We start from the raw sequence: 115,343 nt of genomic DNA on the forward strand, positions 1-115,343 counted from the left end.
GAACGCCGTCTCAGCAATGAGACCAGTCCTCACGTTGCCCGAGCCCGGGTATCTCTTGACTGACTGAGCGGCCCGCGCCGACAATGGCATTGGGAAGATGGCGGGATGGCGCCCACGGTGTTCGGCACCACTTGGCGATCAAGCTGCGAAAGGGCTGTCATGGATTGGAAGCTGGAGCTGGTCCCGGTCCCCGTATCGGACGTCGATAGAGCAATTGCCTTTTATGTTGGGAAGGTCGGCTTTCATCTCGATCACGACCACACCGTAAGCGACGAGATACGTTTCGTGCAATTGACGCCGCCCGGTTCGGCCTGTTCGATTGCCATGGGCAAGGGCCTCGTCGACAGCCCCCCGGGATCCATAAGGGGCCTGCAACTCGTCGTGCCCGATATCGATGAGGCTCACCGGTACCTGGCCGCTCAAGGTATCGAGGTCAGCGATATCAAGGATTTTCCCTGGGGCAGATTTGTCTTCTTTGAGGATCCCGACGGCAACACCTGGTCTGTCCAGCAACTTCCACCTCGCAGCTGAGACGGCACGCTGCGGCAGGGTCGTGCCCCGACACAGATAGCGCGGGATGCACGGTTCAATTCGAACGCATCCCGGCCTAACGCCTCTTCTCGTCGAAGGCGGCATTCCAATTGTGATAAGGCGCGCGATAGGTGGGGATGCGGTCCTCGACATCGACAAGCGCTTCGAACGGTTTGTGCGGTTCGGCCTGATACCAGAAGGCGACCGACGAAATGTCGTCCGAGCGGCGATTGGCGTGACCGTGCTCGATGGTCACCCGGATGCGTTTGTGGAAGATGACCGGGTCCTCTATGTGCCAGCGATAGAGCGTAACCGGCTCGGTCCAGTTCGGCCCGCCGGCGGCGATGATGCCGTGATAGGGCGCGCTGTAGTCCTGTGTCGGGCACCATGCCGTATTGAAATAATCTTCCGTGCCGGTGCCGTGCAGCGTCGGCGGCCAGGCATCGTTGGCGCCGGGGCCGGTCTCGCCGCGATCGTCGATCAGTTCGGCCTTCGGTCCGATGCGCGGATCGGGCTTGCGCACTGTATCCGGCACGGAAATGCCCGGCTCGCCATCGACGAAGATCATGTCGTCGCCCTCGCCATACCAGTCCCATAGTGCGGAACGCCGCCGCGAATAGACGGAATAGAGTACGCCGACATAGTGGCCATGACCTTCCGCCTCCAGGATGGTGTAGTTGCCGTTCCCGTCGGTGTTTTCCCCGCCAAACAGGACCTGCTCGTTGGCCAGCCCCGTCTCGTCTATGCCGTCAGGTCGCTGCTGCCTGTATTGGGCGTGGAAGCGGCCCAGGCCTTCCTCGAGTTCCTCATGCAGTTCGAGATCGACATAGTAATAGAAAAGCAGGTCGTCCTCAGCCTCATTGGTGACGGTGAAGCGCATGTGGCTGGCAAACGGCATCGGAAAGTAGCAGTTGAAGGCCTTGCCATCCTCTGGACTTGCCTGCACCGGCAGGCTGGCAAAATTGCGGGTGCGGGCATGGCCCATGCCGAAGAAATCGCCGATCGGCGTTTCGATGCTCGGATGTGCCTCACCATCCCAATAGGCGCGCAATACGATCTTGCGCAGGAACGCCTCGCTCTCGCAGGCGAGCGTCGCCCAGATATGCGTGACGATGCCGGCACCGTCATGCTCGGCAATCACCACCGTCTGGCCGGGTTCAATGTGCAGCCGGTCGTCATTGCCGCCGGTGCGGTCGTAGCTTGAGAACCGGCGGGTTTTGGCGTCGCGCAATTTGGCGAGCCCGCGAAGCGGCGACAGGCCGGCATTATCCATGTGTTTCTCCTCTTGCTTCAGCGGTTATTTCAGGCCGCTTGTCTTGATGGATTCCATGATCTGGCGCGTGAAGATCACGAAGAGGACCAGCATCGGCACGGCGACGATGGTCGAGGCGGCCATGACATAATTCCAGGCGGCGGCGTACTGGCTCTTGAAGTTCGCAATGGCTACCTGCACCACCCAGAGGTTGAGGTCCGATGTGATCGTCAACGGCCACAGGAAAGCGTTCCAGTTGGCGAGGAAGAACAGGATCGCCAGTGCCGACAGGATCGGCCGGCTGAGCGGCAGGATGATGCTCCAATAGATGCGCCAGTAGCCGGCGCCGTCCATGATCGCGGCTTCTTCCAGTTCCCTGGGCAGCGACAGGTAGTATTGCCTGAGCAGAAAGATGCCGAACGCGTTGAAGATCGCCGGAATGATCAGCCCGGCATAGCTGTCCAACATGTGCAGCGTCCGCGTCAAAATGAACAGCGGCACGATGATTACTGGCAGCGACACCAGGAAGGTCGAGAACATGGCGAGGAACAGAATGTCGCGGCCCGGAAAACGCAGCCGTGCGAGCGAATAGCCGGCCATCGAATGGAAGAACAGCGCAGCGACGGTTACTGTGGCCGACACAAAGAACGAATTGAAGAGATAGCGCAGGAACGGCACCTCGGTCAGCACATAGAGGAAATTGCCGAGCGTCGGCCGTTCCGGAATGAGGCTCGGCGTGAAGACGTCGCTCGCCGGCTTGAGCGAGATGACCAGCATCCAGACAAGCGGGAACACCGTCATCAGGCCAAGCGCTGCGGTCGCCAGCATCCAGGCAAGCCTCGCCGCTCGTATCTGCGAACGGCCGGAATGAGTTCGGCCGTCAGTCATGCTCGAAACGTCCGCCGCGCGTCAGCACGAAGAAGAAGACCGTGACCAGCATCAGCGCCAGCACCAGCAGCGATGCCATTGCCGATGCATAGCCGAAGGCGCCGAACTGGAACGCCTGCTTGTAGATGTAGATGATCAGCACCGAGGTCGAATTGACCGGCCCGCCTTTGGTCATCACATAGATCAGGTCGAAGACCTGGCCGCCGGCGACAGCCGCGACGAGCGAGACCAGGAGGACGAAGAAGCTGGTCGGCTTAAGCAAGGGCAAAGTAATGTACCAGAAGCTTGTCACCGGCCCGGCACCGTCGATCTTTGCGGCTTCGTAGTACTCTGCCGGGATGTCCTGGAGCCCGCCGAGGAAGATCAGCATGTAGAAACCCATCAGGAACCAGACGCTGACCAGCACCAGCGTGAACAGCGCCAGATTTGGATCGCCGAGCAGCGAAATTCCGCCGAGACCGACGAGCGGCGCCAGCCGGCTGACGATGCCGACCTTTTCGACCAGCATGAGCTGCCACACGAGCGCCACCACGACCAGGCTGACCATCTGCGGCGCAAAGAACATCGAGCGCATGACCGCGTTGAAGCGGTTGGTCTTCTGCACCAGAAGCGCCAGTCCCAGTCCGGCGACGTAGAGCGCCGGCACCAGCATGACGGCATAGGCTACGGTCACCTTCACGGACGACCAGAACAGCGGGTCGCCCCACATGCGCCTGTAATTGCCGAACCCGACGAACCTGTAGCCGCCGAAGCCGTTGACCTCGAAGAACCCGACGGCGAGCGACAGCAGCATCGGCACGCCGACGAACACCAGTAGGCCAACCGCATCGGGCAGGACGAACAGCCATGCGGCGCAGCGCTCCCTTTGCTTGGCGGTGAGGCCGCGGGCGGAATTCGCGCCCGCGGCTGGCGGTTTCAACTGATCCATGCTGGAAAGGGCCTAAAGGATCGGCGCGCCGGAATAGGAAGCGAGGAACGCATCGAGTTGCTGACTGGCCGTCGTCGCCGCCTGCTGGGCATCAACCCCGCCAAGCTGTGCCGACTGGATGGCGTCGGAGATGATCTTGTACGCCTCCGGCGGAACCCGCGGCTCGGCACGCGTTCCCGGGTGGATCTCCTTGGCGAAGGTGCCGAACTTGCCCGTGCTGAAGACATCGGCGCCGGCCTTCAGCGCGCTGTTGCGCGGCGGCATGTCGCTCTTGGCGACCGTGCACCAGTTGACGACACGGTCGATCGAGGCCTGGTCCATCGAGGCCAGCGCCCAGGCGCAGAACTGGGCGGAGGCATCTGGGTTCTTGCCCCCGGCATTGGCGACGAAGGCCCAGCCGCCGCCGACAGTGACGTATTTGCCATTGGCCGGCGTCGGCAATTTGAAGATGCCGTAGGGCACGTCCTTGGCGTTGTTGTCCATCGCCGAAATGCCCCAGATGCCGCAGTTCTGCATGGCGCACAGCCCTGCCCCGAGATTGGCGACTATGTCGAAACCACCGCCGACCACTTGACGCGGCGCCACGCCGGTATTGATGGCATCCTGCCAGAGTTTCAGCGCCTGGACGGTGGCCGGCGAATCGAAGGCGCTCTTGCCGTCCTTGCCCTGGAATTCGCCGCCGCCCTGCCACAGGAACGGATACCAGGTGAAGTTCTGGTAATAGCCGGGAGTCGTTTCGAACAGCACGCCGTAGCGACTGGGCGTCGTCAGCTTTTTGGCGACCGCCAACAGCTCGTCCCAGGTCTTCGGCACGTCGTTCTCGTTGAGCTTTGCATCCTCGAAGGCTTTGACCGAATAGTAGAAGGCCATCGGCTCGACTTCCATCGGCACACCGTAGATCTTGCCGTCCACCATGCGGTTGGCGATGACGCTTTCCGGGAAATCGGCTTTGGCGGCATCCTCGATATGCGGCGTCAGGTCGGCAAGCACGCCGCCATTGTAATAACGCAGGAAATCGCCGGGGCTGATGAGGAAGATGTCAGGACCCTCGCCCGACGCGAAGGCCGTTGCCAGCTTGGAACCGGAGATGTACTCGCTGTTGACGACATATTCGAGCTCGACCTTCTGGTCGTGGCCGTCGTTCCAGTCGGCCACCAGCTTCTCGAACCACTGGACCTGCGGCTTCACGTCTCCGCCAGGCGCATAGAACTGCCAGAATTTCAGCGGCGCTTCCTGAGCGCGCACGGCCATCCTGTTGATGAACGGGAAGCCTGTGAGGCCGGCGGCAGCGAAAGTGGCGCCGCCCTGGATCAGCCGACGGCGATTCAGGCTGGCCAATGGCCGGTCGCGGGTCGTTTTGTCAGTCATCAATTCCTCCCTTGGATGTTGTTCGGTCGAACGTTGGCGAAGGGACCTCCGTTCCCTTTGCCGGCATCTGGCGTCACGCGCTGTCGAATGGGCTCAACGCGCATGGGATCACTTCGGTGCGCGGCGCGCCCTCGACTTTGCCGCCCAGCCGTTCGAGCAGCATTTCCGTGGCGCGCTTGGCAAGCATTGTCGGACTGTTGCCGACACAGGTCAGCTTCGGCCTGACATATTCCAGTTGAGGCAGGTCATCGAAGACTGCGATGGCGATATCCTGAGGGATATTGATCCCATGGTCGTAGAATTCGGTCAGCGCACCGGAGGCCATCAGATAATTGGCGAAGAACATCGCCGACGGCAGGTTTCCGCCGTGCTTCTCCCTGAGCCAGGTGACCGCTTCCCGCCCTGACGGGGCAAGATAGCTTCCCTCGAACCGCAGATCGGCGGAGATTGGCACGCCATTGTCGGCGAGCCCTTTTTCGAAACCGGCGGCGCGCGCCATCGCCTCCTTGAAAAAGGATGGCCCGGTGACATGGGCGACGCGGCGATGGCCCCTCTTCGCCAGATACTCGCCCATCAGATAGCCGCCGCCGAAATCGTCCAGCTGGACGCTGTCGACAGCATGGTTCGGCAGATGGCCGATGAAGACGGCGGGCAGATCGAGGCTGAGCAGTTCGCTGTGCATGCCGTGCAGCGCGAAGTCGGCAACGATGACGCCGTCGACCCGCTTGCGACCGATCTGGCGCAAATACTCGCGGCCGTGATCCTGTGAATGTCCGCCCGGCACGTCGGTGTTGAAGATCAGCATGTCGAGGCCGACCACTTCGAGCGTCGACTGCGCCGTTTTCACCAGCTCCGGATAGAACGGGTTGCGGATGTCCGGGATCAGCATCGCGATAATGTTGGTACGGCCGGTGCGCAGGCTCTGCGCCTGCGGGTTCGGGGTGTAGCCGAGTTCGTCGATCGCCGCTTGTACGCGCTCACGCAGCGATTTCGATACCCGGTCCGCATGGTTGATGACATGCGACACGGTCGTGCGCGACACGCCCGCTCGCGTGGCAACTTTGGAAATCGTGCTCATGGTGACAGGCTATGGGCACTTGAATGCATTTGCAAATCGATTTTACCGATGTCTCGCAAACTAGGGCCATCAGGCGATTATACAAATGCCAAAAGAAAAGGCCGGGTTGTTAAGCCCGGCCAAGTGTGAAGGTCTATAACCTCCAGAGGGGAACGCGCCGGACGCAATGGGAGGAGACATCCGACGCAATTCGCATATAGGTCTGCATTGGTGGCGTTTCAACGATGCGGCAGTAGACCAACGGCGTTGCTGCCATAGAGCCAGAAACGCAAAGCATTCGAAGGGGCGGTGGATCGCAGCTGCCAGTTGGACACAAAGGTCGCCGAATGCAGGGCAGGCTCCTGGCATAGGGACTTCAGTCTGTAAGCCTATCGACCAAGGACCCGCACAGCCAAACTTTGGTCCGAGGCTGCTATCGCAAAAGCCCGAAATGCGAGAGTTTCAGGAACTGAGTTCCGAGGAGCCCCGTTGCGATGCCGACTGTTACAGGAGGCCGCCATGGACCCGAGCATTCACCAGGCACGTTGGCTGCTTTTTCCGTTATTTGGCCTGTGTTTCGGGGTCGCGGCCATTGGATTTATTGTTGGCTGACGGTGGAAGTCGGCGCTACCGCGGAGAGACGCAACCAAAGGAAGGCAAAAGACTTGCGCAGTAAATAGTCCCTTCCTGCGCTAGCGAGACCCACCAGTTACCATCGTGGGACTGGTGGGCCTTGACGTTCCGGACGCAAACCATTGTTTTAAGCATCACACGAATTCGAACAGGAGGCAGTACGACAGAGCCGTATGATTAAGGGGAGTTCCGACATGCGACGGGCAAGTTCATTGATGACGACCCGGAAACGAAGGACCGGATCTTCACGAGGACGTCGTGTCGGCATTTCTGTAGTCGTCTTGACCTTCATTCTCGTCGTAAGCCCCTATCGCGTCGTGTTCGATGGCCCGCAGGCTGCCTGGGCCAAAGATGGCGGGAACGGCAACGGCAATGGCGGGAACGGGAACGGGAACGGGAATTCGGGCAATTCGGGTGGAAACTCCGGCAATTCGAACTCGAACGCTGGTGCCGGCAAGGGCAAAGCAAAGTCGCAGGACGACAATCTCCCTGATCCCGCCCCTGCGGTAAACCCCGATAGCAAGCCAAAACTCTTTGTCAACGCATCCACAGGAGACCGGGTCGAGGTGAGCGGCCCGAGCATTGGCGTGGTGCATTCGAACGGACTCAGCGAACGCATCGACAGCGACCAATATGAAATGCGGGATGCCGAGGGCCGCATCATCATTCGGCGCCTGGCGACGCGTTCCGATCGGGACAGGTTGCTTGGAATGATCAACTGAGGGCCAGTTCACATGGCCGCGCAGTGCGGCAATTTCGGCTCAAGCATGATCGCGAACAGGCGGATGGCGGCGCTCAGTCGCGTCGCGCAAGGTCATGGCAGCTTCGGTCCTGTTGCTGACGTTGAGCTTGGCCAGGATTCGCGTCATGTGGTGCTTTATCGTCTTTTCATGGAGGTTCAGCCGAAGCCCGATCCGCTTGTTGCTCAGTCCCGCGGCAACCAGCGTCAGGATCTCCCTTTCGCGGCTGGTGAGGTCGGCAAGTCCGTCAGCTTTCGCCGGCTCTTTTGATTGAGCCGAGAGATCGGCCAACAGGCGCGCCGACAATTGTGGACAGACATATCGTTCGCCCGACGCTACCGTGCGCAGGATCGCAGCCAACGTCCTCGACCCGACCCCCTTCAGAACATAGCCCCTTGCCCCGCTCTGCAACGCGGTCATCACGTGCTGGTTTTCTTCCGAAACGGTCAGCATCACAATTTTCAGTGCCGGATGCCGCTCAAGGGCCGGTCCGATCACGCCAAGGCCACCTCCAGGAACCGAGATGTCCATCAGCAGAATGTCGGGCCGCTGGTCTTCGATTATCCGCAGGGCATCGTCTCTGCTGCTTCCTTCACCGACGATCTCGAACCCGCCGATCTGATCGAGCGTGCGCACAACGCCTTCCCTGAACAGCGGGTGGTCGTCGACGATGGCGAGCTTGATGGCTACTGTCATGTCTGCCCCATTTCAACGATGTTGAGGGCCATTCTTACGACTGTGCCACTCTGTGAGGAAGTTACGGTAAACTGGCCCCCGAGGCTTTCCACCCGCTCGCGCAGCCCTACGAGTCCCAGCCTCTCGGGACGCACGATTTGCGGGTCAAAGCCGGCGCCGGCGTCGGCCACTTCGATACAAACGCGCTCGCCGTCGAAATGTTTCTCGACCGACTGACCTTCACCTCCGGCATGACGGAATCCATTGTTCAGCGCCTCCTGGACGAAGCGGAAGATGCAGATCTTGGCCGCCGGCGACAATGGCGCATGGCCGCCGGTCATCGATAGTGTCACTTTGACGCCGGTTCGTTCTTCGTGCGCCCGTACGGCAAGCTGGAGAATTTCACCCAGTTCGGCATGCTCGATATGCGGCAGGACAAGGCCCTTGCTGATGCTCCTGATCTCGCGCATGGCATCGTCCAGATGTGCTTTGATGGCCAGCAATTCCTGTGCACGCTTCGATTGCGGCGTAGCGGGATCGGCAATGACGGGGCTGTCGATCCCCAGCGCCGCGAGAGCAACCAATTGCGCCGGGCCATCGTGCAAGTCCGCACCGATGCGCCTGAGATAGCGTTCGTTAAGTGCGGTGGCACGCTGCGAGGCACGCTGCACCCGCAGCCTCAACAGTCTGTTTTGCGCAAGCAGATCGGAAAGCTCGGCAATGCGCTGCTTCAACGAGCGGCTCTGCGAACTGATCATGCGGCTGCCACGGAACACGATTGCCGACAGCCCGAGAAAGAAGGCCGCTGTGACGGCGGCAACGTCCAGCCAGGTTCGAATGAGTGCCTGATGCAGGTTTCTTTCAAAATCAGTGGCGACCTCGTAGAATTCTGAAACGGCCACCACTTCCCCTGACCATGGCTGCAGCACCGGATTGTAGATCTCGAGAAGATGCAAGCCGCTGGCCCTTTCGGCCTCGCTGTCCGAATCGTCCAGCTTGTCGAACTCCGAGACCATTTGGCCTGCGAATGCCGCCCGGAGATTGTCGCTGGGTTCAAAGCGCTTGCCGATCAATGTCTTGTCGGTCGAATACAGGATGGTTCCGTCGCGACGCCAGAGCTTGAAGGATTCGAGCCTTGTGCCGAGTGCCCCTTGTCCCAGCGTTTCATCGAGCGCGTGGGCGACGCTCTCGTCGAGCACTTCGCTCTTGCGCATATCCGGAAGCAGCGGCGCGATGACGCTGTCCACGTAAAGAGCCGTTGCGGAAGCCGAATTCTGCGTGACCACGGTTTCTATATGGTTCGTGACGGAAATCCCCACCACCACCATGGCTGACAGGGAAAATAGACCGCCCGCGAGCAGGAACTGCGTTGCCAGCGACAGCGCATTCCAACGGTCAACAAGGCTTGTCAGCCTGTGTGGCTTGGTGTTCCGAATGGCCCGCTCGGCAGCACGCCGCACCAGTGGCGCGATTCTGGAGAGCCGGCTAATCCGTTGTCGAACGTCGCTGAAAGACGCCATCCTAGGTGTGTAACCGATCAATCGCGATGGAACTAGGGCCTGATGAGAGGGCGAACAGCGTATCCGGCGCTTTTTTGGGCAAACCGTCTCATTGCGTCGTTCGGTAAAGCTCGGACGCGGCCTGCTTCAGTGCCGCCCGTCCATCCGGCCTCAGATACATCATGTGCCCGCCCTCCAGCACCTCGGTGCGAATGGGCTTTGCGCCGGCAAGCGAAGGAATTTGACCAAGCAGGTAGCGCGAGCCCATGTACGGCGTCACCAGGTCGCTGTAGCCGTTGACGATCAGCACGCCGAGGCTGGGGTTTAGCACGCGCGCCTGTTGAAGGTCGTCCATGACACCCGCATAGCCCTGACGCGTCGCGCTCGTCCCATAGTCCCAATTGCCGCTGACTTCACGGTTGAGAAGCCGATAGCTGATATCCGTGCGGAAGTTCAATTCATCACGCACATAGCCGACGAAAGCGGAGGTGAGCGCCGGCACGCTTCGGTCGAGCACCGGATCGGGACCCTCGACTCCCAGGCTCTCTGGCGCCACGTCCGCTGTCGCGATGTTGCCGTCATAGGCGCTGAGAACATTGCCCTTTGCCCGTGCAAACTCCTTGGCGAACAGCCCTATGGGAATGCGTGCAAAGTGCCGCTGGACGAGATCGAGCGGCAGACCGGTGATTGCGGCGACACGCTGGCTCGCCAGGCGTCCACCCTGCTCCAGCCCACCGGCCAGCGCGGCCAGATAATCGCCGAGCGCATAGCGTTCGACTTCCGCCAGCCGCTCCTGCAGGGCCGGGCCGGAAACGCCTTCGCTGTGTAGGCGCACTGCCGCCAGCGACGGCAGTTCCAGCGCCCAGTGGAGCGGCTGGAACTCGTCTGGGCGCACCAGCGTGAATTCGAGCGCCGGCGAAATCAGCACGACGCCACTCGGGCTGATGCCGATGTCTTCCTGAAGCTTCCTGGCGAGCAATGCTGCTCGAAAGCCGCCATAGCTTTCGCCAGCCAGGAAGACAGGCGATGCCGTACGGTTCGTCTGCGCCAGATAGAGCCGGATAAACGCGCCTATCGACGCGACGTCCTGGCTGACGCCCCAGAAGCTGTGTGCTTCTGTGCCGGGCGCTTCACGGCTGTAACCGGTTCCAACAGGGTCCACAAAGACCAGGTCGGTCATGTCGAGCCAAGTGTCGGGGTTGTCGAACAGCCTCTGCGGCGGCGGCAGGAAACTTCCATCGGCCGCCGTCGCCAGGACCCGCGGACCGAGCGCGCCGAGATGAAGATAAGCGGAAGCTGCTCCCGGACCGCCATTGAACACGAAGGTGATCGGGCGCCGCGGATCCGGTCCCGTTTCTTTCCCGGAATGCAGTGCATAGGCGACGTAGAAAATCTCGGCGGTGATATCGCCTTTGCCGGACGGCAATGACAGCGTGCCGGCCTTGGCCTCGTAATCGAGCGTGCGTCCGGCTATGACGATCGAATGATCGGAAGTCTGCGGCGGTGGCAGGAGCGAGAGAACCCCGCCTGTGGGCGGCGGCCGCTGGGCCGTCTCCGCGTGACCCACCCCAACTCCGGCAACCAACAGCAGAAGAGCGAGGGCGATTTCTTGCAGCTTGATAGGCATGACGTCTCCGGAGCAATTGGCTGGAAACTAGCACACCGTCGGCCGAACCAAAGTCACAGCACCGTGCGCCAGTACATCTGACAAGAAGAGGGGTCGGATTTGGAAATCCGATGCCCAGGCGGAAGATAGGGCGCGAGGGTCACGGCAGCAGCCTCAACCTCTTCCAGCAGATGCGTGCGGCGGATTGGCGGACCAAACGACTTCGTGAATTTTCTGCCGGTTGACTCGATTGGCCCACTTCCTAGGTTGGCATTCGGGGCTCCCGTGCAATCCGAAGTTGGTATGACATCTTTCCACACCCGAAAGCTTGCCTTTCTCCTTCTATCGGCAAGCGCCGCCATCCTGTCTTCCTGCGTCATGCCCGACGACACGTCGAGCACTGCGAAGGAAGACGCCACGGCGGCGGCAGCCCGCAGGGAGATGGTCGGCCTTAGCGAGGCGGACGTTCGAATGTGCGCCGGCTTTCCGACCGCCACTGCCGATGTCGGCAAATCCGGCCAGATCTGGACCTATCAGCGCGTCGTTCAACGCGGCAATCTCAACATTGTCGTTCCGACCGTGGCCATTGGCCCGGTCCCGGCGCTGGGAGGTTCCGTCAACGTCGCCCCCGGCGGCTATTGCAACACGCAAATTCGAATGGTTGACGGTCATGTTGCCGAGGTTGCCTACGCCGGCGACAACAACCTGCCGAACAACCGCGATGCGCTCTGTGTCAGCACGGTAGACGCCTGTGTCGCCTACGCCCGTCAGTATCATCCAGGCAGGACAATGGGCAGATAGCGTGATGAGTGGCATTGCCGCTGATCTGAACGCCTGAGATTTCTGGTTTGCCGGCTAGTATCCTCGATCCCGATCGAGCATCACCGATTTGACCTGACATTCCCCGCTCTCAACCGCCGACCCCATCGCGAATAGCGGAGAAATAGCGGTCGGTTCCGACCTGCCCACCCTTGAGGGCAATTTCCAGCCCATCGATCGCCTTAATGCTTGAATGCGCCACACAAAGTGGCGAGCCCGGCGATGCCGGCAGCGGCATTCGCACAGTCAGCGCGTCTACGCCCATCTGGCCAAGTGCATGGCTCGACGTGTCGCCGCCGGCGATGACCACGCGCAGTAGCTTCTCTTGAAGCGTCAGTTCGCGGAGAACCTCGCCAAGGCCGTGGCCGAGCTTATGGCGGGCGCCTTCCCGGAGATCGATTTCTGCACCGCGGTCGGCCGCAGGCCCGAGCGCGGTGTAGAGGATGACGCTGCGCCCGGCCCGTAGGCTGGAGCGGCCGGTTGCCACCGCGCGCGCAATCGCGTCGTTCGAAGCCTCAGAAACCAGTTCGACTGGGTCGAGCTCGATCCCGTCGAAGCCGTCGGCCAGAGCATAACGGATCTGTCGTTCCGTCGTCGGCGAGCAGCTCCCCGAGACCACGGCGATCCTGTCGGCAGCGCCCGGCGGCGAAAAGGCGGATTTGGTATCCACGATCCGGTTCGCTGCCCATTCGACCAGCAAGGCATATTCGATGCCTGAAGAGCCGACGACGAAATAACCGCCCGGCTTGCGAGCGCGCCAAATCTCCTTGCCGGCAAGTGCCTGGGTTTCCAGGCTATCGACATCGACAAGCACAATACCTGAGCCATTCTCCACAAGCCGGTCGAATGCTTTCGACCGCGACGCAGACTGCAGCGTCGCCAGGTCGACCAGGCCCGAGGCGAGGCTGGTCTGGCGCGACAGATGGATCAGCAGGTCGGATTCGTCCATCGGCGTGGTCGGATGGCGGCTCATCACGGGATGGCGGTCGATGCGGAAATATTTTTCGCGATAGGCCGCGAACAGATGACCGAAGGCGGTGTAGCGCTTCAGCTGCGGCGCGCCGACCACCAGCGGCACGCCCTCTTGCCGGAAAACCGAGCGGCCGATTTCGATCGCCCGGCCGATGCTGCCGATTGCCGGGCTGGAATCGAAGGTCGAGCAGACCTTGTAGTGGCAGATCTCGGCGTTGACGGTCTTCAGCCAGGCGAAGGCATCTCGCAGATGCGTGTCCATCCACTGCGGCGTCTCGCTGCGGCTGGTGCCGGCCAGCCCAAGGGCGCGGCAATGCGCAAATTGCGAAAGCAGCGCCTCGTCCGGCTGGCGCATGAACAGGACGGTCGGCACGCCGCCGAGCTCGAGCGCCTCCATAACGTCGGTCGAGCCGGTCAGGTCGTCGCCATAGTAACTCAGAAGCAGGTTTTGCATGGCGTCAGGCCGCCTCGCCGCCGCCGAACTTCTCGATCGACCGCGCCAGCTCGACATGGCTCAAGGCATAATCCGCCAACGAAATGTCCTGGACCGCCGCCTGCCAGGCCTGCTGCACGGCGCGCACGCCGGCGCCCGGCCCGTCCGGGTGGCTGACGATGCCACCGCCGCAGAGATAGAGAAGATCGACCGTCCGGCCGGTTCGCTGGAAGGTTTCAGGCGCCTGCCCGCCCCACTGGCCGGAGCCGGCGACCGGCAATGCGCAATCGGCCGGCGAAAAGATCGGCGTGGTCACCGCCTTGAAGGATTCGACGAAGGACCAGTCGGGTTCCCAGTATTTTGAGGCGATGCCGTTGATCTGGAACTGGTCGACGCCGAGCAGCCGCCAGAACTGCTGCCAGACCTTGAAATCCATGCCAAGGCCGGGATGACGGGTGAGAATGTCCCAGCCATTGCGGTGGGCATGGAGCACAAGGCTGGAGCGTTTTCGAAGGTAAGCCATGCCGCCGAAACCGATCGAATTGATATTGACCACCGCGCAATTGCCGCCGGCCTTTGCCACCAGATCGTGGTTTCGCATCATCTCGTCGGGATCGGCATGTGAAATGCCGAAGGCATACATGACCTTCTTACCGGTCTTCTGCTCGTGGTCGAGGATCAGCGGCATGATTGCCCTCACCCGCTCCGACAGCGGCGAATAGGCCGGGCTCATCAGCTTCTCGTCGTCCTTGATGAAGTCGACGCCGGCCGCAATCAGCTCTTGCACCATTGCGGCCGTCTCGTACGGGCGGAGTCCCAGCGCCGGCTTGACGATGGTCCCGATGATCGGACGATCCACGACACCGGTCAGCCTGCGGCTGCCCGTGACGCCGAATTGCGGGCCCGGATGCGCGCCCCGGTACTCCTCGGGCAGCCTCATGTCGACGACACGAATGCCGGACAGGCCCTTGATCGAAAAGGTGCCGCCGATGACGATGGTCATCAGCGCCGACAGGTCGGTGCCGATGGCGTCCAGCGGAAAGGCGATGTCGACGTCGGCGCGCTTGACCGGGCCGTTGCGCGCTTCGGGACCGGTTTCGGGAAGAGACGGCCGATCCGCATCCGGCAGATGCCGTATCGCCAGGACTCGCGCTGCGACCCTGGCCTTGAGCTCTTCGGTCTCGCCGGCCAGCGCGACGAAGGTTCCGGTCGACTGGTCGCTTGCGATCTTGGCCGCCAGCGCCTCGATATTGCCCGGCGTTTCGATGCGATAGGTGAGAACAATCATATTCGCGCGGCCTGCCGGGTGGTTCGAAAAAGGTTCCTTGGCCCTTGAAATCTGGTATAATGAGTACATAAGCTTTGCAAGCCCTATCCGGCTTGGCGGTAAGGGCGAGCCGGCAGCAGGCGTTCCGGAATTCACGGCGGAAATGCTAGATAGGGGCCGGTCAAAGGAGTGATTCGCGACGATGAACCGTTCGGAGCCGATCGTCCGGCGCAAGCTTTCCGACGAAGTATTCTTGAGACTGAAGCGCCTGATCACCAGCGGCGAATTGCTGCCGGGTGACGACATGCCGTCGGAGCGCGAATTGATGGAGCGCTTCGAGGTCGGCAGGCCGGCGATCCGCGAGGCAATGCAGGCGTTGAGCAATATGGGCCTTGTCGCGATCTCGCATGGCGAGCGGGCGAAAGTGCTGCAGCTGACCGCCAAGTCGATCATCAAACAGGTCGACGGTGCCGCCAAGATCATCCTGTCGTCGTCGAAGGACACGCTGGAGCACCTCAAGAACGCGCGTATCTTCTTCGAGCGCGGCATGGTCAGGGAAGCCGCGGAGAAGGCAACCGCCGAGGACGTGCAGCGGTTGCGGGCAACGGTTGCCGAGCAGCGCAGCCATCGTGGCGACTCGGAAGCCTTTATATCCGCCGACATGAAATTCCACACCCAGATCGCGGCAATATCCGGCAATCCGATCTATGTCGCCGTCAGCGAGGCAATGCTTGGCTGGCTAAAGGAATACCACACCGAAATGCTGATCTGGACTGGCAAGGAAAAGTTCACGCTGACCGAGCACGAAGAGATCATCGGACGCATCGAGGCCAAGGATGCGGATGGCGCCGAGAAGGCGATGATCAAGCACCTCGAACGCTCGCGTGCGCTTTACGTGATGAACTCCGGCAGCTGAAAATCAAGAGCAAGGTCCCGACCGCAGCGGCCGGCACCTTGCTCTCGGCCTACTGACTGACCACAGATCAGCCTGAGCCCGGACCGACGCAGTTTTCTGTTGCGTCTGAATCCGATGTATGTGCCGCGTGTTTTCATTCAACGATTTCAGCATTTGCATCTTCCCAGCCATGGATTTCCGCGGCCCGCTTTCGTCAGCAAGCCCGCATAGGCCCTCCTGGAGGCGCCGCGCTTGTTCTGGGATTGGCAATTCTTGCAAAGACTATGCTAGGCTTGCCATCCGAGAACGATACTGGAGTACCGCAATGGCTGACAGGGGCCTCCACGTTGTGATCTGGCTGCCGTCGAATTTCTATTCGGCCGTCGTCTCGACGCTCGTGGAAATGTTTCAGCTTGTGAATGACGTCTGCCGTTCGCAGGTTCTCTCCTGTGAGTTCGTTTCAAGGAGCGCGCCGTCGGCATCGAGCACCGGAATTTCCTTCCCGACAAAGGCTCAACCATCCCGGAAAATGGATGTCCTGATTCTCATTGCCATGCCGGGTGTCGAGATTCCGGAGCTTCTGCGCTCGCTCGACGAGGAGAGTGAGCATTCAAAACCGCTGATCGCGCTCGCGCAGCAGCAGGACGCAATCATCGCAGCACATTGCGGCGCGTGTTATCTGCTCGCCACTTCGGGATTGTTGGACGGCAAGCGCGCAACGATATCCTGGTGGCTGAAGAACGAGGCAAGCCGCCGGTTTCCGCAAGTGCGATGGGACGCTTCCCGCCTGCTCATTCGCCAGGACCGCCTTTACACATGTGGAGGCGGGTTTTCCGGACTCGAACTCGCCAGGGCTTTGCTGATCGATCTGGGCTTCGAGAAGGAAGAACGGATCATTCGAAAACTTCTGGTTCTTCCTCCGCCGCGCAAATTCCAGAGTCCCTACGAATTTCCTCTCGACAAAATTTCGAACGAGGCCAGCCCATTCGAGAACAAGCTGCGCGAGCTCTCGAAAGACAAGATGTCAGAAATCGATTTGAAATTTCTTGCAACCGAATTGGCAATGTCTTCGCGAACCCTGTCTCGCAGGGTTTTCGACGAGCTCCAGACAACGCCGGGAAAATGGATCCAGGAAAGGCGGCTGGAGTTGGCAAGGTCCATGCTTGAGGAAACGAAACTGAGCGTCTCAGAAATCTGCTATCGGGTGGGATATCAGGACGTCGCTTCGTTCAGCCGTCTTTTTTCCAAGACAACTGGAATGGCACCAGGCGAGTTTCGAAAGCAAGTCCGGTGACAAGTCGGCAGCGGAAGTGCTGCGGCTACGGGCAACCGCTGCGGAACTGCGGCGATTCATGAACCCCGGCGTGACTTCAGCCAATCCGGACGATTGCGTAGGGCGTCATGACAAGACGGTCTCGGCCCGACGCGTCGCGCTGAATCTGGCGTGACGTTCGTCCATCCCAGATCTTCAGAGGACCCCGATCGGAGCCGAGCCCGGAAACATCGACTGGAAGGTCGTCCGGAGTAAGGTTCGCCAGCCAGACGATGATCTTGCCTGTCTGGGAGTGGCCGGCCAGTGCCAGCACCCGCGTCTCATCGGTCGTTGTCGCCGCCACATGCGCATGGCCGGCCAGATCGCAAAGTCCTTTCACCGCGTGGAAAATCGGCCGGGGTGTACCTTCTTTGACAGGTTCGCCCGACGAGGCCAGCACGCCGAATGGTCCGGTGAAGCTGCAGAGCGTCAGCATTTCGAGCCCGGCCGGCGCAACGCGCGCGGCATAGCCGATCGTCCATGCGGCCCCGAACAGCCCGGCATGGCGAGGGTCGCGGTTGGCCATGGCAATGCGCTGACTGTCAGGATTAGCCTTGGTCGCGCCGCCATAAGGGTTCTGGCGCATGGCAATGGTCGACGGCCCGATCCGATAAGGTATTGTTCCGAAGATCGTTCGTACTGACGCCGTGATGAAAGGCAATGCCTCCAGCGATTGCATGACGCTGAGATCGTCGGCGGCGTGCACGATCGGGCAGGTGCAATGCGTGACGAAATCGAGCAGGTCGGCCGGCACACGCTTGCGATTGAGTTCGGTGAAATAGCTGAACATGCCGCCGCCGAGGCGGCTGTCGGGAAAGGCGCGCCGCGCCGCGGCGTAGACGTCTTCGAGCGGCGGGCAGTGCGGCCACGCGCTGCCCGGTGGCGTCGACTGCCGGTCGACCGAGGGCGAGACGGCAATGGCCGAAAGCTTGAGCCCGGCCTGGCGCACCCTGTCGGCGACGCCTGAAAGCTCGGCGTCGAGATCGCCGTCGCCGGCAATGACACATTCGAGCGTTGTCCGGACCGGATAGGCGGCGGCGAGCCGGGCGTAGGATCGCAAGGCGTCGAGCCCATGGCCACGCGTCGGGTCGTAGTGGAACATCAATTGCTGCGGACCAAGCTCGCACAGCATCGGCAGCTTGCCCAGCGCCGCCTCGACCTCATCCGGGTAGATGATCACGCCAACATCCGGCAGCGCCGGTCCGGCTTGGCCGAGCGTGACGCGAATTGGTTCCGCGATTGCCGCAGCGGCCGGCACTTTCCCGCGACCCTCTATCCGCAAACTAGTGGTCTGGCGGAAGGTCTTGCCGGCAGGCAGCACATAGGGCCATGGCAGCGCGAGCGGCCGGACATAGGTCTTGTAGGAGGCATCCGACCAGTTGCGCTGGTCCTCCATCTCGAAAATGTCGCCTTGCATCCGGCATTCGGCGGTGACGCCCGGCCGGACCTCATAGGTGATCGCCCGCAGATCCTTGAAAGGCTGCCAGGGATCGATCAGCTCCGGAAGCCGCGTCGCGACCACGCTGCCATCGGTATGCTCGACCGTGACCGGGCTGCCGGCCAGCCCGGCAATTGGATGCAGGATGCAGAAGCCGCAGCGATTGGTCTCGAAATCGTTGTCGGGAAGAGCGCTCACGTCGAAGATCAGCTGGCCATCGGCCGAGCCCTTGATGGTCGCACGGAAGTCGAGCCGGCTTCCCTCTGGTCCGAAGCAACCTGCCGAATAGCTGACGAAGAAAGCGTCATCGCCCTGGTCGATGATTAAATCGGTGAGCGCCGGCTCGTAGGTGCCCCAGTCGCGATCCCTGACGATGAAGGCGACGGCGCGCAGAACCTCGGTGCCGCCATGCCGGATGGTGCGCAGATTGCCGTTGACGAAGTCCGCCGTCAGCGCGCCGGCGCGCAGCCTGACCGGTTCGGCTTCAACGGCACGTGTGCCGTAGAGGAGGAAGGCGTCGGCTGTCATTTCAGCAAGGCGTCGAGTTGCACCGGCTCCCGGCTTGCGGCGCCAGCGTACGCAGCCTCGACCAGCGCTAATGTCTTGAGGTTGTCCGCGCCCGAGGTCGCGGGCTCGGTTCCCTTGGTCAGGCAGTCGACCCAATGCTTTTGAATGGCGACGACGCTTTCCTGGATGTTGTGCCACGGCCGTGATGCCCAGGCCAGCAGCGGTGGCGAGACGTCGCTCACAGCTGTCCCGCTCCTGCCGGTGACGGTGAGCCGGTAGCCCTGCGCCAGCCGGATCGTGCCGTCGCTGCCGTCGATCTCGATCAGCGTCTCCGGAAACGGCTCGGTAGCGAGCTTGCTCGCGTAGCTGCAGTCGACCACGGAAGTGGCGCCGCCCGTGTGGTCCATCAGCATCGTCGCAACGTCCTCGCCGGCAATGCCGGGATTGATGCGCGCCGTTCGCGCAGTGACGGTCGAGACGTCGCCCAGCAGGAAGCGGGCTATGTCGAGGATGTGGATACCCAGATCCTCGATGATGAAGCGCTTTCCCGTCGCCAGATAAGGCTGGCCGGAAAACACGTCATAGGCAGAGCGGAACGAGATCCGTCCGAAAAAGGGGGTGCCGATTTCGCCGCTGTCGAGCACGGTACGCACCGCCTGGATCGGCGACTGCCAGCGAAAATTCTCATGCACCATCAGCGGCACGCCGGCGTCAGCACAGGCCTTTACCATCGCCTTGGCGTCGGCAAGCGTCGGCGCAAACGGTTTTTGGCAGATTGCCGGAACGCCGTGCTGCGCCGCCATCTCCACGAGCATTCTGTGGCTTGGTGCCGTGGTGGCGATGTCGACGAAATCCAGCCTTTCGCCGGCAAACAGCGCTGCCGCGTCGGTATAGCGCCGTGCGACCCCGAACTGGTCGCCAATGATCCGTAGCCGGTCCGGATCGCGGTCGCAGATGGCGGTGATCGAGGCGCCCTCTATATCGCGCCAGGCATGCATCTGGTTGATGGCAAAGAAGCCGCAGCCGATCAGCGCTCCACGCAGTTCCGCCATGTCAGCCGGCCTTTGCCATCTGCATCAGCGTGACACGGCTCTGCAGCCGGCGCTGTGCCTGGTCGACGACGACGGCGACGATGATGACGAGGCCCTTGATCACCATCTGCCAGAACGAACTCACTCCCATCATCACCAGCCCGTCCGAAAGGATGCCGATTACGAAGGCGCCGACAATGGTGCCGCCGATCGTGCCGCGACCGCCCGACATCGAGGTGCCGCCGAGCACCGCCGCGGCAATGGCGTTGAGCTCGAAGCTCTCTCCGGTCGCCGGATGCGACGCCATCAGCTCCGACGAGATGATCAGCCCGACGATCGCCGCGCAGAAGCCGGAGAACATGTAGACGAACATCTTCACCATATTGACGCGGACGCCCGAAATCCGCGCCGCCCGTTCATTGCCACCAACCGCGAAGATGTGGCGGCCGAGCGGGGTGTACTTGGCGAGATAGGCCGCCCCTAGCGCAACGACGAGCAAAATCCAGAGCGCAACCGGCAGGCCGAGCAACCGGCCGGCGCCGAGAAAGCCGAATCCGGTGGTGCCGAGCTCCGGCTTGCCGACGAGATTAGGGAAAGTACGGCCGTCCGACGACAGCAGCGCCAGGCCGCGTGCGACGTAGAGCACGCCGAGCGTGGCAATGAAAGGCGCAACGTTGAGCCTGGTGATCAGCAAGCCGTTGACGGCGCCGATCAATATGCCGACGGCAAGCGTGATCAGCGCGATCTCGAAGACGTTGAAATAGATGGTGTAGCCGACCTGCAGGTCGATGCCGTTGAGCACGAGATAGCCGGCCACCATGCCGCACAGGCCGACGATCGAGCCGACCGACAGGTCGATGCCGCCGGTGATGATGACGAAGGTCATGCCCATTGCGAGGAATGCGTTCAGCGCCACATGCTTCGACATCAGGATAAGATTGGCGGCCGATAGGAAATTGGGGGCGGCTATCGAGAAGAATAACAGCACGGCGATCAGCGCGATGAACGTCCTCGCCTTCATCAGCGTCAGCAGGACCGAGCCGCCCGACATGGAGTTGACCGCCGCCTTGGCTGGGATGTCAGTCATGCGTCTTGCTCTCCGTGCGGGACCGGTCCGTGGCCGAAGGCGGAGGCAGCGACGAGTGCGGCCTCCGTCGCCTCGGCGCGGTCGAACATGCCGGTCAGTTTTCCATTGCTCATCACCGCGATGCGGTCGGACAACGCCATCACTTCGTCGAGATCGGAGGTGGCAAACAGAATCCCCAGGCCGTCGCGCGACAGCTTGCGCATGGTGCGGAACACGTCGGCCTTGGCGCCGACGTCGATGCCGCGGCTGGGCTCGTCCATCAACAGCACCTTCGGCCCGGTGAGCAGCGCCTTGCCGATCACCACCTTCTGCTGGTTGCCGCCTGACAGCGACGAGACTTCCTGCGCCGGATCGGCGACCTTGATCGCCAGTTCGCGCACCGTCCGGGCCACCGCCTGTCGTTCGGCGGCACCGCGAATGTGGAACAGGCGCACGAACCGCGACAGGCTGGCCAGCGTCAGATTGCTGGCGACGGAGAGGATTGACACCAGCCCTTCGCGCTGGCGGTCTTCGGGGATCAGCGCCAGGCCGCGCCGGATGCGCCGCGTCGTGTCGCGCTCGTGCACTTTCTTGCCGGCAATGAATATCGTGCCCGTCGAATGGCCGTGGCGGCCCATGATGCAGTCGAACAGCTCGCTGCGTCCGGCGCCCATCAGGCCATAGATGCCGAGAATTTCGCCGGCGCGCAGCGACAGCGAGACGTGATCGACCGCAAGCCCGCCGGTGACGCGCGGCAGGCAGATGTCCTCGGCGCGGAATATTTCCTCGCCCGGCACATGGCCGTCGGCCTTGGCGAAGTCCTTGGCATCCGAGCCGATCATCTGCCGCACGATCCACTGGGTGTCGACGTCTTTCATCTCCGCCTGGCCGGTGATGCGGCCGTCGCGCAGCACCGTGATGGTGTCGCCGATGCGGATCAGTTCCTCGAGCCGGTGCGAGATGTAGACGATTGCCACGCCGCGTGCCTTGAGGTCGGCAATCACCTTGAACAGGATCTCGACTTCCGCCGCGCTGAGCGCCGAGGTCGGTTCATCCATGATCAGGATGCGCGCATCGAGCGAAACCGCCTTGGCGATCTCGACCAGCTGCTGCTGGCCGATGCGCAGATCCTCGACCAGCATGTCGGGCCGGATGCCGGCTTCCAGGCGTTCAAGGAACTCCGCCGCGCGGCGCTCCTGCTCCTTGCGGTCGATCTTGCGGAAGCGGTTGGTGATCTCGCGGGTGGCGAAAATATTTTCGGCGACAGTCAGATTGCCGAACAGATTCAGCTCCTGGAAAACCATGCCGATGCCGCGGCTCACGGCATCACCGGAAGACGAGAATGAAACCTCCTCGCCGTCCAGCAGGATGCGCCCGAGCGTCGGTTGCTCGACGCCGGCGATGATCTTCATCAGCGTCGATTTGCCGGCTCCGTTTTCGCCGACCAGCACGTTGACCGCGCCTTTGCGCACCTCGAAATTCGCCCGCTTGACCGCGACGGTGCCGGAATAGACTTTCGAGACGTCCTCCAGCTTCAGGATGACATCTTGATCGCCGCTCATGACTTCGGCCCGATCTTTGCCTCCGCCGGCGTCACCAGCGGCAGGTCCTGGCCACTGCCCGGCGTATAGGCGCCAAGTACCTCGACGCTGCGGCCCTCGAGTGCCTCGCGCGGCAGCTTGGAAAGCACGGTCTTGTCGGCATAGGCGTTGAAAGCCTTGCCGAACTGGGCGAAGTCGATCTGGTTGGTGAAATCGTTGAACTGGATGAAGTCGAGGCTGTCGCGCAGCGCGGTTCCGCGCATGGCGGGTCCGATCTGCACCCGCGCGTCCGCCTTGCCGTCGCCGTCGGCATCGACGTCCATCGTCGCCGCGCGTGACTGTGTGTTGGCTGCCACGACCTTGCCCTCGAGCCGAACGGCGAAGGTCCATGGCGAATTCGCCTGCTTCTTCGGGTTGCCGTATTTGGCGCCGGCAGCGGCGGGATCGGTCTTGGCCAAGGTGTGAACCTCGGCAAACGGCCCGGCCTTCTGCTGCAGATAGGGTATGACTTTCGCCGCCCAGATGTCCGCGACCATCTTGTCGGGATCGAATGCGGAGCCAGTGCCGCCGTTTTCCGCCGACGGCGTCGGCAGGATCTTGCAGGCGGTCAGGCTGCCTATTGCTGCGAGGAACAACGCGACAAGGATCGGCCGGGTCAGCGTGTTGAACATGTCGGCTCGTTCGGCATGGCGGTCAGGAGCACCCAGAGAAATGGAGGCAAGGGCGAAATGGAAGCAAGGGACGAACCGGAGGCTCGTCCCTTGCTGCTTGATGTTACGCCGGCTCAGTTGGTGAGCGCGAACGTCTCCAGCTTGGCGGCATTGTCGCCATTGACCAGGACGCAATCCATCAATTGCTTTTCCTCGGCCGGAGACTTCTTGTTCTTGATGAAGTCGTTGGCCTGCTCGACCGCCATCTGCGCCTGCGCGAAGGCCGGCTGCAGGACTGTCGCCTTGATGCCGCCGGAGGTGATCGAGTCGCGCACGTCGTTCGACCCGTCGAAGCCGACGACGATGACGTCCTTGCGGCCGGCAGCGGCAAGTGCCGCATGAGCGCCCATCGCCATCGTGTCGTTGCCGGAGATCACGCCCTTGATATCGGGATTGGCCTGGAGGATCGATTCCATCTTTGAATAGGCCTCGGTCTGGCTCCAATTGGCCGACTGCTGCGCCACCATCTTCAGGTCCGGATAGTCGTCGATGACGTCGTGGTAACCCTTGGAGCGGATGCCGGCATTGGTGTCGGATTCCTTGCCGACGAGCTCGACGAAATTACCCTTCTCGCCCATCAGCTTGACGAATTCCTGCGCGCCGAGCTGGGCGCCCTGATAATTGTTGGAGACGATCTGCGCGACGGCAACGCCGGTGGCATTGATCTCGCGATCGATCAGGAAGGAAGGAACGCCTGCGTCCTTGGCCTTCTGCACCGCGGCGACGGTGGCGTCGGCGCCGGCATTGTCGAGGATGATCGCCTTGGCGCCGCGGCCAATCGCCGTGTCGATCAATTCGGACTGCTTGTTGGCGTCGTCGTCATGGACGAGCACCAACGCCTCGTAGCCGAGTTCCTTGGCCTTCGCCTCCGCGCCGACAGCTTCCGCCTTGAAGAACGGATTGTCATGCGAGGGCGTGATGATGGCGATCAAATCCGCCGCATAGGCGGGTGCGGCGGTGCCAAGCGCCAGCATGCCGGCAAAAGCCGCAAGCGTCATTCTGCGTGTCAGTTTCATGTATTCCTCCCGTTGAAAATCCGTGCCTTATCCCAAGGCTATATGCATTCGATTTCGTTAGCCGGCCGTAGGCGGCGGGTCGCGTCAGATTCACAAGCCCTTGGCCGGCTTCACCTCGAAGGATCGCTCCCCCTATCCTCCACTCATCCAGCGCCTGATCCTGCGGCGAAGCTTGACGGTCCGATCCATCAAACAGCTAAGCCAACTGGTATAATGAGTCAATGACAATTTCAGGTGACATGTTCCGGAGAACGCGTCGCTGCCCTCAAGTGATGCGCTGAATGCTCGCGGCAATCTCCTCCGGCTCGAACACCCGCTTCCAGTCGTCGCGCATCAGCACCGGCTTGCCGAACTCTATCGCCTTGTTGCAGGCGTCGGAGAACACGCCTTTGGTTTCGCCGAAGATGACGGCGCCAAGCACGTTCATATGCCCAAGCAGGAAATCGAGCGCCGCCTGCTTGTCGACCCCGCGCGCCACCACCTCGTCGACGGCCTCTTTCATGATGACGAGCAGCGAGGCGCACACCGTTTCAGAAAGGCCGGGCTCGAGCAGCGCCATCTGATCGACCGTGACGCGATGCGAGCGCATGACCGGCGCCCAGATGATCTTTGCGATCGCCTCACCCTTGGCGAAATCTTCCTCGGGTCCCTGCATCAAGGCGCTGACCATGTGCTGCTTGGCCTTGACGCCGCCGAAATAATCCTTCTTGGCCGCCATGTCGGTCTCGTCGTTGAAGATCGGCGGATGGCACGGGTGGGTGACGAAATAGGTCAGGTCCGGCCGCTTCGGCAAATGCCCGGCGAAAGGTGCCGCGGCGTCGAGCACGACGACCATCGTGCCTGATGCAAGCTTGCTCTCGATACTCGCCGCGACCTTGCCGATGTGCGTGTCCGGCACCGCCAGGATCACCACATCGGCTCCATCAAGCGCCTCATCGGCGCTGACGGCATCGATGCCGAGGCCCGACTTAAGCCGCTCGCGGCCGGCGTCGCTGACCTCGACATGGCGTATCGTATAGGGAGATCCGCGAAAATTGGTCGACAGACGGTAACCCATTTTGCCGCCCGCACCAAACAGCGCAATCGTTGTCATGTGTCCGTTACTCCTGAATTCCAACGACGGCCCTGCCGATCGTCATCCCATTGACTTGTATGCACATTGCCGCCGGTCGGCGGATTAGAGAACGCAGGGGAGCCGCCGCTCAAATGACGATGCCATGGACGATGTCTCGGGCGCCCGGATGTCCAGCACAGCGCAGCTACGCGGAGCATGCTACCTTAGGTACACATTATACCAGCATACCAAATTGGCAAGCGGCCATGGCACGGCTCTGACCACTTGCTTGGCCGTCGTTTACCTCCTGTTCAACGGCAAGGAGCGATCATCGCGCTGAACCGCCGATCGGCGGAATGATTCGCAGCCGACAAAGGCCCATGCTCGAAACTTCACTCTACAGCCCGGTCAAGACCTTCCTGGAAGGCCTGGGATTTATGGTCAAGGGCGAGATCGGCGGCTGCGATCTGCTGGCGCTGAGTGCCGACTCTCCGCCGATCGTCGTCATCTGCGAGCTGAAGCTGAAGTTCAACCTCGAACTGGTGCTCCAGGGCGTCGACCGTATGGCGGCGAGCGACGAGGTCTGGCTAGCGGCATGCATGTCGGCCCGTGGCAAGGGCCGTGAGAGCGATGTGAGATACCGCAATCTCTGCCGTCGGCTCGGCTTTGGCCTGCTTGGCGTGCGACCGAACGGCGAGGTTCAGGTGCTGCTCAGCCCGACGGCATTGGCTCCGCGTCGGGATCCCCGGCGCCGCTCGAAGCTAATTGACGAACATCGGCGTCGGCAGGGCGATCCTGTCGCCGGCGGCGGCTCGCGTGCGCCGATCATGACCGCTTATCGCCAGCAGGCGCTGGCATGCGCCGCAGCCCTCGCCGATGGCCCAAAGCGGCCGCGTGACTTGAAGCCCAACCTGCCGAACGCGCCTAAGATCCTGCTGCACAATGTGTATCGCTGGTTCGCGCGCACCGATCGCGGGATCTACGAACTGACCGCTCAGGGCCGTGAGGCGTTGCAGCGCTGGCCGCAGCCCGATCGCAGCCACACCGCTGCCTGAGACAGGCAACGCCGGATTTCGCGCCCTGCTTTCCGCGACAATCACGGCTTTCGGCAAGACATCACCTCGTCACGGAACCATATTTCGACACGATGGTTTTGTCGTCACCGAATTGATCGTCCGCTGAGCAAACGGAAGGAACGGCTATGCGCCTATCGACGACAATTGCCACACTTTCGGCACTGGCCCTTGCCTCGCCGGTCTATGCGCAATCCGTGGCACCAGAGCTTGCCCCTGTCCCGCCGACGGCCCCGCAAACCCTGCCAGAGCAAGCCACGCCCGAAGGGACCACTCCCGACCAGGCTACACCTGACCAAGCCTTCTCCGCCCAGAATTTCACCGCAGTGACAATCGTGGCGATGGAGGATCTGCCTCCTGACATCAAGGCACAGGCGGAGGCCGTCGTCACCCAGACCAGCGCCGAGGATTTGCGCATCCTGCAAAGTTCGATCGACGCATCGCCGCAGGCGGCATCGGCGCTGGCGGCGAACGGGCTTAATTCCACGCAGGTCGTCGCAGCCAATATCGACGGCGACGGCACGCTCACGCTGATCATCCAGACGACGACGTGAGCGGCTGAAAGCGGACAAGCCGGCTCCGGCACGGAACCAAAGCCCGCTTGATCGCGGAGGACTGTCATGGCCGAGGCTGCAGTTCGCAACTTCACCATCAATTTCGGGCCACAACATCCCTCCGCTCACGGCGTCCTGCGGCTGGTGCTCGAACTCGACGGCGAGATCGTGGAACGCGCCGATCCCCATATCGGCCTGCTGCATCGCGGCACCGAAAAGCTCATCGAGTACAAGAACTACCTGCAGGCCTTGCCCTATTTCGACCGGCTCGACTACGTCGCGCCGATGAACCAGGAGCATGCATTCTGTCTCGCCGCCGAGAAGCTCCTCGAAATATCGGTTCCGAAACGCGGACAGCTCATCCGCGTGCTTTTCTGCGAAATAGGCCGGCTGTTATCGCACCTCCTCAACGTCACCACGCAAGCCATGGACATCGGCGCGCTGACGCCGCCGCTCTGGGGTTTCGCCGAGCGCGAGAAGCTGATGGTCTTTTATGAGCGCGCGTCCGGCGCCCGCATGCACGCGAATTATTTCAGGGTCGGCGGCGTGCATCAGGATCTGCCGCCGGAACTCCTAGACGACATCTGGAAGTTCTGCGATCCGTTCCTCAAGGTCTGCGACAATCTCGAAGAGCTGTTGACCGAGAACCGCATTTTCAAGCAGCGCAATGTCGATGTCGGGGTGATCGGCCTCGATGATGCCTGGGCCTGGGGCTTTTCCGGCGTGATGGTGCGCGGATCGGGCGCGTCCTGGGACCTGCGCAAGGCGCAGCCATACGAATGCTATTCGGAGATGGATTTCGATATCCCAGTCGGCAAGCATGGCGACTGCTACGACCGCTATCTCGTCCGCATGGAGGAAATGCGCCAGTCGGTCCGGATCATGCGGCAATGTCTGGAAAAGTTGCGCTCACCAGAAGGCCAGGGACCGGTCGCGATTCCGAGCCACAAGATCACGCCGCCGCCGCGTGCCACGATGAAGCGCTCGATGGAAGCGACGATCCACCACTTCAAACTTTATACCGAAGGCATTCGCGTGCCGAGCGGTGAAGTCTATGCCGCCGTCGAGGCGCCGAAGGGTGAATTCGGCGTCTACCTCGTGTCGGACGGGGGCAACGTTCCCTACCGATGCAAGATCCGCGCACCTTCCTTCGCCCACCTGCAAGCGATGGATTTCCTGTCCCGAGGCCATATGATCGCCGATGTTGCCGCGATCATCGGCTCGCTCGACATCGTGTTCGGAGAAATCGATCGCTAGTTTAGCCAGGTCGCAGGATCTTCCCCGATCGCAGGATCATTCGTCGTTAGTAGCCGCGCAGGCAGGCCTGGACGGCGCTCGACCGCCGGTCAGACGAAGGCTCTCACCTGTGGCGGGCCAGCTCAAATTCTCACATCAAAGACGGACGCATGGCCGCGACAAGGCGCAGCCAAGCGTCGAGGAGTTTCACAATCTGCGCGGCCCGACGGCGCACGAGCCCTTCCAAGTTCGGAAGCGCTCTCCACGGCGCGGAAAGAACGCGTGTTCCGCCGTTCCTCGTACCGCCTCAATGCACGATCAAGCCCTTCATCCAGGCAACAAATCTGTTGCCGCGAACTATCCCGCGCACCCTGGCAGCGGCCCATCTCGCTTGCATCGTAGCGCCGACATGGCAATGGCAGACGATTTGGTGCAACTGCCGGTCGCTCAGTTCGAAGAAGCGCTTTGCCTCACCATAGGTATCATCGCTGAGGCCCATGGCACGCAGAACCGGATCCTCGAAGGCGACAGTGAGCGGCGTCCCAGCGCCACGCGATCTGTCGCGCGCTTCCCTGTTCATATATTCGGTGCCTGGAAGCGCCCCAAGGCATCGCGTCGGGTTTTGTTCGAGAAGTTCCGCCCAACGTTCAATCCGCTGGGTTCGAGTCATCGCCGGATACGCCGCGAAGGACTCAACTTCCGCGACGGCCTGCAGTTGGTCGAGTGTTTGATGTTTCATGGTCGGCTCCTGTCGACAGGTGAATTCGCCCACGCCTATATGAGCAATTATCGCGCCATGGAGCGCTGACAAGGCCGGACCGCCGCAACATGAGGCGTACGGATCACCTGCCCGGTGAAGCGGCGCTCGAATTCCGACGCGCCCCCGCCTGTGTTCGATGTCGACCGGTTAACCGAACCCGTTTCCGGACAGGAACTTTTGCGGAAGCTTGCCGTTTGGCTTTGCGTCCGCTTCGGCGGCTGCAATATCAATCTTGAAAGCAATTCCGTTGGACACGAAGCCTCAACGCGTCGAGCAAGACGTCGAGCCTGTAAATGAAACCCGGGAGCAACCGGCCCCGGTTCGAGAATCTCGTGAGCGATCGGCAGAGCCCCGGCAGGAAAAACCCGACGGGAATGCCTCGCAACGAAAGGCCGGTCTGCTCGGCTTTCCCAGGCGCCATCCCTATGCGGCCGCAGCCATCGCGCTTGCGCTGTTGCTCGTCGTGGCAGGCATCGCGATCTGGTGGCTGAACGCTCGCCAGTACGAATCGACCGACGACGCCTTCATAGATGCGCGCACAGTGACGATCGGTGCGCAAATAGCCGGCCGCCTTACCGAGCTGGCGGTTACCGACAATCAGCATGTACAGGCGGGCGATGTCCTCCTGCGTATCGACGACAGCGACTATCAGGCAAACCTGAAGCAGGCCGATGCCGGCGTCGCCGCGGCCGAGGCCGAAATCGTCAATGTCGCCGCCCAGATCGAGGCTCAAAACGCAAAGGTAAACGCTGCCCAGAGGCAGGTTGCACAGGCCAAGGCAGCGCTGGATTTCGCCAAGGCCGAGGATCAACGCAATCGCGAACTCCTGGCCAGGGGCACGGCAACGCAGCAGCAGGCGCAGCAGGCGGCATCGACGTTGCGTCAGGACCAGGCCGCGCTGGACAGCGCCGAGGCCAATGTCGCCTCCGCAAAAAGCCAGGTTTCGGTCTTGCAGGCACAGGCCAGGAGCGCCGAGGCGCAGCTCGAGCAGGCCAAGGCCAGCCAGGAGCAAGCCCGCACGACGCTGTCACGCACGACTATCACAGCACCCGCAGCCGGGCGGGCAACGAGCATTTCTGCGGCTAACGGCACCTACGCCCAACCTGGCCAGGTATTGATGATGTTCGTTCCCGACGAGGTCTGGGTGAAGGCCAATTTCAAGGAGACGCAGCTCGATCTGATGCGGCAGGGACAGCCGGTCGACATCGACATCGACGCCTACCCGGACAAGTCCTTCCATGGTCGCGTCGACAGTATTCAGGCCGGCAGCGGCACCGCCTTCAGCCTCCTGCCGGCCGAAAATGCCACCGGCAATTTCGTCAAGGTGGTACAGCGCGTGCCGGTCAAGATCGTCTTCGACAAGCCGCCGGATGTGCTTCTCGGGCCGGGCCTGTCGGTGGTGCCGACGGTCAAGGTGCGATGAGCGGCGAAACCGCCAGAAATCAGGGTGAAAGCCGATCCGCCGCCGGGACGCACAATCCCTGGCTTATCGCCGTCGTCGTCTCCATCGCCACTTTCATGCTGGTGCTCGACACCTCGATCGCCAATGTCGCCCTGCGCAACATCGCCGGCAGCCTGGCGGCCGGAATGGACGAAAGCACCTGGGTGATTACCACCTATCTCGTTGCCAACTCGGTGATCATCCCGGTCAGCGGCTGGCTGGCAAGCGTCATCGGCCGCAAGCGCTACTACATGCTCTGCGTTGCGACCTTTACCGTCGCGTCGCTGCTGTGCGGACTGGCGCCCAACCTGGAACTGCTCATCCTGTTCAGGGTCCTTCAGGGACTCGGCGGCGGCGGCATGGCGCCAAGCGAGCAATCGATCCTTGCCGATACCTTTCCGCCAGAAAAGCGCTCGCAGGCCTTCGCGCTTTACGGCATTGCCGTCATCGTCGCACCGACGGTCGGGCCGACGATCGGCGGCTGGCTGACCGACCATTTCTCCTGGCACTGGATCTTCTTCATCAACGTGCCGTTCGGCATCCTGTCGCTGGCCCTGGTGCAATGGCTGTTGGTCGAACCGGACGTACTCGAACGCGAACGCAAGGAACGGCTGAAAGGCGGCCTGAAGATCGACGGGATCGGGTTCGTCCTGGTAGCGACGGCATTGGGGTGCCTGGAGATTTTTCTCGACCGGGGCCAGCGCTACGATTGGTTCGCCTCGGATTTCATCACCACTTTCGCAGTGATTTCCGCGATCGCGTTCCTGCTGCTTATCCCATGGGAACTCAGTCGCAGCGATCCGGTCGTCGACATGCGCCTATTATTCACGCGCCAGTTCGGCACGGCGTTCCTGGTCATGATGGCGGTCGGTGCTATCCTGTTCAGCACCACCCAGATCGTGCCTCAGCTGCAGCAGACGACATTTGCCTACACCGCGACGCTCTCGGGCCTTTCGATGATGCCGGGCGGCATCGCCATGTTGATCTTGATGCCGGTGTCCGGATTTGTAGGCAGCATCGTGCAGCCCAAATATCTGATCATGATGGGCATGTCGGTGGTCGCAGTGGCCCTTTGGCATATGACCTCGCTTACTCCGGACGCCAGCTTCCGCTTCTTTGCCTTTGCCCGTGTTTTCCTGATGGTCGGGCTGCCGTTCCTGTTCATTCCCATCTCGACCGCGGCCTATGTCGGCCTGCCCCCGCAGAAGACCAACCAGGCATCTGCGCTGATCAACGTTGCACGCAATATCGGCGGCAGCATCGGCGTCTCGCTGTCCAACACCGTCATTGCGCAAAGCTCCCAGATCCATCAATCGAATCTGGTCGGCCACACCGTGCAGTCGTCGCCCGCCTATCAGCAGGCGCTTCGGCAGGCGACCGAGCATTTCGTCGCCCAGGGTTCGCCAATGGTCGAGGCGAAGCAGCAGGCGATCGCCTGGCTTGGTCAGTTGATCGCTCGCCAGGCCACGCTGCTCGCCTATGTCGATGTCTTCCGCTACTGCGCGGTGGCAACCGCCCTGCTCGTTCCGCTGGCGCTGCTGCTGCGGTCAAGCAAGTCAGGCGGCAGCCAGCCGAATCCGGAGATGGGCTGACCCGCAGGCGCGACGGTGTAGTTCCAAAAACGGGCAAGCCGGGAACCAGCCGACCCGTTGCGTTGTTCTGCGCCAAGAGGAGATGATTACGATGGCCACTATTCCCACACCCGAGCCAACACCGACCCCGGTGCCACCGCCTCCCATCCCCGATCCCAAGCCCGTGCGTGAGCCGGACCCCGACAGGCTCCCCGACGAAGATCCCGTTCCCAACCCGGATGAAAACGACATTCCACCGAAGCGGATGGCTGTTACCCGGCAAGTGCCATGATCGTTCTGCAGCGTGCACGGGCGATTGCTTGCGCCAGTGGCGCTGCCTGTCAGATTTCGAGCATGGCGTAGGGGCGGCCCGTCGGCTTGGCGACATGCATGGCAACGTTATAGACCGACGCCCCGCCCGGCGTACGGCCCTCGTAGGCGCCGCGATGCGCATGACCATGCACCACCGCACTGACCTGGAACCGGTCTATTGTTTCGGCCAGGCGTGACGAACCGAGAAATGGGAAGATCTCCAGCGGCTCGCCTTCGACCGTCTCGACGACAGGCGCGTAGTGCAGAACGACAAGCGTGCGTTTGGCGCGGACCTGCCGCATCGCGTTTTCAAGCCGCATCGCTTCGTTCACGCTTTCCGCCACCATCGACTTGATGGCCGGTTCGCCGAAGGAGCCGAGCATGCGCGATCCAAAACCGCCAACGAAACCCTTGACCCCGACGAACCCGACCTCGTGAATCTCCGTCGCCTCGCCATCGAGCAGATGAACGCCCGCCTGGCGCAGAATGTCGGTGACCTGCTCGACGGCGCCTGACTCATAGTCGTGGTTGCCAAGTACGGCGACGACCGGGATCGTGCAGGCACGCAGTTCCTCGGCAAGGATTTCGGCCTCCCGAGGCTTGCCGAGATTGGTAAGGTCGCCGGTCAGCACGAGAACCTGGGCTTCGCGCGACATCTCGCCGAAAAGATCGCGGTACGACGCCTGGTCCTCCTTGCCGACATGCAGATCGCCAATGGCGGCGATCTTGAGTGTGCCGCCGTTTTCCGCCTTTGCCGAAGCAGGTTTGAGTTCGTCAGCCATCGCTATATTCTCCTTCACCGCCGACGTCGGCAAAGCCCCATTCCTTGACGTCGATCTCATAGTCGGTTCGTGAAAGCATGCGCCCGCGGCAGATCCGCATCCGGGAAGGCGGCAGTTCGCGCTGTTTGGCCAGCCGGTCGAGCAATTCGTCGAGCAGCCACGCCGGCACACGGTCTCGCTCCGTCGGATAGATCCATCGGAAGTTCAAGAGATGCATCAGCAAGACTTCCCAATGGACTTCCATGTAGGAAAGCAGCCTTTGCCAATCGATCTGGTCGTGCGCCTTGAGGATGGTGTGCGCGACGTCGGCGCCATCGTGGCGGCGGCGGTCCTGGATGAAGCTTTTGGACCAGATAAGCTCGGTTGGGCCGATGATCCGCACCTGGCTGCCCAGCAATTCGCCCTGACGGGCGTGCTCCAGCCACAGGTCGTCGACGGGCATTGTGCCGTTCATCGAGGCGAAAATGACGTCGAAAAAATGCGTGCCCTTGAACACTTTGCCGAGCCACCGGTCGTCCTCGACCACGACGGCGTAACCGATCCGCTTGAAATGGGCGAGGATGCGCGGGCAGTCGCCGGCCTTGCAGAAAATATCGAGATCCTTGGTCAGGCGGGTGATCCCGGTATAGGCGCTTACGGCATAGGTGCCGGCGACGAGAAAGGGGATGCCGGTCGTGACAAGCTCGCGGATCGCCTCGATATAAAAGACCTCCGCTTCGGCATTGCGAGGCGTCGGGGCGGCTTTTGGATCGACCGACGGAACGGATGCCGGGATGGCGCTTTCCGGTGGGGGATTAATGATCATAGCTATGGCTCCTGGCCCGGCAGACCAGCAGCCGCCTGTATCTAATAGCCAAGCACGCCCAATGGTTCCCGCCGTTACGCGGCACTGCCGCTCCCGCCGCTGCATCAGGCGAACACATCGCCGTCGCAGGCCTTCGAAGCGGTCATGGCTGTCGCCGTCGCGGCAGTGATGAAAAGACATGCGACCGGTTATTTTGGCGTCAGGATCGCAGTGCAATCAGCCTCAAGCGCGTCGAGGCGGAGTAGGCCCGCTATCATCCTCAGGTCCGGAAAGGATTGGCTTCAACATGGTTCCGGAGCTGTCGGAGGCGCTGCGCACCCGGCGCAACAGCCATTTGAGCGCCCGTAGCCAAACCGACTCTGTTTTCCGTAACGGTGCAGGCGGCGTGGCGAAAAGGCCATTCTCCATTTTGTAGTTCCTCACAGTCTCAGTCCAAATCAGCGTTCTTCAACGAGCAAAGCTTGTGTTGGTTCCGCGTCGCCATCGGCGGGAGCACGGGCTGGACGGGGCGAGGCCATCATTGGCGGGTTCGAGCGGGCTAGCCTTCTGCAGGGAGATCAGCGCCTCGCGAGATCAGCCTCGGCGATCAAGTGGCGGAATTCAGCTACCAGCCGGCGGGATTCGGCTCGTATCCTGATGCGCCGGCTCTGGACACGACCCGCGAAGGCTGAAATTGTGATCGTATTTCCAGTTGCAAATTTGGTTGGGCTCGGCGGGGATGGCGCTGGTTTCTGAAGACATTGCCCGCCATCCGGCGCTGCGTCGCCATGTCCAGGCTCAGTCGCGGACGCTTCTCCAGACCTATGAAGCGAACCCGCGGCTGGCCTCCGTATTCGCCACCCAACAACGTTGGCTGATGGCCCATATCGGTCTTGCCTTGTATTTCAATCGAGAGCCGGACGATCATCGCAAGGGACTTACGTCCGCACGGTTCATGGACGACATCTGCCGGCATTCGGTGGCCAGCCGCAACACCGCCGACGCCTTCCTGAAGGAGATGCTGCATTACGGCTTCATCCGGCATCTGCCGATCAAATGTGGGCGCATCCGCCCCTTTGAGCCGACCGCGGGCACTCTGGAGACGGTTGCCGGCTGGGTCATGGCTCATCTCAGAACGCTGGACAGCCTGGACAGCCTGGACAGCGGATTTCGACTGGCTGCATTCGTCGCACAACCGGACATGCTCGCCAAACTGCAGCCGCTGGTGGCCGACGGCCTGCTTTCGTCGCATGCCGTGCGGGAGCCGAGACAGACCTTTTCCTTGTTCACCTGGCTCGACAATGGCGGCATCGTCATGGATTGGCTGATGTCCGGCGTCGACCCCGATCATGCCGACCTGGACCGAATCCCGACCGGTGTCGTCTCAATTGGAGATTTCGCGAACTGGCTCAAGCTTTCCCGCACCCACCTGTCACGCAAATTGCGCGATGCCGAAGAACTCGGCAGCATCGGCTGGCTGGGCCAGCGCGGTCACTCGGTCATGTGGGTGTCGAGCGAGTTCTATCAGGAATACATGACCGCCCAGGCCATCAAGCTCGCCATCATCGATGCAGCCTTCGACAACTGTGTTGTAACTTCGCAAGCCAGCTGAACCGCGAGCCGACCGCCGTCGTGGCAGCCTTGGCGCCGCCGCGACGGAGATCTGGCATTTCAATCGATGTCGAACGACACGCCCTGCGCAAGCGGCAGCGCCTTGGAATAATTCACCGTATTGGTGGCGCGCCGCATATAGGCCTTCCAGGCATCGGAGCCGCTCTCGCGGCCGCCGCCGGTTTCCTTCTCGCCACCGAAGGCACCGCCGATCTCGGCCCCTGACGTGCCTATATTGACGTTGGCGATACCGCAGTCCGATCCGTCGACGCTAAGAAAGCGCTCGGATTCCTGCAGGTCGCGGGTAAAGATCGAGGATGACAGCCCCGCTCCCACGGCATTGTGTTCTTCTAGCACGGTGTCGAAGTCCGAATATTTCATCACATAGAGGATGGGCGCGAAGGTTTCCTCCGTCACCGGCGAAACCTGCCGCGGCATTTCGACCAGCGCCGGACGCACATAGTAGGCGTCGGGGTGACCGTTCTCGACCCGCATTCCGCCGGTTATCTTACCGCCATGCGAAGCCGCCTCCTCCAGCGCCTTCTGCATATTCTCGTAGGCAGCCTTGTCGATCAGCGGGCCAACCAGAGCGCTTGTCTCCAGCGGATTGCCGACCGAGACGCTCTCATAAGCCTTCTTCAGGCGCGGAACGAGCTGGTCATAGACGCTCTCATGCACGAACAGGCGCCTGAGCGTCGTGCAGCGCTGGCCGGCCGTGCCCATGGCGCCGAAGGCGATAGCGCGGAGCGCCATGTCCAGATCGGCCGTCGGGCAGACGATGCCGGCATTGTTGCCGCCGAGCTCCAGCACGGCACGGGCAAAGCGCTTCGCCAGCCGTGGGCCGACATCCCTGCCCATGCGCGTCGAGCCGGTGGCCGAGACCAGCGGCACCTTGGGATGATCGACCAGGATCTCGCCGACGGCGCGATCGCCGATCAGCACGGGCGCCAGTCCCTGCGGCGCGTCAGCACCGAAACGCTTTACCGCGCGTGCAAAAATCGCCTCACAGGCGAGCGCCGTCAGCGGTGTCTTCTCCGACGGCTTCCACACCACCGCGTCGCCGCAGACCAGCGCAAGTGCTGCGTTCCACGACCACACCGCGACCGGAAAGTTGAAGGCCGAGATGACGCCTACGACGCCGAGCGGATGCCAGGTCTCCATCATGCGATGGCCGGGACGCTCGGTGGCGATGGTCAGGCCGTACAATTGCCGGGAAAGACCGACGGCGAAATCGCAGATGTCGATCATCTCCTGCACTTCGCCAAGACCTTCGGATGGGATCTTGCCGACTTCGATCGATACCAACCGGCTAAGCTCGGCCTTGTGTGTGCGCAATTCCTCGCCGAGCAGCCGCACCAGTTCGCCACGCTTGGGAGCTGGCACCTGCCGCCACGCCAGGAAAGCTCTGTGGGCATTGTCGATGGTCGTTGCCGCATCGGCCGGCGAGATGGTCTTCAGCGCGGCGATCTGCTCGCCGGTCACCGGGCTGCGCACGATAAGATCGCCGCCCGTAAGCGCGCGCTCGGCAACGCCCAGTTTCGCCAGAAGCCCGGCCGTTTCCTTCGCAATCGTCATTTTCATCCCTTTCAGATTCCGTCGCTCATATGGCGTCGGTCCAAGCCTTGCGCCATACCCACTCCCTGCCGGTCGGCACACCAGGCGCTGTCATGGCGTGGCATTACGCGTTTCAGGGAGAAATCGCCACCCCGGCATGGTCCAAGCCGGCGTCCGACTGTTGAACCAGCCAGATAGAGCGAATCAGTGTGCCGTCTTGGCGGTTTCCCGCACGGCGCTTTCTTTCATCAGCCGGTCGATATGCATGCGGATATGCGCTGCCTCGGCGGCCGTATTGGCGAGCGCGATGGCGCGGTCGAAAGCGACACGCGCCTCCTCGCCGCGGCCAAGCTGCATCAGCAGTCCGCCCTTGAGGCCGAAGAAATGGAAATAGCCGGAAAGCCTTCCCTCCAGCGGCTCGATCATGGCGAGTGCGGCTTCCGGTCCACGCACCTTGGAGACCGCGACGGCGCGGTTGAGCATCACCACCGGCGACGGCTGCATCTGCTCGAGCAGGCCGTAGAGCAGGTCGATCTCGTTCCAGTCCGTGTCCTCGGGCTTTTCCGCCCGCGCATGCAGTGCGGCGATCGCCGCTTGCACCTGGTAGGGACCGGGCTTGCGATGGCGCAACGCCTTATCGACCAGCGCCAGGCCTTCATCGATCATCTTGCGGCTCCACAGGCTGCGGTCCTGGTCTTCGAGCAGCACGATCTCGCCGTTCTCGTCGAAGCGAGCCGGCGAGCGTGCATGCTGCAGCAGCAACAGCGCCGTCAGCCCCATGATCTCCGGCTCGGTCTGGAACAGCCTGAGCAGCAGCCGGGCCAGCCGGATCGCCTCTTCGCAAAGCGGCGCACGCGCCGAAGCCTCGCCGCTGTTGCTGGAATAGCCTTCGTTGAAGATCAGGTAGACCATGGCGGCGACGGCGGCGAGCCGTTCGGAGCGCTCGACCGCTCCCGGCGTCTCGAACGGCACCCCGGCGTCGGCGATACGCGCCTTGGCGCGCGTGATACGCTGCTCCATGGCGCTTTCACCGACGAGGAAGGCGCGGGCGATCTGCTTGACCGTCAGGCCGGAGACGATGCGCAACGCCACCGCGATCTGCTGTGTGGCCGGCAGGTCGGGATGGCAGCAGATAAACAGCAGCCGCAAAATATCGTCGCGGTAATGCGCCCCGTCCAGCCGCTCGGCGACGTCGCTCTCGGCATCCTCCAGATCGGAGATCTGGTCCTCCTCCGGCAGCGGCGCCTGCTTGGCGCGCTTGCGCACCGCATCGATGCCGCTGTTGCGGCCGACGAAGATCAGCCAGGCTGCCGGATCGCGCGGCGGACCGTTTTTCGGCCAGTTGTTCAGTGCCCTCAGGCAGGCGTCCTGGAATGCTTCCTCCGCCGCGTCGAGGTCGCGGAAGTAGCGCAGCAATGCCCCCATCGCCTGCGGGCGAGCGGTGCTGATTGCCGTGCTGATCCAGGCGAGTTCGGTCATGCGGAAACCTTGGCGGGATTGAACAGCGAGACCGGCCGGATTTCGTAGGAGCCGCCGCTCGGGTTGACCTCGGAAAGCTCGCGCGCGAAGTCGACGGCCTCATCGAGGTCGGCGCATTCGAGCGTGTAAAAGCCGAGGAACTGTTCCTTGGTTTCGGCAAACGGGCCGTCGATGACGATCGATTCGCCCTTGACCTTCCTCAGCGTCGTCGCCGCGGTCGTCGGCAAGAGCCGCGCCACCGGGCCAAGCCGGCCCGCCTGGGCATATTTTTCCTGCACACCCAGAAGTTTTTCCATGACGGCGTCGTCCTGCTCCTTGCTCCAGGAGCAGACGACGTCTTCGGAGGCATAGCAGAGGATCGCGTAGAGCATGGGTCGTCCTTTTCTCTGTCAAAGGACGAAACACTAGGACCGATGCCGACACGGCGTCGACAAAAAAATACGCTCCGTCCGGCGTCATTCCCTCGCCTTCAGCCATCTCAAGACCAAGGCCTCCTCGTCGTCGAGCCCGGCGATCGAGCGCTTGCCTTGGTTGGCATCCGCCATTTCGTCCAGCAGCCGTCCTTCGGGCCAGGCGCGGAACACTTCCGGATGGATGTAGCATTGGCGACAAACCGCGCGCGTATTGCCGAGCCGCTCGGCAACCTTGTCGATGACATTGTTCATCACCCGCTTTTGCTGCGCCTGGCTTTCCGGACGTTCGGTTTGCGCAAACAGCGACGCCGCATGGATGGTGCCACCCCAGGTTCTGAAGTGCTTGGAGCTGAACTCCGCTCCGGCATTTTCCCTGATATAGCGGTTGACGTCGTCTGAGCGCACCGGATGCCTGTTTCCGTCCTCGTCGAGATACTGGAACAGTTTTTGGCCCGGCAGGTCCTGCGCTCCACGCACGACCTTGGCAATCCGGCGATCGACAAGTTTCAATCTCCATTCCTTGCCGGATTTACCGATGAAGGCAAAGCGCAGGCTCGAGCCCTTGATGTCGACATGGCGGTCACGCAGCGTGGTCAGCCCAAAACTCTTGTTGTCGCGGGCATAGGCGGCATTGCCGACACGGATCATCGTGTTGTCGAGCAGCCAGACGATAGCCGCAACGACGCGTTCCAGCGGCAGGCCGTGACGGCGCAAATCGACCTCGATCTGCCGCCGCAGTTCGGGCAGGCTTTCGGCGAAGGCAATCAGGCTCGAATATTTGACGCCGTCACGCTCCTCCGCCCAGTGCGGGTGATAGCGGTATTGTTTGCGGCCGCGCTGGTCCCGACCGGTCGCCTGGATGTGACCGTCGGCATCCGGCGAGATCCACACATCCGTCCAGGCCGGTGGAATGGCGAGCGCCTTGATGCGTGCCAGCGCCTCCCCGTCGACAATCCGCCCGTCGGGTCCTTTGTACGAGAACCCCTTGCCCGAACGCAGCCGGCGAATACCGGGTTCAGTGTCGGTGACATAGTTGAGCGAGGCCCGAACGGCCGAGGCTTGCGCGCCGTTCTCCAGCGCTCCGTTGTGCGGCACCGCGTTTTTTGGTGCAGCTTTCCTCACAGCCGATTGGCCAGACGACGACCCGGATTTGTCCAGCATGTCCTCTCCACGGAATTTCCGTAGATAAGCCGCTTGCCGGCTGCGGGTTCCAACGCCTCTTGATCTCTTGGTCCCAGAACAGCCTATCGACGTCGCCGTGCGTCGAAGACGTGCGTCGTCACGCCTTTTCGAGCACGACCGGAACGACGTCGACCGCCTGCTCGCCGACCTGTCCACCGGTGGTTTTCAGCACGCCGACGATCGGCGCCACATCGGAGTAATCGCGGCCGTAGCCGACCGTGATATGGTCGTTGCTAGCCCGCATGCCATTGGTCGGATCGAATTCCTGCCAGCCGGCATCGCGCCCGCACCACACCTTGACCCAGGCGTGCATGGCGTCGGCGCCTTCGAGCCGCGGCTTCCCGCGCGGCGGGATGGTGCGCAGGAACCCGCTGACATAGCCCGCGGGAATACCGAGGCCGCGCAGGCCGGCGATCATGATGTGGGAGAAATCCTGGCAGACGCCGCGCTTCAGGCCAAAGGCGTCGCTGGCTCGCGTCTGCACGGTGGTCGCCTCGCCGTCATAGGTGAAATCGCGGTGAATGCGGTTGCACAGAGCCATGGCCGTGCCGACTGTCGAACCGCCGGCACTGCCTTTCGCATAGGCAGTGATTGCCGCGTCGATGCCGGCATGATCGCTGGCGGCCAGAAAGTGATGCGGCGAAGCCGGCGCCAGCGAGTGCACTGCGCCGAGTTCTTCCCTCAGCCGGCGTATGTCCGGCGATACGTCGAGCCCGGGTTCGGGCCGCGACACTGAAACACGCGCGCTCATCCTGATGTCGAGCGCATCATGCGCGTCACGAAAGGCGATCGAGGTGACACTGTTGCCGAAAAAGTCGGAAAAGTCGGAACGTTCGCTGGGCGCCGGCACAAAAGACAGTGAAGCGGCGATGACGCGCTGCACGCCAGGGATGGTCGGCGGCAGCACGCGCACCTGATGGCGGCCACCGCCGGCCGCCGCATCATAGTCGTAACGCAGGTGAAGCCTGATGTCGTAGAGCATGCTGTCTCTACCCGAAATAGGCTTTGGCGAGGCTGTTGTAGAGCCCGCCGATTTCATTGGCGAGATCGCCGAGGGCCTTGGCCGTCATGTCCGAGGGCTCCTTGATGGCGATCGACGTGTTGAGCTGCAGGATTTCCTTGGCCGCCGGCGACATATGGCCTTCAGCGCCGACAGCGGGCAGCAGCGCGATTTCGGCCTTCAGCCGTTCGAGCTGGAAAAGGATTGAGCGCGGGTTGAGCGGATCGAGCGCCAGAAGGTCGACCACGGTGCGCCGCCCCGCCTGCACCGGATACTGCCGACGGTGGGTCATGACGCTGTCGCCGATCTCCAGCACCATGTCGAGCGCACCTTCCGGCGCCTGGGCTCCGGTCAGCCGGGCGAGCGTGCGGGCGATCTGGATGCCGCGTTCGAGCCTGCGGCCGATTTCCAGGAAACGCCAGCCGGCAAAGCGGTACATGTTCTCGTGCAGCAGGCCGGAAAACCCGGCCAGCTTGCGCAGGATGACCGTCATTGCCCTTGTCGCGTCGTCGCCCGGCGCCACGGTCGCGGCAAATTGATGGATGGTCTTCGACAGATCCTTCAATGCCAGCCAGCCATCGGGCGAGAAGCGGTCGCGGATCTGCCCGGCGCTGTAAACGGCGCTGTCCAGCGTGCCGATGAGCCCCAATGGGATTGCCGTCTCGACGTCGATGCCGAACGGCGCGAGATAGTCGCTGATATCGGCGAGCAGCGGCATCTCGGGATCGGATGTCTCGGCCAGCCGCACATGGTAGGCGCGCAGGATGCGCACCGTGTCTTCCGATCGCTCGATATAGCGGCCGAGCCATGTCAGGTTCTCAGCCGCGCGGCTGGGCAGGCTGCCCGGCAGGGTTCGGGTGAAGCTGTCGTGCTCCTGCGGCAGCAGTGTCTCGCGCTCGACCGGCCTGTCGCTGACCACCCAGACATCCGCCGCCTGGCCGCCGCGCTGCATGGCGATGGCCGTCGGGTCGAGCGAAAAGCCGACACGGGCAAACCCGCCCGGCATCACGGTCCAGCCTTCCGGCGTCCGCGCCAGATAGACGCGCAGGCTTGCCGGCCGCGGCTCCAGCCAACCGCCGACATAGACAGGCGTGGTCGACAGCGTCACCGCTTCCTGGCCGACGAAGTCGCCGCCGTCCCGTTCGATCCTGGCGACCAGTTCGGCCCGTTCCTCGACCGACAGCGCCGACCCGAGCTTGGTCGAGCCGTCGTCCTCGAAGGCAAGCCGCGTCGACAGCGCCGGGCCGATCACCATGCTATCGATGTTGGCGAGCACATGTTCACGCTCCGTCTCCTGCCCGCACCACCATGTCGCGACCGTCGGCAGCAGCAGTTCCTCGTTGCGCAGGGCGCGCGAAATCTTGGGCAGGAAGGCGAGCAACGCGCGCGTCTCCATCAGGCCGGAGCCCAGTGCATTGACGGCCGAAACCGCCCCTTGCCGAACCGCCTCGACCAGCCCCGGCGTGCCGATCTGCGAGTCCGGCCGCAATTCAAGCGGATCGGCGAAGGCGGCGTCGAGCCGCCGCCACAAGACGCTCACCGGCATCAGCCCCGAAACCGTGCGCACCATCAGCCTGCCGCCGGAGACGGTCAGGTCCTCGCCCTCGAGCAGCATGATGCCGAGATAGCGGGCGATATAGGCATGTTCGTAATAGGTTTCGTTCAGCGGTCCCGGCGTCAGGATGGCGACACGGCCGCCGGCTTGCCTGGCCATGCCGATCAGCGCGTCGCGGAAGCGACGGAAGAAGCCGGCCAGGCGGTGCACATGCATTTCGCCGTAGATGTCGGACAGCGCCCTTGTGGTGGCGACGCGGTTTTCCAGCGCAAAGCCGGCGCCCGACGGCGCCTGTGTGCGGTCGCCAAGCACCCACCAGCGGCCGTCCGGGCCACGACCGAGCTCGAAGGCGCAGAAATGCAGGAAATGGCCGCTCGCCGGCCTGGTGCCGACGACCGGCCGCAAATATTCCGGGCTGGCCGCGATCAATCCGGCCGGCAGAATGCCTTTCTCGACCAGCCGGTTCGGCCCGTAAATGTCGGCGATGGTCTCCTCGAACAGATCGGCGCGCTGGACCAGGCCGGCGCTGATGTCAGCCCATTCCTGCTCCTCGATCAGCAGCGGCACATGCGCCAGCGGCCATTCCCGCTCGTTGGCGCCGGCTTTGTCATAGACGCGGTAGTAGACGCCGGCGTCGCGCAGGTACTGGTCGGCGCGGGCGAAGCGCTGGGCAAGCTTTTCCGGCCCCAGGTCCTCCAGTGCCTCGATGAAGTGCCGCCAGGCCGGCCGCGGATTGCCCGACGCATCGACCATCTCGTCGACGACGCCGTCGATCGGCTGGTAGTGCTCCAGCAGACTATGGGTCTGCGGCTTGCTGCGCAGCCTTTTGTGATTCCCCTTCGCCATGGCTGATCAGAGTCTTTGCGGCCGCCGAAGGTCAAGGGTCATCGGGAAATCTTCAGAGGCTTCTTCGTTGCGCAGCACGTAGCTGGACGGCGTATGGCCACGCGGCTCGAAGCGAGCGAGTCGCCGCGCCTCCGCTTCGTTGCCATTGACCGGGAAGGTGTCATAGCTGCGCCCGCCGGGATGCGCGACATGGTAGACGCAGCCGCCGACCGCGCGGCCCGACCAGCGATCATAGATGTCGAAGACCAGTGGAGTGTTGACCGGCAGCGCCGGATGCAGGCCCGACGCCGGCTGCCAGGCCTTGAAGCGCACGCCGGCCACCGCGATCTCGCGGTTGTCGGTCACCTTCATCGGCACGACGCGGCTGTTGCAGACGACGGCGTGACGCTCCGGGTTGAGCCCCTCGGTCTTCACCTGCAGCCTTTCGACGGAGGAATCGACAAAGCGTACGGTGCCGCCGATCGCGCCTTGCTCGCCCATCACGTGCCACGGCTCGAGCGCCTGCCTGAGCTCCAGCTTGACGCCGGCTTGGCTAACCTCGCCGCAGAACGGGAAGCGGAATTCGAGCTGGGCGTCGAACCATTCCGGACGGAATGCAAAGCCGTTCCGCTTGAGGTCGTCCAGCACATCGAGAAAGTCAGCCCAGACATAATGCGGCAGCATGAAACGGTCGTGCAGCGAAGTGCCCCAGCGCACGAAGCGGCCGTCGAGCGGGTTCTTCCAGGCCCGGGCGATGATGGCGCGCACCAGCAATTGCTGCGCCAGGCTCATGCGCGCGTTGGGCGGCATCTCGAAGCCGCGGAATTCGACCAGCCCAAGCCGGCCGGTCGGCCCGTCCGGCGAAAACAGCTTGTCGATGCAGATTTCCGAGCGATGGGTATTGCCGGTCACGTCGGTCAGAAGATTGCGGAACAGCCGGTCGACCAGCCACGGCAGGGGTGCCGCGCCCTTGTCCGGATGCGGCACCTGCGCCATCGCGATTTCGAGTTCGTAAAGCGAATCGTGGCGCGCCTCGTCGAAGCGCGGCGCCTGGCTGGTCGGGCCAATGAACAGGCCGGAGAACAGATAGGACAGCGACGGATGCCGCTGCCATTGCAGCACCAGGCTCTTCAACAGGTCGGGGCGGCGCAGGAACGGACTGTCATTGGGCGTTGCGCCGCCGACGACGACGTGGTTGCCGCCGCCGGTGCCGGTGTGGCGGCCGTCGATCATGAACTTGTCGGCGCCAAGCCGCGTCTGCCGCGCCTCTTCGTAGATCGCCGTGGTCGTCGCCACGCAATCCTGCCAATTCGCAGCGGGGTGGATATTGACCTCGATGACGCCGGGATCGGGTGCGACACGGATGACATTGAGGCGCGGATCGTGCGGCGGGCCGTAGCCTTCTATATGCACCGGCAGGCCGATCGCCCTTGCCGCGTTCTCAGCCGCCGCCACCAGTTCGAGATAATCCTCCAGCGCCTCGACCGGCGGCATGAACACACAAAGCCGTCCGTCGCGCGGCTCGACCGAAAGCGCCGTGCGCACGGCGCCGCCGATCTCGGTGATCTCCTGTTCGACGCGGTCCTGCTGGCCGGTAACGGCCGTAAAGGATACCGCCTGCTGGCGTCGTGCCATCTCGTCGGCGCCCTCCAGTTCGGCCGGAGAAGCAGAACCGGGCAAGATCGCCTCGCGCGCCGGCAATGGTCCGCGCGGCAGCGATGGATCGACCGGGACTATGTAGGGGAACTGCGCCGGCGGCACATAGGGCAGCGTGCCGAGCGGCAGGCGGTAGCCGACCGGCGAATCGCCGGGCACCAGGAACAGCCTGCCGCGCCGCGTCTTCCACTTCTCCGAGCGCCAGCGCGGTCCGGACGCCTGGCTGTTCCAGCGCTGGACAGGCAGCACATAGCCCGACGGCTTGGTCAGCCCGCGTTCGAACACCCGCGCCATGCGGCTGCGCTCCTCGGGGTCCTCCAGCTTCGAATTGGAAGGATCGACGTTGTCCGGCAGCTTGCCTTCCTTGAGCAGCCATTCGGCGGGATCCTCATAGGCTTCGCTGACCATCGTCTTGTCGATGCCGAGTTCGTCGGCGATCGCCGTCAGCAGGCCTTCGGCCTGCTTCGGTCCGACATCCGCCTCGCTCTTTTCATGCGCGATCAGCGACGGGTCGCTCCACACCGGCTCGCCGTCGGTGCGCCAGTAGAGCGAGAAGGTCCAGCGTGGCAGGCTTTCGCCGGGGTACCACTTGCCTTGCCCGTAATGCAGGAAGCCGCCCGGCGCGAAGCGTTCGCGCAGCCGGCGGATCAGGGCATCGGCCTTTTCCCGCTTGGTCGGCCCGACGGCGGCGGTGTTCCACTCTGCAGCCTCGAAATCGTCGATCGAGACGAAGGTCGGCTCGCCGCCCATGGTCAGCCGCACATCGCCGGCCTGGAGCGCAGCATCGACCTGGACCCCCAGCGCGTCCAGCGCCTGCCAGCTCTCGTCGGAGAACGGCTTGGTAATGCGCGGACGCTCGGCGATGCGGTCTACCCGCATGTCGAAGCCGAATTCGACATTGGCGAAGCTCGCCATGCCGGAGATCGGCGCGGCATTGCGGAAATGGGGCGTTGCCGCGAGCGGCACATGGCTTTCGCCGGTGAGCAGGCCGGAGGTCGGGTCGAAGCCGATCCAGCCGGCGCCCGGCAGATACACCTCGCACCAGGCATGGAGGTCGGTGAAATCGGTCGCCGTGCCGGGCGGCCCGTCGAGCGCAACGAGGTCGGGTTTGAGCTGGATCAGGTAGCCGGAGACGAAACGCGCGGCGATGCCGAGGTTCCTCAGTATCTGCACCAGGAGCCAGCTCGAATCGCGGCACGACCCCTTGCCGGCGGCCAGCGTTTCCTCGGGCGAGAAGACGCCGGTTTCCATGCGCACGATATACGCGATCTCGCGCTGTAGCCGCGCATTGAGGTCGACGACAAAATTGACGGTGTTGGTCGGGTGGCGCGGGATGGTTTTCAGGAATGCCTCCAACAGCGGCCCCGCCGGTTCCGGCGTTCGATAGATGGTCAGATCGTCCCGGATCTCTTCGGGGTATTCGAATGGAAACGTCTCGGCCGACGGTTCGACGAAGAAATCGAACGGATTGTAGACCGTCATGTCGGCAACGAGATCGACCTCGATCTTCAGTTCCGTCACCGGCTCGGGAAAGACGAAGCGGGCCAGGAAATTGCCGTAGGGGTCCTGCTGCAGATTGACGAAGTGATTTGCCGGCCCGACCTTCAGCGAATGGCTGAGCACCTTGGTGCGGGAATGCGGCGCAGGCTGCAACCTTATGACTTGCGGGCCTAAGACGACCGGCCGGTCGTATTTGTAATGGGTCAGGTGATAGACGGCTGCCAGAATTGCCATGGTGCCCCTGAAGTCGGCGTTTCAAAAGGAGTTCGCTGAACCCTGACACGAATGCTGACCATTCTCCAAGCAGAGATGTTGCGCTGCACCTAAATCAAGCAGCTTTCATAGCTCACGAAACGGAGCGCCGACCCCGGGATTCCGCAGTGTGGCGGCAAGACGTTGCAACGCTGCAGAGCCGAAGTCCGGCGGGTCAGCACCGGGCGCTTCCCGCCGATATCGATGATCGGCAGCACACGCGATGCTTCGTCGAAAAGAGCGGAAAAGAAAAACCCGCCTCGGCGGGCGGGTCGTTGGAGCCAATTAGCACCATACCCAAATTAGTAGCATAGCTGCCGGCACAAAGCAAGAACAAAATGTGGCATGGTCGACGAAAGTTGCCGATCTCCCGCTTTGCGAGGGGAGATACCAGGCACGGGCATCCTGGAAGCGGAGCCTGAACCCTAAAAGAATGCCTGCAACCCGGTCTGCGCCCGTCCGAGGATCAGCGCATGCACGTCATGCGTGCCCTCGTAGGTGTTGACGGTTTCCAGGTTCTGGGCGTGGCGCATGACGTGGTAGCCGATCTGGATGCCGTTGCCGCCATGCATGTCGCGGGCCTGGCGGGCGATGTCGAGCGCCTTGCCGCAATTGTTGCGCTTGACGAGCGAGATCATCTCCGGCGCCATCTTGCCTTCGTCCATCAGCCGCCCGACGCGCAGGCTGCCCTGCAGGCCGAGCGCGATCTCGGTCTGCATGTCGGCGAGCTTCTTCTGGAAAAGCTGCGTACCGGCCAGCGGCTTGCCGAACTGCTTGCGGTCGAGGCCATACTGGCGGGCGCGGTGCCAACAATCCTCAGCCGCGCCCATGGCGCCCCAGGAAATTCCGTAGCGTGCCCGGTTGAGGCAGCCAAACGGCCCTTTGAGACCCGAGACATTGGGCAGCAGCGCGTCGTCGCCTACCTCGACGCCTTCCATCACCACTTCGCCGGTGATCGAGGCTCGCAGCGACAGCTTGCCACCGATCTTCGGCGCCGACAGCCCGTTCATGCCCTTTTCCAGGACGAAGCCGCGAATCTGGTTGTCATGCGCGCCCCCACTTTCGTCGGACAACTTTGCCCAGACGACGAACACGTCGGCGATCGGCGCGTTGGAAATCCACATCTTCGAGCCGGAGATCCTGTAGCCGCTCGCAGTCTTCTCGGCCCGCGTCTTCATGCCGCCCGGGTCGGAACCGGCATCAGGTTCGGTCAAGCCAAAGCAGCCGATCCATTCGCCCGACGCCAGCTTCGGCAGGTATTTCTTGCGCTGTTCTTCCGAGCCATAGGCATGGATCGGATACATTACCAGCGACGACTGCACGCTCATCATCGAGCGATAACCCGAGTCGATCCGCTCCACTTCCCGCGCGACCAGCCCGTAGGTGACGTAGTTGGCGCCGAGCCCGCCATATTCCTCGGGGATGGTGATGCCGAGCAGACCGGCCTCGCCCATTTCGCGGAAGATCCCGGCGTCGGTCTTCTCCTCGAGATAGGCTTCCTCGATCTTAGGAGCGAGCTTGTCGGCGGCAAACGCCGCGGCGCCATCGCGCACCATGCGCTCGTCCTCCGAAAGCTGGTCCTCGATCAGGAAAGGATCATCCCAGACGAATGCGTTCTTGTCGGCGGCCATGGCTCTCGGTCTCCCAAACTCATGCATGTCGCCCAAAGCTTGCCCGCGGGCCTGACCCGAGGGTGTTCGGCAGCTTGGGGATAACGACATGCATCGAAACAGAAATCTTGAAACGCGCGGCTTATCGGCTCCCGTCCTGAAAAAATCAAACGAAATAGCTTCGCCGATCCATGAGCATTGGTGATGGATCATCAATGTCGAGCGCCGCCGTCTGACCTGCCACAGCCGGCTCGCGAAATTATTTCCGCTTCAACGCATCGGCCAAAGCGGCGCCGAACGCGCCCTGCTGCACCGGCCGCTCCGGCTGGCGTTGGGGCGCGGGCGCGCGCGGCACCGGCCTGCCGCCATTGTCGCGCGGCTTCGGTGCGCCACCGTCACCATCCTTGCGCATCGACAGGCCGATGCGCTTGCGCTTGATATCGACGTCGACGACACGCACCTTGACCACGTCGCCGGCCTTGACCACCTCATGCGCGTCCTTGATGAACCGATCGGCCAGTTGCGAGACGTGCACCAATCCGTCCTGGTGCACGCCGATATCGACGAAGGCGCCGAAAGCCGCGACATTGGTGACGGTGCCTTCAAGCTGCATGCCGGGCTTCAGATCCTTGATGTCGTCGATGCCGTCGGCAAAGGTCGCGGTCTTGAAGCCGGGGCGCGGATCGCGGCCGGGCTTTTCCAGCTCCGCCAGGATGTCGCGCACCGTCGGCAGGCCGAAGCGCTCATCGACGAAGACGCGCGGATCGAGCGCCTTGAGTGCGGCGCTGTCGCCCATCAGCGAGCGGACGTCGCGCCCGCAGGCCGCGACGATCTTCTTGGCAACGCCATAGGCTTCCGGATGCACGGCCGAGGCATCGAGGGGTTCGCTGCCGTTTGGAATGCGCAGGAAGCCGGCGCATTGCTCGAACGCGCGGGGTCCAAGGCGGGAGACCTTCAACAGTTCGCGGCGGCTGGCGAACGGGCCGGAGGCATCGCGATGCGCAACGATCGCCTCGGCCAGCGATGCGCCGAGACCCGAAACCCGCGCCAGAAGCGGCGCTGAGGCCGTGTTGAGATCGACGCCGACGGCGTTTACCGCATCCTCGACCACGGCTTCCAGCGAGCGGCCGAGGCGGTACTGATCGACGTCGTGCTGGTACTGGCCGACGCCGATCGACTTGGGCTCGATCTTGACCAGTTCGGCGAGCGGATCCTGCAGGCGCCGCGCGATGGACACTGCCCCGCGCAGCGACACGTCGAGGCCGGGAAATTCCGCCGCCGCCGTTGCCGAGGCGGAATAGACCGAGGCGCCGGCCTCGCTGACGATCACCTTGAGCGGCTTCGGCCCGGACCCGGCAGGCATGTCAGCCAGCATGTCGGCCACCAGCCTTTCGGTCTCGCGGCTGCCGGTGCCGTTGCCGATCGAGATCAGCTCGACCTTGTGCAGCCGGATGAGCTTGGCCAGTTCGGCCTGCGTGCCGCGCACGTCGTTCTTCGGCGGGAACGGATAGACCGTTGTCGTCGCCAGCAGCTTGCCGGTGCCGTCCACCACCGCCACCTTGACGCCGGTGCGAATGCCCGGATCGAGCCCCATCGTCGGCCGTGAGCCGGCAGGGGCGGCAAGCAGCAAATCCTTGAGATTGCGGGCGAAGACATGGATGGCTCCTTCTTCGGCCCGCTCGCGCAGATCGCGCATCAGATCGAGCGTCAGGTGCAGCGACAGCTTTGTGCGCCAGGTCCAGCCGGCGACCTCCATCAGCCAGCGGTCTCCCGGCAACTGGCGGCCGATGGCGTAGGCGTCGGCGATCATCCGCTCAACCGGTTTCACCGGAGAGGCGTCATCGGCATCGACTTCGATGTCGAGTGACAGAACCTCCTCGTTGCGGCCGCGCAACATGGCCAGCGCGCGATGGCTCGGCACGTTGGCCCAGCGCTCGACATGGTCGAAATAGTCGGAAAATTTCGCGCCGGCCTCCTGCTTGCCGTCGACGACGCGCGAGCGCAGAAAGGCGCGTTCCTTCATGTAGGTCCGCAATCTGCCGACCAGATCGGCATTCTCGGCGAACTGTTCGGACAGGATATCGCGCGCACCCTCGAGCGCCGCCTTGGCGTCGGCCACGTCCTCGCTGATGTAGGCCAGCGCCAGCTCGGCGGGTACAGCCGTACGGTCGGCGAGAATAGCTTCCGCCAGAGGCCCGAGCCCGCGCTCGCGTGCGATCTCGGCCTTGGTCCGGCGCTTCGGCTTGTAAGGCAGGTAGATGTCTTCGAGTTCGGCCTTGGTAGCGGCTGCAGCGATCTTTGCTTCGAGCTCCTCGGTCAGCTTGCCCTGCTCGCGGATCGAACCAAGGATGGTGTCGCGGCGCGCGTCGAGTTCGCGCAGATAGGCCAGCCGCTCGGCGAGGTCGCGCAGCTGCGTGTCGTCGAGGCCGCCGGTGACCTCCTTGCGGTAGCGCGCCACGAACGGCACGGTCGCGCCGTCGTCGAGCAAGCCGATCGCCGCCGCAGCCTGTTCGGGCCGCGCGGCGATCTCGGCGGCTATGATGGTTGCGATGCGCTTGATGTCGGCTGCCATGTCGTACCTGTCGCTAGTCGAAACGAGCAGCGACCATAGGCGCAGAGCACTGCCGCGCCAACCGCGCCATTTTCAACCCGGCGAGAGGTCCACAGGAAAGGTCGGGCTGTCTGGATGGATCAGACCATCCGGCTCAGCGCCTCGAAGAAGGAAATCATATCCAGATCGAGCGGATCGTCGACCGGTACCGGCTGCGACGACATCTTTGCGATTACCATTTCGGCCTTCGGATTGACGTAAAGCCACTGGCCGTGGATGCCGATGCCGCAGAAGGCGCCGCTTGCCGCGCCCGTCTGGTACCATTTGTTGCGATAGCGGCCACGCGGAAACAGGAACGCCATCGTGCCGCGCCGCCAGGCCTCGGCGTCGCCGCCAGTTTCGGTCGTGTCGCGCATCCAGGCTTCCGGCACGACGCGGCGGCCATTGGCCACGCCGCCTTGCCGCATCATCTCGCCGACGCGTGCAAGGTCGCGCGGCGTCACCGAAATGCCGCCAGCGGTGCGCGCCGTGCCTTCCATGTCGACTGTCACCGAGGCGTCGCCGACGGCGCCGAGCGGCTCCCATAATTTTTCGCGCATCAGATCGTCGAAACGCCGGCCAGACGCACGTTCGAGCAGGATGCCGAGCAGGTCGGAATTGGGCGAACGGTAGCGGAACGTCCGGCCATGCGGCTCGGCCAGACCCTGCAGCGTCATGAGGAAAGTGGCCAGGCTCTCGATGCCCCCGCCTGGATTCCACAGCATGGCGCGGCGGTAGCGGGCGAAGGCGCTTTCCGGATCGAGATAGGCCTCTTCGAAATCGAGGCTGACACTCATGTCGAGCACGTGCCGCACACGCGCATCGCCATAGGCCGAGCCGGCGGCTTCGGGCAGATAGCGGCTTACCGGAGCCTGCGGATCGAAAATCCCCTCGCCTTCCAATATGCCGGCAACAATGGCGGTCAGCGACTTGCTGATCGAAAAGACGATGTGGCGCGCCCCAAACTCCATATGCGGCGCGAACCAGTCGCCGACGAATTTGCCGCGTTTCATGATCGTCAGCGCGTCGGTATCGGAGCGCGCGAGAAACGCCGCGACAGTCTCCGCGCCGCCTGCAAGAGCGACTTTTTCGCCAAGTAGCCCGCCGAAATCCTGGGCCGACGCTTCGCTGCTGCCCGGCTGTGCCGCCACGGCAGCGCTCGGCACCAGCTCGCCGACATTCTGGAACGACCACCGGCTGAACGGGCTTTCCCGCCAATTGCCGAGCAGCACCTCCTTGCGGGCAAAGCCATATCTGGTCTCGAACGCGGTCTTGCCGGCCATAGCCGCTTCCTTCCGGGTCTTTGGCGTTCTAGGCGAGCGCCGCGGCGATGGCGTGCACGGCTTTCAGTGTCGCCACCGATAGGCGACGTTAAAAAAATGCGGACAAAACGGACCCGGCCGGCGCCTGCCGCCGGGTCCATCACGATGCGGTCACTTCTGCAGTTCGGTCCAGATCTTGCTGTAGATTGCCTGCACGTCCTCGGAACACAATTTTTGCAGCTCGCCATGCGCCTTGACGTCTTCCGGGATGATGACTTCCGGCGCATCCTTCATATCGGCCGGCATGTACTTGTCGGAACCGGCAATGCCGTTGGCGTAGCGGTGGAAGGCGGATAGGCCGGCGGCATTTTCCGGATCCATGATGAAGTTCTGGAACAGCTTGGCGTTCTCGACATTCTTGGCTTCCTTCAGGACCATGACATTGTCGCTCCAGAGGCCAAAACCTTCCTTGGGATAGAAATAGTGGATCTTGGGGTTCGCCAGCCGCTGGCGCAGGGCTGAGCCGTTCCAGTCGCTGGTCGCCTTGAAATCGCCGGCGCCCATTTTCTCGATGGTATTGTATTCCATTGCGATCCAGTTCGGCTTGGCAGCAACCAGCGTGTCACGCACCTTCTTCAGCGTTTCCTTGTCGCTGGCGCATTGCGCGGCGCCGACATATTTGGTCGCCGCGAACATGACGTCGTTCATTTCCGGCACGACGTTGACCTTGCCCTTCAGTTCGTCGGGCGTGTTGAAGATGATGCCCCAACTGTCCGACGGCCCCTTGTAGACATCGGTGTTCACCACGATGCCCACCGTGCCCCAGGCCCATGGCACGGAATATTTGCGGCCCGGATCGAAATCGGGATTGGCCCATTCCGGCGCCACGTTCTTGAAGTTCTCCATCTTGCCGGGATCGGTCTCCTGAACGAGGCCTTCCTTGATCCAGATCGGCACGAAGGTTTGCGAAGGCACCGCGATGTCGAAGCCGGTGCCGCCCTGGCGAACCTTGGCCAGCGCCGTATCGTTCGAATCGTAATCGGTGATGGTCACCTTGATGTTGTATTTCTGCTCGAACTTCTTGATCACGTCGGGGCTGGTGTAGTTGCCCCAATTGTAGATGTTCAAAACGCCGTCCGCGAAAGCGCCGCTTGTCGAGGCGAGCAGCGCCAACCCGACGGCGGTCGCTGATGTCTTCCAGTTCATGTTTTAGCTCCCATTTTCGATTTTCAGTCCCGTTTCCTGCTGATGAAGAAAAACAACGTCACGATGGCGACCGACAAGAGCAGGAACACGGTCGATATCGCGTTGATCTCCGGCGTTACCCCTCGACGTATCTGGCCAAGCATGTAGGTCGGCAGCGTGTCCTGGCCGCCCGATTTCACGAACTCGGTGATGACGACATCGTCGAGCGAGATTACGAAGGCCAGCATCAATCCGGCCAGGATGCCGGGCCAAAGCAGCGGCAGGGTGATGCGGCGGAACGTCTTCCACGGCGTCGCATAGAGATCGGCGGCGGCCCGTTCCAGCGTCAGGTCCATGTTCTCCAGCCGCGCCCGGATCGGCAGGTAGGCGAACGGAATGCAAAAGGCCGTATGCGCCGCGATTAGGTAGCCGAGTCCGGAATAGCCGGTGAATATCTTGATGCGCGAGAAAAAGATCAGCAGCGCCACGCCGGTGACGATCTCCGGCACCATCAAAGGTTGGTTGATGGCGGCATATTTGAAGGTCAGGCCGGGATAGGGCGGCGTGCGCGTGGTGGCGAGCGCCGCCATGGTGGCGAAGATCGTGGCCAGGATCGCCGCGATGGCGCCGATCTGGAAGGAGCGCACGGTGGCGTCGATGACTTGCGTGTTCTGCCACGCCGACTGGAACCATTTGAGCGAGAAGCCGCCCCATTCCGACGTCGAGGTCGCGGCGTTGAAGGCATAGACGACCAGCACGACGATGGGCAGATAGAGGACGACGAAGCAGGTCGCGGCGATCGCGGTGAATCCCGGCTGATGCTTGATTGCGAAGCTGCTAGCCATGACGCATCTCCGACCGGCCGGTGTTACGCACATAGGCGAGCAGCGCCACCATGACGATGACCATGACGGCGATCGACAGCGCCGAGCCGAGCGGCCAGTTGCGGCCTTGCCCGAACTGCAGCTCGATCAGGTTGGAAAGCATCATGGTCTTACCGCCGCCCAATAGGACCGGTGTGACATAGGCGCCGAGCGCCGGAATGAACACCAGGATGGAGCCGGCGATGACGCCCGGCTTGACCAGCGGGAAAATGATACGCCTGAGCACCTGGAAGCGTGTCGCATAAAGATCGTAGCCGGCTTCGACCAGCCGGAAATCGAGTTTTTCCATGCTGGCGTAGATCGGCAGCACCATCAGCGGCAGATAGACATAGGCCATGCCGATCAGGATCGCCGAATCGGTGAACAATATCTGGATCGGCCCCGAAATGATGCCGAGCTTGAGCAGCACCGTGTTAATCAACCCCTCGTTGCGGATGATCTGCAGCACGGCGAAGGTGCGGATCAGCAAGTTGGTCCAGAACGGTATGGTGATCAGGAACAGCCAGAGATCGCGCGTCTTCTCGCTGCGCGTCGCCATGAAATAGGCAGTAGGAAAACCAAGCGCCAAAGTAGCGATCGTGGTCACGATGGCAAGCTTGATCGAGCGCCAGAAGATAGTGACATGGGCGGCAGCAATGGAAAGCGTGTCGTCGAAGATGTCGCGTTCCATGAACACCGATGTCCAGGCCTCGGGCGAGAATTGCCACTTCACGTCGCCATAAGGGCCGGGCGTCAAAAACGAATAAACCAGCACGATCAGCAAGGGACCGGTTGCTGCAAGGAAGATGATCAGCAGGGCCGGCGCCGACAGCAGCCAGCGGTCGCGGATGTCGCGCCGTTCGGCCGCCTTGGCGACTTCTTCCGCGCTCGCCATCAATCCCTCAGCACTTGCGCGGCGTCGTTGCCGATCGAGACGCCGACCTTGTCGCCCCGCTCGAAACCGCAGCCTGCGCTGCGCGTGTTCTGCTGGCGCACGGTGAAGGCTTCGCCGCTGTCCAGTTGGACATGAATATGCGTGTCGGTGCCGAAATAGACGATGTTTTCGACGGTTCCGGAAAGATCGCCCTTGCCGCCGGTCAGCTTGGCGTGTTCCGGCCTGACCACCAGCGTCGCATTCTCCTTCGGCTGGAAGCCCTCAGCCACCGTCGCGTCGATCGTCGCGCCGGATTTTAGTGTCGCGCGCGCCTTGCCGTTGCCGATGCCGGTGATGGCCGCGGTCAGGAAATTGGTTTCGCCGATGAAGTCGGCGACGAAGCGCTCGGCCGGCTTGTCATAGATGTCCCAGGGCGTGCCGACCTGCAGGATCTTGCCGGCCGACATCACGGCGATGCGGTCGGACATGGTCAGCGCTTCTTCCTGGTCATGGGTGACGAAGATGAAGGTGATGCCGGTCTGGTGCTGCAGCCGTTTCAGTTCGATCTGCATTTCCTTGCGCAGCTTGTAGTCGAGTGCCGACAGCGGCTCGTCGAGCAACAGCACTTTCGGCTGCGGCGCCAGCGCGCGGGCCAGTGCGACGCGCTGCTGCTGGCCGCCGGAGATCTGGCTGGTGCGGCGGCCGCTCAGCGCCTCCATCTTGACCAGCTTCAGCATCTCGGCGACGCGTGCCTTGATTTCGGCTTTCGGCTTGCCCAGCATCTCCAGGCCGAAGCCGATATTCTCGGCCACTGTCATGTGCGGGAACAGCGCATAGGACTGGAAGACGGTGTTGACCGGCCGCTTGAACGGCGGCAGCGGCGCGATGTCGTGGCCGTGCAGCAGGATTTCGCCTTCACTGGGAAAATCGAAGCCGGCGATCAGCCTAAGCAGCGTCGTCTTTCCGCAGCCCGACGGCCCCAGCAGCGTGAAGAACTCGTTCTCGCGGATCGACACCGAAACCGTGTCGAGAGCGGCGACTTGTGCGTCCCCGGTACCGAACACCTTGCGGACGCCGCAGACCTCGATTGCACTCTTACCCGGTTGATCCGGCACGCATTACCCCATTTTCATGTCCGCTCTTGATGGCGGATCCAGTTCCCATTCGATTGTCAGCATATGCCGGTCGGCTTGGCAACCATGCATCTGGATCTCGGTTCAGAACGCAAGCCCCATGCCATAGTCAGCGCCATCATCAACCCCGGTAAGTGATCTTGCCGCCGCAGATGGTGCTGACCGGACGCACCTTGTGCAAGGAAGCCGGTTCAGTTGCCTCGATATCGGCCGACAGCACCACCAGATCGGCCAGATAGCCTGGTTTCAGCCGGCCCTTACGGTGTTCCATGAATTCGGCATAGGCGCCTTCGACCGTATAGCCCGCAAGCGCTTCCAGCAGCGAGAAGCTCTGGTCGGGGTCGCCCTCTGCCCAAGGCTTGCGCAGCACCGCCGCCCGAATGCCCAGGATCGGGTCGACCCGCGACACCGGCCAGTCGGAAGCGAAAACGACATGCGCGCCCGCCTGCTTCAGCGTCCGCCAGGCATAGCTGAGCGGCCATCTTTCGCGGCCAATGCGCGAGAGCGTCGGCTCCAGCGGGAAGTCCATGGCGCCGGGCGGGTGCGGCGGCTGCATCGAGGCGACGACGCCGAGTTCGGCAAAGCGCGGCACGTCGGCGGCAGTGGTGACCTCGATGTGCTCGACCCGGTGCCGGCTGTCGCGCCTGCCGTTCTTCCGCCGCGCCGCCTCGTAACCGTCGAGGACCGCGCGCACAGCGCCGTCGCCTATCGAATGCACGGCGATCTGCAGCCCGCGCCGGTCGGCCTCCACCGCTACCTCGGCGAAATGCTCTGGCGTGAACAGCGGCTCACCGCGCCAGCCCGGCCGGTCGGCATAGTCGTCGACCATGACCGCGGTCCAGCCTTCCAGCACGCCGTCGTAAAACATCTTGACCATGCCGGACGACAGCCATTCCGATCGATAGGAGTTGGCCATGCTCGATGCCTTTTCCAGCTTGTCGAGCGTCATGAAGTTCTTGAAATGAAAAGGTATCTTGGTGCGGCAGAGCAGCCGCCCTTCCTGCTCCAAACCGGCAAGCAGTTCGAGTTGGTAGAGATTGCCGTCCATGTTCTGGATCGAGGTGATGCCGTGGCGGGCGCACCATTCCAGACCGCGATGCATCAGGTCGCGATCGGCCGCGACTTCGGCTGCGGAAGGGTACGGCTCGGGCTCGCCGCCTGTCGCAAGGCCGAGCCGCACGCGGTTCTGCCCGGAAAGCTCGAGGATCGGCCCGAACGCCTCTCCCTCGCGCAATTCGCCCGCCGCGAGGCCGTCGGCGCCCATGACGATCTCGTTGCCGGGGCCGAGTTGCTTGCCGTGCAGGATGCCAGCCAGCTTCAGCGCCTTGGTGTTGGCCCACATCGTGTGGTGATCGGAAGCCGACATCGCGAACGGCCGGTCGGCGATGATGCGGTCGAGATGATGGCGGGTGACCGGCTCTTCCTTGGAAAGGATAGTGTAGTCGACGCCGGCCCCAAGCAGCAATTTGGCGTTCGGCCGTGCCGCAGCGTAGGCGCGGATCGCGTCGCTCAGCGCATCGAAGCCATGCACGCCCTGAAGGTGCAGATTGTCCAGTTCGGCGGCGCCGCCGAAAAGGTGCATATGCGCTTCGATGAAGCCCGGCACCACCGAACCGCCTTGCGCATCGATAATCTTCGTGGCCGGCCCTTTCAGCGTCTCGATCGTCCGGCGATCGCCAACCGCCAGGATGTTGCCGTCCTTTATCGCCACCGCTTCGGCTGTCGGATTGCCTTCGTCCATGGTCAGCACACGGGCATTGGTGACGATCAGGTCGGCATTTGAACTCATGATTACCCGCAGGTCGGTTGCGCTGCCGGCAGGCTAGACGACCGGCTGCCGGGCCAGCAAGCCATGGCTGGTTGGCCCAGCGCCTTGTGAAAGGCAGTGCAGGACGGTTAGGGTCGCCGCGTCTCACCACGGAACAATTTCATGAAGACTGTTTTGTCGCCTTTCCATGCCGGCCATTCCGGCAATGTCGAATTGATCGCCGGCGCCATCGTGCCGGCCTTTGAAAAGCCGTCGCGCGCCGAGTTCATCAGGGCGCGGGTGGAGAGCGAGAAGCTCGGTCCGATCCTGCCGCCGGAAAGCCACGACCTCGCCGCCGCCAGGAAGGTGCATGCCAGCGACTATATCGATTTCCTGCCGACCGTGTGGCCGCTCTGGGAAGCATCGGGCCGCAGCGGTTCGGCCATTCCCTTCACCTGGCCGACGCGCGGCCTGCGCGGCGACGTGCGCCCGAAAGGCATCGATGCGCTGCTCGGCTTCTACTCCTTCGACGGTGGGGCAACGTTCGTCAAAGGCACATGGGATGCGATCAAGTCGTCCTATGACGTCGCGTTGACCGCCGCCGCGCTGGTCAAGGCCGGTGAGCCTTCCGCCTTCGCGCTGTGCCGCCCGCCAGGGCACCATGCGGGGGCGGCCTTCATGGGCGGCTATTGCTTCATCAACAACGCCGCCGTCGCCGCGCAATGGTTCCGCGACCATGGCGCCGGGCGCGTTTCGATCCTCGACATCGATTATCACCACGGCAACGGCACCCAGGAGATCTTCTATCGCCGAGGTGACGTTCAGGTGCTGAACCTGCATGGCGATCCGATGACGGAATATCCCTTCTTCCTCGGCCATGCCGACGAACGCGGCGAGGGCGACGGCGAAGGCTTCAACGACAATTACCCGATGCCCTTCGGCACCGGCTGGGACGTGTGGAACGCCTCACTCGAGGACGCTTGCACGAGGCTTTCGGCTTATGCTCCTGACGTCGTCGTGGTTTCACTCGGCGTCGACACCTTCGAGAAGGACCCGATCAGCCAGTTCAAGCTGAAGACCTCCGACTACCCCAGGATCGGCCGCCGCATCGCCAGGCTCGGCCTGCCGACGCTGTTCGTCATGGAAGGCGGCTACGCCGTCGAGGAGATCGGCATCAACGCCGTCGGCGTGCTGACCGGCTTCGAGGACCGCTAGAAGTGCCGCCGGTGCCTGCCAATCAGATGGCAGCGCTCGGCAAGCGGTACCGCCTGCCTGACCGATCGTTCAGCCTGCGGCGGCACGCGCTGACCCGCCCGCTATCTTGTTGTTGGACCATGATGTTTTTCCAGAATGCGTTCGCCCTTTGCGAAATGATGTTCTATTTTTTGAACCCACGGCTTGCAGGGCCTATTGATCGGAAGAACAAACGCATTTGAGCCCGGGAAAGCATTTATGAACGACGACACACCGGAAAGCGAAAGCGCCTCGGCGCTGGCGCCGTTCCGGCACGGCATCTTCCGGGCGGTGTGGTCCGCCAGCCTCGTCTCCAATTTCGGCGGCCTGATCCAGGGCGTTGGCGCCGCCTGGATGATGACGACGATCGCCACCTCGTCCTACCAGGTTGCATTGGTCCAGGCCTCGACCACCTTGCCGATCATGCTCTTCGCGCTGCTGGCCGGCGCTATCGCCGACAGCTTCAACCGGCGCAAGATCATGCTGATCGCGCAGATCTTCATGCTCGTCGTCTCGGCTCTCCTGACCGTCTTCACCTATCTCGACCTGATGACGCCGTGGACGCTGCTCGCCTTCACCTTCCTGATCGACAGCGGCACCGCGCTCAACAGTCCGTCCTGGCAGGCTTCGGTCGGCGACATGGTGCCTCGCACCAAGGTGCCGGCGGCGATCGCGCTCAACTCGATGGGCTTCAACCTGACGCGCAGCGTCGGCCCGGCGATCGGCGGCATCATCGTTGCCGCGGCAGGCGCTGCCGCGGCCTTCGCCGTCAACACGCTGAGCTATGTCGGCCTCATCGTCGTGCTGGCCCGCTGGAAGCCGGAACTGCCGGCCTCCGCCTTGCCGCGCGAGACGCTGGGCGCCGCAATGGGCGCCGGCCTGCGCTACGTCGCCATGTCGCCCAATATCGGCAAGGTGCTGGTCAGGAGCTCGGCTTTCGGCTTCAGCGCCGGCGCGGTCCTGGCGCTGCTGCCGCTGGTCGCGCGCGACGTCGTCAAGGGCGATGCCTTGAGCTACGGCATCATGCTCGGCGCCTTCGGCATCGGCGCCGTCGGCGGCGCGCTGACCAGCGTCAGGCTGCGGCAGCTGCTGTCCAGCGAAACCATGGTGCGCATGGCATTCGCCGGCTTCGCCGTCTGCGCCTTCAACGCCGCCGTCAGCAATCATGCCTGGCAGACGTCGCTCGGTCTGCTGCTCGGCGGCGCCTGCTGGGTGACCGCGCTGTCGCACTTCAACGTCACCGTGCAGATGTCGACGCCGCGCTGGGTGGTCGGCCGCGTGCTTTCGGTCTACCAGACCGCGACCTTCGGCGGCATCGCGCTCGGCAGCTGGGTCTGGGGTGTCGTTGCCGACGCGCATGGCGCCGAAGTCGCCCTGATGGCGGCCAGCGTCGCCATGCTGGCGGGAGGCGCCATCGGCCTGCTGCTGCCGCTGCCGCAGCAGGCCGTGCTCAACCTCGATCCGCTCAACCGTTTTCAGGAGCCGCATCTGGCGCTTGATCTCAAGCCGCGCAGCGGTCCCATCGCCATCATGATCGAATATGTCATCCGCAACGAGGACGTACCGGAATTCCTCGCCACCATGGCCGAGCGCGGCCGCATCCGCCGCCGTGATGGCGCCCGCAACTGGACCTTGGCGCGCGATCTCGAAAATCCCTCGATATGGATCGAGCACTACCACACGCCGACCTGGGTCGAATATATCCGCCACAATCGGCGCGCCACCTACGCCGACGCCGTCATCGGCGAGCGCATAAGGGCGCTGCACAGCGGCAACGAGCCACCGCGCGTCCGCCGCATGATCGAGCGCCCGACGACAGCAGGCACGGCGCTGGTGATGCCGAAGGGACCGATCGAGCATTAGTGGCTGGCGGTGCGTCCAGTTGGACGAGCAAAGGAAATTGCGGCGCCTGGCCCAATCCGCGAATGCACGAACAGGATGGCCATTGTGGAGAGACGGTTATATCAGTTGGTGTGACTATGACCACTAAGGGGAGACGATGCGTTACATACGTCCGCTTTCAATTGAAGACGCCGCCGGCCTGTTGGCCGGTTCAGCCGGCACGGCCGCCATCCTCGCCGGAGGCAGCGACCTCTTGGTGAGAATGAAAGGCGGCTTTATCGAACCCGACCTGATCGTCGACATCAAGGCGATCGACGGGCTTGGCGAGATCAGGGAAACAGCCGAGGGCTTCAGCATCGGCGCGGCGGTCCCCTGCGCCGTGCTGGGCGAGAACACGGCCCTGCAGAAGGCATGGCCCGGCGTCGTCGAAGCGGCCAAGCTGATCGGCTCGAAGCAGGTGCAGGGACGCTGCACCATCGTCGGCAATCTGTGCAACGCCTCGCCGGCCGCCGACAGCGTGCCGGCGCTGGTGGCCGCTGGCGCCAAGGCTGTGGTCGTCGGCCCGGGAACCAGGCGCACGATTGCCGTGCAAGCGGTGCCGACTGGGCCGGGCAAGACGTCGCTGGCCAAGGGCGAGATCATCGAGGCAATCCTGCTCGACAGCCGTCTACCGCGTTCGGGCGATGCCTATCTGCGTTTCATTCCGCGCACGGAGATGGACATCGCAGTGGTAAGCGCCGGCGTGAACTTGACGCTCGATGAGCAAGGTCGCGTCAAATCCGCCCGTCTGGCGTTGGGCGCCGTGGCGCCGACGGTGATTCTGGTCGAGGAGGCCGCCGAGGTTCTCATCGGCTCCAAGCTGGACGAAGCCACGCTGGACAGGCTCGCCAAGGTCTGCTCGGGTGCCTGCCGCCCGATCGACGACAAGCGCGGCACTATCGAATTCAGACGGAAAGTCGCGGGTGTGCTGGCCAAGCGGGCCGCCACGACCGCCTATGCACGCGCAGGAGGCAAATGATGGCTGGTGTGGCAGTATCAACGACAATCAACGGCGACAATGTCGAGTTCCTTTGCCAGCCGGACGAGACGCTGCTTGATGTCCTGCGCGATCGCCTGGGGCTGACGGGCGCCAAGGAAGGCTGCGGCACCGGCGACTGCGGGGCCTGCAGCATCATCCTCGACGATCGGCTGGTGTGCTCGTGCCTGGTGCTCGGCGCGGAGGCCGAGGGCCGGCGCGTCGAGACCATCGAGGGCATGGCGCATGGCGACAGGCTGCATCCGCTGCAGCAGAAATTCCTGGAGCACGCTGCACTCCAATGCGGCGTCTGCACGCCGGGCTTTTTGATAGCGGCGAAGGACCTTTTGGCCAAGAATCCCGATCCGACCGAGGAGGAGATCCGCTTCGGCCTCGCCGGGAACCTCTGCCGCTGCACCGGCTATGACAAGATCGTGCGTGCCGTTCAGGACGCCGCCAGCGTGATGAAGGGAGCATGACGATGAATTTCGATCCGCGTTACTCCGGACGCAATTTCACCGCTGTCGGCACGCGTCCCATCCGTCCCGACGGCGTCGACAAGGTGACGGGCCGCGCACGCTATGGCGCCGACTTCAACATGGCCGGGCAACTGGTCGGGCGCGTTCTCAGAAGCCCCCATGCGCATGCCACGATCAGGAAGATCGACACGTCGAAGGCGGAGAAGCTCGCCGGCGTCAAGGCCGTGATCACCGCGGCCGACCTGCCCGACCTCACCGACGGCGATGCCGCCATGTACGACATCCTCGACAACTGCATGGCGCGCAAGAAAGCGCTCTATGACGGCCATGCCGTGGCCGCGGTGGCTGCGGTCGATGCCCGCACGGCGAGGCAGGCACTGAAGCTGATCGAGGTCGACTACGAGGTGCTGCCGCATGTCACCGACGTCGACGAGGCGATGAAGCACTCCGCACCTCTGGTCAACGACGCCATCTTCACCGAGGGCCTCGAGCAAAAGCCCCTCAAGCCTTCCAATGTCACCAAGCGCACCCAGTACGGCCATGGCGACATCCATGTAGGTTTCGGCCAGGCCGACTTCGTCGTCGAACGCTCCTTCAAGACCGAGCAGACGCACCAGGGTTATATCGAGCCGCATGCCTGCGTGGCCAGTGTCAGCTCCGACGGCACCGCCGACCTGTGGGTCTGTACGCAAGGCCATTTTGTCTACCGCCAACACTGCGCCCAACTGCTTGGCATGGAAGCCTCGAAGCTGCGCGTCACCTCCTCGGAGATCGGCGGCGGTTTCGGCGGCAAGACCCATGTCTGGGCCGAGCCGGTGGCACTGGCGCTGTCACGCAAGGCCGGGCGGCCGGTCAAGCTGGTCATGACGCGCGACGAGGTGTTCCGCGCCTCCGGCCCGACCAGCGCCACCTCGATCGATGTTCGGATCGGCGCCCGCAAGGACGGCACCATCACGGCGGCCGAGGCGACGCTGCGCTATAGCTGCGGCCCCTATGCCGGCACGTGGGCCGAGATCGGCGCCATGACGGCCTTTGCCTGCTACAAGCTCGAGAACGTCAGGACGGTCGGCTACGAAGTGCTGGTCAACCGGCCCAAGACCGCGGCCTATCGCGCGCCGTCGGCTCCGATGGCGGCGTTTGCGGTGGAAAGTGCGGTCGACGAGCTGGCCAAGGAGATCGGCATGGACCCTGTCGAGTTCCGGATCAGGAACGCGGCGCAGGAAGGCACCAGATCGTCCTATGGACCGGTATATGGCCCGATCGGCATCGGGCCGACGCTGGAGGCGGTGAAGAACCATCCGCACATGAAGGCGCCGCTCGGCAGGAACCAGGGCCGCGGAATGGCCTGCGGCTTCTGGTTCAATTTCGGTGGCCAGACCTGCACCGACCTCAACATCGGCATGGACGGCTCGGTCTCGCTTGCCGTCGGCACGGTCGATGTGGGTGGTTCCCGCGCGTCGCTTTCGCTGGTCGCGGCGGAGGAGCTCGGCATCCCCTATGAGCAGGTCAAGGCGGTGGTCGCCGATACCTCCAGCCTCGGCTACAACGACATGACGGACGGCAGCCGCGGCACCTTCTCCTCCTCCATGGCGACGATCTCGGCCGCCCGCAACGCCATCAAGGTGTTGCGGGAACGCGCCGCACAGATGTGGGACATACCCGTCGACGACGTGGTCTGGGAAAAAGGTCACGCGATTGCCAAGGGCGAGAAATACGGCAACCTTGCAGCATTGTCGCTGAAGGAGATCGCAGCCGCGTCAGGGAAGACGGGGGGACCGATCGCAGGCCACAGTGAGCTCGTCGCCGACGGCGCCGGCGTCTCCTTCGCTACCCATATCTGCGATATCGAGGTCGATCCCGAGACCGGCTCCACCAGGGTGCTGCGCTACACCGTCGTCCAGGACGCCGGCAAGGCGGTGCATCCGACCTATGTCGAGGGGCAATACCAGGGTGGTGCCGCGCAAGGCATCGGCTGGGCGCTCAACGAGGAGTATATCTACGGCAAGGACGGGCGGCTGCAGAACCCTGGCTTCCTGGATTACCGCATCCCGGTCTGCTCGGACCTGCCGATGATCGACACGCAGATCCTCGAGATCCCCAACCCAAACCATCCCTACGGGGTGCGCGGCGTCGGCGAGACCTCGATCGTGCCGCCGCTGGCGGCGATCGCCAATGCGGTGTCGAACGCCGCGGGCGTGCGCATGACCCATATCCCGATGTCGCCGCCGCGCATTCTGGCGGCGATCGAGGCGGAACGGGGAGGCTGATGGTCGAAGTAACGCTCTGGGGGTCGCTCGGCGCGATCGCCGGAGGCAAGAGCAAGGTCGAAATCGAGGCGAAGGATATTCGGGAGCTGTTCAGGAAACTGGCTGAACAGTATCCCGGCCTCGAGCCATACATCGATCGCGGCATCGCCGTCGCCATCGACGGGACGATCTATCGCGACACCTGGTCGAAGGAACTGCCGGAAGGGGCGGAGATATTCCTGCTGCCGCGCCTTGCCGGGGGATGATTTGGGCTCGAGCTCAAGCCGCGCTCCGTGCGGCCAATGCTCGTTTATGAATTCGCGGCCCAGCAGGTCTATCATAACCCGAACACTACAGTGGAATTGCGGTCACTTCTTTGGCCGTTCGGATCACGAACATCGTGTGGTATCGCGCGACGTTGCTTCGGTCTCGGAACAGTCGCTCGCACAGTGCATCGAACTCTTCCATATCCGTCAGGCGGAGCATGAGGACGGCATCGGTTTCGCCGCTTACACTGTAGGCCTGAGTGACGGCCGGTTCCTGGGCGGCCAACTCGAGAAAGTCCCGCATATACTGCTCACCATGACGCTCCAGTTCGACGATGACGATCGCCTTCAAGCCCCGGCCAGCCTTTGCCGGTGCGAGAAGCGCGACGACGCGGCTGATGACACCACTTTTCTTCAGTCGTCGTATGCGGCGCAGGCAGCTCGAAGGGGAAAGCCCGATTAACCCCGCCAGTTTGGCGTTAGTTCGTGAGGCATCATCCTGGAGCAGGTTGAGAAGCCTTCTGTCGATCTTGTCCATGTTGGTCGCGCTCAGCGTCGGTGCGTTGCAATTTTATTGCACGGAATCGCAAACTTTGACCACAAATGCGAAGCGTCTCACGCTACTCAGATGGCTCCAGGGATGATGGAGCAGCATGATGGCAATTTGCGTCGCCTTCTATCGCAAGACATTGGAGACGCTTGAAATCTATTGGGAACTGGTTCGCGTGATCGTTCCGGTTGCGATTGCCACGCGGCTGCTGCAGGACCTTGGCGTCATCCAGGCGATTTCTCCGTTCTTCTCCCCGCTCATGTTGCAGGTGGGGTTGCCACCGGAACTCGCCTTTGCCTGGCTGACGGGATTGCTGGTCGGGATCTGGGGCGCGCTTGTGATCGTATTCACCTTGGTTCCGGTTTCGGCGCTCAGCACTGCCGACATGACGGTTCTTTCGGCTCTCTTGCTGTTTGCACATGCCATTCCGATCGAGCAACGGATCATTCAGAGGGCCGGGCCGAGCTTCCTGGTCACCGCGGCGCTTCGTATTGGCGGGGGTTTGGTCTTTGCTGTCCTTCTGCATCAGATATTCGCCGTGACCGGATGGCTGTCAGGACCGGTGAAGCCGGCGTGGATGCCGACGAATGAAAGCACCGACTGGGGCGGCTTTCTCCTGGGTACGCTCAAAACCCTGGGCATCATGCTCGTTGTTCTGCTTGCGCTGAGCTGGGTGATCGAGCTTCTAAAGATGTCGGGCATTTTGGAGTGGATGAACAGAGGGCTTGCACCGCTCTTTCGGCTCGCCGGCATCGAAAAGCAGACGGTACCTTTCGCCGCTGTCGGCCTGTTTCTCGGGATTTCCTATGGCGCAGGACTGCTGATCCGCGAGGCGCGCACGCCTAGCGCGGAGCCGCGTCAGATATTCCTTGCCTGCGTGTTCATGGGTTTTGCCCATAGCCTCATTGAGGATACGTTGGTCGTCGTCACGCTTGGCGCTGATGTTACGAGCGTGCTTCTCGGTCGCCTAGCGTTTGCCGTGCTCGCGATCGCCGTGATCGCAAAAGTAATCAAGGCGGTTCCCGACGCTTTTTTCTTCAAGACACTCTTCCACAAGGAAGAAGACAGTTCGCGCAATCGGATTTCGGAGCCGGCGATTAGCGGGCCGTTGACGTGAGCCCTCCTTACGCAGCAGCCGACATGTGTGTCGCATCGCTATCCGGACAGGACGCGGCTACCCCTCGCCCGACAGATCCGGCCGCGACTTGTCGAGTTCCTCGGCATAGCGCCGCATCAGGTGGCCTTCGGTCAGCAGCCCGACCACCTTGCGATCGGTGAAATCCTCGACCACCGCCAATTCCTGGGCGCCGGCGCGCTGGAAGGTCTCGGCCGCCGATTGCACGTTCATGCTCGGCACCAGCACAGCATCCCTGAATTTGGCGAAGGACAGCACCGGCAACCATGCCCGCGTGATGCTGCGGCGATAAAGCCCATCTTCACCTCGGGGAACTGCGTTGACGTAAACGTCAACCCGAAGCTATATGCGCCGGCGGCCGTGGCTGTAAAACCAGGCAAGCGGCTTCGGCCAGATCGAAGCGCCGGCGCGCGACAAACGCAAGCAGACGAGGAGAACCGCCATGAGCGTTCAGGAGATTGCCGACAACATCAGGTCGCGCGTGGCGAGTGCCGGGTTCGATCGCTCGGTGAAATTCGACACCGGCAGCGACGGCGTCATCGTTATCGACGGCGCCGATGTCTCGACCACCGATGCGCCGGCCGATTGCACCATAAAGCTGTCGCTCGACGATCTGGACTCGCTGATATCAGGCGACCTCAACCCGACGATGGCCTTCATGTCCGGCAAGATAAAGGTCGAAGGCGACATGAGCGTCGCCATGGCGCTGAGCCAGCTGATCGGCTGATCCACTCCGGTCAGGGACGAAAATAAGCCGCCGTGCAATGGGCGGCTTGTTTCTGATCCGTCACGCAGCGAGCGGCAGCCTCTGTGCCTTCAGCTTGCGCCCTGCCGCCTTCAGAGTGCCTTGCGCGCCGTCGAGCGCGCCGACAACCAGTTCCCGCGCCAGCAGGCGGTGCCGCTCGTAAGGCCCCGGCATGGCCATCGAGCCGGTCTTTGCGGCCGAAAAACCGAAGCGCTCGTAATAGGGCGCGTCGCCGACCAGCAGGATCGCCGCATGGCCAAGCCTCTCGGCCTCAGTGACCGCATGGCGCATCAGCGCCGAGCCGATGCCGGCATTTTTCAGCGCCGGGTCGACCGCAAGCGGGCCGAGCAGCAGCGCTGCCTTGCCGCCCTCGCCCAGCACCACGTCCCACAGCCGCACCGTGCCGGCAACAGTGCCCGACGCATCGCGCGCGACAAAGGCCAGGCCCTCCGAAGGCCGGCGGCCGCGCCGCAGCTTTTCCGACGACTTCTTCCGGCGCTTCGGCCCCATGGCGCGATCGAGCAAAGCCTCGCGCGCCGGGACGTCGGCGGCGCTTTCGGCGACGACCGCAATCTCCCCCCTCGAGGGGGAGATGTCGCCGAAGGCGACAGAGGGGGTTGTCGCGCGTGAAGCGCCGGCCTCCATCTGCGGCAGTAGGCCGAGTCCAGTCGAACCGACCCCCTCCGGCCGCTTCGCGGCCATCTCCCCCTCGAGGGGGGAGATTCCCACGCCTTCAACGATGAGATCTGCAATGTTCATTTCCGCGATCCTTCACAAGCGGATTGTTTCCACAGGCGAGCCCGGGCGGGCGACAGGGGCCCACCGGGGATGATCTGAGCAACTCTTGCGAGCCCTCAGATCACGTAGGATCGGAGAGGCTCGAAGCCGTTGAAGGCGACAGAGGCGTAGGTCGTCGTGTAGGCGCCGGTGCCCTCGATCAGCACCTCGTCGCCGATGGTCAGCGACAAGGGCAGCGGGTACGGCGTCTTTTCGTACATCACGTCGGCCGAATCGCAGGTCGGGCCGGCGAGCACGCAAGGCGCGGTCTCGCTGCCGTCATGCGCGGTGACGATCGGGTAGCGGATCGCCTCGTCCATCGTCTCGGCGAGACCGCCGAACTTGCCGATGTCGAGGAACACCCAGCGCACATTGTCGTTGTCGGCCTTCTTCGAGATCAGCACGACCTCCGATTTGATCACCCCGGCATTGCCGACCATGCCGCGGCCCGGCTCGATGATCGTCTCGGGGATGGCGTTGCCGAAATGCTTCCTGAGCGCCGAGAAGATCGCCTGGCCATAGGCCTGCGCCACCGGCACGTCCCTGAGATAGCGGGTCGGGAAGCCGCCGCCCATATTGACCATCTTCAGCACGATGCCTTCGTCGGCGAGCGTCGCGAACACCTTCTTGGCGTCTGCCAGCGCGCGGTCCCAGGCGGTCAGGTCGGTCTGCTGCGAGCCGACATGGAATGACACGCCATAGGCGTCGAGGCCGAGCGCCCTGGCATGGCGCAGCACGTCGACTGCCATTGCCGGCACACAGCCGAACTTGCGCGACAGCGGCCATTCGGCGCCCTCGCCATCGGTCAGGACGCGGCAGAACACGCGGGCGCCGGGAGCGACGCGAGCGATCTTCTCGACTTCCTCGACGCAGTCCACCGCAAACAGCTTGATGCCGAGCTGGTAGGCGCGCTGGATGTCGCGCTCCTTCTTGATGGTGTTGCCGAAGGAGATGCGGTCCGCCGGCGCACCGGCGTCCATCGCCATCTCGACTTCGGCAACGGAAGCGGTGTCGAAGGACGAGCCCATCGCAGCAAGCAGGCGCAGGATTTCCGGCGCCGGATTTGCTTTCACCGCATAGTAGATCTTGGAATCGGGAAGCGCCTTCTCGAAAGCACGGAAATTGTCGCGCACGACATCGAGGTCGACGACGAGGCACGGGCCGTTCGGACGTCGGGTGGCGAGAAAGTCAAGGATGCGCTGGGTAGCCATCGGGTCTCTCCATCAGCGCCTTTCGGCGCGCACAAAGGCTTGCGGACGCGGGCTCTCGGCCTCGCGAACACGCGGTGGACAAAGGCGGGACGGAAATCCATGGAACCAGCCGGTGGAGACCCCGGAACCATGAAGCGCCGTCTCGCGGCGGTGAACCTTGGCCTTGCCCGGCCTCGGTTCGCTTTGTCTGCCTTGGCTTGGATGGGAGACCCGTCCGCACTGCCGGCAATGAAGGTGTGCCTCTTCAGTAACCCCGATCTTTGGACGACCGGCAGAACACCAGAAAGGCCCGCACCGTCGTTGCTTCAAGGTGTCCTCGGTTGGCGGTTGGCCGCTAAACCGACTGGAGGGGTTGGCTCCAGTTACCTTACCGATTACCCTCACCATTCGAGGATCGGCGGACACCCACAGGCACGTGCGACTTTGGGCAAGCGCGATATAAGATCGAAAGATTTCACAATCAATAAAAATCGTATGGCAGGTTGTAAAATTTGTGGCATCGAACAATGCTGCGGCAACCAGAAGAAAAATGCTGCGGCAAGCACATCCGGATATCGAACGCATGACAGGCACTCGCGGCCCGCTGAACGCTTTTCTCGACCTTGATCAAACCCCTGTAGCCAATGCGAAATCCGGCCCGCTTGCCGGCTTGCGGCTTGCCGTAAAGGACATCTTCGACGTCGCCGGCTACCGCACCGGCTGCGGCAATCCGCAGAAATACCGGGACGCTTCACCGGCCATGGCGACCGCGCCGGCCGTCCAGGCGCTGCTTGATTCGGGCGCCCGCTTCGTCGGCAAGACGCAGACCGACGAACTCGCATTTTCCCTGCTGGGGCTGAACGCGCATTTCCCGTCGCCCATCAACCCGGCAGCACCCGACCGCGTCACCGGCGGCTCGTCCTCCGGTTCTGCCGCGGCAGTCGCCGGCGGGCTGGCCGACATTGCAACCGGATCGGACACCGGCGGCTCGATCCGAGCGCCGGCAAGCTTCTGCGGCCTGATCGGCCTCAGGACGACGCATGGCCGCATCCCGCTCGACGGCACCATGCCGCTGGCGCCTTCGCTGGACACGTTCGGCTGGTTCGCAAGCGACATCGTCATCTACGAAAAGGTCGGCACGGCGCTGCTCGGCGACGATCCGCATTCCCACGAACTGAGACGCCCCGTCGCTCTCGCTGCGCTGGACGGCCTCGTGCTCGGCCCGCACGAGGCCGACGAATATCGCGCCATGCTCCGCAGTGTCGCTTCGGTGCTGGGCGCACCGCGCAGCGTCGGCCCGCTGTCGCATTCGACCGACGATCTCTATTGGTGCTTCCGCAAGCTGCAAGGCTATGAAGCCTGGCAAAGTCACGGCGCCTGGATCGCCGGCGGCGACCGCATGCTGGGACCCGGTGTCAAGGAGCGTTTCGAGCACGGCGCGACAATCGACGCGGCAACCGCGCAATGTGAAACGGAACGTCGCGTTTCGTTTCGCCTCGAACTGGCCGGCCTGCTTGGCGACGACGGCGTTCTTGTGCTTCCGACCGCTCCTGGTGCCGCGCCGCTCAAGGCCGCGTCATTCGACGATTTGCAGACCTATCGCGAGCGGGCGCTGAGACTGCTCTGCCTTTCCGGCCTGTCCGGCTTTCCGCAAATCACGCTGCCGCTCGGCAAGACCGGCGGGGCGCCGTTCGGCCTTTCGCTGCTCGGTCCGAAGAACAGCGACCGGCAGTTGATTGCGCTGGCCGCCCGCATCCTTTCGGCCCACCAAGGAGGCGCATGACATGGATACGCTGACCCGCATGCGCGCCTTCATCGACGTGGTCGAGGCCGAAGGATTTTCGGCGGCGGCGCGCAAGATCGGCCGCTCGAAGGCGCTATTGTCGAAATATGTGCGCGAGCTGGAGGACGAGCTCGGCGCGCTGCTGCTCAACCGCACCACCAGGCAGTTTTCCCTGACCGAGGCCGGCCACACCTATTACCGGCGCGCCTCGGAGATCGTGCGCGAGGTCGACAGCCTTGCCGATGCGGTGCGCGAATCCTCCGGCGACGTGCGCGGCAGGATCAAGCTGTCGGCGCCGCGCACCTTTGCCGACGCGCCGATCGGCCAGTCGCTGATCGACTTCGCCAAGCAGCACCCCGACATCGTGCTCGACATCCATCTCGACGACCGTTTCGTCGATCTGGTCGAGGAGGGCTTCGATCTGGCGGTGCGCATTTCGCGGCTGGAAAATTCCTCGTTGATCGCCAGGCGCCTGGCGCCATTTTCGGTACGGCTTTGCGCGTCTCCTGAACTGATCGCCAGGCACGGCATGCCGGTCAGGCCGCAAGACCTTGCCCGCGTGCCTTGCATCATCGACACCAATGGGCGCTGGCTCACCAACTGGCCGTTCAAAGGCGACAGCGGCGATACGGTGAGCGTTTCGGTTTCCGGCCCGATCGAGGTCAACAGCCCGATGGCGGCAAGGGCCGCTGCCGTGGCTGGATTGGGATTTTCCGTCCTGCCGGATTTCATCGCCGCGCCCGACATCGAAAGCGGCAAGCTGCTGACTGCGCTGGATGACCGCATTCTGCCCGGCGGCGGCATTTTTGCCGTCTATCCGCACCGGCGCTATCTGCCTGCAAAAGTTCGCGTTTTCGTCGACTTCCTGGTGCAGTGGTTCAAGACGCTGGACAACGCATGAGCTTTCAGCCGCGTTGCGGTCCCATTTTCGCCCGCTTTCTGGTAACTGTCGGCAATTCACCGAAGCCGATTGAATCGCGACCGAGAATGCACCTGAAACGGCAAGCAATGATGCTGGCTTCGGCCTTGACCGCGACGTTTGCCGCCGTCGGACCGGCTGAGGTGCATCCCCACGTCTTCGCCGAAGCCCGCCTCGAAGTGGTCCTCGGCCCGGATCACCAAACTGTGAAGGCATTGCGCCATGTCTGGCGCTTCGACGATTTGTTTTCGAGCACGGTGATGATGGAGTTCGACAAGAATTCCGACCTGAAACTCGACGACAAGGAGCTGAAGGATGTCGCCGACACCGTCCATGCCTCGCTTGCCGAATTCAACTATTTCCAGCTCGTCACCGTCGACGGCAAGGACGTGGCAATGACCCCGCCGCCGCATTTGATGGCCAATTTCGACAATGACCAGTTGATCATCCTGTTTGAATCTGAACCGAAGGTACCGATCAAACTGAGCGGCAAGATAGATATCGGCGTCTACGACCCGACCTTCTACACCGCGATCGATTTCACCGAGGATGCCAATCTGCAGGTCGATGGGTTGCCGCCGACCTGCACCAGCAAGGTTGTCCGCCCGAACCCGGACGAGGCGATCGCCCAGAACCAGAAGACCCTGACCGAGGCCTTCTTCAACGATCCGACAGGCACCGACATGAGCAAGATCTTTGCCACCAAGCTTGAACTGACCTGTCAGCCGGAAGGATAGATCCAGTGACCAAACCGTCCCTGCGTTTGGCATTCGGTCTTCTGGCCGCCGCCTTTGTGATGACGCACTTTCTCGGCTCCGCCCACGCCCAGAGTTCACTCGGCATCGGCACCAATGACGGCATGGCTCCAACCGCCACCGGCCCGTTCGCCCACATCCTGATGTGGATCAATCTGCGCCAGCAGGAATTCTATCATGCGCTTGCCGGCGCGATGAAGGCGATGCGCCAGGACGGCAGCAAGTTGTGGCTGCTCATCGGCCTGTCCTTTGCCTATGGCATTTTCCACGCCGCCGGCCCCGGTCACGGCAAGGCGGTGATCTCTTCCTACATGGTGGCCAATGAAGTGGCGCTCCGGCGCGGCATCATGCTGTCCTTCGTCTCGGCCCTGCTGCAGGCGCTGACCGCGATCGTGGTGATGCTGGTCGCCTATTTCTTGCTGCGCGGCACTGCCGTCTCGATGACAGACGCCGCATGGTTCCTTGAAATCATGAGCTATGTCTTCGTCACTCTGTTCGGCGCCTGGCTGCTGTGGCGCAAGGCCGGCCCGGCCATCCTTCGCCTGTTCGGCGCAAATCCGGGCTACAGCCTCTCGGCTGCCCATGCCGGCCATTCACATGCCGGCCATTCACATTCCGCGCATGCCCATGCGGCACATTCCCACGCGCTTGATGCGCATGACCACCACGATCATGCGCATGACCACGGCGCCCACGACCACGCCCATGCTGCGCACGATCACCACAGCCATGCGGCGGGCGAGGTCTGCGAGACGTGCGGACACTCGCATGCCCCCGACCCGGCGCTGCTTTCCGGTGATCGCTTCGATTGGCGCACGGCCTGGTCGGCGGTCGCTGCCGTCGGTATCCGCCCCTGTTCCGGCGCGCTGATCGTGCTGAGCTTCGCCTTGCTGAACGGGCTATGGTTCGGCGGCATCCTTTCGGTGCTGGCCATGGCGCTCGGCACCGCAATCACCGTCTCGGCCCTGGCGACGCTTGCGGTGACCGCCAAGAACTGGGCGGTGTATTTCGCCGGCGACGGCCGCATGGGCAACCGCATCCATTCCTTCGTCGAGATCGGCGGCGCCGCCTTCGTCTTCCTGTTCGGCCTGCTGCTGCTTTCGGCCAGCCTGACTGGCGCCTGACCTCGTTGCGTCCGATCGGGGCGCTTTAACTAGGGATATTGCCCCCCAACTCGTCTTCGATATGGACGCGGATGATCTCGTCGAAGCTCGTTTCGGCGGCAAAGCCAAGCTCCCTCGAGCGCCGCGCCTCGAAGCGCGTCGGCCAGCCCTTGACGATCGCCCAGATCGTCTCGTCGGGCTCCTCGCGGATCAGTTTCACCGCCTTGGCGCCGGCGACACGTTCCAGCGCTTCGATCTGTTCGCCGACGCTGACGGCGACGCCCGGCATCGCCAGGTTGCGGCGCGGGCCGACGGCACTGCCGTCGATCTGAGCCGCATGGATCAGGAAATTCACCGCCGAACGCGGGCTGGCGTGTGTGTGGACGACTGAGCGCGGCACCGGCAGGATCGCTTCATGGCCGCTCAGCGGCTCGCGGATGATACCGGAGAAGAACCCTGAGGCCGCCTTGTTCGGCTTTCCCGGCCTGACGCAGATGGTCGGCAGCCTGATGCCGATGCCGTCGAAGAAACCGCGGCGCGTATAGTCGGCAAGCAGCGCCTCGCCGATCAGCTTCTGCGTGCCGTAGGAGGTCAGCGGCGTCGGGTGGAACTCGTCCGGAATGATGTCGGGAAACGGTGCGCCGAACACGGCGATCGACGAGGTGAAGACGACGCGTGGCGTATAGGCGGCCAAGCGGATGGCATCGAACAGCGCCCTTGTGCCGTCGAGATTGACGCGATAGCCGAGATCGAAATTAGCCTCCGCCTCACCCGACACCACGCCGGCGAGATGGAAGATCACGTCGGGGCGCGGCGCGACCAGATTTGCGGTCGCTCCCGGTGCGACAAGGTCGCCGGTGTGGAGGGTAATGCTGACACCTTCGAGCACCGGCGCTTGCGGCGGCACGATATCGTGAAGGTCGAGCGCGGCGATCTTGCGGCCGCCGAGCGTCCCGTCCTTGGCCAACCTGGCGATGAGTTTGCGGCCGACCATGCCTGCCGCGCCGGTAATCAGAATGCGCATGTCACTTTCCCTTTTTGCGCTGGCTGCGGCTACGCAGCCAGAACACGACGAAGATTGCCACCATGAAGATCGCCGCGACGACACCGGCAAGCACCGTCGAGACCTTGCCGACCGCCAGCATCACTGTTGGAAGATAATAGGCTGCGATGCCGAACAGCAGCAAAACCCAGGCGGCGCCGATCGCCGCATTGCGGGTGTCGCGGTCCATTACGCGGCGCCAGGGTGGCGAGAGTTCATGTCGATCGTTGCCAATGCCCAGAACTCCCGAAGTCAGTGCTAATGGCCGCGGTGCGGTGCCGCATCATGCGCGTGATCGTGCTCGTCATCATGCTCATGGCTGTCCGCACATCGGCCGAATTCCGGTTCAACCGTGGCATGGGCTATGCCATGTTCCGCCGCAAGCCGCTTCTTGATCGCGCTGACCGCCATATGCGCGTCGACGCCGTCATTGAGGCAGGCATGCAACGTCGCCATGTTGCTGGAACCGTCGATCGACCAGACATGCATGTGATGCACCTCGCGCACGCCCTTGATTGTCGCCTCGATGTCCCTGGCGATCAGGTCGCGGTCGAGGCTTGCCGGCACGCCCTCGAGCAGGACGTGGGCGGCTTCGCGCATCAGCGACCAGGCCGTGGACAGGATCAGCAGCGAGACCAGGATCGACAGGATCGGATCGATGGGCGTCCAGCCCGTCGCCAGGATCACCAGCGCCGCGACGATCGCCGCTGCCGAGCCGAGCAGGTCGCCGAGCACGTGCAGGATGGCGCCGCGCATATTCAGGCTGCCGTGGTCGCCGCCATGCAGCACGTAGAACGAGCCGAGATTGACCAGCAGGCCGGCGATGGCAACGACCAGCATCGGCCCGCCGAGCACGGGCTCAGGGGTCAGCAAACGCCCCCAGGCCTCATAGACGATCCACAGCGCAATGGCGAAGATGGCGATGCCGTTGGTGTAGGCGACCAGTGTCTTGACCCGGCCGAAGCCGTAGGTGAGGCGCACGGTCGCCGGCCGGCTCGCAAGGTGAAAGGCATACCAGGCAAGGCCGAGCGCGACGCAATCGGCAAGCATATGGCCGGCATCCGCCAGCAGCGCCAGTGAACCGGTGAAGATGGCGCCCAGCGTCTCCGCGACCATGAAGCCGGCGGTCAGGCAGGCAGCGATCAGCACGCGCTTCTTGTCGGTCGAGCCGTGCACATGACCTGCGCCATGGCTGTGGTCGTGGCCCTGCGCAGCGTGGTCGTGGGTATGCGCCATCTATAGCCCCTGCTAGAGCCTGATCTATCCCGGCAGACTCGGGATGGAGGCTCTGTCTTCTCGTTTGACCATAATCCTATCCGAAAACCGGATACCACTTTTCGGGAGCATGGTCAGGCGCCGAACTCGGCGCGAAAATCCTCGAGCCGCCGCTTCTGCTGGCCATCGCTGTCGAAATTGGCCGGATCGAGCCACGCTTCATAGGCTCTGCGCAGATCAGGCCATTCCTTGTCGATGATCGAATACCACGCGGTATCGCGGTTTTCGCCCTTGACCACAAGATGCTGACGGAAAATGCCCTCGAACTTGAAGCCGAAACGTTCCGCCGCGCGCTTCGACGGCTCGTTGCGATTGTTGCATTTCCATTCGTAGCGGCGGTAGCCAAGCTCGTCGAAGACATACTTCATGAACAGGAACTGCGCTTCCGTCGCCGCCGGCTTTCGCGAGATCAACGGGCCCCAATAGATGTTGCCGATCTCGATGACGCCGTAGGCGGCGTCGATGCGCATCAGCGTCTGGCGCCCGGCGACCTTGCCGCTGGCCTTGTCGATGACCGTGAAGAACAGCGGGTCCTCGCTGGCTTCTGCCTTGTCCAGCCACGGCTGGAAGGCGGCACGGCTCTCCGGCGGGTAGTCTGGCAGCCAGGCGAAGCGGCCGCCGGCATCGGCCACCGACGAGGCCTCGAACAGGCCGTCACCGTGTTTTTCGGCGTTGAGCGGCTCCAGCCTGACAGTTCGCCCCTCCAGCACCTTGCGTTCGGGCCGCGGGCGCGGTTGCCAATTCTTGAGATTTTCCGACACCGAAAACTCCAATCCGTTTGACTTTTGCGGGCGGACGCTCACAAAAACGCACGCTCGCTGAAAGAACCACACGGACGGGAAAAATGCTCCACACGATTTCGGCCTTCGACCGCCTCGGCGAGGAAAATGCGTTCGCGGTGCTGGCGCGTGCCACGGCACTTGCCCACCAGGGCCGCGATATTGTCAATCTCGGCATCGGCCAGCCCGACTTCAAGACGCCGCAGCACATCGTCGAGGCCGCGATCAAGGCGCTGCGCGATGGCCATCACGGCTATACGCCGGCCAACGGCCTGCTGGCGACGCGCGAAGCGGTGGTACGCCGCACGCTGGCCACCACCGGCGTCGAAGTCTCGCCCGAAGCGGTGATGATCCTGCCCGGCGGCAAGCCGACCATGTTCGCGGCGATCCTGATGTTCGGCGAGCCGGGCGCCGAAATCCTCTATCCCGATCCCGGCTTTCCGATCTACCGCTCGATGATCGAGTTCACCGGTGCTGCCCCCATCCCGGTGCCGATGCGCGAGGAGAACGGCTTTGCCTTTTCGGCCGCGGAGACACTGGCGCTGATCACCCCGAAGACCAGGCTGCTGATCCTCAACTCGCCCGCCAACCCGACCGGCGGCGTCACGCCGCGCGCCGAGATTGAAAAGCTGGTCAAGGGGCTGCAAGCGCACCCGGACGTCGCCATCCTCTCCGACGAGATCTACGACGTGATGACCTATGACGGCGAGACGCACTGTTCGCTGCTCGCCTTCCCCGAAATCCGTGATCGGCTGATCGTGCTCAACGGCTGGTCGAAGACCTGGGCGATGACCGGCTGGCGCATGGGCTGGTCGATCTGGCCGAACGGCGACAAGGGCGCGCATCTCTATGACAAGGTGCGCAAGCTGGCGGTCAATTGCTGGTCCTGCGTCAACGCGCCGAGCCAGTATGCCGGCATAGCCGCCATCGACGGCCCGCAGGACGACGTCGACAAGATGATGCGCGCCTTCGACCGCCGCAGGAAGGTCGCGGTCGAGGGGTTGAATGCCTTGCCGGGCGTTTCATGCATCACGCCGAAAGGCGCCTTCTATGCCTTCCCCAATGTTTCCAAGACCGGCTGGAAGGCCAAGAAGCTCGCCTCGGCGCTGCTCGAGGATGCCGGCGTGGCGCTGATCGGCGGCCCCGATTTCGGCATTCTCGGCGAAGGCTATGTCAGGCTGTCCTACGCGAATTCCGAAGAGAACATCCTGCGCGCGCTGGAGCGGATCGAGGCGTTCCTGGCGAAGTGAGGACGACGAAAGGAGACGCCAGATGTTCTATGCCATTCTTGCCTATCACGAGGAAGAAGCGATCACGGCACTGACGCCTGAGCAGGATGCGGCGCTGATGACCGATCTTCTCCAGATCAACGATCGGCTCTACCGGCAAGGCACCCTTGGGCCGGCGGCCCGGCTCGGCGCGACACAAGACGCCTGCACCTTGCGCGGGCCAGGCACCGGAATGGTTATCGACGGCCCCTTTGCCGAGACCAAGGAACAATTGCTGGGGCTCTATGTCGTCGACTGCGCCAACCGTGACGCCGCCATCGACATTGCGCGCGACCTTCGCCGCGTCAATCCGACCGCCGTCTACGAAATCCGCCCGATTTCGCTCTATCTTCCCGGCGTGCCGCTTCCGGTCACCCGGCCCTAGGACGTAGACTCATAGCTACGTGGCCAGATGCGGATTGCGACCAGTTTTAGGGCGGCAAGAAAGTTCTCAGCCAGCTTGTCGTAGCGCGTCGCGATGCGACGGAACTGTTTGGCTTTGTTGAAGAAGCGCTCGATCAGGTTACGGGCTTTGTATAGGAAGGGCTGAAGCAGATCGGGGCCTTGCGATAGGCTTTGGGCGGGATATTGGCCCAAGTGTTCTGGTCGGTGATGGCAGTGCGCAATGCGTTGGCATCGTAGCCCTTGTCGGCGAGCAGCATCGCACCTTCAGGCAAATCTTTGATCAAGTCCGCTGCGGAGGCAGACATTTGGCTATGAAAGTGCCGTCCAGACCACACTCTCAAGATCGGGAGAGTAGCGGGCGATGATAGCCTCTTGATCATTTTCCTGCGTGAGAATTATCTGCTTCCCAGTAGCATCACCGAGCAATCGCATAAAGCGGTCAAGCTTCTCAACCTCGGTTTTTCCGCTGACTTGCCTTGGATCGAAGTCGAACTCAATTTCGACAGCGCTGAAGAAGTGACATGCAAGCTGGATTGGCCCGACGTAAAAAGACAGTAAGCTGCCAGTTTCGCTTTCCAGGGCCGCTTCGACGCCCAAAGGCATCGACTCGATCTTGCCGGAGACGCTGAAACTCGCAGGCGGGGTCCATTCGAGGAGGATGTCCCAGACGACCTGCCAATCTGCCTCAGACGTGTTCAGAACGTAGATGTCTCGCCAGTAGCCGTCCCAAGCGAAATCCGATGCTATCTGTTCCCAATTCATGCAGGAACCATTCTCTATGAATGCAGTTCTAGCATGACATACGCCATGAGCGCTTTCCACAAATCCCAAGCCCGCTTTCCACCTATCCCGGTCATTCCGCATTTATGAGTTTACGGCCTAGTCTTGTGCATGTCGCCCAAAAGTGCGCAGCGGTTTTGGGACAACGACATTTATGCAACCTGGACCGGTTGCCTACCCTCGCCCGACAAATGGCATCTTCGTCGCCATCACGGTCATGAACAGCACGTTGGCGTCGAGCGGCAGGCTGGCCATATGGAGGACGGCATCGGCGACGCGCTCGACATCCATCACTGCTTCGGCGGCAATGGTGCCGTTGGCTTGCGGCACGCCGACCGTCATCGCCTGCGCCATGTCGGTCAGCGCGTTGCCGATGTCGATCTGGCCGCAAGCAATGTCGAAGGGCCTGCCGTCCAGCGCCAGCGTCTTGGTCAGCCCGGTGATGGCGTGCTTGGTCGCCGTATAGGGCACCGAGCCCGGCCGTGGCGCATAGGCCGATACCGAGCCGTTGTTGATGATGCGGCCGCCCATCGGCTGCTGCCTGCGCATGGCGCCGAACGCGGCGCGAGCACACAGGAACGAGCCGGTGAGATTGACCCCGACGATGTCGTTCCACACTTCGACCGGGATGTCGTCGATCAATGTCGATTTGTAGCTCGTGCCGGCATTGTTGAAGAGCAGGTCGACGCGCCCGAAAGCCGCCGCCACCGTCTCGAACAGATCGTCGACCTGATCGGCCTTGCTGATGTCGCAGGCGAAGGCCAATGCCTTGGCCTGCGTCGGCCCGGCCGCGGCGATCGCATCCTCCAGCACCGGCTTGCGGCGACCGCAGAAGACCGTATTCCAGCCGGCCTTGAGCAGCGCCGTGGCGACGCTTTTGCCGATGCCCGTGCCGGCGCCGGTGACGATGGCGGTTTTATAGTCGGTCATGGCTGTACTCCCTGAAAGAGATGAGGCATCGCAAATGACGGGAACCATGGCAAGCCGGCCCAAAGCCTGTGCTCACAAAAAGGGCGGCCGTTGGCGACCGCCCCTGATCCGAACCGGGCATGGGAGGAGGAAAGCCGATCCGACTGACTGAAATCATGCGCTCACCGGATTAACGAGAAGCTAACGCCAACGGCGCCGAGCTCCGAGGCTTCCTCTTCGAGCTACCAGCGCGAGCCTGCGACCGGCTTGGCCGTGCTGCCCGCTACCGGCACCTTCGCCGCCGTCACCGTCGCCTCGACATGGTCGACCAGCGCATCCGGCAGGCCGAGACGGCCGGCAAGCAGGTCGAGATAGCCGCGTTCGGCCCGCGTGTCCGGATCGATGGCAAGACGCGAGGCGGTGTAGAGTTCCAGCTTTTGCGCATCGGTCTTGGCCCCGGCGATCAGCACATCCAGATCGAGCGGCGCCTCCAGTTCCGACATCAGGAATTTCTCCGCTTCGGCGCCGACGCCGGCGAGGCTGAGCTTGCCGGCGATCTTCTGCCGCTCTTCGTCATCGACGTGACCGTCGGCCTTCGCCGCCGAGATCATCGCCCTGACCAGCGTCAGCGTGAATTCGTCTTCGCCCTGCGGCGCTTGCGACGGATGGAAGGCGGTATCGGCCGGCGGCGGCAGCAATTCCGGTTCGCCTGCAGCTTGCGTCTCGGCCGGCGCGTTGCCGTTCTTGTAGTTCTGGTAGGCCTTGTAGGCGAGGCCGCCGATCGCAGCCAACCCACCAAGCTTCACCGCCGCACCGGTGACCTGGCGGCCTGGGCCGGTTCCGAGCAGCACCGCGGCCAGCGCACCGGCTGCAAGCGGATTGTCCTTGGCCATCTGCACCGCCTGCCCGGCCTTGTAGCGGACGGTTGATCCGGTGCCGGGGACTTGCGAGCCGAGCAGATCGTCGAGGAGCTTCTTGGGATCGAACATCTATGCCTCCAGAATTGGCCCGGCCGAAGGTGCGCGGGCAGGGTTTCGACGTCGAAGACCTAGGTCCCGCAGTTTGACATTACAATGACGCGGCGCGTCCTTTTGCCCGCTGCCACGCATGACCTCGCACCGACATCTGCTTGGATTTCACGCGGAAATTATAGTGCTGCAGCCTCCTTCCGCGTCAAAAAACGCGCGGTGCTGTGGACATCGGACGTGTCGAAACCAGCTTCGACTTCGAGTAATGTCCGGCATGTCGCTTGAGAGGAGCCTGGCATGACCGATGAGACAGACCGCCAGCCGGCACGCGATCCCCAGGAGCTGGAGCGCCTGTTGATTTCGCGGCAATGGGTCGGAGACATTGACGGCATGGCCGCGCTTTTTGAGCCGCATGCAGTCATCGACAGCGGTGGCGGACACCTGACGTTCGGCCGCGAAGCCATCCGGGCACTGTTCGCGGAGATCACCGCAACCGGCCGAAAATTTCAGTCCGAAGATCAGCGCCCGGCTATCATCAATGGCGACCTGGCGCTGACCTCGACCCGGCTTCCCGACGGCACCATCACCACCGAGGTCGCGCGCCGGCAGAGTGACGGGACATGGCTGTGGGTCATCGATCGTTTCTCTGTTGCTTGACGTGAAGTTGCTTAACGTGAAGCTAACTTCCGATGTGGCGGTCGCCGCGTGCTTGCGCCAGCTCGACCTGGTGCTGGCGCTCGGCGTAGCGGGCGCGATCTTCGTCCGAGCGGGCATCGAAGCAATGCGGGCATGAAACGCCGGTGGCATATTGCGGCGACAGCCGGTCTTCCGCGGCTAGCGGATGCCGGCAGGCGCGGCAGAGTTCGGCCTCGCCTTCGACCAGCCCGTGCGATACCGAAACGCGCTCGTCGAAGACGAAGCATTCGCCTTGCCAGAGGCTCTGTTCGGCGGGCACATCCTCGAGATATTTCAGAATGCCGCCCTTGAGGTGGAACACATCCTCCAAACCGAGCGACTTCACATAGGCTGTCGCTTTCTCGCAGCGAATGCCGCCGGTGCAGAACATGGCGACCTTGCGCCGGTCGAGCTCGTGCCGATGCTGCTCGACCCAGGCCGGGAATTCGCGGAAGCTGTTGGTGGCGGGATCGACAGCGCCCTTGAAGGTGCCGAGCGACACCTCGTAGGCATTGCGCGTGTCGATGACGATGGTGCCCGTATCCGAGATCAGTGCATTCCAGTCGGCCGGCGCGACATAGGTGCCTGCACCTGCCGCCGGATCGATATTCTCCACGCCCATGGTGACGATCTCGCGCTTCAACCGCACCTTCATGCGGTGGAACGGCATCGTTGCGGCGTTGCTGTATTTGATCTCGAGGCCGGCGAGACCGTCGATGGATTCGAGATGATCGATGAGCGCCGCGATTGCCGGTTCACTGCCGGCGACCGTGCCGTTGATGCCCTCACGCGCCAACAGCAGCGTGCCTTTGATGCCGCGTGCGCAGCAGAAGGCGGCGAGCGGCGCGCGCAGCGCCTCGAAGGTGTCGAGCCGGGCGAAGCGGTAAAGCGCGGCAACGCGGAAGGCTTGGCTGGGAAGTGTCATCACCAAGCCACTAGACGCTCACGACAGCCGGATCAAGGCAGAGCCGGGAGCGGTCTGACCGCGGAAGGTTTCGAACACCACGCGTGACATCGCGACACGCCGCGTTTCGTGGACAGAAAAACCGCCTTCTGCTAACCGGTCGACTTGATCAACAGAGGAGAGAGACGACGAATGCCCAGCACGACCGAAAAGCTCCTGTCGCTCCTCAACGGCCAGCCGGTCATACCGGTGCTGAAGATCGCCAATCCCGCCGACGCGGTGCCGCTGGCCCGGGCGCTGGCCCGCGGCGGCCTGCCGGCGATCGAGATCACGCTGCGCACCGCCGACGCGCTGGAGGCGATCCGCCGGGTGGCGGGCGAGGTTGAAGACGCCGTCGTCGGCGCCGGCACCATCCTGGACGCCCGGCAGTTCGGCGAGGCGGCGGCCGCCGGTTCGAAGTTCATCGTCAGCCCCGGCATCACCCGCGAGCTTCTCGCGGCAGCCAAGGACAGCGACGTGCCGTTGCTGCCCGGCGCCATCACGCCGGGAGAGGTCATGGCCGCCCGCGAAGCCGGCCTGCGCTTTCTGAAATTCTTCCCGGCCGAACAGTCGGGCGGCATCGCTTCGCTCAAGGCTTTCGCCTCGCCGCTTGCCGACGTGAAATTCTGCCCGACCGGCGGTATCACCGGCAAGAATGCCGCGGACTACCTCAGCCTGCCCAACGTCATCTGCGTCGGCGGTTCCTGGGTGGCGCCGGACGATCTGGTCAAGGCCGGCAAATGGGACGAGATCGAAGCCTTGGCGCGCGCGGCAAGCAAGCTCGGGCGCTAGCATCTTCTGCATCAAAAGCCGCCGCCGATCTGGTTCGCCGGGCTGGTTCCCGCTCATGGGCTCGAACCACGATTCACGCCTTCAAAGGGCGCTGTCCTACCATTAGACGAAGCGGGAGAATGCCGACCAGTGGTTAGCATCCCTGGATGAAGGAAGCCAGTGCCGGCGGTGGAGGCCGCGCGAGGTGCCCAGCGCGGCCTACTCGGTCTTGAAGCGGGCAACCGACATGAACTTGACGGCTTTGCCGGTGAACCGGTTTGCGTCGGCCATCTCGTTGCCCGGCTGGAAGCCTATCGTATAGACCTCGCTCGGTGCCGTACGGACGAAGTCGTAGGCGTAGCGCGGCGCCGTTGTCGCATCTGAAACAGCTGCGACATACTCACCGCTGTGCAGCGCCCACCGGGCGGCCTGCGGCGCGGCGGCGACCACCACCGGCTTGGGGCCGGGCTTCAGGTCGCGGGCGGTGGCCCTGGGTTCCTTGCGTGTGGTCTTCACGCCTGCACCGATGACGGCGGCCGGATCGGAGCCGGCCGGGCGGGCAACGATGGCCTCGCGCGGCGATGCCCCGTCGCTCGATGCCCCGTCGTCGCTCGCCGGTTCCTCGAACACCGATGCTTGCTCGGAAAGCGACGCGACCTTGTATTCGTCGGTCGCGCTGACCCTTTCCAGAACGGCCTTGACCTCGTCGGGCTGGGAACTGTCGGGCCGCGCCGACGGCAACACCGAGAATGCGTCGGTGGCGGTGTTGCTCCGCTCGGCCGCACTCGCCAGCGCCAGCAACACTTGCTTGTCCTGCGGCGCAAGACTAGCAGGCGAAAGATCGGCCGGCAGCGAATGATCGGGCCGCCAGCTCGGCACGGGAATGTTGTTTGCAGCGACCTGCACCGGGCCGGCCGCAGCAGACGGGTCTGCTATGCCGAACGGAACATTTGCCGGCGCCACACTTGCCGGCGCTTGCGCGGTCGCCACCGCCTGTTCAGTCGATCCAGCCGCATCCGCCACGCCGAACGGAACGTTCTCAGGCGGCTGGCCGCCGACGTCCGTCTTCGGGCGCGGAGCAAAATCCGGCAGCGGGATGCTGCGGGCAGGCAATGCCGCGATGATCGTCTCCGGCGTGTCATCCTCCGGTTCAGGCGCAGGCGCCGGAGCATCGGCGACTTCCGGAATCTGAGCGCGCTTGGCATCCTGAGGCGCGACGATGGCAATGCCAGGCAGGTTGCTGCTCTTGGCGGACGGCGCCGGCTTCACGTTACGGGGCTTTGGCGCCGGCTCGGCCATCGCCACGTCGGCGCTGTCGTCCGCCTCGTCGTCGCCACCGCCGAACAAGGCTGCCAGGAACCCACGGGATTTTTTGCCGCCGCCGCTTGCGCTGGCCAGTTCGATGGCCGGTGCGCCGGCGCCCTTGCGGGCCTTGTAGGAGGCGAGCGCCTGTTGATAACCAGGCAGCGGCTTGCCGTCGCTCGGCACATGCAGCGTCTTGCCGTTGGGGAACACGCGCGCCAGTTCCTGGCGGCTGATGCCGGGCCAGTGGCGCACATTGCCGACATCCATATGCACGAAGGGCGAGCCGGAGCTGGGGTAGTAGCCGACGCCGCCGCCCTGCATCCTGAGGCCGACGTCGCGCAGCTTCTTCAGCGGCACGCCGGGAATATAGAAATCCATCGCCCTGCCGAGCATGTGCTGGCTTTTTTCGGCGACGCCCCTGCTGCGGCTGCGCAGCATCGAATTCGTGGCCGGCGAACGATAGCCGCAGACGACCTGTATGTAGTCGGTGGCGCCGCTCTCCCGATAGGCCTCCCAGACCAGGTCCAGCAGGCGCGGATCCATCTTGGTCGGCTCGTTGCGACGCCAGTCGCGCAGGATGATGTTGATCTTTCGCAAGCCCGCCTGGTCGTAGCGGCCGTTGCGCTTGTAGACGATCTCCGCCTTTTCATGCGTGTGGAGATGATAGAGCTTCAGCGAACGTGTCTCGGCGCTGGCGCCGGTTGCCGCCGCTGCAAGGAACCCGACGGCAACAATCACCGCTGCCAGCCATCTCGGCCAGACGCTCATGTGATAATGCCGCCCGTTTTCGTGTCGTTCGATTCTGTTCAAATCAAAAGGCCTTGCAGGCTGCCGTTTTGTCCCCGGATTTGACCAAACGGATGCGTGGTGTGTGCATCCGAATATCGATCCTAATGGTTAATCATCGCTTATTGAAGCCGAAATGCGGTAACACGGTGGCGATATCCCGCCAAAAATATTGCGCAGGATATCTTGGTAAACCGCTGGTTTAGATCATGTTTTGGCGCCAGCTCGAAACACGATCTGTTACCGTCCGCCTTAATACGTGAACACTGTGGCGAACACATCATTTCGAGGCGCAGTTGCGTGGAATGATGTCCGGATGAGAACCGGCTTGGCCCTGTGACTCAGGAAGCGAGCCGTTCGACGCGGCCGGTTTCCGGGTCGATGCCGTATTCCTTGAGCTTGCGGTAGAGCGTCGACCGGCCGATGCCGAGGCGGCGGGCGACTTCGCTCATCTGGCCGTTATAGTGATCGATGGCGAGCTTGATCATTTCGAGTTCGACGTCGGCCAGCGCACGCACATTGCCGCGCTCGTCGAGCGCCCGCAGCGTGCCGAAACGAGGCTTGGCTGGTGCATCGGCGTCGGCGGCTGCGATGCCGCCAGCGGCCGATATGTTGTCGCGCGGCTGGCTGCCCGAACCCACTCCGGAAGCTGGCCACCCTGGAGTTGGCCCCCCTGAAGCTGGCCACCCTGGAGCTGGCAAGGCGATACCCGAATCGAGATTGACCGTGCCCTCGACTTGCGCCCGGATCTGCGGGAATTCTTCTTCGGTCAGCATGTCGCCGTCGGCGAGCACCGAGGCCCGGAAGACGGCGTTTTCGAGCTGCCTTATGTTGCCCGGCCAGTCATAGGCCTGCAGCATGGCAAGCGCCGCAGCCGAGATGCCTCGCAGGCGGTGGCGCGGATCGGCGGGCGCCACCTTCTCCATGAAGTGCTCGACCAGATAGGGGATGTCGTCGCGACGGTCGCGCAATGGCGGCACGAAGATCGGATAGACGTTCAGCCGGTAGAACAGGTCCTCGCGGAACTTGCCGTCCTTGACCTGCTGCAGCAGGTTGCGATGGGTTGCCGAGATCAGCCTGATGTCGACCCTGACGGTCAAGCGGCCGCCAACCGGATCGACCTCGCCGTCCTGTACGGCGCGCAACAGCTTGACCTGCACGTCGAGCGGCAGATCGCCGATCTCGTCAAGAAACAGCGTGCCGGTGTGCGCTTCGACGAACTTGCCGGTATGTTTTTCGGTGGCGCCGGTGAACGAGCCCTTCTCGTGCCCGAACAGGATCGATTCGACCAGATTGTCGGGGATGGCGCCGCAATTGACGGTGACGAAGGGTTTCGAGCGGCGGTCGCCGCTGCCCTGGATGGCGCGCGCCACCAGTTCCTTGCCGACGCCGGATTCACCTTCGATCAGGATCGGAATGTTGGACGCCGCCGCCTTGCTGCCGAGCCGGATCACCCGATCCATCGCCGGACTGTGGGTGATCATGTCCTTGAACGTCAGATGGCCGCCGCGCTGCCGTGACGAGCGCTTCACTTCGCCTTCGAGCGCTTCGACCTTGAGGGCGTTGCCGATCGACGCCTGCAGCCTGTCGGGAGAGGCCGGCTTGACGACGAAGTCGAAGGCGCCGTGACGCATTGCCGAAACGACGGTTTCGATGCCGCCCTGTGCGGTCTGCACGATGACGGGAATGTGGATGCCACGCTCGCGCATCGCCTTCAGCACGCCGATGCCATCGAGGCCCGGCATCATCAGGTCGAGGATGATCACCGACACGTCGCGCGCATTGGGTCCGTCGACGAGATGGAGACCGGCCTCGCCGCCATCGGCGACGATCGCGGTGTGGCCGAATTTCGTCACCGCCGCCTCGAGCAGCCTGCGCTGCACGGGATCGTCATCGACTATGAGTATGGAAGCTGCCATGACTGATCCGACCGTGCCCGCCCGAGAATGCGCCCTATGGATCATCTTGGCACAGGGTTCTAAATAAGCTTTCAAAAAACCCGGTGAATGAATTCCTTAGGATTTGACCGGCTTCTCGTTTCCTCGAATTTTTGTGTCTGGAAGGATCGGCAATGCGCATGGTTTTTGCTCGAAAGCTGGCGGCGGCGCCCGGTCAGGGCGTGGCGGAGCTTGGCGACCTGCCGGAATGGAATCTAGCCGATCTCTATTCGGGCATGGAGGCGCCCGAGTTGAAGCGCGACATCGCCAAGGCCGCCGCTGATGCCATCGCCTTCGAGAGCCGTTGGAAAGGCACGCTCGCCGCCGAGGCCGGGCGTGGCGGCGCCGGCAGGCTTGGCGAGGCGCTTCAGGTCTATGAAGTGCTGGAGGAGCTGATCGGCCGCATCGTCTCCTATGCCGGGCTTGTCTATGCCGGCAACACGTCGGATCCGCAGCGCGCCAAGCTCTATGGCGACATCCAGGAAAAGATGACCGATGCCAGCGCGCACCTGCTGTTTTTCGCGCTCGAGCTGAATCTCATCGACGATGGTGCGATCGAAACCGCACTCGCCGCCGATCCGGCCTTCGCCCATTACCGGCCCTGGGTGCTCGATCTGCGCAAGGACAAGCCCTTCCAGCTCGAAGACCGCATCGAGCAGCTCTTCCATGAAAAATCGATCACCGGGCGCGGGGCCTGGAACCGCCTGTTCGACGAGACGATGACCGATTTGCGTTTCGACGTCGACGGCGAGGAGTTGACGCTTGAGCCGGCGCTCAATCGCCTGCAGGACGCCGACGGCGAGGTGCGCCGCCGGGCGTCCGAGGCGCTGGCCACGACCTTCCGCAAGAATTTGCGCGTCTTTACGCTGGTCACCAACACGCTGGCCAAGGACAAGGAGATCTCCGACCGCTGGCGCGGCTTCGAGGACATTGCCGATTCCCGCCATCTCGCCAATCGCGTCGAACGCAGCGTGGTGGATGCGCTCGCCGCCGCGGTTCGCGACGCCTATCCACGCCTGTCGCATCGCTATTACGCGATGAAGGCGCGCTGGCTCGGCATGGAGGTGATGAACCACTGGGACCGCAATGCGCCATTGCCCGAGACCCCACAGGCGGTCATCGGCTGGGACGAGGCCAAGAACACCGTGCTTTCCGCCTACCAGCGCTTTTCGCCCGACATGGCGGAGATCGCCAGAACTTTCTTCGACCGCAACTGGATCGATGCACCGGTGAGACCCGGCAAGTCGCCTGGCGCCTTCGCCCATCCGACCGTGCCTTCGGCGCATCCCTATGTGCTGCTCAACTACATGGGCAAGCCGCGTGACGTGATGACGCTGGCGCACGAGCTCGGCCACGGCGTGCACCAGGTGCTGGCCGGCGGCCAGGGCGCCCTGATGGCATCGACGCCGCTGACGCTGGCCGAAACCGCATCGGTGTTTGGCGAAATGCTGACCTTCCGCTCGCTGCTCGAGCAGACCACCGACAAGCGCGAACGCAAGGCCATGCTCGCCCAGAAGGTCGAGGACATGATCAACACGGTCGTGCGCCAGATCGCCTTCTACGAGTTCGAGCGCAAGGTGCATGCCGAGCGCAGGAGCGGCGAACTGACCTCCGACAAGCTCGGCCAGTTCTGGTTGGAAGTGCAGGCGGAAAGCCTCGGGCCGGCGATCAAGCTGCGCGAAGGGTACGAGGTTTTCTGGACCTATATCCCGCACTTCATCCACTCGCCTTTCTACGTCTATGCCTACGCATTCGGCGATTGCCTGGTGAACTCGCTCTACGCGGTCTACCAGAACGCCGAGCGCGGCTTTCAGGAGAAATATTTTGCCATGCTGCGCGCCGGCGGCACCAAGCATCATTCCGAGCTTCTAGCGCCGTTCGGCCTCGACGCGGCCGACCCTGCCTTCTGGCAGATCGGGCTTGGCGTGATCAGCGGACTGATCGACGAGCTGGAAACACTGGACAAGTGATGCGCAACACTGGGCGATGCGCAACACCGGATGACCGGGTTTTCCAGAACAGTTTAGCAGCAACGCATATTGGCGATGGTCTATTCTTGTCTTGGTTATTTGTTCTTAAATAACTTTCCATGGAAGTTTTCCGTTAGATTCCCGTAAGCTGTATGATAGCGTCCGCCCTCAAGCTCAGCCGGGCACGAATGGATCCGGTCGGAAAATCCCGACCGGCCATGGCGTGTCGGCGGATGCGACAACGGTTGTTGGCCAGGGGCAAACCGGTCGCCGACAGCTCGATCGAAGCCGGCTGTTCTGCAAATTGCGGAACCACCATCGAATGGTCCTTCGCCGAGGTCATGGCTCTACAGGCCAGGGCGGACGGATCGGACTGGAGAGAGAAAGACAATGGGCACTTTTTTCTACATGCTCCTGGCGTTCCTGGTAGGTGTGTTGGTTGGCTGGTTCATTTGGGGACGCCTGCGTGGCGAACTCGACAGTTTGCGCGGCGATCTAGACCGCACGCGCAGCGAACGCGACAGATTGCGGGCCGATAGCGACCGTCTGACCGGTGAGTTGGATGCATGCGGCCGCGCCCGCGCCGATCTCGAACGCCGGCTGGGCGAGGCGAAAACCACCCAGGCGCCAACCGCGAAGGCGGCAACAGCTAAGGCGCCAGCCGCCAAGGCCGGTGCGACCAAGGCGGCGATGCAGGCGCCGTCAACGCTGATTTCGACATCCGCACCGGCCAAACCGGCGCCGAAGAAATCTGCAACGGCGAAGGCCGCAACCGCGCCACGCGCAAATGCCGCGAAAACGGCAACGCCGAAACCGCCTGCATCGAAAGCGAGCGCCGCGCCGACGACCGCGCCGGCGGCAAGCAAGGCTGCGCCATCTGCAAAGAAAGCCGCGACCGGCAAGGCAACAGCCACTGCCCCAGGCAACGCCAACGATCTGCGTCGCCTGATCGGCATCGGCCCGACCAACGAGCGGCTGCTCAAAGGGCTTGGGGTCACGACCTATGCCCAGATCGCCGCCTGGACGCCCGACGATGTCAAGCGGATCGAGGCGACGTTGAATTTCGACGGCCGCATCGAACGTGAACGCTGGATCGAGCAGGCGAAACTGCTTGCCGCCGGCGACGAAAAGGAATTTGCGCGCCGCTTCCCGACCGCGGGAGAAGCCAGCAACACCTGATCCATCGCAAGGCGGCATCTGGAACAAGGCGGCGCCCTCTGGCGCCGCTTTTGTTTTTGCCGCCGCGCCTTTGCGTCTTGGGACGCCGTTCCCTCGATTGCGCACGGTCGAGCCCCCATATAGATCGATCGCTGGTGACCGCAGCATCCGAGCCTTATGTCCCTGCCCCTGCCCTTTGCAATTTTCAGGAACGACGAGACCGCGCGGCAGCTCGTTTTCGACCGGCCGGCCGAGATAATCGCAGCGCATGGCGAGGCGGATTTTTTACCGGCGCTGGAAGCCGCGCAGGCTGCACATGACGGCGGCAAATGGCTGGCCGGTTATTTCTCCTACGAGGCCGGTTACCTGCTCGAACCCAAGCTCGTTCCGCTGCTGCCGGCCGGCCGCCGCGCCCCGCTTTTTTGCCTCGGCGTGTTCGATGCGCCGGTCGAGCAGACGGTCGCGCCAGGCGATCCGCCGGCCAGCAACGGCCCAATCTTCGACGCCAAGGCAGCCTGGTCTTCGGACGACTACGCCAAACGCTTTGCCAGGCTGCATGACCACATCCGCAAGGGCGACTGCTACCAGGGCAATCTGACCTTTCCGGTCCATGCGCAGTGGTCGGGCGACCCGCTGGTCGCCTTCAACGCGCTGACCGAACGCCAGCCGGTGAAGTATGGGGCGCTGGTCGCGCTCGGCGATCCGATCGTCTTGTCGCGTTCGCCCGAACTGTTCTTCGAGGTGGACGCGGAAGGCATGATCGAGACGCATCCGATGAAGGGCACCGCGCCGCGCGGCGCAACAAAAGCCGAGGACGATCGCCTGAAAGCGTTCTTGCGCAACGACGAGAAGAACCAGGCCGAGAACCGGATGATCGTCGATCTCCTGCGCAACGACATCTCACTGATCAGCGAGGTTGGCACGCTCGATGTGCCGGAGCTTTTCCGCATCGAGAGCTACCCGACCGTCCACCAGATGGTGAGCCGCGTGCGGGCGAAACTCTTGCCCGGCCTCGCCATCCATCAGATTTTCGCCGCGCTGTTCCCCTGCGGCTCGATTACCGGCGCACCGAAGATCCGCGCCATGGAGATCCTGCGCGAGCTGGAAAGTGGCCCGCGCGATGTCTATTGCGGCGCCATAGGCTGGATCGCGCCCGGCGGCCGGATGCGTTTTTCCGTGGCGATCCGCACCATCTCGCTCTTTGCCAATGGCGAGGCGGTCTACAATGTCGGCGGTGGCGTCGTCTTCGATTCGACAGCCGAAGAGGAGTACCAGGAGTGTCTGCTGAAAGCCCGTTTCGCGACAGGAACACTGCCGATTTCGAACTGATCGAAACAATGCGCTGGGAACCCGGATCGGGTTTCCTCCGTTTCGACCGCCATCTCGCGCGGCTTTACGGCTCGGCAAGCGAACTCGGTTTCGCCTGCGATCCGACAAGGGTCGGCGAAGCGCTGATGAATGCGGTCGGCCACCAACAGATCGCGTTGCGCACCCGCCTCGTCCTGTCGCGCAAGGGCGAAATGGCGGTGTCGGTGCAGCCCTACGAGCCGCTCGCCGCAGACAAGGTCTGGACCCTGCAGCTGGCGCGCGTGCGGCTTGATTCGAGCGATATGCTGCTGCGCCACAAGACCAGCCGCCGACAAACCTATACGCGCGCGCGCGCCGAATATCTCGCCGGGCGCGCCGACGAGGTGCTGCTCGCCAATGAGCGCGGCGAAATCTGCGAGGGCACGATCACTAATGTCTTTGCCGATTTCGGCGACGGCGTGCTGGCCACGCCGCGGCTCGATTGCGGCCTGCTGCCTGGCGTCCTGCGCGGCGAACTGCTGGATCAAGGCCGCGCCGGTGAAGCGGTCTACACGTGGAACGAACTGAAATCGGCCAAGGCGCTGTTCGTCGGCAACTCGCTGCGCGGATTGATCCCGGCGCGGCTGGGCTGAAGCATCTGGAGACAACAATGTTCGTGGTTTCGCTGAACTACAAGGTGCCGCTGACCGAGATCGACCGCCTGCAGCAAGCGCATGTCGAGTGGCTGAAGGCCTGCTATGCGCAAGGTATCTTTGTCGCCTCCGGGCCAAAGCGGCCAAGGACCGGCGGCATCATCATCGCGCGTGGTCCACGCGAAGTGCTCGAAGCCAGACTGGCGGACGATCCCTTCGCCAAGGCAGGTGCCGCCGATTACGAAATCACCGAATTCACGGCGAGAATGGCCGCCGCCGCACTGGAAGCCTACAAAGAGGCATGAGCTTCCGCCCGCCGACCCACACACCCTATGACGGCTCGTCGAAACTGTTCACCATCGGGCTGAAGCCGCTCAATCTCGATAGCTGGATCGAGGTCGACGAATATCTGCTGCCCTATCTTGCCGAGAAACGCCGGCTTTATGCGGAAATTCCCGGCAAGGTTTTTGTCGAGGAGCAAACAACGCGCGACGCTCAGCGCGAAGTGCTCGATCTGCTCGGTGCGCATCTGGCGGCGAACTTTCCTGAGACCCACAGGCGTACCGACAATGCGATCGAGGTGATCGGCGGCATCGACAATCTCGAGGGCTCAGGCACCTCAGCTTCTTTCAGCGATGCGCCGCTTGTCGCGGCCTCGTTGCTCGTCCAGGAGGATTTGATCCTGATGCGTCGCGACGAGAGCGGCTGGCGTCTGGCGGCCGGCTCGCTCTGCTTCCCGTCGTCATGGTCGCTGATCGAAAAATTCGGCAAGCCGCTGCAGCAGATCCACGCGCCGGTACCGGGTTTCGGCCCGGGCACACGCCCGGCCGATCTCATCAACCGCATGTTCGACGGCCTCCAGGGCCAAGCCGTCGAGCGCTACAACTGGTCGATCCAGGCGGGCGACGCACTCTACCACCCGCTCTCCAACCTCGAACGCGTCGACCGCGCCAGCAATCGCCCGTCGAGATTCCCGGATGGCGACATCGACGCCCATGCCTTTATCCGCGTCGAGCGGCAGACGCTGAGAAAGCTCCCCGTTTCGGGCGACGTACTCTTCACCATCCGCATCCATCTCGACCCGCTCGCCGTGCTGGAACGCCACCCCGACCGCGCGGCGCTCGCGGCGTCCTTGGCCGAACAACTTCTGGCGCTGGACGAGGCACAACTCGACTACAAGGGGATGACCGCCGACCGTGACCGGCTGGTGGAAACACTGAAAATGATCGCTGGGGGGAACAATGATCCAGCATCTTAGCAGGCCGGTCACGTTCATGGCCGCGATCCTGGTGCTGTCGACAGCAGCCGAGGCGGAGCCGGTGACTTATGCCGGCAAGCTTGGAAAGGCCGATATCGTCGTCGAATTCACCGGCGACCCCGCGGCGCCCGGCGGCCCGCTGGCCGGCCGCTATTTCTACCGCTCGAAGGGCGTTGACATCCCGCTGCAGGCCCGGTCTCAAAGGGGCAGCAAGTTCGAACTGGCCGAGGAGGAGGCATGCGGCGCCGACAATTGCGATGACGGAAAGGCCGCGCCGATTGCCGCTGTGTGGCGCCTGGCCTCATCCAGTAACGGCAAGACCCTTGAAGGCAGCTGGAACGGAAAGAAGGCGCTGCCGCTCAGATTGGAACGGGTCGCAAGTCGGCAAGTGACCGGGAACGAGCCCGGCACCCCGCTCGATCTCTACGATTTCAGCTTCATGAAGTTCTTCGCCAATGACACGCCGCTCACTATGGAAACGTCCCCTTATGACTATCTGCGGATGGACACTCAGCTCGATAACGGCAAGACGACTGGTTGGCCGGACGCAACCTACCGCTATGTCGTCGACCCCCGCACCAGGTTTGCCACGCCGCGCATTGTCGAACTGTCCGGCGACGTTCCGATCGAGGCCGCGAATGCTCTGCTGCAAGAGAGGCACTGGCGCGCAAACATCGGCGCACTGGGCTGCGTGGCGGCGCAATATGCCGGTTTCAACGACGGCGGGCCAATTGACGGTATGAACGGCGGCACGCTCGGCGGCTATGAGGACAGCACATTCGAAGTGACGTCGCTGACTCCGCGGCTGATGAGCTGGCGGGAGTCCGGCAGCATCTTCTGCGGCGGAGCGCATCCGACCAACTATTCGGACGCCTACATCATGGATGTGCGGCGCGGCGTCCTGCTTGGCCTTCAGGACATTTTCTCGGATACGGTGGATGGCAAGCCCGGTCCTTCCCTGGCCTCCTTCGTCAAGCAGCGGCGCAAGAAACCGATCGATCAGACCGATATCGATCACGAAGCCGAATGCGGCATTGACGATCTCATCGGCGAATATCTAGCGGTCAGCCTCTGGCGTGAGGGCGACAAGCAGGTTCTGGTTTTCGGGCTCCAGACCCTGCCGCATGCCATCCAGGCCTGCGCCGACGATCTGCTGGAACTGCCGGTCTCCGAGGCACGTGACCTCTTCAAGCCTGCATTCGCAAGACTGGTCGAGCCGTAGCCGGGATGGCGCGGCGTGAGGCCGGCCGTCCGCTTTTCGCTTTATTGTGACAATGATCTATGGTTTGTCGCGCCGCGGCCAAGCCGCTGTTCCGAAGCGTTTTTTGAGGGAGTAATCGATAAATGGCGAATGAAAACTGGCCCGTTTACGGTGAGATCACCGGCCCTGTAGTGATGATCGGCTTCGGCTCGATCGGACGGGGAACGCTGCCGCTGATCGAGCGCCATTTCAAATTCGACAAGTCGCGCATGACGGTCATCGACCCGCGCGACACCGACCGTAAATTGCTCGACGAGCGCGGCATCACTTTCATGCAGGATGCGGTGACCAAAAACAACTACAAGAAGCTGCTGACACCACTTTTGACCAATGGCGGCGGCCAGGGCTTTTGCGTCAACCTTTCGGTCGACACTTCCTCGCTTGAGCTGATGAAGCTCTGCCGCAAGCTTGGCGTCCTCTATATCGACACGGTGGTCGAACCCTGGCTCGGCTTTTATTTCGACGAGAAGGCCGACAACGCCTCACGCACCAACTATGCGCTGCGCGAGACCGTGCGTACTGAAATCGCGAAGAACCCGGGCGGCACCACGGCGATCTCGTGCTGCGGCGCCAATCCCGGCATGGTCTCGTGGTTCGTCAAGCAGGCACTGGTCAACCTCGCCACAGATCTTGGCCTCGACTTCTCGGAACCCGCGCAGCACGATCGCGAAGGCTGGGCCAGGCTGATGAAGAAGGCCGGCGTCAAGGGCATCCATATCGCCGAGCGCGACACCCAGCGCACCAAGAAGCCCAAGCCGATGAACGTGTTCTGGAACACCTGGTCGGTCGAAGGCTTCATTTCGGAAGGGCTGCAGCCGGCCGAGCTCGGCTGGGGCACGCATGAGGCGTGGATGCCGAAGAACGCCAAAAGCCACAAGAACGGTTCGAAGGCCGCGATTTATCTGGAGCAGCCCGGCGCCAATACACGCGTGCGCACATGGTGTCCGACGCCCGGCCCGCAATACGGTTTCCTGGTGACACACAACGAAGCGATCTCGATCGCCGATTTTTTCACCTTGCGCGGCAAGAAGGGCAAGGTGCAATACCGGCCGACCTGCCATTACGCCTATCATCCCTGCAACGACGCAGTGCTGTCGCTGCACGAGATGTTCGGTGTCGCCGGCAAGGCTCAGCCCGTGCATCACGTGCTCGACGAAAATGAACTGGTCGATGGCGTCGACGAACTCGGCGTGCTGCTCTACGGCCACGCCAAGAACGCCTACTGGTACGGCTCGCAGCTGTCGCTGGCCGAGGCGCGCAAGCTGGCGCCCTATCAGAATGCTACGGGCATGCAGGTCACGTCGGCGGTGCTGGCCGGCATGGTCTGGGCGCTGGAAAATCCCGAGGCCGGCATCGTCGAGGCCGACGAGATGGATTACAAGCGCTGCCTCGACGTGCAGGGCCCCTATCTCGGGCCGGTCAGGAGCTATTATACCGACTGGACACCGCTCGACAATCGGCCTGGTCTGTTTCCCGAGGATCTCGATACCAAAGACCCGTGGCAATTCCGCAACATCCTCGTTCGATAGCAGCGTTGCCTCGACACTCGGCCAGCTTGCAATCGCCCGGAAATCGGGCGATTGAAGAGGGGCGGCCTAGAGCCACGTGCGTCCATTTGGACGCACAAAGTACGCTCTAGCACTTTGAATGTGCGCATCGTGCTTTCCGAAAATCGGATCGATTTTCGGGCCGATGCGAGAGGAGAGGATCTTGAAGATGACGATTGCGCAAAGACTGCTTTCGGCTGGCATTGCCGCGGCCGCTACGGTCGCGTTGGCGGCCTGCACGACAACCGGCCCAGGCGAGCCGCCGGTGATCACGGCCAAGGGGGTTGAAGGCTCCTGGATCGACGCGCAGGGCACGGGCTTGTCCACCTTCAAGGGCGGCAGCTTCGCGACCGTCGCAACCGACACCGGCCAGAAGCTTGCCGATGGCAGCTACACCATGACCGGCGGCACCTCGGTCGAGATTCATGGCACTTCGCTGATCCGCCAGACGCCGATCAGCTTCAACTGCCTGATGGTCTCCACCAGCCAGCTCAATTGCACCAGCGCGAGCGGGCAGAATTTTGTGCTGACCAGGCGCACCTGAAATCCGATTCCGAATTTACTTTGCACAAGGGCGGCGGCTTCAAGCCGCCGTCTTCTTGCGCCGGCAAAGCTGATGCCGATTTCCGCTTGCATCGACTGAAACGCGATGTGAACATAGCCCAAGAGGGCTGTTACATCCCAGTCAAACAAGAGCGTTAAACGCCTCTGGTCAAGTTATCCGGGAGACGAGAATGAAGAAGATTGCTGCCATCGCCGCGCTGTCGGCATCGGCGCTTGGCCTGTCGGCAGGGGTATCCTTTGCCGACTACACGCTCAACATCCTGCACATCAACGACTGGCACAGCCGCATCGAGAGCAACAACAAGTACGAATCGACCTGCTCGGCCGAGGAGGAGACCAAGGGCGAATGCGTCGGCGGTGCCGCCCGCCTGGTCACCGCGATTGCGCAGGAGCGCAAGAAGCTGGAGGGCCAGAACGTGCTGCTGCTCAGCGCCGGCGACAATTTCCAGGGCTCGCTCTTCTACACGACCTACAAAGGCAAGACCGAAGGCGAATTCCTCAACCAGATGAAATTCGATGCCGAGGCTCTCGGCAACCATGAGTTCGACGATGGCGAGTCGGCGCTGGCGCCGTTTCTCGACATGATCCAGTTTCCGGTGCTCGGCGCCAATGTGAAGGCCAATGCGCAATCCAAGCTCGGCGACCGCGTCAAGCCGTCGATCGTGGTCGAGGTCGGCGGCCAGAAGATCGGGATCGTCGGAGCGGTCACCAACGACACGCCGGAGCTTGCCACCCCTGGCCCGAACATTGCCATTGAAGATGACGTCAAGTCGATCACCGCTGAGGTCGAGAAACTGAAGCGAGAGGGCGTCAACAAGATCATCGCGGTCACCCATATCGGCTACAAGCGCGAGCGCGACGTGATCGCCAAGATCCCGGGCATCGACGTGGTGGTCGGCGGCCACAGCCATTCGCTGCTGTCCAACACCGACCCCAAGGCGGAAGGCCCGTATCCGACGATGGTCGACAATCCGGACGGTTACAAAGTGCCGGTCGTGCAGGCGGCGTCCTATTCGAAATATCTCGGCGAGTTCAAGGTCGTGTTCGACGACAACGGCGTCGTCAAGGAGGCAAGCGGGGATCCCATCCATCTCGACAAATCGATCACGCCCGACCCCGCCGTGCTTGCCCGCATCAAGGAACTCGGCGCGCCGATCGAGGCCTTGAAGAACAAGGAAGTCGCCGAGACCACCAAGGCGATCGACGGCAGTCGCGAAAACTGCCGCGCCCGCGAATGCGAGATGGGCAATCTGGTCTCCGACGCCGTCCTCGACCGGGTCAAGGGCCAAGGTGTCGAGATCGTCATCTCGAATGGCGGCGGCTTGCGCGCCTCCATCGACCAGGGCACCGTCACCATGGGCGAGGTTCTCACCGTCCTGCCGTTTCAGAACACGCTGGCGACCTTCCAGATCTCCGGCAAGGATTTGGTTGCCGGCCTCGAAAGCGGCCTCAGCCAGGTCGAGGACGGCGCCGGGCGCTTCCCGCAGGTTGCCGGCCTGAAATATGCGTTCGACAAATCGGCGCCGCCTAACGGACGCGTCAAATCGGTCGAGGTCATGGAAGGCGGCGCCTGGACGCCGATTAAGCCGGACAAGGATTACCTGGTCGCCACCAACAACTATGTCCGCCAGGGCGGCGACGGCTACAAGGTGTTCGCCGAGAAGGCCAAGAACGCCTATGATTACGGCCCGGGGCTGGAACAGGTCGTCGCCGACTACCTAGGCGCGCACCGGCCCTATACGCCGAAGCTCGACGGCCGCATCACCGAGATCGCCGCGACCGTGGCCCCGGCCGCAGAACCTGCCAACCCTGCCGAACCGCCAAAACCTGCTGAGGCTGCGCCGGCAAAGCCAGTTGAGCCGGCAATGCCCGAAATGCCGGCCGGCTCCGGCGACATTTCCAAGACGCCGCCGGCCGTCCCGGCTGAAACAGCGCCGGCACCCGCACCCGCCGAGCCGGCCCAGCCGGCGGCACCTGCGGCTCCGGCCACACCGGCTCCGGTGACCCCTGCTCCGGCTGAGCCGGCACCGGCCGAAAGCAGCCATGTAATCGTCGCCGGCGATACCTATTGGGATCTCGCGGTGAAGGCTTATGGCGACGGCACCAAATGGAAAATAATCTCCGATGCCAACAATGCCTACGAGCCACGCCGCCTTCCGGTCGGCGCAACCTTGACGATCCCGGCGGCCTCGAAGTAATCCGGCCGCAGGAACGCAATGCACCCGCCCGGCAGACCGGGCGGGTGTTGCATTTCTGGGATAAGGTGCGGCCAGACGCAGCATTTGAAAACCGGCGCGGCATCGCTACTTTCGCCGCGGCACCGTTGGTTCGCGGTGTTGGAGAACCTCATGACGCTTGCCAACCCTGCTGAAATCAAAGCCGAGCAGACTGCCGCCTCGCCGTCGGCAGGGCGCCCTCTGGTCAGGACCGGCAAGGTCGGTGTCATGCTGATCAATCTCGGCACCCCGGACGGCACCGGGTTCAAGCCGATGTGGCGCTACCTCCGGGAGTTCCTGTCCGATCCGCGCGTCATCGAGCTCAACAAGGCGATCTGGTATCCGATCCTCTACGGCGTGGTCCTCACCACCCGGCCGAAGAAATCAGGGGCCAACTATGCCAGGATATGGAACCGGGAGCGCAACGAGTCGCCGCTGCGAACCTACACCCGCGCCCAGGCCGAGAAGCTCGGGCTCGCGCTCGGCGAGCTACCCAATGTCGTCGTCGACTGGGCGATGCGCTACGGCAACCCTTCGACCGAGAGCGTGGCCGAGAGACTGGTCGAGCAAGGCTGCGACCGCATCCTGTCTTTCCCGCTCTATCCGCAATATTCGGCGACGACGACTGCGACTGCCAACGACCAGCTGTTTCGCGCGCTGATGAAGATGCGCCGCGCCCCGGCCATTCGCAGCGTGCCACCCTATTACAACGAGCCGGCCTATATCGAGGCGCTCGCCCGTTCGATTGAAAAGCATCTGGCTAGCCTCGACTTCGAACCGGAAATTGTCATCGCTTCCTATCACGGCATTCCGAAACCCTATTCCGACAAGGGCGACCCCTACCAGGCCCATTGCCTCGAGACGACCCGACTGCTGCGCGAAAAGCTCGGCTGGGATGAAAACAAGCTGATTACCACCTTCCAGTCGCGCTTCGGCGCGCAGGAGTGGCTGCAGCCCTACACCGACAAGACGGTCGAAAGACTAGGGCGCGAAGGCGTGAAATCGGTCGCCATCGTCAATCCAGGATTTTCCGTCGACTGCATCGAGACGCTGGACGAGATCGGCAGGGAAGCGTCCGAGACCTTCCATCATGCCGGCGGCGAAAAGTTCGCACACATCCCTTGCCTCAACGACAGCGCCGAGGGCATGGCGGTAATCGAGGCGATGGTGCGGCGCGAGCTGTCCGGCTGGGCCTGAACAGATCACCCGTCTATGCACCCGCAATCCGTGATCACCTGATTGTAACATTGCTGAAACACACTTAAGTGTTTGATGGGAATCGGTCGCGTGGAATATCCAACATGGCCGGCCTTTGAGGGGAGAGCCAAATGGGTTTCAGTGGTTTTGATATCGCGCTTCTTGTTCTTGTCGCCCTTGTCGTGCTGGTGCTTATCAAGGGCATCCGAACAATTCCGCAAGGCTATAATTATACCGTCGAACGTTTTGGCCGTTACACCAAGACATTGAACCCAGGCCTCAACCTGATCGTGCCTTTCGTCGACCGTGTCGGCGCCAAGATGAACATGATGGAGCAGGTGCTCGACGTTCCGACGCAGGAGATCATCACCCGCGACAATGCCACCGTTGCCGTCGATGGCATCGCCTTCTATCAGGTGCTCAACGCGGCGCAGGCCGCCTACCAGGTCTCCGGCCTGCAGAATGCGATTCTCAATCTCACGATGACCAACATCCGCACCGTGATGGGCTCGATGGACCTCGACGAACTTTTGTCGAACCGCGACGCCATCAACGAGCGCCTGCTGCGCGTCGTTGACGAGGCGGCGCATCCCTGGGGCATCAAGATCACTCGTGTCGAGATCAAGGACATCAACCCGCCGGCCAATCTCGTCGAATCGATGGGCCGACAGATGATGGCCGAGCGCAATAAGCGCGCGCAGATCCTCGCCGCCGAAGGCCTCAAGCAATCGCAGATCCTGGAGGCCGAAGGGCGCAAGGAAGCCGCCTTCCGCGATGCCGAGGCGCGCGAGCGCTCGGCCGAGGCTGAAGCACGCGCCACGCAGGTGGTGTCGGAGGCGATTTCCAAAGGCGACGTGCAGGCGCTCAACTACTTCGTCGCGCTGAAATACACCGAAGCGCTGACCAGGATCGGCTCAGCGACAAACAGCAAGCTCGTGCTGATGCCGATGGAGGCCTCATCGCTGATCGGCACGCTCGGCGGTATTGGCGAAATCGCCAAGGAAGTTTTCCGAAGCGAAGGCACCGCCGGTGCCGCACGACAGGCCGCCCGCCCGCCGGTCGTTCGTCCGAGCGAAACCTGAGGCCACAGCCATGCTCGACCGCATTGTTTCCGAACTCGGCCCGTGGAGCTGGATGGTCCTCGGCTTCGTCCTGCTGGTAATGGAGGTCATCGCGCCGGGCATTTTCATGCTGTGGATCGGCATTGCCGCGCTGTTGATCGGCGTCGTCTCACTGCTCATCTGGGATGCCGGTTTCTGGACCTGGCAAGTCCAGGTCCTCGCCTTCCTCGCTCTGTCGCTGGTCTCGGCCTATGTCGGCAAGCGGCTGGTGGGCGGGCGCCATGATGAAACCGACCAGCCCCTGCTCAACCGTCGCGGCGCACAGATGGTCGGCCGGACGGCGACCCTTGCCGAGCCGATCAAGGACGGGCGCGGCCGCATAAAGCTGGGCGACACGTTGTGGCGCGTCTCCGGCCCTGACCTGCCGGCCGGCACGCAAGTGCGCGTGACGGGCGCCGCTGATACCGACCTGGAACTGACGGTCGAGGCGGTCTAGAAGCCCGCTAGGCAGCACCGATGCGCAGCAGGTCGTGCAGATGGACGAGCCCGATCGGCCGCCTGCCTTCGACCACCATCAGGCTGGTGATAGCCGAGTCGTTGATTGTCTGCAGCGCCGTCGCAACAAGCGTGTCGGGCGAAGCCATTTTCGGCTCTCTGGTCATCACCTGATCGACGCTCATTGCCAGGAGATCGCTGCCGATATGGCGCCTGATGTCGCCATCGGTGATGATGCCGATCAGCTTGCCGTCCGCGGCAGTCACGGCCACGCAGCCAAACCCCTTGCGCGACAATTCGAGGATTGCCTCGCGCATGCCGGTACCTGACGACACCAGCGGCAGCCTGTCGCCGACATGCATGATCTCGCGGATCTGCGTCAGGTTGGCTCCGAGCTGGCCGCCGGGATGGAACGTGCGGAAATGGTCCGGGGTGAAGCCGCGTGCCTCGAGCAGCGCGATGGCCAGCGCATCGCCCATCACCATTTGCAATAGTGTCGAGGTCGTCGGCGCAAGCCCGTGCGGGCAGGCTTCCGGTGCTCGCGGCAGCAGAAGCACAACGTCGGCCGCGCGCGCCAGAGCCGATTTTTCACCCGCGGTGACCGCGACCAGCGGGATCGAGAAGCGCCTCGAATAGGCGATGATGCCCTTGAGCTCAAGGCTTTCGCCCGACCACGAAAGCGCGATTATGGCGTCGTTTCTGGCGATCATGCCAAGGTCGCCGTGATTGGCTTCGGCAGGGTGGACGAAAAAGGCCGGCGTGCCGGTCGAGGCGAGCGTTGCGGCGATCTTCGAGCCGATATGGCCGCTTTTGCCAACCCCGGTGACGATGACGCGGCCATCGATCTGCGACACCATGCCGACGGCTCGTGCGAACGGCTCGGCCAGCCCGTTTTCGAGAGCGTCTGCCAGTGCCGCGACGCCGGCCTGCTCCGTCGCCACGGTTCTCAGCGCCGAGGCAATCGCGGCCTGCCCGTCATGCCGCTTCCTGTCTGGGGATTTCACGTTCATGGACGATGCGATTAGCGCTTCGGCGCGCGCCTGTCCAACGGAATTGCCGTGCCGAACCTCCTGATGGGCCATGCCTCAACGCTCCGTTAACCATCCCCATTTACGGTTTCGTAAGTATGGCGCGCGTGCGCCGCGCAAGCAGTGGTGCCGATGTCCGGGTTTCAGCCTCAAAACAAAATGGGACGAAAGGGCAAGGCGGTCTGCGCTTTGCTGCTGGCAACCAGTGTCTTTGCGTTGTCGCGGCCGGCACTGCTTTGCGCCCAGGAAACCGAGCTGCGCGGCGAGGTTTCGGAATCGACAATCCTGGACGAACAGCAGTACAAGATCAGGCAATCGAGCATAGCCGGAACCCAAGCCGCGCAGGCTGCTGCAACCGCCAACGACAATACGCCGCTGCCTACCTATCGCCCGGCCAGCCAAGGGGCGTTGCCTGACGACGGCACGGGCGAGGCGGCCACAACCGGCGGCACTTTCGATCAACCAGCGGCCAGCGGCGACCCATTTCCCGACAACCCTGCTCCGCCACCCCGACGGCGGCCAAGCGCGACGCCACGCGCCGCCAATGCGGCCAACGCCGAAGACGAGACCGCTGACAGCCAGAAGCGCAAGAGAGCCGCGACTGCAGCCGCGGCGGCGACCGATGACACCGATACCGCCGCTATAGACGAGCAGGATACGGTCAACCGCCGTGCCGTCACCATCGATTCCGCCGAGAGGCTCAGGCTCGACCCCGGTGCCGAGCGCACCGAAGCCATCGAAGGCCAGAACAAAAAGAACGAGGACGACCCGTTCGCCGCCACCGGCATCAAGCTCGGCTCTTTCGTAATCCGGCCGACGCTCGAGCAAGGCCTGACGTCTTCGACAAACGCCGATTCGAGCAGCCTCGGCAAGCCGGCCTTGCTGTCGGAAACGACACTGCGCTTCAACGCCGTCTCCGACTGGAGGGAGAATTCGGCGACGGTTGAGGGCTATGGCATCTTCCGCGAAACCTTGTCCGGCTATGACATTCACGAGGCGCAAGGCCGCGTCGACGGCACACTCAACATCGATCTCGACAATGATCTGCGCGCCATCGCCAAGCTGGGCTATGAGGCCGTGCCCGAATCGGCCTCGGCGCCGGACGCGGTCGTCGGCGCCGTTGGCCAGCCGGTGCGCCAGACCGTGAACGGCAGTCTCGCCGTCGAGAAGGATGCCGGCAAGATGCGCTTCGCGCTGACCGGCGCGATCGAGCACGACATCTTTGGCGACGCCAAGCTTTCGTCGGGCGGATCGCTGTCGCAGAAGGGCCGCGACTCGACGCTCTACACGGCCATTTTGCGTACCGGTTACGAGATCTCGCCTGCCATCACCCCGTTCACCGAAATCGAGATCGGCCGGCGCGCTTATGATTTGCGCGTCGATCCAAACGGCTTCCAGCGCTCCTCGACCAGGCTTGGCGCACGGGCCGGCGTCGAGCTCGATCTCCGCGAGAAGCTTACCGGCGAGTTCTCGGTCGGCTGGCTGCGCGAAGCTATCGACGACGATGCCCTGCCGGCTATTTCGGGCGCGACGGTCAATGCCGATCTCAAATGGTCGCCGGAACGCGGCACCACGATCGGGCTCACCGCACAGACGACCGCCGAGAACACGACGAATGCGGGCGAAAGCGGCGACATGCTCTATTCCGGCAGCCTCACCGGCGAGCGGCAGATCCGCGCCAACCTGACCGGAAATGCCGCTCTCGGCCTCGAATGGCGCGACTATACCGGCTCCGACGATCATGATTTGACGCTGAGCGCCGAGGCTGGGCTGACGTGGTGGCTGAACCGCTACACCGGGCTCACCACCCGCGCCAGGACTGAAAAACTGACCAGCAACCTGATTGGGCGCGACTACACGGCCAACAGTATCTTCGTCGGCTTGAAGTTGCAGCGCTAAATGCATGTCGCGCAAAAGTGTGCAGCGGTTTTGCGATAACGACTTGCCTAAAACAAGAACCTAAAGCGCGTCGCATGAGGCCGGTCGAACGCGGCGCGCTTTAGCCGATCAGCGCGGCAACCGGTGTTGAAACTACAAGGCTATGCCGCGGCGTTCTGACGGCGCGAGTTCGTCGAGAAGCGTGCGAATGACACCGGCCATGCTCGCATTCATGTCTCTGCGCCACAGTGCGAAGGCAACGTTGGCCTCGACGAAGCCTTCGGGCGAGCCGCAGTCGAACGTCCGCCCGCGGTAGTGGTAGCCGTAGAAGGGCTGTTGCTTCTGCAGCTTCAGCATTGCATCGGTGAGCTGGATCTCGTTGCCGGCGCCTTTTTCCTGACCTTCGAGTATCTTGAATATCTCCGGCTGCAGGATATAGCGCCCGTTGATGTAGAGGTTCGACGGCTCCGTGCCGGTCTTCGGCTTTTCCACCATGCCGGTGATGCGGAAACCGTGATGCGCGTCCTCGCCGCGGCCGACAATGCCGTATTTGTGCGCCTCGGCCGGATCGCATTCCTGCACGGCGACGATGTTGTTGCCGGTCTCGGCGTAAAGCTCGACCATGTCCTTCATGCAGCTTTTTTCCGACTGCATGATCATGTCGGGCAATAGCAGCGCAAAGGGCTCGTCGCCGACGAGCTCGCGCGCGCACCAGACGGCGTGGCCAAGGCCGAGCGGTACCTGCTGGCGGGTGAAGCTGGTCTGCCCCGGCGCCGGTTGCAGCCGCTGCAGGCGGGCGAGCTGGTCGTCCTTGCCGCGCTGCGCAAGCGTGTCGTAGAGCTCGAACTGGACATCGAAGTGATCCTCGATGACCGCCTTGTTGCGGCCGGTCACGAAGATGAAATGCTCGATCCCGGCATCGCGCGCCTCATCGACCACATACTGGATGACCGGCCTGTCGACGACCGTCAGCATTTCCTTGGGAATGGCCTTGGTAGCAGGGAGAAAGCGCGTGCCGAGACCGGCAACCGGGAACACTGCCTTGCGAACTCTCTTCATGTGCCAATTATCCATTTGCATGCCTGTTCGGCAATCCCGATTCGAGACATTTTCATGCCGAAATCGAGGATTACTGAACGGCGGGTCATAAATCTCAGCTGGTAAAGCATTGACGCATCTTTTCACCCCGCACGGCACCTATGGTAAACCAAATGCTAACCGGGTTCGGCGATGAATAGTCTTCCTGAGATGAAGAAGGAGGAAAAGATGTCCGTTCGCAACGCCGCAAGGCGCTTCACCAGCGTCCTGACGGCCGCCAGCCTCTCGCTTGCTTTGCTCATGCCCAGCGGGCCGGCTTTTGCCGATGCCGGCTTCCGCCAATGGGTCGCCAGCTTCCGTGCTACCGCCGTGGCGAGCGGCGTTTCCGGCTCCGTCTACGACCAGGCATTCAAGGGCATCAACGATGCTGACCCGGTGGTACTGGAAAAGGCCCGTACTCAACCCGAATTCACCGCACCCGCCTGGGATTATTTCGACAACCGCGTCCATGACCAGTCGGTCGCCGTCGGCCAGCAGATGGCAAGGAAATGGAAGCCTTGGCTGGACAGGATCGAGGCAAGATACGGCGTCGACCGCTACATCCTGCTGGCCATCTGGTCTATGGAATCGAACTACGGCGAAACTCTCAAGCGCGATGATATCATGCGCAATGTCGTGCGCTCGCTGGCGACGCTTGGTTATGCCGATCCGAAGCGAGCGAAATTTGCCCGCACCCAGCTGATCGCGGCGCTGAAGATCCTGCAGACCGGCGACATCGACGAAAGCCATCTCAGCGGCTCATGGGCCGGCGCGATGGGCCATACCCAGTTCATCCCCACCAGCTACCAGTCCTATGCGGTCGATATGGACGGCAACGGCAAGCGCGACATCTGGAATTCGATTCCCGACGCACTGGCGACAGCCGCCAATTTGCTGAGGAAGAACGGCTGGCAGGCAGGCAAGACCTGGGGTTATGAGGTCAGCCTTCCGGACGGCAAGAAGCTGCCCGGAGGCTCAAAGTCGCTGTCGCAATGGCAGGCGCTGGGGGTCAGCCGTGCCAACGGCAAGCCGTTCAAGAACGGTGCGGACAAGGCGACGTTGAAGCTGCCCGGCGGCAGCGGCGGGCCGGCTTTCCTGATGATCAAGAATTTCTCGGTCATCAAGCGTTACAACAATGCCGACAAATATGCGCTCGCCGTGGGCCTTCTTGCCGACGAAATTGCCGGCTATGGCGGGCTTGTGCAGGACTGGAAGCGACCGTTTACCAAGCTCTCCTTCGAGGAAAGGCAGGAGCTTCAGAAGCGACTTTCCGAGCACGGCTATTACGACGGCAAGTTCGACGGCAAGATCGGTGACGGATCGAAAACCGCCATCATGGCCTTCCAGGCAAAGGCTGGCTTGACCCAGGACGGGTATCCGAGCAAGGAAGTGCTGAAATGGCTCAGGCAGAACTAGAGCCGGTTGCGGGATGGAGAGGGTGATTGGTTTCGGCTGCGCGCATCCGGTTAATCGTTCGTCGCGTGCCGATCCTCGTTCTGGCGATCGCCGTTCTGGCGGTCGGCGGCGCCAGTGCCTTTCATACCGCGGCCATGGCGCAGGAGCCGGAAAGTCGTGGCTGGTCGCTGCGCGACCTGTTGTTTCCGCGCAGAAGCGAGCGGTTTGAGCAGCCGCCGCCCGAATACCAGCGAGAATTCCAGAGAACAAAGCCCAGGCCCAAGCTGAGAAAGCCCCGGTCAGTTAGCCGGCCGCCGCCGGCCGAGCCGACAACCCCAGTGGCCGAGAAGGCGCCGGGTGCACGCGTCGTTCTGGTGGTCGGCGATTTCATGGCGTCTGGGCTGGCTGAGGGGCTCGACGCCGCGTTTGCTGAAAACACCGGCGTCAGGATCGTCGTCCGTGCCAACGGATCGTCGGGCTTCGTGCGTGACGATGTCTACAACTGGCCAGAACAGGTCAAGTCGCTGATCGCTGCCGAAAAACCGGCAGCCGTCGTCGTCATGCTCGGATCCAACGACCGGCAGCAGATGCGCGTCGGCGATGTACGCGAGCAGCCGCGATCCGAAAACTGGACCAAGGAATACGAGCGCCGGACCGATGCGTTCGGCAAGGCCATCGCCGCAACCAAGGTGCCGTATCTGTGGGTCGGCATGCCGGCCTTCCGGGTCTCGAAAATGACCTCCGACATGCTGGCCTTCAACGACATCTTCCGCTCGTCCGCCGAAAGCCACGGCGGCGAATTCGTCGACGTCTGGGACGGGTTCGTCGACGAGAACGGCGCCTTCATCACCAGCGGACCGGACATCAACGGCCAATCGGTGCGCCTGCGCTCCGACGACGGCATCAACATGTCGAAGGCCGGCAAGCGCAAGCTCGCCTTCTATACCGAAAAGCCGCTGATGAAGATCCTGGGGCTGGCCGCGCCAGGAAGCGTGGTGACGGCTTCTGCCCCGGCCGGCGCTCCCGTCGAGGCGCCGGCACCTGCCGCGGCACCGATAGCTGTCGATCGCACCGTGCCGATGCTGCTCAGCGATCCGGCGCTGGACGGCGGCTCGGAACTTCTCGGCGCCGCCCCGCCGGCAAAAGCTGACAAGAATTTGCCGGGCGAAAGGCTGATCGTCGAGGGCAAGGCGCCCGACGCCTCACCGGGCCGCGCCGACGATTTCTCCTGGCCGCCCAAGACACAGCCTGCGACGGCGGCCGCATCCGATACGACGACGGCGATCCGCCAGTAAACAGAACCTCTTCGGAACGGGCTCAGCGCGGCAGCACGCTCGATCCCATCAGCGCCTCGTCGATGGCGCGCGCCGCCTGGCGACCCTCGCGGATCGCCCAGACGACCAGCGACTGGCCGCGCCGCACGTCGCCCGCCGCATAGAGCCTTTCGACGCTGGTCCTGTAGTCCCGGTCATTGGCCTCGACATTCTTCGAACGGCGGCTGTCGATGACGATCTTCATCTGCCCGTCGAGTTCCGAGATCGGCCCGCGAGCGGCTGGCCCGGCAAAGCCGATGGCGATGAACGCGAGATCGGCGCGGATGACGAATTCCGTGCCCGCGATCGGCTTGCGCTTTTCGTCGACCTCGCAGCATTTGACCCCGGTCAGCTGGCCGTCTTCGCCGATGAATTCAAGCGTCGCCACCTGGAATTCGCGCTCGGCGCCTTCGGCCTGCGACGACGACGTGCGCATCTTGGTCGCCCAGTAGGGCCAGACCGACAGCTTGTCCTCCTTTTCCGGCGGCTGCGGCCGGATGTCGAGCTGGGTGACGCGCACCGCGCCCTGGCGGAAGGCGGTGCCGACGCAGTCTGAGGCAGTGTCGCCGCCGCCGACGACGACGACGTGCTGGCCGCCGGCGACGATCGGGCGCGACGGCCATGCCACCGACTGGATCGGCTCGCCGCCGATACGCTTGTTCTGCTGCACCAGATACGGCATGGCGTCGTGCACGCCGTCGAGATCGTCGCCCGGGATGTTGGCCGGACGCGGCGTTTCGGAGCCGCCGCAATAGAGCACGGCGTCATATTCGGCGAGCAGTTCGGCGACCGGCTTGTCGACGCCCACATTGACGCCACAATGGAAGCTGACACCTTCGCCCTGCATCTGCTCGATGCGCCGGTCGATATAATGCTTCTCGATCTTGAAATCGGGGATGCCGTAGCGCATCAGCCCGCCCGGCCGGCTCTCGCGCTCATAGACGTGAACGTCATGGCCTGCGCGGCCGAGTTGCTGGGCAGCCGCCATGCCTGCCGGCCCCGAGCCGATGATCGCGACGCGCTTGCCGGTCTTCCGTTCCGGCGGATAGGGCCGGATATGGCCGGTTTCATAGGCTTTGTCGGCAATGGCCTGCTCGATGGTCTTGATGGCGACCGGAATATCCTCGAGGTTCAGCGTGCAGGCTTCCTCGCAAGGTGCGGGGCAGATGCGGCCGGTAAATTCCGGAAAATTGTTGGTCGAATGCAGGTTGCGGATCGCGTTTTCCCAGTCGCCATTGTAGACGAGGTCGTTCCAGTCCGGGATCTGGTTGTGGATCGGGCAGCCGGTCGGTCCATGGCAATAAGGAATGCCGCAATCCATGCACCGCGCGGCCTGTTTCTCGACCTCCTTGTCCGACATCGGCAGCGTGAACTCGCGGAAATGCCGGATGCGGTCGGAAGCCGGCTGGTACTTGTGCACCTGCCGGTCGATCTCGAGAAACCCTGTTACCTTGCCCATAGTCCAGTCCCTGCTGTCCGGAAGGCACGCCTGGCGACGCACCCGTTAACCTCATAAGGCAGCTGTGGCAACCTTCAGTCCGAGGTCAGGATTGTTGATGAAGATGGTTGCCGGGACGCATGGCCTCCCGGCAATTTCCAAATCTATTCCGCCGCCACGTTCATGCGCATCCGCTCCATCTCGATCAGCGCGCGGCGGTATTCGACCGGCATGATCTTCCGGAATTTCGGCCGGAAAGTCGCCCAGTCGTCGAGGATTTCGCGACCTCGTACCGAGCCGGTGTAGTGGACGTGGTTGGAGATCAGCTGGTAGAGCCGCTCCTCGTCATGGCTGGTCATATCGCCGGATACGTCGACACGGCCCTTATGGTCGAGATCGCCGCCATGGTGGAGCAGCTTTTCCATCAGGTCGTCCTCTTCCGGAACCGGCTCCAGCTCGACCATCGCCATGTTGCAGCGTTCGGCGAAATCACCCGCCTCGTCGAGCACATAGGCGACGCCGCCCGACATGCCGGCGGCGAAGTTGCGGCCGGTCTGGCCGATGACGACGACGATACCGCCAGTCATGTATTCGCAACCATGGTCGCCGACGCCTTCAACGACGGCGGCGACACCCGAATTGCGCACGGCAAAACGCTCGCCGGCAACGCCGCAGAAATAGGCCTCGCCCTCGGTTGCGCCGTAGAGCACGGTATTGCCGACAATAATGGATTCGGCAGCAACGATTTTCGTGTTCTCCGGCGGGCGGATGACAATGCGGCCACCCGACAGGCCCTTGCCGACATAGTCGTTGGCGGCGCCCACCAGTTCGAACGAGACACCGCGCGCCAGGAAGGCGCCAAAGGACTGGCCGGCCGTGCCGGTGAGCTTGACCGAGATCGTGTCCTCGCGCAGGCCCTTGTGCTTGAAGCGCTTTGCCACCTCGCCCGACAGCATGGCGCCGGTCGAACGGTCGACGTTGCGGATCGGCAGTTCGATACTGACCGGCTGCCTGGCTTCGAGCGCCGGCTTTGCGAGTTCGATCAGCTTGCGGTCGAGCACGTCGTCGATCGGATGCTTCTGCCGCTCGGTCCAGTGCACCGCCTCGTGCGGCGCATCGGGCTTGTAGAACATCTTGCTGAAGTCGAGCCCGCGTGCCTTCCAGTGCTGGATCAGCTCGCGCTTTTCCAGAAGGTCGGTGTCGCCGATGATCTGGTCGAGATGGGTGTAGCCCATCTCGGCAAGCAGCGCCCGCACCTCTTCCGCCACATAGAAGAAGAAGTTGATGACGTGCTCGGGCGTGCCCTTGAAGCGCTTGCGCAGCACCGGGTCCTGTGTCGCGACGCCGACGGGGCAGGTGTTGAGATGGCACTTGCGCATCATGATGCAGCCGGCCGCGATCAACGGCGCAGTCGAAAAGCCGAACTCGTCGGCGCCGAGCAGTGCGCCGATAATGACGTCACGCCCGGTGCGCAGGCCGCCATCGACCTGCAGCGCGACGCGCGACCTGAGGCCGTTGAGCACGAGCGTCTGGTGCGTCTCGGCAAGGCCCATCTCCCACGGGCTGCCGGCATGCTTGAGCGAGGTCAGCGGCGAGGCACCGGTGCCGCCGTCATAGCCTGATATGGTGATGTGGTCGGCACGCGCCTTGGCGACGCCGGCCGCAACCGTGCCGACGCCGACTTCCGAGACCAGCTTGACCGATACGTCGGCCGCCGGATTGACGTTCTTCAGGTCGTAGATGAGCTGCGCCAGATCCTCGATCGAATAGATGTCGTGATGCGGCGGCGGCGAGATCAGGCCGACGCCCGGCGTCGAGTGCCTGACCTTTGCTATGGTCGCATCGACCTTGTGACCCGGCAGCTGGCCGCCCTCGCCTGGCTTCGCCCCTTGCGCGACCTTGATCTGCATCATGTCGGAATTGACAAGATACTCCGCCGTGACGCCAAAGCGTCCCGAGGCGACCTGCTTGATCGCCGAGCGTTCGGGGTTCTTGCCGCCGCCCGGCAGTGGCAGATAGCGATCGGCCTCTTCGCCGCCCTCGCCGGTGTTCGACTTGCCGCCGATGGCGTTCATGGCGCGCGCCAGCGTCGTGTGCGCTTCCCTTGAGATCGAGCCGAAGGACATCGCCCCGGTCGAGAAGCGCTTGACGATATCGGCCGCCGGCATCACCTCGTCGAGCTTGACCTTCTTACGCCCGGTCTCTTGCGCAAGCTTGATCGTGAACAGGCCGCGAATGGTCTGCGCCTGCGCCGTCTCGCTGTCGATCTGGGCGGAATAGTCCTTGAACGTCTCCCACGAGCCTTGGCGCACGGCGTGCTGCAAGGTCGCCACTGCGTCGGGCGACCAGATATGGGCCTCGCCGCGCATGCGGAACATGTATTCGCCGCCGACCTCGAGGCTGTTGCGCAGCACCGGGTCGTTGCCGAAGCCGTCGGTGTGGCGGCTGACCGTTTCGGCGGCGATCTCGTCCAGCCCGACGCCTTCGATCAGCGTCGCCGTGCCGGTGAAGTACTTCTGCACGAAGTCCGACTTGAGCCCGATGGCGTCGAAGATCTGCGCGCCGCAATAGGACTGGTAGGTCGAGATGCCCATCTTGGACATCACCTTGAGGATGCCCTTGCCGATCGACTTGATGTAGCGGGAGACGACCTCGTAGGCATCGACCTCCGCTGGCAATTCGCCACGCTTGTGCATGTCGAGCAGCGTGTCGAAAGCGAGATAGGGATTGATCGCCTCGGCGCCGTAGCCGGCGAGACAGCAGAAATGATGCACCTCGCGCGGCTCGCCGGATTCCACGACGAGCCCAACCGAGGTGCGCAATCCCTTGCGGATCAAATGATGGTGCACGGCCGCCGTTGCCAGCAGCGCCGGAATGGCAATGCGATCCGGGCCGAGCTGACGGTCCGAAAGGATGATGATGTTGTAGCCGCCGGCGACCGCCGCCTCGGCGCGCTCGCACAGCCGGTCGATGGCGCCCTGCATGCCGGCCGCGCCTTCATTCGAACCGTAAGTGATGTCGATCGTCTTGGTGTCGAAACGGTCTTCGGTGTGGCCGACGGAGCGCAGCTTCTCCAGATCGCCGTTCGTCAGGATCGGTTGGCGCACTTCGAGCCGCTTGCGGCGCGAATTGCCGACAAGATCGAAGATGTTGGGCCGCGGCCCGATGAAGGACACCAGGCTCATCACCAGCTCCTCGCGGATCGGGTCGATCGGCGGATTGGTGACCTGTGCGAAATTCTGCTTGAAATAGGTGTAGAGCAGCTTCGATCTGTCCGACATTGCCGAAATCGGCGTGTCGGTACCCATCGAGCCGACGGCTTCCTGGCCGGTGGTCGCCATCGGCGACATCAACAGCTTGGTGTCCTCCTGGGTGTAGCCAAACGCCTGCTGGCGGTCGAGCAGTGAGACATCCCTGCGCAGGGCGCGCGGCTCGACCGGGTTCAGATCCTCGAGGATGAGCTGTGTGTTGGCGAGCCAGCTCTTGTAGGGATGCCTGGTCGCGATCTCCGACTTGATTTCCTCGTCGGAAACGATGCGGCCCTTGTCCAGGTCGATCAGCAGCATGCGGCCGGGCTGCAGCCGCCACTTCTTGACGATCCTTTCCTCCGGCACTGGCAGCACGCCGGCTTCCGAAGCCATGATGACGCGGTCGTCATCGGTGACGATGTAGCGCGCTGGCCGCAGCCCGTTGCGGTCGAGCGTGGCACCGATCTGGCGGCCGTCGGTGAAGGCAACCGCCGCTGGCCCGTCCCACGGCTCCATCAGCGCTGCGTGATACTCGTAGAAGGCCTTGCGGTCCTGACCCATCAGCTTGTTGCCGGCCCAGGCTTCCGGGATCAGCATCATCATGGCGTGGGCGAGCGAATAGCCGCCCTGCGTCAGGAATTCGAGCGCATTGTCGAAGCAGGCGGTGTCCGACTGCCCTTCGTAGGAGATCGGCCACAGCTTCGAGATGTCGTTGCCGAACAGTTCGGAATCGACCGAGGCCTGCCGCGCCGCCATCCAGTTGACGTTGCCGCGCAGCGTATTGATCTCGCCATTGTGGGCGACCATGCGGTAGGGATGCGCCAGCTTCCACGACGGGAACGTGTTGGTCGAGAAGCGCTGGTGGACCAGGATCAGCGCCGTCTCGAAACGCGGGTCGGTGAGGTCCTTGTAGTAGGCGCCGACCTGATAGGCCAGGAACATGCCCTTGTAGACGATGGTCCGCGACGACATCGAGACGACATAGAAGCCGTTGTCGACGCCTTTGGTCTCCTCATGGATGCGACCGGAAATGACCTTGCGCAGGATGTAGAGCCGCCGCTCGTAGTCGTCGTCGTTCTCGATCTCGGCGCCGCGGCCCAGGAACACCTGCCGGTGCACCGGCTCGGAAGCGGCGATGTCGGGCGCCTTGGACAGCGACGAATTGTCGACCGGCACGTCGCGAAAGCCGAGCAGCGGCTGGCCCTCGAGTTGCGCCACCTCGGCGATGATGCCTTCGATATGCGCCTGCAGCTCCGGGTCGCGCGGCATGAACACCTGGCCGACGGCATAGTGGCCGGGCTTCGGCAGTTCGACCCCTTGCTTGGCCATCTCCTCGCGGAAGAAGCGGTCCGGCAGCTGCACCAGCACGCCGGCGC

Annotated in this window: 95 protein-coding genes, 1 tRNA gene and 2 pseudogenes (1 of these 98 running past the window's edge); 43 read left to right on the forward strand and 55 right to left on the reverse strand. The window is 63.1% G+C overall.

Annotation, left to right across the window (positions count from 1 at the left end; genetic code table 11):
- The first annotated feature begins 159 nt into the window (after window positions 1-159).
- Window positions 160-531 (forward strand): VOC family protein, encoded by a 372-nt coding sequence (locus NKH04_RS04785; RefSeq protein WP_352615424.1) that lies wholly within the window; start codon window positions 160-162, stop codon window positions 529-531.
- 76 nt (window positions 532-607) lie between these two features.
- On the opposite strand, the gene NKH04_RS04790 is transcribed toward NKH04_RS04785, so the two are convergent.
- From NKH04_RS04790 to NKH04_RS04810, 5 genes are all read right to left on the reverse strand, one after another.
- Window positions 608-1,804, reverse strand: coding sequence for a glycoside hydrolase family 172 protein (locus NKH04_RS04790; protein ID WP_352833851.1), 1,197 nt, complete (start codon window positions 1,802-1,804; stop codon window positions 608-610).
- Window positions 1,805-1,828: 24 nt separating this feature from the next.
- Window positions 1,829-2,671, reverse strand: a complete 843-nt coding sequence (locus tag NKH04_RS04795) for a carbohydrate ABC transporter permease (RefSeq protein WP_353044043.1) — start codon at window positions 2,669-2,671, stop codon at window positions 1,829-1,831.
- Window positions 2,664-3,599: a carbohydrate ABC transporter permease gene (locus NKH04_RS04800; protein WP_352767192.1), complete on the reverse strand. Its 936-nt coding sequence runs from the start codon at window positions 3,597-3,599 to the stop codon at window positions 2,664-2,666. The genes NKH04_RS04795 and NKH04_RS04800 overlap by 8 nt, the downstream gene beginning before the upstream one ends.
- Window positions 3,600-3,611: 12 nt before the next feature.
- Window positions 3,612-4,967, reverse strand: a complete 1,356-nt coding sequence (locus tag NKH04_RS04805) for an ABC transporter substrate-binding protein (protein WP_023675491.1) — start codon at window positions 4,965-4,967, stop codon at window positions 3,612-3,614.
- Between the two features lie 73 nt (window positions 4,968-5,040).
- The gene (locus NKH04_RS04810; protein WP_352918183.1) at window positions 5,041-6,045 is read right to left on the reverse strand and encodes a LacI family DNA-binding transcriptional regulator; all 1,005 of its coding nucleotides are present in this window, start codon (window positions 6,043-6,045) and stop codon (window positions 5,041-5,043) included.
- 893 nt (window positions 6,046-6,938) lie between these two features.
- On the opposite strand from NKH04_RS04810, the gene NKH04_RS04815 reads away from it, so the two are divergent.
- A complete protein-coding gene (locus NKH04_RS04815) occupies window positions 6,939-7,379 on the forward strand; it encodes a hypothetical protein (protein ID WP_352918185.1) in 441 nt (146 codons plus the stop codon).
- 39 nt (window positions 7,380-7,418) lie between these two features.
- Here NKH04_RS04815 and NKH04_RS04820 read toward each other — a convergent pair whose 3' ends face one another.
- The 3 genes from NKH04_RS04820 to NKH04_RS04830 all read right to left on the reverse strand — a co-directional run bounded on the left by NKH04_RS04820 (window position 7,419) and on the right by NKH04_RS04830 (window position 11,198).
- Window positions 7,419-8,093, reverse strand: coding sequence for a LuxR C-terminal-related transcriptional regulator (locus tag NKH04_RS04820; protein WP_352448141.1), 675 nt, complete (start codon window positions 8,091-8,093; stop codon window positions 7,419-7,421).
- Window positions 8,090-9,532: a sensor histidine kinase gene (locus tag NKH04_RS04825; RefSeq protein WP_352926828.1), complete on the reverse strand. Its 1,443-nt coding sequence runs from the start codon at window positions 9,530-9,532 to the stop codon at window positions 8,090-8,092. Before NKH04_RS04825 ends, NKH04_RS04820 begins: the two co-directional genes overlap by 4 nt.
- Window positions 9,533-9,680: 148 nt before the next feature.
- Window positions 9,681-11,198 (reverse strand): S10 family peptidase, encoded by a 1,518-nt coding sequence (locus NKH04_RS04830; protein ID WP_352818039.1) that lies wholly within the window; start codon window positions 11,196-11,198, stop codon window positions 9,681-9,683.
- 282 nt (window positions 11,199-11,480) lie between these two features.
- Between NKH04_RS04830 and NKH04_RS04835 the strand changes: the two genes are divergently transcribed.
- Window positions 11,481-11,978 (forward strand): hypothetical protein, encoded by a 498-nt coding sequence (locus NKH04_RS04835; protein WP_352741965.1) that lies wholly within the window; start codon window positions 11,481-11,483, stop codon window positions 11,976-11,978.
- A 109-nt stretch (window positions 11,979-12,087) separates the two neighbouring features.
- Here NKH04_RS04835 and NKH04_RS04840 read toward each other — a convergent pair whose 3' ends face one another.
- Both NKH04_RS04840 and oiaX read right to left on the reverse strand, forming a co-directional pair.
- Entirely contained in the window at window positions 12,088-13,422 is a 1,335-nt protein-coding gene (locus NKH04_RS04840; protein WP_352469596.1) for a four-carbon acid sugar kinase family protein, read from the reverse strand.
- A gap of 4 nt (window positions 13,423-13,426) precedes the next feature.
- The gene (gene oiaX, locus NKH04_RS04845) at window positions 13,427-14,689 is read right to left on the reverse strand and encodes a 3-oxo-isoapionate-4-phosphate decarboxylase OiaX (RefSeq protein ID WP_352469595.1); all 1,263 of its coding nucleotides are present in this window, start codon (window positions 14,687-14,689) and stop codon (window positions 13,427-13,429) included.
- Between the two features lie 181 nt (window positions 14,690-14,870).
- Here oiaX and NKH04_RS04850 point away from each other — a divergent pair, with 181 nt between their 5' ends.
- The gene (locus NKH04_RS04850) at window positions 14,871-15,584 is read left to right on the forward strand and encodes a transcriptional regulator NanR (RefSeq protein WP_292663135.1); all 714 of its coding nucleotides are present in this window, start codon (window positions 14,871-14,873) and stop codon (window positions 15,582-15,584) included.
- A gap of 304 nt (window positions 15,585-15,888) precedes the next feature.
- Window positions 15,889-16,857 (forward strand): GlxA family transcriptional regulator, encoded by a 969-nt coding sequence (locus tag NKH04_RS04855; protein WP_352968944.1) that lies wholly within the window; start codon window positions 15,889-15,891, stop codon window positions 16,855-16,857.
- Between the two features lie 76 nt (window positions 16,858-16,933).
- Here NKH04_RS04855 and apnL read toward each other — a convergent pair whose 3' ends face one another.
- The 7 genes from apnL to NKH04_RS04890 all read right to left on the reverse strand — a co-directional run bounded on the left by apnL (window position 16,934) and on the right by NKH04_RS04890 (window position 25,277).
- A complete protein-coding gene (gene apnL / locus NKH04_RS04860) occupies window positions 16,934-18,841 on the reverse strand; it encodes a D-apionate lactonase (protein WP_352968942.1) in 1,908 nt (635 codons plus the stop codon).
- Complete coding sequence (locus tag NKH04_RS04865) at window positions 18,838-19,872, reverse strand: Gfo/Idh/MocA family protein (RefSeq protein ID WP_352767585.1); 1,035 nt, start codon at window positions 19,870-19,872, stop codon at window positions 18,838-18,840. Before NKH04_RS04865 ends, apnL begins: the two co-directional genes overlap by 4 nt.
- Window position 19,873: 1 nt before the next feature.
- Window positions 19,874-20,938 (reverse strand): ABC transporter permease, encoded by a 1,065-nt coding sequence (locus NKH04_RS04870; RefSeq protein ID WP_023675478.1) that lies wholly within the window; start codon window positions 20,936-20,938, stop codon window positions 19,874-19,876.
- Window positions 20,935-22,479 carry a sugar ABC transporter ATP-binding protein gene (locus tag NKH04_RS04875; RefSeq protein WP_352469590.1) on the reverse strand — a complete coding sequence of 515 codons (1,545 nt, stop codon included), beginning with the start codon at window positions 22,477-22,479 and terminating at the stop codon, window positions 20,935-20,937. Before NKH04_RS04875 ends, NKH04_RS04870 begins: the two co-directional genes overlap by 4 nt.
- Complete coding sequence (locus NKH04_RS04880) at window positions 22,476-23,129, reverse strand: DUF2291 family protein (protein WP_352682588.1); 654 nt, start codon at window positions 23,127-23,129, stop codon at window positions 22,476-22,478. The genes NKH04_RS04875 and NKH04_RS04880 overlap by 4 nt, the downstream gene beginning before the upstream one ends.
- A gap of 113 nt (window positions 23,130-23,242) precedes the next feature.
- Entirely contained in the window at window positions 23,243-24,184 is a 942-nt protein-coding gene (locus NKH04_RS04885) for a D-ribose ABC transporter substrate-binding protein (RefSeq protein WP_352469588.1), read from the reverse strand.
- Between the two features lie 265 nt (window positions 24,185-24,449).
- Window positions 24,450-25,277 carry a phosphogluconate dehydrogenase C-terminal domain-containing protein gene (locus tag NKH04_RS04890; protein WP_352586635.1) on the reverse strand — a complete coding sequence of 276 codons (828 nt, stop codon included), beginning with the start codon at window positions 25,275-25,277 and terminating at the stop codon, window positions 24,450-24,452.
- Between the two features lie 341 nt (window positions 25,278-25,618).
- Between NKH04_RS04890 and NKH04_RS04895 the strand changes: the two genes are divergently transcribed.
- The 3 genes from NKH04_RS04895 (at window position 25,619) to NKH04_RS04905 (ending at window position 28,122) form a co-directional block, all read left to right on the forward strand.
- Window positions 25,619-26,293 (forward strand): DUF2161 domain-containing phosphodiesterase, encoded by a 675-nt coding sequence (locus NKH04_RS04895; protein WP_352918193.1) that lies wholly within the window; start codon window positions 25,619-25,621, stop codon window positions 26,291-26,293.
- 146 nt (window positions 26,294-26,439) lie between these two features.
- The gene (locus NKH04_RS04900; protein WP_352918195.1) at window positions 26,440-26,865 is read left to right on the forward strand and encodes a hypothetical protein; all 426 of its coding nucleotides are present in this window, start codon (window positions 26,440-26,442) and stop codon (window positions 26,863-26,865) included.
- A gap of 66 nt (window positions 26,866-26,931) precedes the next feature.
- Window positions 26,932-28,122 carry an NADH-quinone oxidoreductase subunit D gene (locus NKH04_RS04905; RefSeq protein ID WP_352501918.1) on the forward strand — a complete coding sequence of 397 codons (1,191 nt, stop codon included), beginning with the start codon at window positions 26,932-26,934 and terminating at the stop codon, window positions 28,120-28,122.
- Window positions 28,123-28,408: 286 nt separating this feature from the next.
- Here the strand turns inward: NKH04_RS04905 and NKH04_RS04910 are convergent, their stop codons facing one another.
- Window positions 28,409-28,840, reverse strand: coding sequence for a hypothetical protein (locus NKH04_RS04910; protein WP_023675469.1), 432 nt, complete (start codon window positions 28,838-28,840; stop codon window positions 28,409-28,411).
- Window positions 28,841-29,108: 268 nt separating this feature from the next.
- Here NKH04_RS04910 and NKH04_RS04915 point away from each other — a divergent pair, with 268 nt between their 5' ends.
- On the forward strand, window positions 29,109-30,284 hold the full coding sequence (locus NKH04_RS04915; RefSeq protein ID WP_353044044.1) for an HlyD family secretion protein: 1,176 nt from the start codon (window positions 29,109-29,111) through the stop codon (window positions 30,282-30,284).
- Window positions 30,281-31,894: a DHA2 family efflux MFS transporter permease subunit gene (locus tag NKH04_RS04920; RefSeq protein WP_352539321.1), complete on the forward strand. Its 1,614-nt coding sequence runs from the start codon at window positions 30,281-30,283 to the stop codon at window positions 31,892-31,894. Before NKH04_RS04915 ends, NKH04_RS04920 begins: the two co-directional genes overlap by 4 nt.
- Before the next feature lie 320 nt (window positions 31,895-32,214).
- On the opposite strand, the gene NKH04_RS04925 is transcribed toward NKH04_RS04920, so the two are convergent.
- Window positions 32,215-32,967 carry a metallophosphoesterase family protein gene (locus NKH04_RS04925; protein WP_352469581.1) on the reverse strand — a complete coding sequence of 251 codons (753 nt, stop codon included), beginning with the start codon at window positions 32,965-32,967 and terminating at the stop codon, window positions 32,215-32,217.
- On the reverse strand, window positions 32,960-33,772 hold the full coding sequence (locus NKH04_RS04930) for a nucleotidyltransferase family protein (RefSeq protein ID WP_352539322.1): 813 nt from the start codon (window positions 33,770-33,772) through the stop codon (window positions 32,960-32,962). The genes NKH04_RS04925 and NKH04_RS04930 overlap by 8 nt, the downstream gene beginning before the upstream one ends.
- Before the next feature lie 718 nt (window positions 33,773-34,490).
- On the opposite strand from NKH04_RS04930, the gene NKH04_RS04935 reads away from it, so the two are divergent.
- On the forward strand, window positions 34,491-35,363 hold the full coding sequence (locus NKH04_RS04935; protein ID WP_352539484.1) for a hypothetical protein: 873 nt from the start codon (window positions 34,491-34,493) through the stop codon (window positions 35,361-35,363).
- 59 nt (window positions 35,364-35,422) lie between these two features.
- On the opposite strand, the gene amaB is transcribed toward NKH04_RS04935, so the two are convergent.
- From amaB to NKH04_RS05010, 15 genes are all read right to left on the reverse strand, one after another.
- Window positions 35,423-36,937, reverse strand: coding sequence for an L-piperidine-6-carboxylate dehydrogenase (gene amaB / locus NKH04_RS04940; RefSeq protein ID WP_352918198.1), 1,515 nt, complete (start codon window positions 36,935-36,937; stop codon window positions 35,423-35,425).
- Between the two features lie 183 nt (window positions 36,938-37,120).
- Window positions 37,121-38,395 (reverse strand): RNA polymerase sigma factor, encoded by a 1,275-nt coding sequence (locus tag NKH04_RS04945; RefSeq protein ID WP_352918200.1) that lies wholly within the window; start codon window positions 38,393-38,395, stop codon window positions 37,121-37,123.
- Window positions 38,392-38,766, reverse strand: a complete 375-nt coding sequence (locus NKH04_RS04950; RefSeq protein ID WP_254817007.1) for a YciI family protein — start codon at window positions 38,764-38,766, stop codon at window positions 38,392-38,394. The genes NKH04_RS04945 and NKH04_RS04950 overlap by 4 nt, the downstream gene beginning before the upstream one ends.
- Window positions 38,767-38,850: 84 nt before the next feature.
- Window positions 38,851-39,969 carry a DNA topoisomerase IB gene (locus NKH04_RS04955; RefSeq protein ID WP_352918202.1) on the reverse strand — a complete coding sequence of 373 codons (1,119 nt, stop codon included), beginning with the start codon at window positions 39,967-39,969 and terminating at the stop codon, window positions 38,851-38,853.
- A 118-nt stretch (window positions 39,970-40,087) separates the two neighbouring features.
- Entirely contained in the window at window positions 40,088-40,972 is an 885-nt protein-coding gene (locus NKH04_RS04960) for a transglutaminase family protein (RefSeq protein WP_352833798.1), read from the reverse strand.
- A 7-nt stretch (window positions 40,973-40,979) separates the two neighbouring features.
- On the reverse strand, window positions 40,980-43,391 hold the full coding sequence (locus tag NKH04_RS04965; protein WP_352918204.1) for a circularly permuted type 2 ATP-grasp protein: 2,412 nt from the start codon (window positions 43,389-43,391) through the stop codon (window positions 40,980-40,982).
- A 6-nt stretch (window positions 43,392-43,397) separates the two neighbouring features.
- Window positions 43,398-46,760, reverse strand: a complete 3,363-nt coding sequence (locus tag NKH04_RS04970; protein WP_352918206.1) for a transglutaminase family protein — start codon at window positions 46,758-46,760, stop codon at window positions 43,398-43,400.
- Between the two features lie 443 nt (window positions 46,761-47,203).
- Window positions 47,204-48,409 (reverse strand): acyl-CoA dehydrogenase, encoded by a 1,206-nt coding sequence (locus tag NKH04_RS04975; RefSeq protein ID WP_352918208.1) that lies wholly within the window; start codon window positions 48,407-48,409, stop codon window positions 47,204-47,206.
- A 238-nt stretch (window positions 48,410-48,647) separates the two neighbouring features.
- Window positions 48,648-50,960 (reverse strand): Tex family protein, encoded by a 2,313-nt coding sequence (locus NKH04_RS04980; protein ID WP_352777051.1) that lies wholly within the window; start codon window positions 50,958-50,960, stop codon window positions 48,648-48,650.
- Between the two features lie 119 nt (window positions 50,961-51,079).
- Window positions 51,080-52,261 (reverse strand): serine hydrolase domain-containing protein, encoded by a 1,182-nt coding sequence (locus NKH04_RS04985; RefSeq protein WP_352918210.1) that lies wholly within the window; start codon window positions 52,259-52,261, stop codon window positions 51,080-51,082.
- Window positions 52,262-52,411: 150 nt separating this feature from the next.
- The gene (locus tag NKH04_RS04990) at window positions 52,412-53,446 is read right to left on the reverse strand and encodes an ABC transporter substrate-binding protein (protein WP_352539328.1); all 1,035 of its coding nucleotides are present in this window, start codon (window positions 53,444-53,446) and stop codon (window positions 52,412-52,414) included.
- Between the two features lie 23 nt (window positions 53,447-53,469).
- A complete protein-coding gene (locus tag NKH04_RS04995; protein ID WP_352918212.1) occupies window positions 53,470-54,270 on the reverse strand; it encodes an ABC transporter permease in 801 nt (266 codons plus the stop codon).
- Window positions 54,263-55,183, reverse strand: coding sequence for an ABC transporter permease (locus tag NKH04_RS05000; RefSeq protein WP_352918214.1), 921 nt, complete (start codon window positions 55,181-55,183; stop codon window positions 54,263-54,265). The genes NKH04_RS04995 and NKH04_RS05000 overlap by 8 nt, the downstream gene beginning before the upstream one ends.
- A complete protein-coding gene (locus NKH04_RS05005; RefSeq protein WP_352918216.1) occupies window positions 55,183-56,277 on the reverse strand; it encodes an ABC transporter ATP-binding protein in 1,095 nt (364 codons plus the stop codon). Before NKH04_RS05005 ends, NKH04_RS05000 begins: the two co-directional genes overlap by 1 nt.
- A 139-nt stretch (window positions 56,278-56,416) precedes the next feature.
- The gene (locus NKH04_RS05010; protein WP_352918218.1) at window positions 56,417-58,084 is read right to left on the reverse strand and encodes an amidohydrolase; all 1,668 of its coding nucleotides are present in this window, start codon (window positions 58,082-58,084) and stop codon (window positions 56,417-56,419) included.
- A gap of 141 nt (window positions 58,085-58,225) precedes the next feature.
- Between NKH04_RS05010 and NKH04_RS05015 the strand changes: the two genes are divergently transcribed.
- From NKH04_RS05015 to NKH04_RS05040, 6 genes are all read left to right on the forward strand, one after another.
- The gene (locus tag NKH04_RS05015) at window positions 58,226-59,257 is read left to right on the forward strand and encodes a histone deacetylase family protein (protein WP_352918220.1); all 1,032 of its coding nucleotides are present in this window, start codon (window positions 58,226-58,228) and stop codon (window positions 59,255-59,257) included.
- 237 nt (window positions 59,258-59,494) lie between these two features.
- Window positions 59,495-61,138, forward strand: a complete 1,644-nt coding sequence (locus NKH04_RS05020; protein ID WP_352968932.1) for an MFS transporter — start codon at window positions 59,495-59,497, stop codon at window positions 61,136-61,138.
- A gap of 136 nt (window positions 61,139-61,274) precedes the next feature.
- Window positions 61,275-62,135, forward strand: coding sequence for an FAD binding domain-containing protein (locus NKH04_RS05025; protein WP_352448181.1), 861 nt, complete (start codon window positions 61,275-61,277; stop codon window positions 62,133-62,135).
- Window positions 62,135-62,611 carry a (2Fe-2S)-binding protein gene (locus tag NKH04_RS05030; protein WP_352448182.1) on the forward strand — a complete coding sequence of 159 codons (477 nt, stop codon included), beginning with the start codon at window positions 62,135-62,137 and terminating at the stop codon, window positions 62,609-62,611. The genes NKH04_RS05025 and NKH04_RS05030 overlap by 1 nt, the downstream gene beginning before the upstream one ends.
- 2 nt (window positions 62,612-62,613) lie before the next feature.
- On the forward strand, window positions 62,614-64,878 hold the full coding sequence (locus NKH04_RS05035) for a xanthine dehydrogenase family protein molybdopterin-binding subunit (protein ID WP_352918370.1): 2,265 nt from the start codon (window positions 62,614-62,616) through the stop codon (window positions 64,876-64,878).
- The gene (locus NKH04_RS05040) at window positions 64,878-65,123 is read left to right on the forward strand and encodes a MoaD/ThiS family protein (protein WP_023675441.1); all 246 of its coding nucleotides are present in this window, start codon (window positions 64,878-64,880) and stop codon (window positions 65,121-65,123) included. Before NKH04_RS05035 ends, NKH04_RS05040 begins: the two co-directional genes overlap by 1 nt.
- A gap of 85 nt (window positions 65,124-65,208) precedes the next feature.
- On the opposite strand, the gene NKH04_RS05045 is transcribed toward NKH04_RS05040, so the two are convergent.
- The gene (locus NKH04_RS05045) at window positions 65,209-65,661 is read right to left on the reverse strand and encodes an Lrp/AsnC family transcriptional regulator (protein WP_352918224.1); all 453 of its coding nucleotides are present in this window, start codon (window positions 65,659-65,661) and stop codon (window positions 65,209-65,211) included.
- Between the two features lie 118 nt (window positions 65,662-65,779).
- Here NKH04_RS05045 and NKH04_RS05050 point away from each other — a divergent pair, with 118 nt between their 5' ends.
- Complete coding sequence (locus NKH04_RS05050) at window positions 65,780-66,790, forward strand: nucleoside recognition domain-containing protein (RefSeq protein WP_352918372.1); 1,011 nt, start codon at window positions 65,780-65,782, stop codon at window positions 66,788-66,790.
- A gap of 57 nt (window positions 66,791-66,847) precedes the next feature.
- Here NKH04_RS05050 and NKH04_RS05055 read toward each other — a convergent pair.
- Window positions 66,848-67,048, reverse strand: a pseudogene (locus NKH04_RS05055) (chloride channel protein); the annotation flags it as partial.
- Window positions 67,049-67,250: 202 nt separating this feature from the next.
- On the opposite strand from NKH04_RS05055, the gene NKH04_RS05060 reads away from it, so the two are divergent.
- A complete protein-coding gene (locus NKH04_RS05060) occupies window positions 67,251-67,535 on the forward strand; it encodes an SCP2 sterol-binding domain-containing protein (protein WP_352448193.1) in 285 nt (94 codons plus the stop codon).
- A 60-nt stretch (window positions 67,536-67,595) separates the two neighbouring features.
- Here the strand turns inward: NKH04_RS05060 and NKH04_RS05065 are convergent, their stop codons facing one another.
- Together NKH04_RS05065 and odc2 are read right to left on the reverse strand one after the other, a co-directional pair.
- Window positions 67,596-68,198 (reverse strand): GNAT family N-acetyltransferase, encoded by a 603-nt coding sequence (locus NKH04_RS05065; protein ID WP_352918374.1) that lies wholly within the window; start codon window positions 68,196-68,198, stop codon window positions 67,596-67,598.
- A gap of 209 nt (window positions 68,199-68,407) precedes the next feature.
- Window positions 68,408-69,541: an ornithine/lysine decarboxylase gene (gene odc2, locus NKH04_RS05070; protein ID WP_352612858.1), complete on the reverse strand. Its 1,134-nt coding sequence runs from the start codon at window positions 69,539-69,541 to the stop codon at window positions 68,408-68,410.
- A gap of 562 nt (window positions 69,542-70,103) precedes the next feature.
- Here odc2 and NKH04_RS05075 point away from each other — a divergent pair.
- The 4 genes from NKH04_RS05075 to NKH04_RS05090 all read left to right on the forward strand — a co-directional run bounded on the left by NKH04_RS05075 (window position 70,104) and on the right by NKH04_RS05090 (window position 74,101).
- Window positions 70,104-71,303, forward strand: coding sequence for an amidase (locus NKH04_RS05075; RefSeq protein ID WP_352918225.1), 1,200 nt, complete (start codon window positions 70,104-70,106; stop codon window positions 71,301-71,303).
- A gap of 1 nt (window position 71,304) precedes the next feature.
- The gene (locus NKH04_RS05080) at window positions 71,305-72,204 is read left to right on the forward strand and encodes a LysR family transcriptional regulator (RefSeq protein WP_352469556.1); all 900 of its coding nucleotides are present in this window, start codon (window positions 71,305-71,307) and stop codon (window positions 72,202-72,204) included.
- Between the two features lie 86 nt (window positions 72,205-72,290).
- Window positions 72,291-72,959, forward strand: coding sequence for a DUF1007 family protein (locus NKH04_RS05085; RefSeq protein WP_352564924.1), 669 nt, complete (start codon window positions 72,291-72,293; stop codon window positions 72,957-72,959).
- On the forward strand, window positions 72,956-74,101 hold the full coding sequence (locus NKH04_RS05090; protein ID WP_352539487.1) for a nickel/cobalt transporter: 1,146 nt from the start codon (window positions 72,956-72,958) through the stop codon (window positions 74,099-74,101). Before NKH04_RS05085 ends, NKH04_RS05090 begins: the two co-directional genes overlap by 4 nt.
- 25 nt (window positions 74,102-74,126) lie before the next feature.
- Here the strand turns inward: NKH04_RS05090 and denD are convergent, their stop codons facing one another.
- The 4 genes from denD to NKH04_RS05110 all read right to left on the reverse strand — a co-directional run bounded on the left by denD (window position 74,127) and on the right by NKH04_RS05110 (window position 77,158).
- Window positions 74,127-75,104 carry a D-erythronate dehydrogenase gene (denD, locus tag NKH04_RS05095; protein ID WP_352918226.1) on the reverse strand — a complete coding sequence of 326 codons (978 nt, stop codon included), beginning with the start codon at window positions 75,102-75,104 and terminating at the stop codon, window positions 74,127-74,129.
- Window position 75,105: 1 nt separating this feature from the next.
- Window positions 75,106-75,312, reverse strand: a complete 207-nt coding sequence (locus NKH04_RS05100) for a hypothetical protein (RefSeq protein WP_352448198.1) — start codon at window positions 75,310-75,312, stop codon at window positions 75,106-75,108.
- A gap of 68 nt (window positions 75,313-75,380) precedes the next feature.
- Window positions 75,381-76,358, reverse strand: a complete 978-nt coding sequence (locus tag NKH04_RS05105; RefSeq protein ID WP_352918227.1) for a cation diffusion facilitator family transporter — start codon at window positions 76,356-76,358, stop codon at window positions 75,381-75,383.
- Between the two features lie 113 nt (window positions 76,359-76,471).
- Window positions 76,472-77,158, reverse strand: coding sequence for a GNAT family N-acetyltransferase (locus NKH04_RS05110; protein WP_352918228.1), 687 nt, complete (start codon window positions 77,156-77,158; stop codon window positions 76,472-76,474).
- 83 nt (window positions 77,159-77,241) lie between these two features.
- On the opposite strand from NKH04_RS05110, the gene NKH04_RS05115 reads away from it, so the two are divergent.
- The gene (locus NKH04_RS05115; protein ID WP_352918230.1) at window positions 77,242-78,426 is read left to right on the forward strand and encodes a pyridoxal phosphate-dependent aminotransferase; all 1,185 of its coding nucleotides are present in this window, start codon (window positions 77,242-77,244) and stop codon (window positions 78,424-78,426) included.
- A gap of 22 nt (window positions 78,427-78,448) precedes the next feature.
- On the forward strand, window positions 78,449-78,829 hold the full coding sequence (locus NKH04_RS05120) for a YciI family protein (protein ID WP_254816974.1): 381 nt from the start codon (window positions 78,449-78,451) through the stop codon (window positions 78,827-78,829).
- Here NKH04_RS05120 and NKH04_RS05125 read toward each other — a convergent pair.
- The 4 genes and pseudogenes from NKH04_RS05125 to NKH04_RS05140 all read right to left on the reverse strand — a co-directional run.
- Window positions 78,826-79,133 (reverse strand): annotated as a pseudogene (locus NKH04_RS05125) (transposase); the annotation flags it as partial. The gene NKH04_RS05120 and the pseudogene NKH04_RS05125 sit on opposite strands and share 4 nt — an antisense overlap.
- A 25-nt stretch (window positions 79,134-79,158) precedes the next feature.
- The gene (locus tag NKH04_RS05130; protein ID WP_023680980.1) at window positions 79,159-79,611 is read right to left on the reverse strand and encodes a hypothetical protein; all 453 of its coding nucleotides are present in this window, start codon (window positions 79,609-79,611) and stop codon (window positions 79,159-79,161) included.
- A gap of 192 nt (window positions 79,612-79,803) precedes the next feature.
- Window positions 79,804-80,559 (reverse strand): SDR family oxidoreductase, encoded by a 756-nt coding sequence (locus tag NKH04_RS05135; RefSeq protein WP_352478254.1) that lies wholly within the window; start codon window positions 80,557-80,559, stop codon window positions 79,804-79,806.
- Between the two features lie 221 nt (window positions 80,560-80,780).
- Entirely contained in the window at window positions 80,781-81,527 is a 747-nt protein-coding gene (locus NKH04_RS05140) for a tellurite resistance TerB family protein (protein ID WP_352918231.1), read from the reverse strand.
- A 276-nt stretch (window positions 81,528-81,803) separates the two neighbouring features.
- On the opposite strand from NKH04_RS05140, the gene NKH04_RS05145 reads away from it, so the two are divergent.
- A complete protein-coding gene (locus NKH04_RS05145; RefSeq protein ID WP_352918233.1) occupies window positions 81,804-82,163 on the forward strand; it encodes a YybH family protein in 360 nt (119 codons plus the stop codon).
- Between the two features lie 22 nt (window positions 82,164-82,185).
- On the opposite strand, the gene trhO is transcribed toward NKH04_RS05145, so the two are convergent.
- On the reverse strand, window positions 82,186-83,106 hold the full coding sequence (gene trhO, locus NKH04_RS05150; RefSeq protein WP_502896418.1) for an oxygen-dependent tRNA uridine(34) hydroxylase TrhO: 921 nt from the start codon (window positions 83,104-83,106) through the stop codon (window positions 82,186-82,188).
- Window positions 83,107-83,277: 171 nt separating this feature from the next.
- Here trhO and NKH04_RS05155 point away from each other — a divergent pair, with 171 nt between their 5' ends.
- Window positions 83,278-83,916, forward strand: a complete 639-nt coding sequence (locus tag NKH04_RS05155; protein ID WP_352469543.1) for a 2-dehydro-3-deoxy-phosphogluconate aldolase — start codon at window positions 83,278-83,280, stop codon at window positions 83,914-83,916.
- Between the two features lie 43 nt (window positions 83,917-83,959).
- Here the strand turns inward: NKH04_RS05155 and NKH04_RS05160 are convergent.
- From NKH04_RS05160 to NKH04_RS05170, 3 genes are all read right to left on the reverse strand, one after another.
- Window positions 83,960-84,033 (reverse strand) — tRNA-Gln (locus NKH04_RS05160).
- A gap of 81 nt (window positions 84,034-84,114) precedes the next feature.
- Window positions 84,115-85,968, reverse strand: a complete 1,854-nt coding sequence (gene mepK / locus NKH04_RS05165) for a peptidoglycan L,D-endopeptidase MepK (protein WP_352918237.1) — start codon at window positions 85,966-85,968, stop codon at window positions 84,115-84,117.
- A 359-nt stretch (window positions 85,969-86,327) separates the two neighbouring features.
- Entirely contained in the window at window positions 86,328-87,905 is a 1,578-nt protein-coding gene (locus NKH04_RS05170) for a sigma-54-dependent transcriptional regulator (protein ID WP_352918238.1), read from the reverse strand.
- A 152-nt stretch (window positions 87,906-88,057) separates the two neighbouring features.
- Here NKH04_RS05170 and NKH04_RS05175 point away from each other — a divergent pair, with 152 nt between their 5' ends.
- The 13 genes from NKH04_RS05175 to NKH04_RS05235 all read left to right on the forward strand — a co-directional run bounded on the left by NKH04_RS05175 (window position 88,058) and on the right by NKH04_RS05235 (window position 102,591).
- Window positions 88,058-89,893, forward strand: coding sequence for a M3 family oligoendopeptidase (locus NKH04_RS05175; RefSeq protein ID WP_352612878.1), 1,836 nt, complete (start codon window positions 88,058-88,060; stop codon window positions 89,891-89,893).
- A 390-nt stretch (window positions 89,894-90,283) separates the two neighbouring features.
- Window positions 90,284-91,072 (forward strand): helix-hairpin-helix domain-containing protein, encoded by a 789-nt coding sequence (locus NKH04_RS05180; RefSeq protein WP_352818135.1) that lies wholly within the window; start codon window positions 90,284-90,286, stop codon window positions 91,070-91,072.
- A gap of 156 nt (window positions 91,073-91,228) precedes the next feature.
- Window positions 91,229-92,380 (forward strand): aminodeoxychorismate synthase component I, encoded by a 1,152-nt coding sequence (locus NKH04_RS05185; protein ID WP_352539351.1) that lies wholly within the window; start codon window positions 91,229-91,231, stop codon window positions 92,378-92,380.
- Entirely contained in the window at window positions 92,329-92,991 is a 663-nt protein-coding gene (locus tag NKH04_RS05190; RefSeq protein WP_352539352.1) for an aminotransferase class IV family protein, read from the forward strand. The genes NKH04_RS05185 and NKH04_RS05190 overlap by 52 nt, the downstream gene beginning before the upstream one ends.
- 17 nt (window positions 92,992-93,008) lie before the next feature.
- The gene (locus NKH04_RS05195) at window positions 93,009-93,296 is read left to right on the forward strand and encodes a YciI family protein (RefSeq protein ID WP_352469536.1); all 288 of its coding nucleotides are present in this window, start codon (window positions 93,009-93,011) and stop codon (window positions 93,294-93,296) included.
- Complete coding sequence (locus NKH04_RS05200; protein WP_352539353.1) at window positions 93,293-94,249, forward strand: heme-dependent oxidative N-demethylase family protein; 957 nt, start codon at window positions 93,293-93,295, stop codon at window positions 94,247-94,249. Before NKH04_RS05195 ends, NKH04_RS05200 begins: the two co-directional genes overlap by 4 nt.
- Window positions 94,233-95,471, forward strand: coding sequence for a hypothetical protein (locus NKH04_RS05205; protein ID WP_352818139.1), 1,239 nt, complete (start codon window positions 94,233-94,235; stop codon window positions 95,469-95,471). The genes NKH04_RS05200 and NKH04_RS05205 overlap by 17 nt, the downstream gene beginning before the upstream one ends.
- Window positions 95,472-95,593: 122 nt before the next feature.
- Window positions 95,594-97,039, forward strand: coding sequence for a homospermidine synthase (locus NKH04_RS05210; protein WP_352742062.1), 1,446 nt, complete (start codon window positions 95,594-95,596; stop codon window positions 97,037-97,039).
- A 187-nt stretch (window positions 97,040-97,226) separates the two neighbouring features.
- Complete coding sequence (gene omp10, locus NKH04_RS05215; protein ID WP_023720183.1) at window positions 97,227-97,601, forward strand: outer membrane lipoprotein Omp10; 375 nt, start codon at window positions 97,227-97,229, stop codon at window positions 97,599-97,601.
- 190 nt (window positions 97,602-97,791) lie between these two features.
- Window positions 97,792-99,819, forward strand: coding sequence for a 5'-nucleotidase C-terminal domain-containing protein (locus tag NKH04_RS05220; RefSeq protein ID WP_352767132.1), 2,028 nt, complete (start codon window positions 97,792-97,794; stop codon window positions 99,817-99,819).
- A gap of 150 nt (window positions 99,820-99,969) precedes the next feature.
- Window positions 99,970-101,034, forward strand: coding sequence for a ferrochelatase (hemH, locus tag NKH04_RS05225; protein ID WP_352767130.1), 1,065 nt, complete (start codon window positions 99,970-99,972; stop codon window positions 101,032-101,034).
- A 131-nt stretch (window positions 101,035-101,165) separates the two neighbouring features.
- Window positions 101,166-102,116 carry an SPFH domain-containing protein gene (locus NKH04_RS05230; RefSeq protein ID WP_352539357.1) on the forward strand — a complete coding sequence of 317 codons (951 nt, stop codon included), beginning with the start codon at window positions 101,166-101,168 and terminating at the stop codon, window positions 102,114-102,116.
- Window positions 102,117-102,126: 10 nt separating this feature from the next.
- The gene (locus NKH04_RS05235) at window positions 102,127-102,591 is read left to right on the forward strand and encodes an NfeD family protein (RefSeq protein WP_352454064.1); all 465 of its coding nucleotides are present in this window, start codon (window positions 102,127-102,129) and stop codon (window positions 102,589-102,591) included.
- 7 nt (window positions 102,592-102,598) lie between these two features.
- Here the strand turns inward: NKH04_RS05235 and NKH04_RS05240 are convergent, their stop codons facing one another.
- Window positions 102,599-103,600, reverse strand: coding sequence for a KpsF/GutQ family sugar-phosphate isomerase (locus NKH04_RS05240; protein WP_352777220.1), 1,002 nt, complete (start codon window positions 103,598-103,600; stop codon window positions 102,599-102,601).
- A 177-nt stretch (window positions 103,601-103,777) separates the two neighbouring features.
- On the opposite strand from NKH04_RS05240, the gene NKH04_RS05245 reads away from it, so the two are divergent.
- Window positions 103,778-105,517: an outer membrane beta-barrel protein gene (locus NKH04_RS05245; RefSeq protein WP_502896416.1), complete on the forward strand. Its 1,740-nt coding sequence runs from the start codon at window positions 103,778-103,780 to the stop codon at window positions 105,515-105,517.
- 132 nt (window positions 105,518-105,649) lie between these two features.
- Here the strand turns inward: NKH04_RS05245 and galU are convergent, their stop codons facing one another.
- Window positions 105,650-106,555 carry a UTP--glucose-1-phosphate uridylyltransferase GalU gene (galU, locus tag NKH04_RS05250; RefSeq protein ID WP_352469528.1) on the reverse strand — a complete coding sequence of 302 codons (906 nt, stop codon included), beginning with the start codon at window positions 106,553-106,555 and terminating at the stop codon, window positions 105,650-105,652.
- 207 nt (window positions 106,556-106,762) lie between these two features.
- Here galU and NKH04_RS05255 point away from each other — a divergent pair, with 207 nt between their 5' ends.
- Complete coding sequence (locus NKH04_RS05255; RefSeq protein ID WP_352564889.1) at window positions 106,763-107,989, forward strand: lytic murein transglycosylase; 1,227 nt, start codon at window positions 106,763-106,765, stop codon at window positions 107,987-107,989.
- A gap of 26 nt (window positions 107,990-108,015) precedes the next feature.
- The gene (locus NKH04_RS05260; protein ID WP_352818145.1) at window positions 108,016-109,263 is read left to right on the forward strand and encodes an SGNH/GDSL hydrolase family protein; all 1,248 of its coding nucleotides are present in this window, start codon (window positions 108,016-108,018) and stop codon (window positions 109,261-109,263) included.
- A 22-nt stretch (window positions 109,264-109,285) separates the two neighbouring features.
- On the opposite strand, the gene NKH04_RS05265 is transcribed toward NKH04_RS05260, so the two are convergent.
- Both NKH04_RS05265 and gltB read right to left on the reverse strand, forming a co-directional pair.
- On the reverse strand, window positions 109,286-110,740 hold the full coding sequence (locus tag NKH04_RS05265; RefSeq protein ID WP_352818148.1) for a glutamate synthase subunit beta: 1,455 nt from the start codon (window positions 110,738-110,740) through the stop codon (window positions 109,286-109,288).
- A gap of 143 nt (window positions 110,741-110,883) precedes the next feature.
- Window positions 110,884-115,343 carry the 3' portion of a glutamate synthase large subunit gene (gene gltB / locus NKH04_RS05270; RefSeq protein ID WP_352918243.1) on the reverse strand. The gene runs 271 nt beyond the window's last position, so only the last 4,460 of its 4,731 coding nucleotides appear in the window; its start codon lies off the right edge, out of view; the stop codon is at window positions 110,884-110,886.

The organism is Mesorhizobium sp. M1365 (assembly GCF_040317865.1).
GTDB lineage: Bacteria > Pseudomonadota > Alphaproteobacteria > Rhizobiales > Rhizobiaceae > Mesorhizobium.

Coding starts and splice junctions, on each gene's coding strand:
- NKH04_RS04785 (WP_352615424.1), top strand. CDS start 160: ATGGATTGGAAGCTGGAGCTGGTCCCGGTCCCCGTATCGGACGTCGAT.
- NKH04_RS04790 (WP_352833851.1), bottom strand. CDS start 1,804: ATGGATAATGCCGGCCTGTCGCCGCTTCGCGGGCTCGCCAAATTGCGC.
- NKH04_RS04795 (WP_353044043.1), bottom strand. CDS start 2,671: ATGACTGACGGCCGAACTCATTCCGGCCGTTCGCAGATACGAGCGGCG.
- NKH04_RS04800 (WP_352767192.1), bottom strand. CDS start 3,599: ATGGATCAGTTGAAACCGCCAGCCGCGGGCGCGAATTCCGCCCGCGGC.
- NKH04_RS04805 (WP_023675491.1), bottom strand. CDS start 4,967: ATGACTGACAAAACGACCCGCGACCGGCCATTGGCCAGCCTGAATCGC.
- NKH04_RS04810 (WP_352918183.1), bottom strand. CDS start 6,045: ATGAGCACGATTTCCAAAGTTGCCACGCGAGCGGGCGTGTCGCGCACG.
- NKH04_RS04820 (WP_352448141.1), bottom strand. CDS start 8,093: ATGACAGTAGCCATCAAGCTCGCCATCGTCGACGACCACCCGCTGTTC.
- NKH04_RS04830 (WP_352818039.1), bottom strand. CDS start 11,198: ATGCCTATCAAGCTGCAAGAAATCGCCCTCGCTCTTCTGCTGTTGGTT.
- NKH04_RS04835 (WP_352741965.1), top strand. CDS start 11,481: ATGACATCTTTCCACACCCGAAAGCTTGCCTTTCTCCTTCTATCGGCA.
- NKH04_RS04840 (WP_352469596.1), bottom strand. CDS start 13,422: ATGCAAAACCTGCTTCTGAGTTACTATGGCGACGACCTGACCGGCTCG.
- oiaX (WP_352469595.1), bottom strand. CDS start 14,689: ATGATTGTTCTCACCTATCGCATCGAAACGCCGGGCAATATCGAGGCG.
- NKH04_RS04850 (WP_292663135.1), top strand. CDS start 14,871: ATGAACCGTTCGGAGCCGATCGTCCGGCGCAAGCTTTCCGACGAAGTA.
- NKH04_RS04855 (WP_352968944.1), top strand. CDS start 15,889: ATGGCTGACAGGGGCCTCCACGTTGTGATCTGGCTGCCGTCGAATTTC.
- apnL (WP_352968942.1), bottom strand. CDS start 18,841: ATGACAGCCGACGCCTTCCTCCTCTACGGCACACGTGCCGTTGAAGCC.
- NKH04_RS04865 (WP_352767585.1), bottom strand. CDS start 19,872: ATGGCGGAACTGCGTGGAGCGCTGATCGGCTGCGGCTTCTTTGCCATC.
- NKH04_RS04870 (WP_023675478.1), bottom strand. CDS start 20,938: ATGACTGACATCCCAGCCAAGGCGGCGGTCAACTCCATGTCGGGCGGC.
- NKH04_RS04875 (WP_352469590.1), bottom strand. CDS start 22,479: ATGAGCGGCGATCAAGATGTCATCCTGAAGCTGGAGGACGTCTCGAAA.
- NKH04_RS04880 (WP_352682588.1), bottom strand. CDS start 23,129: ATGTTCAACACGCTGACCCGGCCGATCCTTGTCGCGTTGTTCCTCGCA.
- NKH04_RS04885 (WP_352469588.1), bottom strand. CDS start 24,184: ATGAAACTGACACGCAGAATGACGCTTGCGGCTTTTGCCGGCATGCTG.
- NKH04_RS04890 (WP_352586635.1), bottom strand. CDS start 25,277: ATGACAACGATTGCGCTGTTTGGTGCGGGCGGCAAAATGGGTTACCGT.
- NKH04_RS04895 (WP_352918193.1), top strand. CDS start 25,619: ATGCTCGAAACTTCACTCTACAGCCCGGTCAAGACCTTCCTGGAAGGC.
- NKH04_RS04900 (WP_352918195.1), top strand. CDS start 26,440: ATGCGCCTATCGACGACAATTGCCACACTTTCGGCACTGGCCCTTGCC.
- NKH04_RS04905 (WP_352501918.1), top strand. CDS start 26,932: ATGGCCGAGGCTGCAGTTCGCAACTTCACCATCAATTTCGGGCCACAA.
- NKH04_RS04910 (WP_023675469.1), bottom strand. CDS start 28,840: ATGAAACATCAAACACTCGACCAACTGCAGGCCGTCGCGGAAGTTGAG.
- NKH04_RS04920 (WP_352539321.1), top strand. CDS start 30,281: ATGAGCGGCGAAACCGCCAGAAATCAGGGTGAAAGCCGATCCGCCGCC.
- NKH04_RS04925 (WP_352469581.1), bottom strand. CDS start 32,967: ATGGCTGACGAACTCAAACCTGCTTCGGCAAAGGCGGAAAACGGCGGC.
- NKH04_RS04930 (WP_352539322.1), bottom strand. CDS start 33,772: ATGATCATTAATCCCCCACCGGAAAGCGCCATCCCGGCATCCGTTCCG.
- NKH04_RS04935 (WP_352539484.1), top strand. CDS start 34,491: ATGGCGCTGGTTTCTGAAGACATTGCCCGCCATCCGGCGCTGCGTCGC.
- amaB (WP_352918198.1), bottom strand. CDS start 36,937: ATGACGATTGCGAAGGAAACGGCCGGGCTTCTGGCGAAACTGGGCGTT.
- NKH04_RS04945 (WP_352918200.1), bottom strand. CDS start 38,395: ATGACCGAACTCGCCTGGATCAGCACGGCAATCAGCACCGCTCGCCCG.
- NKH04_RS04950 (WP_254817007.1), bottom strand. CDS start 38,766: ATGCTCTACGCGATCCTCTGCTATGCCTCCGAAGACGTCGTCTGCTCC.
- NKH04_RS04955 (WP_352918202.1), bottom strand. CDS start 39,969: ATGCTGGACAAATCCGGGTCGTCGTCTGGCCAATCGGCTGTGAGGAAA.
- NKH04_RS04960 (WP_352833798.1), bottom strand. CDS start 40,972: ATGCTCTACGACATCAGGCTTCACCTGCGTTACGACTATGATGCGGCG.
- NKH04_RS04965 (WP_352918204.1), bottom strand. CDS start 43,391: ATGGCGAAGGGGAATCACAAAAGGCTGCGCAGCAAGCCGCAGACCCAT.
- NKH04_RS04970 (WP_352918206.1), bottom strand. CDS start 46,760: ATGGCAATTCTGGCAGCCGTCTATCACCTGACCCATTACAAATACGAC.
- NKH04_RS04975 (WP_352918208.1), bottom strand. CDS start 48,409: ATGGCCGCCGACAAGAACGCATTCGTCTGGGATGATCCTTTCCTGATC.
- NKH04_RS04980 (WP_352777051.1), bottom strand. CDS start 50,960: ATGGCAGCCGACATCAAGCGCATCGCAACCATCATAGCCGCCGAGATC.
- NKH04_RS04985 (WP_352918210.1), bottom strand. CDS start 52,261: ATGGCCGGCAAGACCGCGTTCGAGACCAGATATGGCTTTGCCCGCAAG.
- NKH04_RS04990 (WP_352539328.1), bottom strand. CDS start 53,446: ATGAACTGGAAGACATCAGCGACCGCCGTCGGGTTGGCGCTGCTCGCC.
- NKH04_RS04995 (WP_352918212.1), bottom strand. CDS start 54,270: ATGGCTAGCAGCTTCGCAATCAAGCATCAGCCGGGATTCACCGCGATC.
- NKH04_RS05000 (WP_352918214.1), bottom strand. CDS start 55,183: ATGGCGAGCGCGGAAGAAGTCGCCAAGGCGGCCGAACGGCGCGACATC.
- NKH04_RS05010 (WP_352918218.1), bottom strand. CDS start 58,084: ATGAGTTCAAATGCCGACCTGATCGTCACCAATGCCCGTGTGCTGACC.
- NKH04_RS05015 (WP_352918220.1), top strand. CDS start 58,226: ATGAAGACTGTTTTGTCGCCTTTCCATGCCGGCCATTCCGGCAATGTC.
- NKH04_RS05020 (WP_352968932.1), top strand. CDS start 59,495: ATGAACGACGACACACCGGAAAGCGAAAGCGCCTCGGCGCTGGCGCCG.
- NKH04_RS05025 (WP_352448181.1), top strand. CDS start 61,275: ATGCGTTACATACGTCCGCTTTCAATTGAAGACGCCGCCGGCCTGTTG.
- NKH04_RS05030 (WP_352448182.1), top strand. CDS start 62,135: ATGGCTGGTGTGGCAGTATCAACGACAATCAACGGCGACAATGTCGAG.
- NKH04_RS05035 (WP_352918370.1), top strand. CDS start 62,614: ATGAATTTCGATCCGCGTTACTCCGGACGCAATTTCACCGCTGTCGGC.
- NKH04_RS05040 (WP_023675441.1), top strand. CDS start 64,878: ATGGTCGAAGTAACGCTCTGGGGGTCGCTCGGCGCGATCGCCGGAGGC.
- NKH04_RS05045 (WP_352918224.1), bottom strand. CDS start 65,661: ATGGACAAGATCGACAGAAGGCTTCTCAACCTGCTCCAGGATGATGCC.
- NKH04_RS05050 (WP_352918372.1), top strand. CDS start 65,780: ATGGCAATTTGCGTCGCCTTCTATCGCAAGACATTGGAGACGCTTGAA.
- NKH04_RS05060 (WP_352448193.1), top strand. CDS start 67,251: ATGAGCGTTCAGGAGATTGCCGACAACATCAGGTCGCGCGTGGCGAGT.
- NKH04_RS05065 (WP_352918374.1), bottom strand. CDS start 68,198: ATGGAGGCCGGCGCTTCACGCGCGACAACCCCCTCTGTCGCCTTCGGC.
- odc2 (WP_352612858.1), bottom strand. CDS start 69,541: ATGGCTACCCAGCGCATCCTTGACTTTCTCGCCACCCGACGTCCGAAC.
- NKH04_RS05075 (WP_352918225.1), top strand. CDS start 70,104: ATGACAGGCACTCGCGGCCCGCTGAACGCTTTTCTCGACCTTGATCAA.
- NKH04_RS05080 (WP_352469556.1), top strand. CDS start 71,305: ATGGATACGCTGACCCGCATGCGCGCCTTCATCGACGTGGTCGAGGCC.
- NKH04_RS05085 (WP_352564924.1), top strand. CDS start 72,291: ATGCACCTGAAACGGCAAGCAATGATGCTGGCTTCGGCCTTGACCGCG.
- denD (WP_352918226.1), bottom strand. CDS start 75,104: ATGCGCATTCTGATTACCGGCGCGGCAGGCATGGTCGGCCGCAAACTC.
- NKH04_RS05100 (WP_352448198.1), bottom strand. CDS start 75,312: ATGGACCGCGACACCCGCAATGCGGCGATCGGCGCCGCCTGGGTTTTG.
- NKH04_RS05105 (WP_352918227.1), bottom strand. CDS start 76,358: ATGGCGCATACCCACGACCACGCTGCGCAGGGCCACGACCACAGCCAT.
- NKH04_RS05115 (WP_352918230.1), top strand. CDS start 77,242: ATGCTCCACACGATTTCGGCCTTCGACCGCCTCGGCGAGGAAAATGCG.
- NKH04_RS05120 (WP_254816974.1), top strand. CDS start 78,449: ATGTTCTATGCCATTCTTGCCTATCACGAGGAAGAAGCGATCACGGCA.
- NKH04_RS05130 (WP_023680980.1), bottom strand. CDS start 79,611: ATGAATTGGGAACAGATAGCATCGGATTTCGCTTGGGACGGCTACTGG.
- NKH04_RS05135 (WP_352478254.1), bottom strand. CDS start 80,559: ATGACCGACTATAAAACCGCCATCGTCACCGGCGCCGGCACGGGCATC.
- NKH04_RS05140 (WP_352918231.1), bottom strand. CDS start 81,527: ATGTTCGATCCCAAGAAGCTCCTCGACGATCTGCTCGGCTCGCAAGTC.
- NKH04_RS05145 (WP_352918233.1), top strand. CDS start 81,804: ATGACCGATGAGACAGACCGCCAGCCGGCACGCGATCCCCAGGAGCTG.
- trhO (WP_502896418.1), bottom strand. CDS start 83,106: ATGACACTTCCCAGCCAAGCCTTCCGCGTTGCCGCGCTTTACCGCTTC.
- NKH04_RS05155 (WP_352469543.1), top strand. CDS start 83,278: ATGCCCAGCACGACCGAAAAGCTCCTGTCGCTCCTCAACGGCCAGCCG.
- mepK (WP_352918237.1), bottom strand. CDS start 85,968: ATGAGCGTCTGGCCGAGATGGCTGGCAGCGGTGATTGTTGCCGTCGGG.
- NKH04_RS05170 (WP_352918238.1), bottom strand. CDS start 87,905: ATGGCAGCTTCCATACTCATAGTCGATGACGATCCCGTGCAGCGCAGG.
- NKH04_RS05175 (WP_352612878.1), top strand. CDS start 88,058: ATGCGCATGGTTTTTGCTCGAAAGCTGGCGGCGGCGCCCGGTCAGGGC.
- NKH04_RS05180 (WP_352818135.1), top strand. CDS start 90,284: ATGGGCACTTTTTTCTACATGCTCCTGGCGTTCCTGGTAGGTGTGTTG.
- NKH04_RS05185 (WP_352539351.1), top strand. CDS start 91,229: ATGTCCCTGCCCCTGCCCTTTGCAATTTTCAGGAACGACGAGACCGCG.
- NKH04_RS05195 (WP_352469536.1), top strand. CDS start 93,009: ATGTTCGTGGTTTCGCTGAACTACAAGGTGCCGCTGACCGAGATCGAC.
- NKH04_RS05200 (WP_352539353.1), top strand. CDS start 93,293: ATGAGCTTCCGCCCGCCGACCCACACACCCTATGACGGCTCGTCGAAA.
- NKH04_RS05205 (WP_352818139.1), top strand. CDS start 94,233: ATGATCCAGCATCTTAGCAGGCCGGTCACGTTCATGGCCGCGATCCTG.
- NKH04_RS05210 (WP_352742062.1), top strand. CDS start 95,594: ATGGCGAATGAAAACTGGCCCGTTTACGGTGAGATCACCGGCCCTGTA.
- omp10 (WP_023720183.1), top strand. CDS start 97,227: ATGACGATTGCGCAAAGACTGCTTTCGGCTGGCATTGCCGCGGCCGCT.
- NKH04_RS05220 (WP_352767132.1), top strand. CDS start 97,792: ATGAAGAAGATTGCTGCCATCGCCGCGCTGTCGGCATCGGCGCTTGGC.
- hemH (WP_352767130.1), top strand. CDS start 99,970: ATGACGCTTGCCAACCCTGCTGAAATCAAAGCCGAGCAGACTGCCGCC.
- NKH04_RS05230 (WP_352539357.1), top strand. CDS start 101,166: ATGGGTTTCAGTGGTTTTGATATCGCGCTTCTTGTTCTTGTCGCCCTT.
- NKH04_RS05235 (WP_352454064.1), top strand. CDS start 102,127: ATGCTCGACCGCATTGTTTCCGAACTCGGCCCGTGGAGCTGGATGGTC.
- NKH04_RS05240 (WP_352777220.1), bottom strand. CDS start 103,600: ATGAACGTGAAATCCCCAGACAGGAAGCGGCATGACGGGCAGGCCGCG.
- NKH04_RS05245 (WP_502896416.1), top strand. CDS start 103,778: ATGGGACGAAAGGGCAAGGCGGTCTGCGCTTTGCTGCTGGCAACCAGT.
- galU (WP_352469528.1), bottom strand. CDS start 106,555: ATGAAGAGAGTTCGCAAGGCAGTGTTCCCGGTTGCCGGTCTCGGCACG.
- NKH04_RS05255 (WP_352564889.1), top strand. CDS start 106,763: ATGTCCGTTCGCAACGCCGCAAGGCGCTTCACCAGCGTCCTGACGGCC.
- NKH04_RS05265 (WP_352818148.1), bottom strand. CDS start 110,740: ATGGGCAAGGTAACAGGGTTTCTCGAGATCGACCGGCAGGTGCACAAG.